This window comes from Stenotrophomonas sp. NY11291, from assembly GCF_023277365.1.
Classification (GTDB): Bacteria; Pseudomonadota; Gammaproteobacteria; order Xanthomonadales; family Xanthomonadaceae; genus Stenotrophomonas; species Stenotrophomonas geniculata.
On sequence record NZ_CP096975.1, the window covers coordinates 4,460,135 to 4,571,097 of the forward strand.

Sequence of the window (110,963 nt, forward strand, 5' to 3'; positions counted from 1 at the left end):
CGCCGGCACGCGCCGCACAGGCCGCCAGCGACAACGTGGTCGAGTACTCGCCGCAGTTGCTGGACCGCCTGCGCGCCGACAACCGCGTGGTGTTCGTGAACATGACCGCCGACTGGTGCGTGAGCTGCAAGGCCAACGAGCGCGCCGTGCTGTCGCGGCCGGAGTTCAAGGAACTGCTCAAGCGCACCAACGCGGTGTACATGCGCGGGGACTACACCAACGTCGATCCGCAGATCACCACGTTCCTGGAAGAGCACAAGGCCGTGGGCGTGCCGCTGTACGTGGTGTACGGCCCGGGCGCACCGCCGACCGTGCTGCCGACCCTGCTGACCCAGGCGGTGGTCGAGGAAGCGCTGCTGCGCACCGCACGATGAAGTGGCAACGGCCAGCGCTGCTGTGGACAGCGGTGCTGGCCGCCGGCCTTGGACTGTGGGCCGGGCATCGATTGGCTCCTGCGCCGGCTGCGCCTGAGGCCATGCCAGCGGCGCCCGCCGTTGCGGCTGCGGCACCCGCCTTGCAGGTTGGCGACAGCCTGCCCGCATTGTCGCTGCCCGATCTTGATGGCCGGTCGCTGGACCTGCGCCAGCACGCTGCCGGTCGCCCGCTGTTGATCAATGTCTGGGCCAGCTGGTGCGCTCCGTGCGTGGAAGAAATGCCGGAGCTTGCCCGCTTCGCCCATGCCCAGGGCGACAACGGCGTGCAGGTGCTGGGCCTGGCACTGGATACCCCGGAAGACGTGCGCGGTTTCCTGCAGCGTGTCCCGGTGGATTACCCGATCGTGATCGAGACCCCGGGGCCGCGCGATGCCAGCGTGCAGCTGGGCAATACACAGGGCCTGCTTCCCTACAGCGTGCTGTTCGATGCACAAGGGCGGCTGGTGAAGGCAAAGCTGGGACCATTCGCCCACGGCGAGATCGACAGCTGGGTGAAGTGAGGGGGGTTTTTGCAGGGCTTGCAGCCCTGCACCCGGCTCAATGCAACGCCAACAGCCAAAGCGAGCGTTCCGCGGGTTGGCGGGGCGATGTCGGAGTGCGGGGACGCTGCAAGTACGTCCCTGTAAGCTTGGCAGCCGCATCCATGCGGCTGACACCCCGCACTCCGACACCGCCCCACCTCTGACAGATCTTCGCGGCTGTTGGTAGGTGTCGACCTTGGTCGACACATCTGTCAGATATCGATATTCAGAACGGAATCAGACCCCGTGCCGACCAACGGTCGGCACCCACCAAAGCAGAACGCCGTTCCGACAGATCGCAGGAAACTGTCGAAGGCGGGGTGGGTCCGGTTGAGGGGGACGGCGCAAGTACGTCCCTGTAGCCTTGGCCACGGCATCCATGCCGCGGACACCCCCGCAACCGGACCCACCCCGCCAACCCACGGAAAGCCAGCTTTTGACGTTGACGTTGCTCCGGCTTGTAGCGGGTGCAGGGCTGCAAAGCCCTGCAACAAAACCCTCCTTGACCGTAGCCCGTCCGCCACGGAGAATTCCGCGACTAATTCTCATTTGCTGTTGCGCAGGATGCGGGCGGCAGCCTTCCTGGCCCTCCTCCTTCGATGTTCAAGAACGTCCTGTTCCAACTGCACTGGCTGCTGGGCATCACCGCCGGCGCCGTACTGGCCGTGATGGGCCTCAGCGGCGCCGTGCTGTCCTTCGAGGACGAACTGCTGCGGGCGGCCAATCCCGGTTTCGCCGAGATTGCCGAGCACCATGCCGACGGTCAGCTTCCGCTTGAACTGAGCGAGCTGGTGCCGCTGCTGCAGGCCGACAGTAATCGCCCCCTGCAGCGCCTGCGCGTGGATGCCACCGGGCTGCGGCCCTCGGTGGCACGCTTCGCCGGTGGCAAGGAACACTGGGTCTACTTCGATCCGTACAGCGGCGAGCGATTCAGCGCCCTGCGCGGGCAGGCGTTCTTCGATTTCGTCGAGGACCTGCATCGCCACCTCGCCGCCGGCGAGCGCGGCAAATGGATCACCGGCAGCTGTGCGATCGCCCTGCTGTTCTTCACCCTGTCCGGCCTCTATCTGCGCTGGCCGCGGCGCTGGTGGCACTGGCGCAGCTGGTTGGCGGTGGAATGGAAGCGCAGCGGCCGTGGCTTCCTGTGGAGCCTGCACTCGGTGGTCGGCACGTGGGTGCTGCTGATCTACCTGATGAGTGCGCTGACCGGCCTGTGGTGGTCCTTCGACTGGTATCGCAGCGCCGCCAACACCCTGCTTGGCGTCGCACCGGCCGCCAAGCACAAGATCGCCACCGGCGCCGCCCTGAACCTGGAACGCGTCGAAGCCACGCTGTACGCACTGCCCGGCGTGCGCACCGGCTACATCGACCTGCGCCTGCCGGAGAAGCCCGGGCAGGCACTGAATGTACGCGTGATGGCCGGTGATCCGTCGCAGCGCGGCGGCCAGCATGACCGCGCGCATGATCTGCTGCAGCTCGACCCAGGCACGGGTGCCACGCTCGATGCCCGCCCCTATGCACGCCAGGGCGTCGGCGCGCAGCTGGCCACCAGCGTGTTCGCGCTCCACTCGGGCAGCTACTTCGGCGTGCCCGGGCGTGTCGTGGTGATGCTCAGCAGTTTGGGCATGAGCCTGTTCTTCATCACCGGCTGGATGCTCTATCTGGACCGCCGACGCAGCCAGCGCGCTGCGCGTGGCCTGCGCCAGTCGCTGCCAGCAACGCCTGCCGATGGCGGTGGCACGCCGTGGCTGGTGGTGCATGCCAGCCAGAGCGGACTGGGCGAACAACTCGCATGGCGCGCAGCCGCGCAGCTGCAGGCATCCGGTCATGCGGTGCAGGTGCTGCCGCTGGCCCGCGTCGATGCCGTGCAGCTGGCACGCACCGCGCAGGCGCTGTTGGTACTGAGCACCTTCGGCGATGGCGAACCACCGGATGCGGCGCGAGGTGCTGCACGACGGCTGATGGCACAGACACTCGACCTGTCAGGCCTGCAGTTTGGACTGCTGGCGCTGGGTGATCGACAGTACCCGCACTACTGCGGCTTCGGCCGCCAGGTTGATGGCTGGCTGCTCGGCAACGGCGCGCGCCCGTTGTTCGACCGCATCGAAGTCGATGCCGCCTCGGTCGCGGCGCTGCGCCAATGGCAGCTGCAGCTGGGCGCGCTGACCGGCATCGCCACCGATGACAGCGTGCTGCCGGCGGCCACGCAGATGCATGAGTGGCGGCTGCTCGGCCGCGACCGGCTCAACCCGGGCAGCGTGGGCGGCGCCATCTGGCGCATCTGTCTTGCGCCACCGGCCGAGGTGCAGTGGCAGGCGGGCGACATCCTGCATATCGCGCCCCGGCACAACGCGCGGCATGCCAGCGCGGTGTTGAAGGCACAGGGGCTGGATCCGCTACAGCCGCTGCTGGTGGACGGCCACCCACGCACCCTGCTGGCGCTGGCCAGTGAACGCGAGCTGCCCGAGGCCGACGCCGCGCTGGCGGTGCAGGATCCGTGCCTATGGCTGGCCGGCCTGCCGATGCTGCCCGGACGCGAATATTCAATCGCCTCGTGCACCGAGGATGGCGCGGTGGAACTGGTGGTACGACTGGTGCACGACGACACGGGCCGCGCCGGGCTCGGCTCGGGCTGGCTGTCGCTGCATGCACCGATCGGTGCCAGTCTCGTCGCCCGCGTGCACCGCAATCCCGGGTTCCACCGCGTCGCCGGTGCACCGATGGTGCTGATCGGCAACGGCACCGGCATCGCGGGCCTGCGCAGCCTGTTGCGCGAAGCCGCGCATGCAGGCGAGGACGGGCACTGGCTGCTGTTCGGCGAACGCCAGCGCGCGCATGACTTCCTGTTCGCCGACGAGATCGAGGCCTGGCAGGCCAATGGTCATCTTGCGCGGGTCGACCTGGCGTTCTCGCGCGATGGCGACGGTGGCTATGTACAGGATCGCCTGCGTGCGGCGGCCGATGCCCTGCGCAACTGGATGCAGCGTGGTGCAGTCATCCACGTGTGCGGTTCGCTGCAGGGCATGGCCGAAGGCGTGGACCAGGTGCTGCGTGAAGCACTCGGTGATGAGGCGGTGGAAACACTGCTGGAGAACGGCCGCTACCGTCGCGACGTGTATTGATTCCTGCCAGCGCGCATTGGCCTGAGCCGAGCATGGGCTCGGCTCTACAGTGTGCCTGCAGCCGATGTAGAGCCGAGCCGACGCTCGGCTGATTCCCGGCCAGCCGACAAGGTACCGCAGGCTAGGCCGCCGCAGCGCGCGCCTGTGGCATCGACTGCAGACGGAACGCGCCCACCGCTTCCGCCAGCGCATGCACCTGCGCCTGCATCTGCGCTGTCGAAGCACCCGCCTCTTCCACCAGGCTGGCGTTGCGCTGGGTACTGGCTTCCATCTGCACGATGGTCTGGTTCACCTGGGCGATGCCGGCATGCTGGTCCTGCGACGCGCTGCGGATACCGGCCAGCAGATCCGCCAGTTGCTGCACGCTGCCGACAATCTCGCCCATCGTGGTGCCGGCCTGTTCGGCCTGCTGGTTGCCCTGGCCCACACGCGCCACCGAATCCTCGATCAGGCCCTTGATCTGTTTGGCCGCCTCCGCGCTGCGTTGTGCCAGCAGGCGCACTTCTGCGGCCACCACGGCGAAGCTGCGGCCCTGCTCACCCGCGCGCGCGGCTTCCACCGCAGCATTCAACGCGAGGATGTTGGTCTGGAAAGCGATGCCATCGATCAGCTGGGTGATGTCGCCGATCCGTCGCGAGGCCTCGCTGATGCCCTGCATGGTCGCGACCACCTGGCCAACGGCCTCGCCACCGCGCTGGGCCACTGCCGCCGCGCCCTTGACCAGCACGTCGGCACGGCCCGCGGCATCAGCATTGCGGCCAACGGTATCGGTCAGCTCGTGCATCGACGCCGCCGTCTCTTCCAGGTTGGCCGCCTGCTGTTCGGTACGCTGCGACAGGTCATGGTGACCGGCAACGATCTCGCCAACGCCGGCATCCAGGCTGGACGTGGCGTGCTGGATGCGGGTGACGATGCGGCCCAGTTGCGCGACGGTGGCGTTGGCATCGTCGCGCATGCGTGCGAACACGCCCTGCAGCTCACCTTCCATGCGCACGCTGAGGTCGCCGCGGGCCAGCGCGGCCAGAAGCGCCTGCAGATCGCCGAGGTTGGTCTCGAAGGTGGTCAACAGGCGATTGATGCTGGTCGACAACGTACGCACAAAGCCCTGCTTTCCCTCCAGCGCGATGCGCCCGTGCAGGTCGCCGTGCGCGGCGGCGTCGACCAGTGCGGCCACTTCGGTTTCCAACAGGGTTTCCAGCGCACGGCTGCGCCACTCCACCGCCACACCAAGGAAGTGACCTTCGTCGATGATGGCGTTGGCAATCAGCTGGTAGCGCACCCCTGCATGGCCGATCTCGCGCTCCTCGCGCTGGCGCACACCGGCCAGGCTGGCCAGTGCCGGATGCAGGCGCACCGCATCGCTCGCCACCAGATCTTCAACCTGGAGGTCAAGCTGCTCCAGCAGCGCCGGATTGGCGTAGGCGACCTGCCCTTCCGCATCAATCACCATCAGCCCGGTCTGCGCGCTGTCCAATGCCTGGCGCACCCGAGTATTGCCGCGCGCCACGGCACGCTCGGTCTCGATGCGCGCACGCAGGCGCTGCTGCATGTCGACCAGGCGCTGGGCCAGCTGGCCGATCTCATCATTGGCGTTGTAGACGCGCAGGGTGGTGTCGAGGCGGTCGTCAGCGATATCGCTGGCGAAACGCAGGGTGTCCTGGATCGGCTGGCGCACCGCACGCAGCACCAGCATCAGGCTGGTGATCAGCACGCCGGCCACCAGCAGCAGGGTCAGTGCGAACAGCACGCTCATCGTGCGTGCGCCGGCCTGCTGGCGCGCCTGCGCCGTGGCCAGCGCCGCCACCTGCGCCTGCTGGAAGGCGGCCAGCGCCGGTGCTACGCCCGCAGCGGTATCCAGCAGCGACTGCGCTTCCACATCCAGGCCGACGCGGGCAGCGGTATACCCCAGCAATGCGGCCTGATACGCCTCCATCCCGGTGCGCAGGGTGTCCTGCGCATCTGCGGGAAGGCCCGCCAGCGCGAGGTCGAACGGCAGCTTTTCCTCGCTGGCGCGGTCGGCGTGAGTGGAGTCACCGTCGAGCAGCAGCAGTGCCTCCTGCCTTCGCATCTTCTGCAGTGACAACGCCAACGACGGCCGCTGCAGCGCATCCACCTGTACCTGCAGGGTATCGGCGGCCTGCTGCAGCTGCGCGGCGAGGCCGGCATCACCACGACCCATCTCGTCGACACGTTCGAACAGGGCGACCACACCCTGCGAGAACGCGTCGGCGGCTTCGGTCAGCGCCTGCAGGGCCTTGCGCCGGCCAGTATCCATCGGCGTCGCGCGCAGCGCCTGCAGATCGACCTGCAGTGCCTTCTGCGTGGCCAGCAGCTGCGCGCGGTCGGCATCATCGAAACTGCGTGCATACTGGGTCTGCAGGCGACGCGCTTCGGCCACCCGCGTGGACAGGCTGGCGGCCAGATCGCTGCCGCGCTGGTAGCTGGCCTGGCTGCGCGCAGCCAGTGCGTTGGCATGGCCGGTCCAGGCGTAGACAGCGGCGATCGCGACCAGGCCCAGGCCACAGACCCACAGGGTCGCCTTGAGCTTGTTGGCCACGCTGAGCCGATGCGGCTGCAGCCAGCGCAGCAGGCCGGGGGACGCCGAGTGCAACGCGGCAAGGCGCGTGCGCAGGGACCGGAGGTGGGGGACAACGGCCGACATGACAGACTCCAGGCGGAAAGACGCACCTGTATCGGCCGGATTCAGGGCAACTTTAGCGCCTTCTTCGTCCGGGTCCCCCCGTCGCGGGTGGACGCGGCCTTTGTACAGGGTGCAAGCGACGGGGGCATGACACGGGCGCCGCGCTTGACCTCAACCCCGGTTGGGGGAGCACAGTGGACGTTCCTCCCCGCCCGGTGCCTCCATGACGACGCTCGATATCCCCCGCTACCTGCAACGCCTGCAGCTGGATGCGCCGCCACCGCGGACCCTGGCCGGCCTGACCCTGCTGCAGCAGCGCCACAACGCACTGCTACCCTTCGAGACCCTCGGCTGCCTGCTGCGCGACGCGGTGCCGATCGACCTGGACAGCGTGCAACGCAAGCTGCTTGACGACCGCCGCGGTGGGTACTGCTTCGAACTCAATGGCGGCCTGCTGGCCCTGCTGCAGGCACTGGGCTTTGATGCGCAGCCGCTGAGTGCGCGCGTGCTGCTGGCAGCGCATGACGGCGAACTGACCGCGCGTACCCATCTGCTGCTGCGCGTGCATGTGGATGGGGACGACTGGCTGGTGGATGCCGGTTTCGGCAGCCTGACCCCGACCGTGCCGCTGCGGCTGCACGATGCGCAGCCGCAGGCCACGCCGCATGAGCGCTATCTGCTGCAGCGTCTGCCTGACGAGGGCGACTTCGTGCTGTCATCCGAATCCAGCGACGGCTGGCGGGCGATGTACCGCTTCGATCTGCAGGCGCCTGCACCGATCGACAACGTGGTGGGCAACTGGTACGTATGCACCCACCCCGATTCCAGCTTCCCGGGCCAGCTACGCGTGTCGCTGACCGGACCGGACTGGCGCCGCACCATCGGCAGCGGCAACTACACCGAGTACCGCCCCGGGCAGGCGCCGGACAAGCGCCCGCTGCATGATGTGGGTGATGTGCGTGACGTGCTGCAGCAGCGCTTCGGCATGCAGCTGCCGGACGACCCGCGACTGGACCCGGCCATCAATGACTGGCTGCAGCGCTCGCGCGCCGCGACCTTGTAGGGCCGAGCCCATGCTCGGCTGAGCTGGAGCGGCTGGGCCAACAGCAGCCGAGCGTGGGCTCGGCTCTACAGAGCTGCGCGCGCCTGCAGCGCAATGCGGTTGCCTTCGCTGTCGCGGATCTCGGCCACACGCCAGTCACCCGCGTCGGCCGGGCCGAAGCGCAGCTCAGCTCCCGATTGCAGTGCACGGTCGAGGCTCGCATCCAGGTCATCGACGCCGATGTAGATGCGGGCGCCCTGCTCGGAGGGCCGGTAGTCCGCGCCGTGCACCAGCGCAATGCTGGCACCGGCGGCGTCATCGGAGAACGGCAGGTAGGCCATCCGGCAGTCGTGCAGCACGATAGGTTCGTCCACCGCGACCTGCAGCCACCGCTGGTAGAACGTGATGGCCCGGTCCAGGTCACTGGCCGGGATTTCCACATGCAGGATCGGGTTCACTGGCACGCCTTGCTCGGTCCACTCAGATGATGCGCAGGGTAATCGCCTTCAGCACTGCACGGGTGCGATCGCGGGTGCCCAGCTTGTCGAGTATCGCCGACACGTAGTTCTTCACCGTGCCTTCGGCCAGGAACAGGCTGCGCGCGATTTCCTTGTTGCTGTATCCACCAGCCAGCAGGCGCAGGATCGCCACTTCGCGTTCCCCGAAGGTATCGGTGGGCGGTGCTTCGTCGTGGAAGCGGTAACGGGCGCGCACCGGCTCGGTGCTGACCGGCAACAGCAGGGTTTCACCCGCGGCGACGCGCTCGATCGCTTCACGCAGGTCTGCGGGCACGGCGTCCTTGAGCAGGAAGCCCTGTGCGCCGGCCTCGCTGGCACGCAGCAGCAGATCACTTTCATCGAAGGTGGTCAGCAGCAGGCACGGCGTGGCATCACCGCGCGCGCGCAGCTGGCGCAGTGCCTCGATGCCGTCCATCCCGGGCATGCGGATGTCACTGAGCACCACATCCACGCGCTGGGCAGCCAACGCGTCCAGCAGCGCCTGGCCCTCTTCGGCCTCCAGCACCACGTCTACCCCCAGGCCCTGCAGCAGCGCGCGCAGACCCGCACGCACCAGCGCCTGGTCATCGGCCAGGGCAACGCGGATCGCGGCGCCACTCATGCCGGCAACCATGCGGTCAGGTGCATGCCGCCCTGTGCGGTTCGCGCCAGCTCCAAACGCCCCTGTACAGCCGCCAGGCGCTCGCGCATGCCGGCGATGCCATTGCCCTCGCGGATGCGTTCGGCGCGCTGGCCGTCATCGCGGATATCGATACGCAACCGGGAATCCTCTTCACTGATCGTCAGCCAGACGGTGTCTGCATTGCCGTGGCGGGCGGCGTTGGTCAGGGCTTCCTGCACCAGCCGCAGCACGGTCTCGGCCATCAACGGGTCAGCCACGCGCACCCCGTCGCCGATCTGCAGCTGCAGCTTTGGTCGTGGGAAGGGTGCGGCCAGCGCATGCAGTGCGGTGGCCAGATCGAGGCCGCGATCATCGCGCATCGATTGCACCACCTGGCGGATGTCGGCCAGCAACTCGCCGGACAACCGTTCCACCAGCACCAGTCCCTCGCGGCCGGCCAGTGCTGGGTCAGCGGCCAGGGCGCGCAGGTTGAGCCGCATCGCGGTGAGCTTGTGCCCAGCCACATCGTGCAGTTCACGCGCCAGGCGCAGGCGCTCGGCATCGCGTGCGCTGTCGGCCAGCAGCGCGCGGGTAGCCAGCAGGTCGGCGTTGACCCGGGCCAGGTCATCGCGGGCCAGCGCCGTGCTGCGGGCATAGTGGGCGGTCAGTGCGGCGAAGGCCTGGAAGCCGCCATAGAGCAGCACGACCAGCAGCGGCTGGCTGAAGCCGCTGTGGCGCAGCGCGGCATACACCGCCAGGTTGGCCAGCAGCGCAACGCCCAGCACGAAGCCCGGCGGCCAGTGCTCGGCCAGCTGTGCGACCAGCACCACCAGCAGCACCGGAGCAGTTCCGGTACGCGGCTGCAGCGCAACCAGCGCAACCGCCAGCAGCGCCTGCAACACCGCAGCGACGGCGCGCACGCGGGATGGCATCGACGCCCAGCCGTGCACCACGAACAGCAACAGGAACACGGCAAGCAGCAGCAGGCTCAGCCCGGCACCGTTGCGCTGTACAGCGAACGACAGGCCCACCGCCAGCACGGTAACCAGGCCGGCAAGGCTGAGAGGACGCAAGAGATGGCGGAACAGGCTGGGCATGGCCAGATGCTGACCGCCGCACACGCCGGCGGCAATGGGTCCGGCGCAGAAAGTGACTTCTGGCACGTCGAATCGATGACCACTGGCCCTGAACCCCGTGCACCGCGCCACGCAGACTGGCGCCACACCGCCACACACACTTCCGGAGCCACTGCCATGATCCGCACCGCCCTGCTCAGCACCGCCCTGACTGCACTGGCCCTGGCCGCCAGTGCCCACGCCGCCGACCTGGCCGTGACCGTGCACGACGTCCACGCGCAGAGCGGCACCCTGCGCGTTGCGCTGGTCGACAGCGCTGCCGCCTGGGACGGCAAGACCAAGCCCGTGCAGGCCCAGCAGGCGGCGCCCAGCGGCGACAGCGCTCACTTCACGTTCAAGGGTATACCGGCCGGCAGCTATGCCGTGCTGCTCACCCACGACGAGAACGACAACGGCAAGCTCGACACCAACCTGGTCGGCATGCCGGTGGAAGGCTACGGCTTCAGCAACAACCCGCAGGTGATGCGCAAGCCGACCTTCGACGAAGCACGCGTCAACGTGCCAGCCGCTGGCGCCGCCATCGACATCACCCTGCGCTGATTCCGCATCCAGACCCGAGGCCACCATGGACCGTCGCCGCTTCCTTCGTACCTTGCTCAGCAGCAGTGCCTGCCTGGCCCTGGGCGCCACCGTGCTGCGCAGCGCTCCCGCCTTCGCCGGCGACCCGGCGCGGTTCGCGCAGGGTATGCAGGAACACCCCTGGCTGCTCGGCTGGCGCAGCGTCGGCAGCGAAAGCCTCGGCCCGGCCACCGTGCCGCTGCAGGGAAAGCTGCCGTCAGGCCTGGCCGGTACGCTGTACCGCAACGGCCCGGCGTGGACCGAGCGCGATGGCTTCCGCTACGACCACTGGTTCGACGGCGACGGCATGGTGCATGGCTGGCGTTTCAATGGTGATGGCAGCCTGACCCATCACGGGCGCATGGTCGCCACGCCGAAATTCACCCGTGAACAGAAGGCCGGCCGCTTCCAGTATCCGGCTGCCGGCACCAGCGTTCCCGGTGCGCTGGCGGTACGCAACAACGATGATGCCAACGTGGCCAACACCTCGGTGACGATGATCAATGGCCGCCTGTTCGCGCTGTGCGAATCCGGTTCTGCGTTCGAAGTGGACCCCGATTCGCTGCAGACGCTCGGCCCGGTCACCTGGCGCCCGGACCTGGCCGCGCTGCCGTTCTCGGCGCACCCGCTGACCGATCGCGACGGCAGCCTCTGGAACTTCGGCTCGATCAGCCTGATGGGGGGCCATGGCCTGCTGGTCTGGCACATCGGTGCGGACGGCCAGCTGCGCAGCGCCAATGTGATCGAAACACCCGAGCATGGCTACCTGCATGCCTTCGCGATGACCGACCAGCACCTGGTGTTCGTCATGATGCCGTTCGATTTCACCGGCGCAGGCGGCAGCTTCTTCGAGCGCATGCAGTTCGCACCGCAGCGTCCTGTGCGTATCGCGGTGGTCGCCAAGGATGCGCCGGACAAGGCGCAATGGTTCGATGCCCCGTTCGCGGCGATCTATCACTTCGGCGACGCGTTCACCCGCGATGGCGGCATCGTGCTGCGCGCAGTGCGCCATGACGACATCAACGAGGCGCGCTCGCCGATGAAGGAAGCGATGGCCGGTGACGGTGCACATGCGGCCAACAGTGGCGCCAGCCTGGTCGAGCTGCATCTGGACCTGCGTCGTGGACAGGCCCGCTGGGAGACGTTGGGCATCAGCGCGGTGGAGTTCCCGTTGTTCGACCCGCGCTCGACGAACACACGTGGCGCACGGCTGTATGCGCCGACCATCGACGGCCCGGCCACCGCACCGTACTTCAACGCCGTGGCTGCGTTCGACATCGATCGCGGGCGCCGCCAGCGGTGGAACTACGGGCCGGACATCATGGCCGAAGAGCATGTGTTCGTACCGCGCCCGGGCAGCCGCGAAGCTGATGATGGCTGGCTGATCGGCACCCTGCTTGACCCGGTCAACAAGCGCAGTGGCCTGGCGGTGCTGGATGCGCGCCATGTGGATGACGGCCCGCTGGCACAGGCCTGGCTGCCGTATGCGGTGCCACTGGGCTTCCACGGCACTTTCGCCGCGCACGGCTGAGTCCACGCTACGCGGACACCGTTGTTGGCATGCTGGGTCTCCCCTGCCCCGTGGAGTCCTGCATGTCCTTGGCCGACCATCGAAGTACGCTGGCACCGCACGGTTTCCTGCGCGTGGCGATCAACCTGGGCAACCCGGTGCTGGCACAGGGCGATGCGCGCTCACCGCGCGGCCCCTCGCTGGAACTGGCTACCGCATTGGCGCAACGGATGGGGGTGCAGGCACGCTTCACCTGCCACGATGCCGCAGCCTCGGTGGTTGCCGCAGCGGGCGAAGACGGCTGGGACCTGGCTTTCCTGGCCATCGATCCGGCACGCACCGACCGCATCGCCTTCAGTGCCCCGTACGTGGAGATCGAAGGCACCTATCTGGTTCGCGAGGACAGCCCTGCGCAGCAGGTGGCCGACCTCGACCGCGAAGGGCTGCGCATCGCGGTGGGGCGTGGCGCGGCCTATGACCTGTTCCTGAGCCGTGAACTGCGCAACGCCACGATCGAGCGGGCGGAGACCTCGGCGGCGGCCATCACCCTGTTCGATCAGCAGCGTCTGGATGCCGCCGCCGGCGTGCGCCAGCCGCTGGTGGCCTGGGCACAGGCGCATCCCGGCCATCGCGTGCTGGCCGACCGTTTCACCGCGATCCAGCAGGCGGTGGCGGCGCTGGCCTCACGCCCGGCCGGCGCGCTGCAGGCGCTGTTCGAGGAAGTGGAAGCGATCAAGGCAGGCCCGTTGCTGGAGGAAGCGTTCGCGCGTGCCGGGCAGGCAGTCACGCTGGTGCGGTGACTGTAGAGTCGGGCCATGCTCGACTGCTTCTTCGAAAGACCAGTCGAGCATGGTTCGACTCTACAGATGCAAGATCGAGCACCGCGCCACGCTACAGATGCGCGTCTGCCATGTGCCGCACGTGCTCGGCGGCCTGCGCATGCAGCCAGTCGCGGAACGCGAGGAAGCCACGATGGCTGGCCGAGCGCTGCGGGTACACCAGCCAATGTGGCCAGTCGGTCTTCAGGCGCTGGCTGGACAGCGCGACCAACTGGCCCGAATCCAGCAGCAGCCGCGCCCGCGTCACCCGCCCGAGAGCCACGCCCACGCCATCCAGAGCGGCGCGATGGTGCGCCTCCGAATCATCCAGCACCGCCACGAAGCGCGACGGCGGGCTCTGCCCGCTCAACGCGAACCAGGCGCCCCATGCCCCGTCCGGATCACCCAGCAGCGGCCACTGGGTCAACGGCACACGGTCGACGCCTCCCATGCGTTCGATCAGCGCCGGGCTCGCCATTGGCAGCAGCCATTCGTCGAACAGCGGCTCCACCACCAGACCTGGCCATTGCCCGCTGCCCAGCCGCAGCGCGGCGTCGAACTGGCGCTGCCGCTCGAAATCAATCAGGCGTTCACTCGACTGCAGGTTGATCTCGATCTGTGGGTGCTCTGCCACGAAGTGACCCAGGCGCGGCACCAGCCAGGCCGACGCCATCGACGGTACTGCGCTGATCGTCAGCACGTGCTCGGCACGTGCGGCATAGGGCTGGAAGGCTTCGTTGATCGCATCCAGATGCGGTCCCACCTGGTCGAGCAGGCGCTGGCCCTCCAGGGTGAGGGTGACACCACGCGGCTGGCGGATCAGCAGCGGCTGCCCGAGCCGTTCTTCCAGCTGCCGCATCTGATGGCTGAGCGCGCTGACGGTCAGGTTCATCGACGCCGCCGCGCGCGACAGGTTGCCGAGCCGGGCGGCGGCCACGAAACCCTGCAGGGCATGGAGCGGTGGGCGGGACATCAGGCTTGAATTCCTCTCAAGGCACGCTTGCGGAAATGTCGCTTTTTCCCCGTCCATGCTGCCCGTATCGTGCAATGCACTCAAGTGGAGGCACGCTCATGAACATCTTCGGCGGCTTGTTGTTCCTGCAGGGCCACGTGGCCAGCACCGAGCTGGCACGCCAGCTGGCCAGCCCTACCACACCTGCCCCGCAGTGCGCGCAGCAACCGGCTGCGCCTGTTCAGCCGCCGAGAACCCGTTGAACGCTCCTCACCCTGCGTACCAGCGTTGGACGTGTTCAGGCAGCCACGGGATCGGATCGATATCCAATGCCCGACAACCGTCGAGGGTGTCACGCAGCGCGCGCTCGCCGGGGCCACTGGGCAGCCGCAGGCCTTCCTCCTCCGGAAGTTGCACCGCAGCCCAGTCGTGCAGCTGGTCCATGCGCAGGCACAGGGGGGCCCGCAGCCACGCCTTCAGTGGATAGCAGCGATAGCCTTGTTCGCCCAACGCGATAATTGCACGCGACAAGGCCTGGTTGGCACCACGTACCCATTCGGTGCGACCTCCAGCCTTGTCCTGGACCGTCATCGGCGCCGGCGCGCGGTGCGCCTTGAACGGCGAACGCAGCTGCAGCTCCAGATCTCGCGCATCGCGCTCGCTTTCCGCTTCCACCAGTGCACCGGCGTCGAGGTCGAAGAACTCGAACCAACGCCGGTGCAATGCGCTGATGCGTCCGAGCGGATCACGTGAGAAACCGATCTTCGCGTAGTCTTCCCACGCACAGGGGAAGACGTAGGCGAAGACACGACCGTCGATGCGGATATCCGACTGCATGTGCGCAGGCTGCCTCGACAACAGCCCGGGTGCAACCGGGCGTTACCGTGGACGCTGCAGCGCCTCCTGCACCGCCGCAGCCACGTCGGTGTTGTCGATGTAACTGCCGTCGTTCCAGCGCACGTGCTGACGGTAGCCGGCATCAACGCCGCGCACGCGCTTGCCCAGCAGTTCCGAGCCCGCGCCCTTGGCCCACAATGGCACCAGTGCATTGGAATGGTTGCCGGTGGGACGGAAACTGATCCCGGGCATGCGGCCGCGGCCGTTGTTGCGTACCGGAGAGAAGGCAACGGCCTGTGCATCCGGGCCCATCGGCATGCTGTTGTCGTGGTCGGTGGTAACGATCAGCAGGTTGCGCTCCCAGCCACCGTTACGCTCGATCCAGTCGACCACCGCCGTCACCGCGTTATTGAACTCCATGGTCTCTTCGATCAACCGGCCATACTGCGGCTGATCGCTGCACTGGCCGTAATGCCATTCGGTGCCGCAGGCACTGGTGTGTGCGGCCCAGTCGGTGGCGCCACCTTCCACCATCAGGTACAGCCCCTTGGACGAGCGCTGCTGCAGGAACTGCAGCGCGCCGCGGGTCATGGTCGCCAGATCGGGCACGCTGTCGATCTTCCTCACTCCCGAAGGCGTGGCTGCATCCTTGCCCAGCACCTGCAGGCGGCGCGCCTGCTGCAGGGTGTTGGCCACGCGCGGTACACCGATCAGCGGCCTGTCGGCCGGCAACCGTCCCTGCGCCAGCGCGGCGAACGCTTCCTTGCTGCGGATCAGGCGCCACGGTCCCGCCGGATTGCCGGCGATGGTGCTGCCCGCTTCCAGCTGCTGCCAATCCTGCTGCGACACCCACTCCCATGGATTCGCGCAGCCCTCTGCGTTTGCGGCGTCCGTGCCTTCGTTGCAGGCGCGGCCGTCGACGCTGTAGCCCGGGCCTCCGGTGCCCATCACCAGGTCCATGTGGCCCTGCGCCAGCATCTGGTGCGCAATGGCGTGATAGCTGCTACGCGATTCGTTCTGCGCTGCGAATGCGGCCGGTGTGGCGTGCGCGAACGGTACCGAAGTCACTACACCGGTCGCCATGCCCAGGCGCTTGGCGCGCAGCGTATTGAACTCGACCGGCTGGCCATCGTTGTTGTAGTTGATGGCGTTGTTGTAGGTCTTGATGCCCGAGGACAACGCGGTGCCCGCCGCCGCACTGTCGGTAGCCACCGCGGCCAGGTACTGGTAGCCGGCAAACGGCAGGTCCTGCGCAGGAACCGGCGTGTCATCCCAGGCCTTGCCCGGGTCGTAGCCAAGCGTCTGTGCGTTGTCGCGGGTCGGCTGGCTGCTGGCATTCAACGGGAAGGTGGTTACCGCCAGGCGCAGCGGGAAATCCGCATAGGGTGCGCCTTCGCGGCGGCCATACTGCCAGTAGGTCGCCGCGTCCCAGGTACCCCAGCCGGCACCGTCGTTGATCATCACGATCACATTGAGCGGACCGGCTTCGGCGGAGGAAACAGCCTCGGTGCGCAGGTTGGGCTGGCAGCTGCCAAGTGCGGCCAGCGCGAGCAGCAACGAAGAATGAAGCCAGCGGCGTGGAATGCGTGCAGTCATCGGATGTCCCGTCGGGCCATCGGCGGCCCGCAATGATGCTACGTTATATCGTTGCAATATTTCAGCTTCGTGCAGCCGCCGCACACTATCCTCAGGGCCCCCACTGTCATCGTCGTTTCCATGCCGCCTCCTGCTCCTGCGCGTGCACCGCTGTCGTCCATCACCCTCGATGCGGCAACCTTCGCAGTGATTCACCAGCACAACGCGGACATCGCCAGGCAACCGGCCTCGCTGACCAAGCTGATGACCGCCTACGCGGCTTACGAGTGTGTCGAGGAGCGCGGGCGCTCGTGGGAGGACGAAGTCACCATCGCCGCCGACGACGTGCATGCGGTCGCCGACGATGAAACGCGCATGGGCCTGGTGCCCGGCGAAACGGTCACGCTCGCGCGCCTGCTGGAAGGCTTGATGATCGTCTCCGGCAATGACGCGGCGCTGGCGGTCGCGCGCCACCTGGACGGATCGCAGCCTGCGTTCCTGGAGCGCATGAACCGGCACGCGCGCCAGCTCGGCCTGCGCAGCACCTGGTTCGCCAGCGTCTCCGGCATCACCACGCCGCACCATGCGTCCAGCGCGCGCGACATGGCGGTGCTGGCCGCGTGCCTGTTGAACGATCATCCGCAGATCCTGGCGGTCACCGCGCAGCGCGCGTTCGCGCACGGCAGCTTCAGCCGCAACAACCAGAACGCCCTGCTTGGCGATGACGGCGTGGATGGCTTGAAGACCGGCTACACCCAGGCCGCAGGCTTCTGCCTGGCCGCCACCGCATGCCGGGTGGTACACGGGCGGGACGAGCCTATACGCCTGATCACCGTGGTATTGGGTTCTGAGAGCCGCGACGCGCGCGACGCATGGGTGCGCGATCAGCTGGCGGCAGGATTCGCCACGCTGGCCGGCAGTACCGCCGGGGCCTGACCTTCGAAGCGGCTCAGCGACGCTTGACCGTCGCCACGATCAGCCGCTGCAGCTCGGCCTCGGCGTCGGTCTTGTCCAGCGCGCCCGCGGCCACACCCTCGGACAGGGTTTCAGCCGCACCCAGGATCGCCCAGCGTCCCGCCAGCGGCACCGAGCCGTCGCTGGCGAACGGGCCCAGCCAGGCGTCGCAGTTGTCGATGAAGTCCTGCTGGTAACGCCGCCGCACCTCGTGCAGTTCCGGCGCACCCACCAGCGCGGCGAGGATGCCCTGCACTTCACTGCCCTGGCTGAGGATGCAGTCGATGTAGCCGGAGGCGATGGCTGCCGCACGGTCGGCCAGCTGCGCCCGGGCGCGGCCGATACGCTCGTGGAAGACCACCGTCTGCCGCCCGTCATAGTCATCGTAGAGCGCGGCCAGCAGGCCGTTGCGGGTCACGAAGTGATCGTAGGCCACCGGCTTGGTCACGCCCGCCGCCTCGGCCAGCCGTCCCAGCGTCAACGCGTCGGTGCCCTCTTCGCCAACCAGCGCCCAGGCCACGTCCAGCAACTGGCGGGCGCGTTGCTCGCGGGTCAATCGGCGGCGCGTGGGAGCGGCGTTGGCAGGCATCGGCGGAACACGGTGATCAACTCATCGGAGTACCGATTTTACGGCCGATTTCCATGGCGGTCTGCAGATGCGCCTGCGCGGCACCGCTGTCGGCGTCGAGCAGCAGTTCGGACGACAGCACGCGCGCGCCACAGTAGTCGAAGATGCCCATGTCGATCTGGGTCTTCATCGCCGTGCCATAGCCGCGCCGTTCGATCATTTCCGCGCCCGCACCGCCAACGCCGACCAGATGCACGCGCAGGCGCTGCAGCTTCTTCTGCACCTTGCCATCGGCACCGTCCTGGTACGCCCAGCCCTGGGTGAACACGCGATCGATCCATCCCTTCAGCAAGGCAGGGAACGACCACCAGTACAGAGGGTAGACCAGCACCAGCGTATCGATGGCGTCCAGCCGCGCATGCTCGGCCGCCACATCGGGCGGAACCGGGCCGGTCCCGCGGAACAGAGCCTGGTCATCGCGGTTGAAGCGCGGATCGAAGCCTTCGGCGACCAGGTCGGCGTGGGTTACGGTGTTGCCGGCGCCGATGGCCCGGATGGCGTCGCCGATGCGCTGGGCGATGGCATGGGTGAGCGATCCGGTTTCCGGGTGGGTGGTGACGATGAGACTGTGCATGGGTGAATCTCCAGGAATCATTACCTACCAATGGTAAGTAATGATTCCCGGATCACCAGCGCCACCGGTGGGACGCTGTTTTTGCGTTCACCGTATAGTGCGCCGCATCCCGTGGAGGTCCCCGACGATGCACCGACGCCTGCTTGCTCCCCTGCTGTTCCTGCTGCTGGCCACGATGGCGCCGACGGCCGTAGCCGGCGAGCTCACCCCATCCGAATCGGCCGCCCTGCGCCAGGACGTGCAGGGGATGCTGGCCGCGTTCGCCCGCGGCGATGCCGAGCTGATCATCGCCCGCACGCATCCCAGCCTGAAACGCCTGGCCGGCGGTGATGAGGTATACGCCCGATCAACCCGCGACACGGTCAAGGCGCTGCACGAGGCCGGCGTCACCATCATCAGCGACGAAGCTGGGGTACCGACCCGTACCTATGCCGCCGGCGACGAGGAGGTCTGCTTCGTCCCGCGCTACTCGTTGCTGCGCGTACGTGAATCCCCGATCCGCAGCACCTCGTTCATGGTCGCCGTGCGCCGCGTCGGCGCCGCGCAATGGAGCTATCTGGATGGCGCGGGGTTGCTCGACAACCCTGAGCTGCTCTGGCAACTGCTGCCAGCGCTGGAGCCTGGCGTGACGCTGCCCAGGGGTGGAGTGGAAACGCTGTAGCGCGATTGCTGGGCGTCGGTACGCTCCGGCGCATCCATCTTCGCATGGCATGGATCTACCGGCTGTCCGTTAGCGGAACAACGCGTTCAACGCGGCCCCGGAAGCCGCCTGCTGCAGCCCATCGAAACGCCCCTCCTGCACGATCGGCTGTGTGGCCTGTATCAGCCCACCCCATGCCGCACGCGCAAGCGCACCGCCCAGGCTGACCCGGCGAACGCCAAGCGCTGCGATGTCCTGCAGGCTCAGCGGTGTCGGTCCACCAACCAGCAGGTTCACCGGTTTTGACCCTGCAGCGGCAACCACCGCGCTGATCTGCTCGCGCGTGCTGATGCCAGGCGCATACAGCACATCGGCACCGGCCTCGGCATAGGCCCGCAGGCGCTGCAGGGTGTCCTGCAGATCCGGCACGCCGACGAAGAAATTCTCCGCACGCCCGACCAGCAGCACGTCACCGCCTGCGCGGTCGATGGCTGCACGGGCAGCGCGCAGGCGCTCGACCGCCTGGTCGATCGAACGCAGCGGTGCATCGGCGACGCCGCTGGCATCCTCGATCGACAACGCCGCGATGCCGGTGTCGATCGCTGCAGCCACCGCCTCCTCCACCGCCTGCGGCGTCGCGCCGAAGCCATCACCGAAGTCGGCATTCAACGGCAACGGGGTCGCCGCCGCCATCAGGCGCAGATGCGCCAGCGTGGCCGGCAACGAAACCGCGCCATCCGGCCGCCCTTCGCTCCAGGCGCAGCCGGCACTGGTGGTGGCCAACGCCAGGAAGCCTTGCCGCTGCAGGTAGCGCGCACTGCCCACGTCCCACGGGTTGGGCAGCACGAAGCACCCCTGCGCGTGCAGTTGGCGGAAAGACGCGCGCTTGTGCTGTGTGTCGGCATCGGGCGAGGCCATGGCAGGGCTCCGGGGCGGCAGACCTGCACCCTAGCCCGCCGTGCGGTCGCGCTCAATGGCATCGAAGCCGGCCATGCATGAAGTGATGCCCCCTGCTTATTGGACGCCACCGGCAGCCCTGCCCGAGCGTACGTGGTTGTCCACACCAGTGCCGCCACGGAGCCCTTCATGCAGCCTGACCCGCAGCCCCTCATCGACGTCGGCGATGATGACGCCCACTGGGCCGACCTGCTCTCGCCGGCACGGCGCCGCCTGATCGCTTCGGCAGGTCTGGCCGCCGGTGGCCTGGCCAGTGCGTCGACCGGCACCGCAGCACCGCGCGGCAACGACGCGGTGAATACCACCGAGCCTGGCCGCCCCGGCTTCCGTGTCATCGTGCCGCCAGCGCCGGAAGGGCGCAGCCCCTGGGGCCAGGCCACAGCCAGCGAACCGACCCTGCGCCCGGCCAGCGTGCGTCCCGGCGAAGCCACCCTGCCCGCGACCCCTCGCGCCTACACCGACATCAAGAGCTATCACGCGCATATCTACTTCGACGAGGACAGCTTCGAGAAGGCTGCGCTGCTGCGACGCTGGGCGGCCGAGCGCTTCCCGGTGGAGCTGGGCAACTGGAACCTGGAGCCACGCGGACCACACGTCACCCCGTCGTTCTATTTCGGCTTCACCAACGACCTGCTGCCGGTGCTGGTGCCCTGGCTGCAGCTCAACAGCCTGGGCCTGACCATCCTGATCCACCCCAATACCGGTGATGGCCGTGCCGACCACCTGTATTACGCGTTGTGGGTGAACCGCGCGCAGCCGGTGAACGCCTACAACTGGCCGGCACCGAAGCCGGGGGAACGGGAGCCGCTGGAGGAGGTGTTCCCGAACGTGGTGCCGACGGTGCCGCTGGAGACCTGACCCGCCTTTCCGGTGGGTGCGTAGCTTGCTGTGCACCGAACTTCCTTCTTCCACGCGTGGCGCGGCTCCCCCGGCAAGGCTCTTGCCGCCATCGTCGCCCTACGTGCACGCATCCCCCGCCCGCACGGCGTTCAGCGCGCCTTGATCCGCCGCCCCGCGTAGGGCCGCAAGCGCTTCGGCAAGTTTCAAACAAACGATTGAAACGCAGCAAACTTCGCCGAACTGGACAGCATCCGCCGGTTCCGCCAGACTGCCGCCCTTTCCTGTCTTCCGGATCCCATGGCGAAGCTGCTGGTCCTGCACGGCCCCAACCTCAACCTGCTCGGCACCCGCGAGCCGGAGGTCTACGGCCACACCACGCTGGCCGACATCGACCAGGCGCTGGCGGCCCAGGCCTCGGCCGCCGGGCACGCGATCGAGAGCCTGCAGTCCAATGCCGAGCACGTACTGGTGGACCGCGTGCAGGCCGCGCGCGACGACGGAACCGCTTTCATCCTGATCAACCCCGCCGCCTTCACCCATACCTCGGTGGCCCTGCGCGATGCGCTGGCGGCGGTGGCGGTGCCGTTCATCGAGATTCACCTGTCCAATCCGCATACCCGCGAACCGTTCCGCCAGCACAGCTACTTCAGTGACAAGGCCGTGGGCGTGGTCTGCGGCTTCGGCGCCGACAGCTACCGCTACGCGATGGACGCGGCGCTGCTGCGCGTGCAGGCGGCCCGCGCGTGAACGTGCTGCCGCGCGTGCTTGCCGGCGTTCTGGCGTGGGCCGGTCTCTGCGGTGCGGCCACGGCGTTCGACCGCAAGGACGAAGGCATCGACTGCGCACGTCCGACCACCACGATGGAGAGCGACCTGTGCGCCTCGGACGTGGCCGCAGCCGCTGATGTCGAACTCAATGCGGTGTATGCACAAGCCCGGCGCCAGCTGCGCACACCCGCCAACGGTGGCGGCTGCAGCTATTGCGGCGATGCCGAGCAGCAGCTGGTCCTGGCCCAGCGTGCCTGGATGCAGCTGCGCGACCACGACTGCAACGCCGTCTATGCCCTCAATTCCGATGGCACGGCGCGCAACGGCGCACAGATGCGCTGCCTGATCACCCTCGCGCGCGACCGCACACGGCAGCTGCGCGAGTTCTACGAACTGCTTTGACCCGAGCGCGATGCGCTTCCCACCACACTGACATCAAGAGCAAAGAGGCCACCATGGATCTCCGCAAAATCAAGAAGCTGATCGACCTGCTGGAAGAGTCGAACCTGGCTGAAATCGAAATCAAGGAAGGCGAAGAGTCGGTGCGCCTGTCGCGCGCCCCGGTGGCCGGCTATGCCGCCCCGGTCGCCGCCCCGGTGTATGCCGCTCCGGCTGCTCCGGCGCCGCAGGCGATGCCGATGCAGTCGCCGACCGAAGCTTCCACCGGCGGCACCGCCAAGCCGGGCCCGGCACTGCCGGAAGGCCACGTGCTGCGCTCGCCGATGGTCGGCACCTTCTACGCCTCGTCCGCTCCGGACAAGCCGGCCTTCGTCACCGTGGGCCAGCAGGTCAAGGAAGGCGAGACCCTGGCCATCATCGAAGCGATGAAGATGTTCAACCCGATCGAAGCCGACAAGTCCGGCACCATCGTCGCCATCCTCGGCGAGAACGGCCAGCCGGTGGAATTCGACCAGCCGCTGTTCGTGATCGGCTGAGGGGCACGCCATGCTCGACAAAGTCGTCATCGCCAACCGAGGGGAAATCGCGCTGCGCATCCTGCGCGCGTGCCACACCCTCGGCATCCGCACGGTGGCCGTGCACTCCACGGTCGACCGCAACCTCAAGCACGTGGCCATGGCCGACGAGTCGGTCTGCATCGGCCCGGCGCCGTCGCCGCAGAGCTACCTCAACATCCCGGCACTGATCGCCGCAGCGGAAGTCACCGACGCCCAGGCCATCCACCCGGGCTACGGCTTCCTGTCGGAGAACGCCGACTTCGCCGAGCGGGTGGAAGAGTCCGGCTTCATCTTCATCGGCCCCAAGGCCGACACCATCCGCATGATGGGTGACAAGGTCGAAGCCATCCGCGCGATGAAGTCCGCCGGCGTGCCGTGCGTGCCCGGCTCGGGCGGTCCGCTGGGCGAGGACATCGTCGCCAACACCAAGATCGCCCGTGAGATCGGCTACCCGGTCATCATCAAGGCAGCCGGTGGCGGCGGTGGCCGCGGCATGCGCGTGGTGCACGCCGAAGCCTCGCTGAAGACCTCGATCGAAACCACCAAGAGCGAGGCCAAGGCCGCGTTCGGCAATGGCGAGGTCTACATGGAGAAGTTCCTGGAGAATCCGCGCCACGTGGAGATCCAGGTGCTGGCCGACGGCCAGGGCAACGCCATCCACCTGGGTGAGCGCGACTGCTCGATGCAGCGCCGCCACCAGAAGGTGGTGGAAGAAGCGCCGGCGCCGGGCATCACCGCCGAGCAGCGCGAGCAGATCGGCAAGGTGTGCGTGGAAGCCTGCATCCGCATTGGTTATCGCGGCGCCGGCACCTTCGAGTTCCTGTACGAGGACGGCCGCTTCTACTTCATCGAAATGAACACCCGCATCCAGGTGGAACATCCGGTCACCGAAATGGTCACCGGCATCGACCTGGTGGCCGAGCAGCTGAAGATCGCCGCCGGCCAGAAGCTGTCGATCAAGCAGAGTGACGTGGTGCTGACCGGCCATGCCATCGAATGCCGCATCAACGCCGAAGATGCAGAAACGTTCGTGCCGAGCCCGGGCACCATCACCGGCTTCCATCCGCCGGGAGGCCCCGGCGTGCGCGTGGACACCCACATCTACAGTGGCTACCGCGTGCCGTCGAACTACGACTCGATGATCGGCAAGCTGATCGTGCACGGCCCGGACCGCGAAACCGCCATTGCCCGCATGCGCGTGGCACTGAGCGAAATGGTGGTCGATGGCATCAAGACCAACGTCGCCCTGCAGCAGCGGATCATGCGCGACAAGGGCTTCCAGGCCGGTGGCCAGAACATCCACTACCTGGAAAAGCGTTTGGCCGAACGCAAGAACAAGCCGATCGCGCTGACCTGATCGGTGCCCGGTGCTGGACATGAAAAGGGCGGGGATATTCCCGCCCTTTTCGCGTTCTTGCGGTAGCGCCGGGCCATGCCCGGCGGCTTTCCATTGCGACCGTCCACCCGCCGGGCATGGCCCGGCGCTACCGGTGTGGCATCAGCGCTTGTCGGCCGCTTCGGCCGGAATCTGCGAGTTCGCCAGCGGACGCACGCCATTGGGCGAGGTCGGGTCGACGATCACCATGGTCTCGGTCGAACCATCCGGCCACACCACCTGGAAGGTGCTGCCCGCCGGCAGCGACGCGAACGGCATGCCGCTCTGCGCGCGATAGACCGCGGCCACCTGGCTGGCACCGGCACGGCGCACGTCTTCCTGCGCCTTCACCGTGGTCAGTTCCACCTTCGACAGATGCCGGTAGCGATCTTCATAGGTATCGATCATCAACAGGCCAACCGCGCCAGCCGAGTAGGCCACGAACAGGGCCACCCAGAACCAGAACTTGGCCCCGTGCAGGAATCGGCGGTAGTTCATTGCTCGTTCCTCTTTCCAACCAATCGCTTGATCCATTCCTTCATCTTCCCAGCGCCCTGCCGCGATACCGCAGCGTCATACACGAAATCCCGGAAATCCTGCGTACCATCCTGCGAACAGATCCCTCCGTTCGCACAAAAACTGTTGACCAGCACACTGTCTGCCCCACACGGTAGACCGAGTTCGCAGGCCGCAAGCCGCCAAGCGAGTTCACTGAGCTGCTCGCCCGCCACCAGGCCGTTGAGCGCACGGTCACCCGAGGCGCGCACGCCCATGCCCGGTGCGATCGCCATGAAGGCCTCCGGGTCGCGCGAGGTGCGCACCCGTTCAACCAGGTCACGGCGGTACTCGGGGCTGTCCTGCAGCGGCTCTCCCTCGGCGAACAACGCAGCCTCTGCAGCCAGATTGCCTTGCGCGGCCGCCTTGCGACGTTCGGACAGCACCAGGGCCGTGCCCAGCTTGTCGCCCGGCACGAAACCACCACAACGCTGCGCGACGCGTTCGCGCGCCTGCACCATCGCCGGCGCGGCGGTCAGGCCCAGCCCGGCCAGCACGTTGTTGTCCAGGCGGTAGCCACCCGGATCGACCGCGTACTGCGCGCAATAGTCATAGACACGGCTGAGCATCCAGCGCGCCTCGTGGTTGCCTTCGTCCGCCTGCACACGCAACCGCTGTGCATAGGCATACAGGTCGGTGGCGTCTTCGATATCGGCGCGGAGATCCAGGGGCAGCCCGGACGGCAATGCATTGCCACGCTCGAAGGGTGCCAGGCGGCGCGCGAGCGCCTCCGGCATCACCGGCAGCGGCGCCGCACTGTCAGTGGCTGCCACCCCACCTGCCAGATCCGCCGACGCCAGCGAAGAGGTCGCGGCATGGCCGCTGGCCCGATAACCGGCCACGCCCAGCACGGCCACGGCCGGCAGTACGAGCAACCAGGTTTTCAGGGTCGGAGCGAAGGCCATCGGCGGCGGTGAGCGATGCGGCGGACAGGAAAGCACGAAGTTTAGCAAGGCCCGACGGGCCTGTCTGAACGGGCTTCGTTCATCTCGGAGCGGCATCTCAGGCGATACGGAGACGCCCCGATGGTCTAGCATGGCCCCCTTTCCTGCGATTGCCCCCACCGCCATGCCGTTTCTGGAACTGACCCTGCGTTGCACCGAAGCTACCCAGCCCCGCTATGAGAATGCGCTGGAGGACGTCGGCGCACTGGCCGTCACGCTGCTTGATGCCGAGGCCGATACCAGCAACGAACAGGCCATCCTCGAGCCGGGCGTGGGCGAGACCCCGCTGTGGGACACGCTGGTGCTGAGCGCGCTGTTCCCCGCCGACAGCAACGCGCTGTTGCTGCTGGCCGCACTGGAATCCTTCGATCCGGAACTGGACTGGAGCAGCGGCAGCTTCCGCGCGGTCGAGGATGAAGACTGGGAACGCGCCTGGATCGACCAGTTCCAGCCGATGGACTTCGGCAGCCGTACCTGGATCGTGCCGTGGAACCATGAACTGCCCGATGCCGCACAGGCCGCCGATGCCGCCGTGGTGCGGCTGGACCCGGGCCTGGCGTTCGGTTCGGGCACCCACCCGACCACCGCACTGTGCCTGCGCTGGCTGGACCAGTTGGCAGTCGATGGCCTGCTGCAGGGCCAGCGCGTGCTCGACTTCGGTTGCGGCTCGGGCATCCTCGCACTGGCCGCGCTGAAGCTGGGCGCCGCTGAAGCCATCGGCGTGGACAACGATCCGCAGGCCCTGGTCGCCACCGCCGACAATGCCGAACGCAACGGCGAACAGGCCCGCATGCACGTGTACCTGCCGCAGGACGAACCGGTCGCGACCTATCCGATCGTGGTCGCCAACATCCTCGCCTCGGCGCTGGATGCGCTGGCCGAACTGCTGGCCGCGCGCGTCGCTGCCGGTGGCCGCATCGCCCTGTCCGGCATCCTGCATGGCCAGGAAGGTGAACTGCTGCAGCGCTATGCGGCCTGGTTCGACGATCTGCAGGCCACCCAGGATGGCGACTGGATGCGCATCACCGGCGTGCGCCGCGCCTGATCGTGGTTGAATGACCGCTGGATCCGAGCCCGCGCCCTGAGCATGTCCGAGCCGAACCCACCGCGCCGTCCCCTGGCCACCTTCCTGCGCACCGCGCCGGAAGGTGAGCCCGCGCCTGCGACCGATGCGCGCATGCAGGACGAAGCCGGGCACACAGCGCCTGTGGAGCAGATGCCCGTCGAGCCCATCGACCTGGCAGGCCCACCGGCGACAGAAAGGCGACACGACGATGACGTTGTCATCGTTGATGAAGCAGCGGCCATCGAACCGGCGCCGCTCGCGGTGCAAGCAGCAGCGGCCGCCAGTGATGCCCCCAGTTTCCTGGGCAGCACGCGCGCACGCACGCTGCCAGCACCCCGCTGGCACTGGCTGCTGGTCGCCGGGCTGGCATTGCTGCTGGTACTGCAGAGCGTGCTGGCCGACCGCGCGCGGTTGGCCGCCGACGCCGGCAACCGCGCGTGGCTGGGCACGCTGTGCGGCGTCCTGCACTGCAGCCTGCCGGCCTGGCACGAACCCACGGCGTTCACCATGACCAGCCGCGAGATCCGGCCGCTGCCCGGGCAGGCCGGTGTGCTGCAGGTGCAGGCCAGCATCCGCAACGACGCACGTTGGGCACAAGCGTGGCCAGACCTGCGCCTGTCACTGTCCGATGCCGATGGCCGGGTGATCGGCAGCGGCGTGTTCACGCCCGCGCAGTACCTGGGTGAGAACCCCGGCGCAGCCCTGCTGGAACCGGGCCAGAGCGCACGCGTCGCGTTCCGGGTACAGGAGCCCGCCGCATCCACCGTCGCATTCACCTTCGACTTCCTCTGACCGGGAGAGGCGACCAGCCGTGGCAGGCCGGGCACGCTCGCGCTAGACTGGCCGCCACCACCTCGTCCGGCCGCGCGCTCCGCGCGCACGGGCCAACCGAATCGGGAACCCCCTTGAACGCTGTCCTTTCTCGTCCTGACAACAGTCGTGGCGCTCCCCGGCCACCGCTGCGTGAACACGTCGCCCAGTCCGTGCGCCGCTACCTGCGTGACCTTGATGGCTGCGATGCGGACGATGTCTACGAGATCGTGCTGCGCGAGATGGAGATCCCGCTGTTCGTGGAAGTGCTCAACCACTGCGAAGGCAACCAGAGCCGCGCCGCGGCGATGCTTGGCATCCACCGTGCCACCCTGCGCAAGAAGCTGAAGGAATACGGCATCAGCGCCTGAGCGCACCGATGTGTAGAGTCGAGCCATGCTCGACTGCTCCTGCGCCGGGCAACACGTGAAAGGCAGTCGAGCATGGCTCGACGCTACAGAAGCGGGTCAATGCCGTTCCAGTAGAGCCACGCCATGCGTGGGTGGACGCCCGGCGGAATCAGCCACCCCCGCCCGCCTTCCAGTAATACCGCACCACGTGGAAGAACACCGGCGCGGCGAAGCACACCGAATCCAGCCGGTCGAGCATGCCACCATGGCCCTCGATCATGTGGCCCCAGTCCTTGATGCCACGATCACGCTTGATCGCCGACATCACCAGGCCGCCCCAGAACCCCATCAGGTTGATCAGCAGCGACAGGCCGAACGCCTGCAGCGGCGTGAACGGGGTGATCCACCACAGCGCCGCACCCAGCGCGCTGGCACTCAGCACGCCGCCCACGAAGCCCTCAACCGTCTTCGACGGCGACAGCTTCGGCGCGATCAGGTGCTTGCCCAGCAGCTTGCCCCAGATGTACTGCAGCACGTCCGAGGACTGCACCACGATCACCAGGAAGGCGAACAGCAACACGTTGCGCGACGGATCATGGCCGGGCACGTGCAGGTTCAGCAGCAGCGGCACATGCGAGATGCAGAACACGCAGATCATCAGCCCCCACTGGACCTTCGCGGTCCGCTCCAGGTAATGCGTGGTATCACCACCGATGGTCGACAGGATCGGCAGGAACAGGAACGCATAGACCGGAATCAGCAGCGTGTACATGCCGTACCAGTCGATCCACACCAGGTAGTACTGCCACGGCAGGACGATGTAGAACGCGGCCAGCAGCGCGTAGTAGTCGCCCGAGCGGGTCGGCGCCAGGGTGATGAACTCGCGCAACGCGAACAGCGAGATGATCGCGAACAGCACGATCACCCCGGCACGTCCGAAGAACAGCGCCAGCCCGACCACGATCGCCATCACCCACCAGGCGCGGATGCGTGACACCAGGTTGGCGATGACTGCACTGGGCTGGCCGCGCTGGCGCCAGCGCAGGGTCTCGGCCACCAGCGTGGCCAGCACCAGCACCGCGCCGACACCAGCAAACAGCAGGCCGGTCTGCTGGCCGACACTCTGCGTTGCCAGATCGCCAGATACATCCAACACGAAACTCATGCACGACCTCCATTCGGCGCCAGGTCCAGCAGCGCCTGCCGGCTGCGGGCCAGGAAGGCGGCCTTGTCCTCGTCGGCCTGCAGTCGCAACGGCGTACCGAAGGTAGCCGTGCACAACAAGGGCAGCGGCAGGAAGCGGCCCTTGGGCATCACCCGCTTCAGGTTGTCGATCCACACCGGCACGAACTCCAGTTCCGGCCGCTGCCGCGCCAGATGGTAGATGCCGCTCTTGAACGGCAGCAGCGGCTCGTCGCCGACATTGCGCGTGCCTTCCGGGAACAGGATCAGCGAACAGCCTTCATCGACCGCTTCGCGCAGCACCTGCAACGGGTCCTGCTGGCGATGCCCGGCCTCGCGCTCGACCAGCACGCCGTTGAACACCGCGTCGATCAGGTAGCGGCGCAGGCCGTCGCGCTGCCAGTACTCCGCCGCCGCCACCGGACGCACCTGGCGGCGCAGGGCCAGTGGCATCGACGACCAGATCAGCACGAAGTCACCGTGGCTGGCGTGGTTGCCGTAGTAGACGCGGTGCTCGCTGGACGGCGCGCAGCCGATCCACAGCGCGCGCGCGCCGGTCACCACATGGATCGCGCCACTGCAGGCGCGGGCAATCAGTTCGGCGAACATCCATCCCTCCCGTTCACGTCTGCGGCCACAGCACGGCCAGCAGCACCAGCACCAGCTGCACCGCCGTCAGCAGGTACTGACGCAGCAGCAGACGGCGCATGCCGGCCCATCGCAGATCCCATCCCCGCGACGGTTCCGCGCCCGGTGTGCGGCGCAGGCCACTGTCATGCAGCAGCCGGTCGATGCGTTGCGCCGCGGCCTCATCATTCAAGCCTTCATCGCGCAGCAGCTGCAGCAGGCTGGCATCGAGTGCCACCCGCCACGCGTGATAGGCCTGGGCGACGCCTGCCACCACGCTGAGCAGCATCAGTCCGGCGGCAAGCATCGCCAGCCCGGGCTCGATGCCGAGCAGCAGCAACGCCACCAGCAGCAGCCCCAGCGACAGGCCTGCCGGCCAACGCCCCTGCCGCAGCAGCAGCTGCATGGTCGAAATATCAGGCGTGGTGCTCATGCAGGGTCTCCGGCGGCAACGGTGATCGCACGCAGGTGCGCCTTGCCCAGCACGATGCCAGGACGCGCAGAACGCACGATCGCTACCGCCGCATCGGCATCAGCCGCGCGACCACTGCGCAGCAGCCAGGTCGCCACGCTGGCGGCACTGCGCGAATAGCCCAGTGCACAGCACACCAGCAACGGTCCCTGCGCACGCAGGCGCTCGATGGCCTCGGCTGCCTCGCGCAGCTGCTCCGGTTCTGGCACCACCAGGTCCAGCATCGGCACGCTGGCATACCCGGCGCCCGGCGCGCGGCAGGACAGCTCGGCACAGGCATCGACCACGCCCACCAAGGGTGCCGGCAACGCCGCGCAGGGAATCCGCCCCAACCACACGCCGTCCAGCACCGGCACCGGCTGCGGCGCACGCCGCGTCCACAGCCGCGAGTTGATCCAGGCGGCGCCCACGTACGGCGCCAGCAGCCAGCGCGCCGCCATGGTCAGGCGACCATCAGCGCGCTTCTGGAACACCGCCGTACCCAACCCGGCATACGCCAGCGCCACCAGCAGCAACGACACCACCGGCCACAGCAGCCACAACGCCACGCCGCGCAGCATCACCGCCGGCGCCAGCAGCAGCATCGCCCCCAGCAGGTACAGCACTGCCAATCGCCAACGTTTGGCATCACCCGCAGTACGCCAGGCGCGCAGCGGCGGCGTGCCCTGCTCCGGCCACAGCCATACGCACAGCCAGCCGGCCAGCAGCCCGGTCGGGATGTCGATGAAATGGTGCTGGAACGTGGTCAGCACCGAGACACCGATCAGCAGTGCCCACACATGCAGCACCCAACGCCACACGCCGTGCAGGTACTGCGCGAACTTCACCCACAGCACGATCAGCAGCACGATGTGCAGCGATGGCGCCTGGTTGAACGGCTTGTCGAAGCCCAGCAGCACATCGAACAGCCAACCGAACACGCCGCCGATCTCCGGCCGCTCGAAACTGAAGCGCAGCGGCCACAGCAGGAAGCAAGTGACCGCGATCAGCTGTGCACTGAACAGCCGCAGCGCATGCCGGTCCAGCTCCAACCGTTGCCGGCACAGGAAGAAGGAGACCGCGTAGAACAGGTCGATCGACCAGTAGGGCACGATCGTCCACGGCACGAACGGAATGCGGGTCTCCCAGGCGAACGCCATCACCGGCAGTTCGGCATGGCGACCAGCCATCCAGTTGGCGAAGCCGTAGCTGGCGAAGAAGAACGGGCCCAGCAGGGCCAGCCACAGCAGGGCGCGCCGCCAGGGGCGCCCTTCCGCGGCCAGTGGGGTTGCGGCCAGCGTCGCCATCACGCGGTCCGGCGCGCCAGCGACACGGTGAAGATGCCGAAGTCATCGATGCGCTGCGCCACCTTCTCGAACCCGGCCAGGCGCACCAGCTCATCCATCTCCTGCTGGGTACGGCGGCGCATCACCCACGCGGCGCCGCCTCGATGGCTGGTCAGCGCGCGGGCGATGAATTCCAGCTGCGGGTGCCAGGGCTGGCCGGTGTAGGCCAGGTAGCCGCCCACCGGTACGGTTGCGGCGATGCCCTGCAGCGAGCGCAGCACGGCGTCGTTGTCGGGGAATAGTTCGTACAGGCCCGATACCACCGCCAGCGTAGGCGCCGGGTCCACCGCCGCCAGTTGCGCGGGATCGAACGCATCGCCCTGCTCGAAGTGGGCGATGTCGGCTGCACCGAGGCGCTCGATCAAGGCCTGGCCCTGGGTCACGTTCAGATCACTGAAATCACGCAGCACGATGCGGTCGGCGCGCTGTTCGCCCTGGCCCAGCGCTTCCAGCACATAGCGGCCATGGCCGGCGGCCACGTCCAGCACGCGCACCGGCGTGCCCTGCCCGCGCAGTCGCTGCGCAGCATCGCGCAGCAGTTCCTGCAGGTGCTGGCCGCGCACACGGATGCCGCGCCAGCCGATCGCATCCAGATAATTGCGATCGACCATGCGCCCCAGCGGGCCCTTGCCGCGCGCTTGGTCGCGATAGATGTAGTCCAGCGTGCTGCCGGAATCGAAACCGGTCTGCAGGCCCAGTGCGATGCCTTCGGACAACGTGCCGCCGAAACGCAGGCCGCCACGCACCACGCGCCAGCGCAGGTCGGCCAGGCTGTTGCGTTCCGGTGGCCAGGCCAGGATCTCCGATTCCTCGAAGGTCGGCCCATGCCGGTGTGCGTCACGACGCGACAACTCGCACAGCGGTTCGGCGAAGCGCGCCTGGATGAAACTGCGGATGCGCGCCAGTGCCGGCGCGCGATCACGTTCGCCCAGCGTGTCGTGGAAGAAGCCCGGCAGGTGCACGCGCTCCTTGATCGGGCTGGACAGGCGCTCGTAGAAGCGGTCCTGCGGGCCACGATGCACGACGAAGTCCGAGCCGGACACCAACAGCTGCACCGGCACGCTGATCGCCTGCGCATCGGCGACGATGCGGTCGGCCGCTTCGTACAGGCCCAGCAGCACGCGCACCGAGATCGGGCGGGTGATCAGCGGATCGGTACGATAGCTTTCCACCCGTGCCGGGTCGTGGGTCAGCCACTGCGGCTTGACGTAGCTGTTGACGAAGAAATTGCCGCGCAGCTTCTGCATCAGCGCCAACCCAGCGCGTGCGAACGGCACGTACAGCTTCACCTTGAAGGCGGGCGAAGCCATCACCAGCGCACGCAGGCGCGGCGCGTAATCGTGCACCCAGGTCGCGGCGACCACCGCCCCCACGCTCTGCGCGATCACCACGATGTCTTCCACCGCGATACCGTGCTCGGCGCCGATGTGGGCAATGAAGCTGTCCAGGTCACGCACCAGCGCCGGGAAGCCCGGTGCATCGCCACGTGCGCCCGGCGAACGGCCATTGCCGCGCGCATCCCAGGCGAAGAAGGCGGTGTCGGGCAGGTCCAGCTCATCGACCAGGTGGGTGACCCGGCCGGAGTGCTCGTGGCCGCGGTGCAGCAGCACGATGGCCTTGGTGGCCGGGGTTGCGGTGGTGCCCGCCCAGTACCGGTAGAACAGCGGTACCTGGTCGAAGCTGTGGAATTCCCGTTCCTGCGCCTGACGCATGCAATCTCCTGATTGTCTTTTTGTATCTGCTTGATTAATTCGGCGAAACCGCCGCTTCCCGCAGTCCGCGACGGACGCGGTTGATCATCGTCAGCACGCACAACACTGCCATGGCTGCAGCCACGCCGCTGACCGTCAGTGCACCGCCCCAGCCGAAGGCCAGCAGCAAGCCCAGCGCACCGATCACGAAGGCGCGGTCGCTCTTGCCCATCGGGCCGTCATAGCGGCGGCTGGCACCGACCATCAGCCCCAGCACGCCGGCGTACTCGCTCAGCGCCGCCGTCCAGGCCAGCAGCCACAGCGCCTCCGGGCGCACGCCGGGTACGCTGAGCAGGCTCAGGTACAGCGCCGCATCGGCGATCACATCGCACACTTCGTTCAGATAGGCGCCCAGCCGCGATTGCTGGCCGAATTCGCGCGCCAGCATGCCGTCCACCGCGTTGAGCGCCATGCGCAGCAGCATCCACAACGGCAGCAGCAGATACAGCAGAGGCTGGGCAGGCGCGCAGCACCACACGGCCGCGGCCACCAGCAGCGAGACCACGGCAGCGGCCACGGTCACCGTATTGGCAGTGATCCCCATGCGGAACAGACCGCGTACGGCTGGACGCAACAGGTCCTGGAAACGTCCCTTCAATGCATAGATCGACATGATCCGTACCCGCTGATCCTTGGCAGTGCGGGCACAGCCTACCCCATCGTTGGCAGATTCCGACAACCCGGCTCTGGTCCGCAGCCCAGACTCCGGATCGGGCCGGATCGGTGTGCCCGACCCGGCCTTACGCCGATTGCCACGGCAAATTACCCCTTCCAGCGCCCGCCACGGGCCCCCACCGCCTACAATATCGGCCCCGCTCCGCTGCCGATTCTGTCCCATGACTGCTGATCTGTTGCCCGTCCGCCGGGCCCTCCTCTCCGTTTCCGACAAGACCGGTCTGGTCGAGCTGGCCACTGCGCTGGCGGCACGCGGCGTGGAGCTGCTGTCCACCGGCGGCACCGCCAAGGCGATCCGCGATGCGGGCCTGGCCGTGAAGGACGTGGCCGAGGTCACCGGTTTCCCGGAAATGATGGACGGCCGCGTCAAGACCCTGCACCCGATGGTGCACGGTGGCCTGCTGGGCCGTTCGGGCCTGGATGATGCGGTGATGGCCGAGCATGGCATCGGTGCCATCGACCTGCTGGTGCTGAACCTGTATCCGTTCGAGTCGGTCACCGCCAACGCCGACTGCACCCTGGCCGACGCGGTCGAGAACATCGACATCGGCGGTCCGGCCATGCTGCGCTCGGCGGCCAAGAACTTCGCCCGCGTGGCGGTGGCCACCGATCCGTCGCAGTACGCCGAACTGCTGGCCTCGCTGGCGGCCAACGACGGCCAGCTGTCGGCCGCCACCCGCTTGACGTTCTCGGTGGCCGCGTTCAACCGCGTCGCCCAGTACGACGCGGCGATCAGCAACTACCTGTCGGCGGTCACCGCCACCGACGCCGCCGTGCCGACCCGTGCCGAGTACCCGGCGCAGATGAACTCCACCTTCGTCAAGGTGATGGACCTGCGCTACGGCGAGAACCCCCACCAGAGCGGCGCGTTCTACCGCGACCTGTACCCGGTGCCGGGCACCCTGGCCACGTTCCAGCAGCTGCAGGGCAAGGAACTGAGCTACAACAACCTGGCCGATGCCGATGCGGCGTGGGAATGCGTGCGCCAGTTCGATGCGCCGGCCTGCGTGATCGTCAAGCACGCCAACCCGTGCGGCGTGGCCGTCGGTGCCGGCAACGGCGATGCCTACGAGCTGGCCTACGCCACCGACCCGACCAGCGCCTTCGGCGGCATCATCGCCTTCAACACGCCGCTGGACGCTGCCACCGCCAAGGTCATCCTGGACCGCCAGTTCGTGGAAGTGCTGATCGCCCCGGATTACGAGCCGGCCGCGCTGGAATACGCGCAGAAGAAGGCCAACGTGCGCGTGCTGCGCATCCCGCATGGTGATGGCCTGAACAACTTCGACAGCAAGCGCGTCGGCTCGGGCCTGTTGCTGCAGTCCTCGGACAACCGCGGCATGACCCGCGATGAGCTGAAGGTGGTCAGCAAGCTGGCGCCGACCGACAAGCAGTTCACCGACCTGCTGTTTGCCTGGAAGGTGGCCAAGTTCGTGAAGTCCAACGCGATCGTCTATGCGAAGGACAACCGCACCATCGGTGTCGGCGCCGGCCAGATGAGCCGCGTGTACTCGGCCCGCATCGCCGGCATCAAGGCCGCCGATGCAAACCTGGTGGTCGAGGGCTCGGTGATGGCCTCCGATGCGTTCTTCCCGTTCCGCGACGGCATCGATGCCGCTGCTGCCGCCGGCATCAAGGCGGTCATCCAGCCGGGCGGTTCGATGCGCGATGCCGAAGTGATCGCCGCCGCCGACGAACACGGCCTGGCCATGGTGTTCACCGGCGTGCGCCACTTCCGCCACTGATACTGGAGCGACACGGATGTCCGCAGTCTCACTGAAATCGCTGGCCTTGCTCGCCCTCGCGGGCGCGGCCGCGCTGGCCGGCTGCAAGCCTGCGGCCGCCCCGGTGCCTGCGTCGTCGCCGCAGGCCGCCACGTCGGCCCCTGCCGAGCCGACGGCGCACGTGAGCCGCACCGCGCGACTGCAGGCCTTCCTGGTCCAGCGCTACGGCAAGAACGCCAGGCTCTCCGGTGAATGGCACGGCAGCTGGAACGACGACGGCGAAACCCGCCCGATGGACTGGCACGTCTGCGCCGAGCAACCGGTGGTGAGCGGTGACAGCTGGCAGCAGTTGCTGGCGGTCTGCGGTGCTTTGTCCGAAGGCGCGCACATCGACGCAGGCATGATCGACTTCTTCGTGCTGCATCCGAAGGGCGAGGGCTTCGACGTGACCAGTGAACTGACTGGCGAACGCTTTGGCAGCGGCGGCCAGCCCGGCACCGCCAGCATCATCCGCGCAGGCAGCGACTTCTATGGTTTCCGCGTCGAGGACGGCTGGTTCGGGCAGGGCTTCTCGCTGCTCTCGCAGTCGCTGATCCTGCCAGGCCCGAACGGCCTGGTGTCCAGTGGCAGCGTGCGCAGCCATATCGACAATGACGCCCAGTACGAGTGCGACAACCTGGGGGCCAGCAGCGACCCGGAGACTGTCGAGGACTGCCGTACCCGTCGCTTCAGCATCGATTTCGCCCTGCGTTTCGACGACAGCGATCGCAGCGCGCGCATCTGGCCGCTGCTGATCGAGGAAACCGGCACCACCTGCGGTGGCAAGCAGGTCCGGCAGGAACACCGCTTTACCCTGGACCCGAAGACCTGGGCCTATTCCTTCCCCGAATCACTGCGACGCGAAGGCTGCGAGTGAGCCACGCGCGCCGCCGGGGATATCGATCTTCCCTTCCCACGCAATCTGGAATCTCGTGATGAACGTACTTGTCATCGGCTCTGGCGGCCGCGAACACGCCCTGGCATGGAAGCTGGCCCAGTCCTCCCGTGTCACCGAAGTGATCGTGGCGCCCGGCAACGCCGGCACCGCCAGCGAAGACAAGTGCCGCAACGTGGCGGTGAAAGTGACCGACATCGACGGCCTGCTGGCGCTGGCCCAGGCCGAAGGCGTGGCGCTGACCGTGGTCGGCCCGGAAGTACCGCTGGTGGCCGGCGTGGTCGACCGCTTCCGCGCCGCCGGCCTGCGCATCTTCGGGCCGACTGCCGCCGCCGCGCAGCTGGAAGGCAGCAAGGCCTACGCCAAGGACTTCCTGGCCCGCCACAACATCCCCACCGCGTTCTATGCCGTGCACACCGAGGTGGATGCCGCCCTGGCCTACATCCGCGAGAAGGGCGCGCCGATCGTGGTCAAGGCCGATGGTCTGGCTGCCGGCAAGGGCGTGATCGTGGCGATGACCCTGGCCGAAGCCGAAGATGCCGTGCGTGACATGCTGTCGGGCAACGCGTTCGGCGATGCCGGTGCGCGCGTGGTGATCGAAGAGTTCCTCGATGGTGAGGAAGCCAGCTTCATTTCGATGGTGGACGGCGTGCATGCGCTGCCGATGGCCACCTCGCAGGACCACAAGCGCGTCGGCGACGGCGACACCGGCCCGAACACCGGTGGCATGGGCGCCTACTCGCCCGCGCCGGTAGTGACGCCGGAGGTGCATGCACGCGTGATGCGCGAGGTGGTGAACCCGACCGTGCAGGGCATGATTGCCGACGGTATCCCGTTCACCGGTTTCCTCTACGCGGGCCTGATGATCGACGCCAGCGGCGCGCCGAAGGTGATCGAATTCAACGTGCGCTTCGGCGACCCGGAAACCCAGCCGGTGATGTTGCGCCTGCAGTCGGATCTGGTCGAGCTGGTGGAAGCCGCCATCGATGGCCGCCTGGACCAGGTGCAGGCGCAGTGGGACGCACGCCCGTCGCTGGGCGTGGTGCTGGCCGCGAAGCCCTACCCGGAAGCGCCGATCACCGGTGACGTGATTTCCGGCCTGGACGACGTGCCGGCCAGTGCCAAGGTGTTCCATGCGGGGACTGCATTGGACGCGCAGGGCCAGGTGGTCAGCGCCGGCGGCCGCGTGCTGTGCGTGGCGGCGCTGGGTGACAGCGTGCGCGACGCGCAGGCCAACGCCTATGCCGGCGTGGCCAAGGTGACCTGGGCCAACGAATTCCACCGCAACGACATTGGTTGGCGCGCGATCGCACGCGAGGGGTGAGGCTCCCCCGCTCCCATGCATGGCGCGGATTGAATACCACGGTAAAGCAAAGGCCCGGCATTGCCGGGCCTTTGCTTTACAGGACTGCTTCGAGACCCTTCCGATCAATCAGGTTAAGCAACTTCAGTGACGGTCCGCTGGGTTTCTTTTCGCCCTGCTCCCAGCTGCGTACGGTGGAAACGCTGGTATTGAGAACCCCCGCAAAGACCGGCTGACTGAGCTGCAGTGACGTACGCAGGGCACGGATCTGGGCACTGCTGTACTCAGGGACCGGCTCAAGGCAAAGTGCTTCGTAGCTGCTCAACCGACGTTTATCGATGAAGCCATGCGCGTGCAGACTCACAGCAGCATCATGCACCGCTTCAAGAAGCGCACTTTTCGCGCGCCGTCGCTCAGGGGTCTTCGTCATGGCCGATCTCCTGTAGATCCCCGTACTCCACGGCGCGATTCAGCTGCGCCGTACTCATTCTCAGGAACTCCGATGCGTACAACTGCAGCGCATCCCGTTCCGCATTCGTGATCGCAGCACGTTCATTCTTCTCGTAGCCGAAAAGGAAGAACCAATGCCCGCCTCGCTGTGTGGCGACGATGATTCGAACGCTCCCACGCTTTCCTCGCCCCGGCAACGGAACGCGCTTCTTGAAGATTCCGCCGCCAAGATCAGCATCCACCAGACCCGCTTCCATTTCACGTACCGACCGGTACAGCGCAGCGTCGGACAGGGTGGTCCTACGCATACTGCGATTGAAACTTCGTGTGCGGAAGACGCGTGGCATGATCATACCGTGCCACTGCGTGGTACGGCGTGAACATCAGCATCCAGCACATGACCCGGTCGGCACAATCACCGCTCTGGCGTCAGAGTAGAGCCACGCCATGCGTGGCTAAGCCCCACAAACGAAAAAGGCCCGGCAGTGCCGGGCCTTTTCATTGCTTCAACGCCATCCCGCCTTACGCGGTGAACAGCGCCTTCATCTTCTTCAGCGCGTTCGCCTCGACCTGGCGGATGCGCTCAGCCGACACGCCGTACTCGTCGGCCAGTTCCTGCAGCGTCACCTTGCTGTCGGCATCCAGCCAGCGGCGGCGGATGATGTCGCGCGAACGCGCATCCAGCTCGGCCAGGCCTTCGCGCAGCAGCTGCATCTGGTTGTCTTCGCTGTCGGCACGTTCGTAGGCCATCGACGGATCTTCGTCGTTGGCAACCAGGAACGCGGCCGGCGACGGCGGCGCGTGTTCGTTGTCTTCGTCGGTCGGCGCATCGAAACCGATATCGCGACCGGACAGGCGCGATTCCATTTCCATGACCTCGCGCTCGGACACGTTCAGGTCCTTGGCGACGGCGCTGACTTCCGCCGCGTTCATCCAGCCCAGGCGCGTCTTCGACTTGCGCAGGTTGAAGAACAGCTTGCGCTGCGCCTTGGTGGTGGCGACCTTCACGATGCGCCAGTTCTTCAGGATGAACTCGTGCATCTCGGCACGGATCCAGTGCACGGCGAAGGAGACCAGGCGCACGCCCATGTCCGGGTCGAAGCGCTTGACCGCCTTCATCAGGCCGATGTTGCCTTCCTGGATCAGGTCGCCCAGTGCAAGACCGTAGCCGTTGTAGCCGCGGGCCACGTGCACCACGAAGCGCAGGTGCGAATGCACCAGCTCGCGGGCGGCGTCCAGATCGTTGCCGTCGCGGAAGCGACGGGCCAGGTCCTGTTCGTCATCGACCGACAGCACCGGGATCTGGTGCACGGCACCGATGTAGGCGTCCAGCGAACCGAGCGCATTGGGAATCGGGAGATTGTTTGCCACAAGGGCAGTAGAGGTGTTCTGGCTCATAGGCACCCATCTTAGCAGTCCGGGATTTGGACTGCTAAAGGAGGAAAAAGTTCCAGCATCCTATTGATGCAACACTGGTCCCAAACAGAGCCCTACCGTAGCGCGATTTGATGACAGTGGCGAGCGCGCTTTTCGGGATTCACAATCCCTTGGAATTCAAGCAATTACCTGCCGGAAACCGGCCGATTCCGGTCAAGGTTAGCTGAACAGGCCGTCCCCGGACGCCCATTCAGGGCCGGAAACGTTGCCCGGCGTTCAGCCCCGGACCGGCACCGCCGCTCAGAGCGCCGAACGGGGCGGCAGCGACCAGTCGACCGGGGCCTGGCCGCGACGCTGCAGGTACTCGTTGGCCATCGAGAAATGCCGGCAACCCAGGAAGCCACGATGGGCCGACAACGGCGACGGGTGCGGCGACTTCAGCACGCGATGGCGACCGGTATCGATGACCTTGCCCTTCTGCTGCGCATAAGCGCCCCAGAGCATGAACACCAGGCCTTCGCGCTCGCGGTTGAGCACGTCCACCACGTGGTCGGTGAAGCCCTCCCAGCCACGGCCCTGGTGCGCACCGGCCTGGCCCTCTTCCACGGTCAGCACGGCATTGAGCAGCAGCACGCCGCGCTGCGCCCACGGGATCAGGCAGCCGTGGTCCGGGCGCGGGATACCGAGATCGCTCTCGATTTCCTTGTAGATGTTCAGCAGCGACGGCGGCACCGGCACGCCCGGCGGCACCGAGAAACTCAGGCCATGCGCCTGGCCACGGCCGTGGTACGGGTCCTGGCCGAGGATCACCACCTTCACCTGCTCGAATGGCGTGGCATCGAACGCGGCGAAGATCTGCGGACCGGGCGGGAACACCGCCGCACCGTTGGCCTTGCGCTGGCGCAGGAAGCTGGACAGCTCACGCATCTGCGGCTGCATCAGGTAATCGCCGACATGCTGTTTCCAGCTCGGTTCCAGCTGGATCGTCGGGGTGGCGGCTACTTCATCCATCATCGAATCAGGGGTCCATCGTTCAATCGGGCCAGGCGCAGCTGGAACAGCACCTTGGTGACCAGCAGCCGTTCTTCAATCGGCTTGAGCACCAGGTCGTTGGCGCCGGACTGCAGCAGCCCGGTCTGGTTGTGCGGGTTGCCATCGCCGGTCATCACCAGCACCGGCAAGCGGCGCTTGCCGTAGCCGAAGTCCACGCGCACGCGCTGCACCACGTCGCGGCCGCTCAGCTCGCCCTTCAGGGTGACGTCGGTCAGCACCAGGTCGATGCGATGGCGGCTGCGGCCCAGCGACTCGGCGGTGAGCAGGGTGAACGCCTCTTCGGCGCTGACCACGTGCAGCACGTTCAACTGCTGTCGCTCAAGCATGCGCTTGGTGGCCTCGGCGACCACGCGGCTGTCCTCGATATAGAGGATGGTGGCGCCGGGAATGGTCTGCGGCTGCACATAGCCACGGACGAAGGTCGCCAGTGCCTCGTGGCCCAGCGCCTTGTCGAAATAGTCGGTGACGTACTCGGTGAAGCGGCGCTGCTCCAGGTGCTGCTGGGCATCGCCGGAGACCACGATCACCGGCACATAGGCCTGGCCCGCCGCTTCGCGCACCATCCGCGCCAGCGCCAGGCCGTCGCCATCGCGCAGGGTCAGCGAGGTCGTCACCAGGTCGACCGGGCCCTGCGCCAGCGCCTGCTGCGCGTCTTCGATGCTGTCGCAGCCGATCACCTCCACGCCAGGCAGGTCACGCTGCAGGACGTCGGCGATCAGCTTGCGGACCAGCTTCGACCCGTCGACCACCATCACCCGCGTCGCGGGCCCTTCAAGGTGCTTCAGCGCTTGCGGTTGCATGCCGGTCTCAGGTGTCGGTCGGGCGGGTCTGGCGCAGGAAATGGCCGGTCACCAGCCACGCGCCCAGCCAACCCAGCAGCAGCGTGCCGAGCAGGACCAGGCTGCCATGCAGCAGGTCCAGGCCATGCAGCACGAACGGGCTGCCATAGCTGCGCGACAGCTCGGCCAGCGGCGCGCGCAGGGCGGCGCCGGCCGCAGCAATCAGGGCCAGCGCCACCGCGCCGGCACCCAGTCCATACCACGCGCCCAGGTACAGGAACGGGCGGCGAATGAAGCCATCACTGGCGCCGAGCAGCTGCAGCACGCCGATCTCTTCGCGACGCGCCTGGATATCCAAGCGCACGGTGTTGCCGACCACCAGCGCGGCGCCCACGCCGAGCAGTACCGACAGCACCTGCACCAGCCGTGCGCCGAACGCCAGCCAGGCATCCAGACGCTGGCGCCACAGTGCGTCGTGCTGCACCAGGTCGGCCTCGGGCAGGCTCTCCAGCGCGCGCGCCAGGCGTGCGTCGTCCTTGCCCTGGCCCGGGGTGATCACCAGCAGCGAGGGCAATGGATTGTCGTTGAGTGCGTCGATCGCCTCACCGAGGCCGGCATCGCGCAGTTCCTGCAGGCCCTGCTCGGGCGTGCGCACGTTCACTTCGGCCACGTCGTCGCGGTCGCGCAGCTGGCCGGCCAGGCGCAGTGCGCCGGGACCATCGACGTTGCCCTTCAGGAACACGTTGATGTCGCGCGACTGCTGCACGCTGCCGGCGAACTGCTTGAGGTTGTCCAGCGCGATCGACAGGCCAAGCGGCAGGGCCAGTGCCAGCGCCATGACCATCACCGTCAGCAGGGTCGCCCACGGCTTGCGGCAGGCGCGGCCAAGGCTGAACACCACGCTGTGCACGTGGTGCTGGAACCAGACGCCCACGCGCGAGGGCGCGGCGGCTTCGCTGTTTTCGTTCTTCGCCATGCGTTACTCCGCCAGGTCCTGCGGCGAGATGTCATCCACCAGCCGGCCGTGGTCGAGGATCAGCACGCGCTTGCGCATGCGACGCAGCAGCGGCAGATCGTGGCTGACCACCAGCACGCTGGTGCCGCGCGAGGGCAGCTCGGCGAACAGGGCCATGATCTCCGCGGCCAGGGTCGGGTCGAGGTTGCCGGTCGGCTCATCGGCCACCAGCAGCTTGGGTTCGCCGACGATGGCGCGGGCGATGCCGACGCGCTGCTGCTCGCCGGCCGACAGCTGCGAGGGCAGCGCCTTCTCGCGATGGCCCAGGCCCATCCGCTCCAGCACCGAGCGCACGCGCTTGTTGATGTCGCCACGGCGGGTGCCGCGCAGGATCAGCGGCAACGCCACGTTCTCGGCGATCGAGCGGTCCATCAGCAGGCGATGGTCCTGGTAGACCGCACCCACCGCGCGACGGTGGCGGGGCACGTCGCCGCCACGCACCTTCAGCAGGTTGCGCTCGTCGAACACCACCGCACCGCGGCTGGGCCGCTCGTCCAGGTGGATCAACTTGAGCAGGGTGCTTTTGCCCGCACCGGAATGGCCGGTGACGAACAGCATCTCGCCCGGCGCGACCTCGAAGCTGACATCGGTCAGTGCCTCGTGGCCACCGGCGTACTGTTTGCTGACATTGTCGAAGCGCAGGACACTCATGCCCCGATTATGCAGGACCGGCGCGACGTCGTGGAGATGGTGGGTGCCACCGGCCCCGCCTGGTGGGTGCCGACCGTTGGTCGGCACACCTTTCAAAGCCACCCGACCAACGGTCGGGTGCTACCCGCTGATCGGCAGTAACGATCAGTTGCCCGACAGCATCCGGCGGATCTTGCGGCCGATGCGGGTCAGGAACGAATCACCGGTATCAGCGGCGGTACGCACCGGCTTGGCCACCACCTGCACCGGGGTGACCGGGCTGGCGCCATTGCCGGCAGCGCTCTGCACGCCCTCGGCACCTTCGACCGGACGGCCGTGGCGACGACGACGGCGCTTGCGCGGCTTGTGCTCGCCGTCCACCGCACCTTCCGGTGCGCCTTCGGCGCGCGGCGGGCGCGGCGGACGCGGGGCCTGGGCAACGGCGCCTTCGGCACCGGCGGCCGGGGCGGCAGCGCCCTGTTCGCCCTCCACGCGCGGCTTGCGCGGGCCACGCGAACGGCGCTCGCCGCTGCGCTCACCGTCGCGACCACCACGGCCACCACCGCCTGAACGGCCGCCACTACGGCCACCGCCCCGACGCTCTTCCTCGGCGGCGCGGGCTTCGCGCGCTTCGCGGAAGATCTGGCCGACGCTTTCGTTGTCCTCGCCTTCCTCGCCTGCTGCGGGGGCCGGGCGTTCCGGGCGCGGCAGCGGGGTCAACAGTTCCTTGGTCACCGGCTCGGACGGAATCTTCTGCTCGATATAGGCCTCGATGTCCGGCAGGCCCATTGCATAGCGCTCACAGGCGAAGCTGATCGCGTCTCCCTCTTCACCCAGGCGCGCGGTACGACCGATGCGGTGCACGTAGTCTTCGGCATCGAACGGCAGGTCGTAGTTGTAGACGTACTTGATGCCGTCGATGTGCAGGCCGCGCGCAGCCACGTCGGTGGCCACCAGGATTTCCAGCTGGCCCTTCTGGAAGCGGTTGAGCAGGCTCTCACGCTTCTTCTGCGGCACGTCGCCGGACAGCACGCCCACGCGGTAGCCGGCCTTTTCCAGCGAACGCGCCACACGCTCGACGAACACCTTGGTGTTGACGAAGACCATGGTGCGCGCGCCTTCGCTGCGCGACAGCAGGCCCAGCAGCAGTGGGATCTTCTCGTCGTCGGCCGGGAAGTAGATGCGCTGGCGCACGCGCGCGGCGGTGATGGTCTCGGCTTCGACCACCAGCTTCTGCGGCTCGTTCATGTGCTCGTAGGCCAGCTCCAGCACGCGATGGCTGAGGGTGGCACTGAACAGCAGGGTCTGGCGGGTGGTGCGCTCGGGCATGCGGCGCAGCAGGAAGCGGATGTCCTTGATGAAGCCCAGGTCGAACATGCGGTCGGCTTCGTCCAGCACGCAGATCTCGCAGGCGTGCAGCGACACCACCTTGTGCTGTTTCACGTAGTCGATCAGGCGGCCCGGGGTGGCGATGATCACGTCCACGCCCTGCTGCAGCAGTTCGCGCTGCTTGTCGTAATCCACGCCGCCGTAGACCAGCGCGAAACGCAGGCCCAGATCGGAACCGAACTTGACCGCATCCTTGTGGATCTGGATGGCCAGTTCGCGGGTCGGGGCGAGGATCAGCGCGCGCGGATCTTCCGGCTTGCGGTCGGCCAGGGCCGGACGCGTCAGCAGGCGGTTCACGACAGCGACCAGGAAGGCCAGGGTCTTGCCGGTGCCGGTCTGAGCCTGGCCGGCAACATCACCACCGGGCAGCGCGACGGGCAGGGTCAGCGCCTGGATCGGGGTGCAACGGGTGAATCCGGCTCCTTCAAGACCGGCCTGCAGGGCCGGGTGCAGCTCGAAGGAGGAAAAGGTCAAATCGGTCAGCGGTTTGTCGCTCATGAGTCCGTCTTGGTATGGCCGCCGGCCCGTGGGGCGGCTGGCACTTCAGCGTCTAGGGGCACCGTCGCAAACTGCGGCCCCTGCGGCGGGTTGGCAGGCTGGGACCACCCGGTCCGTGCGCCGCACAATGCCCCAGTTTAACGCACTCGGGCCAGCAAACCGGAATGACCTGTCTCATAAAGCCAAGAGACGGCGCCCTTCACCCAGCCACACCGGACTTGAACGGCCCTGCCAGGCCCGCTGGTGTCGCCCACTGCCAGCCCCATGTACAGGAAGACAGTGAAATCCGACACATACCAGGCATCGAAGCGATCACGATACGCTGGGTTCCAGCCGGCGCCTGTCCCTGCCCTGCGATAGGGGTACACTGCCGGCCGTGAGCGTCCAGGCATCCCGCCGAACGCACCGCGGCAGTGCGCCGCGAGGCAACGACGAGGGTCGCGCCACCGGGCATGGCCCAGTTCACCCACCTCCGGCATGGCCGGGTGCAATCCAAGACGAGAAACCAAGATGAGCGACAAGGTTGTACATGTCGGCGACGCCGACTTTGATAGTGCAGTGCTGAATTCCAAGGAACCGGTGCTGGTCGATTTCTGGGCCGAGTGGTGTGGCCCGTGCAAGATGATCGCCCCGGCGCTGGACGAGCTGGCCGATGCCTACCAGGGCCGCGCCAAGATCGCCAAGGTCAACGTCGACCACAACCGTGCGCTGGCCGCCAAGTACCACGTGCGTTCGATTCCGTACCTGGTCGTGTTCAAGGACGGCGAGAAGGTTGGCGAGCAGATCGGTGCGGTGGGCAAGGCCCAGCTGGCCGGCCTGCTGGACAAGGCCCTGGCCTGATTCCTGCTGTTCTCCGGCAGCCGCCGACCGCGGCTGCCGGCGGGCGCCCCGCGCCCATGATGAATGCTGTTCCCGGCAGCCCTTGCACGGCGCCGCAGGCCGATGATAGTGTCGGCATATCCGGCCGCGTTCGCGTGCCGCACCCTCTGGACGCAGTTTCCTCCAGACCCATTCCCAACGTTCGCCGCCCCAGCCGGGCGCTCGCACCTTCAAGCGAGGAATAACGCTCTTGTCCGATAACACTTCCGAAACCGGCAGCGCCGATGCGCCCGCCGAGAAGCGCGTGCGCAAGCCCCGCGTGAGCAAGGCCGCCGCCCCGGCAGCCGCCGAAACCAGCGCCGCTCCGGCGCAGCCGACCCTGCCGCTGGCCGCCGCGCCCGAGGCACCGGCTGCTGCCCCCGCACCGAGCGCGCCCGCCGCCGAGGCCCCTGCCAGCAGTGGCGGCGGCGAAGGCGGTGAGGGTCGCGAATCCGGCCAGCCGCGCCAGCAGAACCACCAGGGGGGCGGCCAGAACCAGGGCCAGAACCCGTACAACCAGAACGGCCAGCAGGGCCAGGGGCAAGGCCAGGGCAACCGCCGCGACCGCTTCCGCAACCGCCGCGACCGTGACCGCAACAACCGCTTCCGCGACGATGGCCTGCCCAACGACGGCGGCGAGCAGCAGCCGTTCGTGCCGCGCCCGCACGCCAACGTGCCCGAGGGCTTCCCGGTCTACTCGCTGAGCGACCTCAAGCGCATGCCGGCACAGAAGCTGCTGGAAATCGCCGAGCAGCTGCAGATCTCCGAAGGCGTGGCCCGCGCCCGCAAGCAGGATGTGATCTTCGCCCTGCTGAAGGTGCTGACCCGCCACGGTGACGGCGTCGCCGCCGACGGCGTGCTGGAAATCCTGCCGGACGGCTTCGGCTTCCTGCGCGCGGCCGAAGCCAGCTACCTGGCCGGCCCGGACGACACCTACATCTCGCCCAGCCAGATCCGCCGCTTCAACCTGCGCACCGGCGACCACATCTCCGGCCGCATCCGCTTCCCGAAGGACGGCGAGCGCTACTTCGCGCTGAACATCGTCGACACCATCAACGGTGAGCCGATCGAAGCGTCGAAGAACAAGGTGCTGTTCGAGAACCTGACCGCCCTGTTCCCGCGCCGCCGCTTCACCCTGGAGCGTGGCAACGGTTCGTCGGAAGACATCACCGGCCGCATCCTCGACCTGATGGCCCCGCAGGGCAAGGGCCAGCGCTCGCTCATCGTGTCGCAGCCGAAGGCCGGCAAGACCATGATGATGCAGCAGGTCGCTACTGCCATCACCACCAACCACCCGGACGTGCACCTGATCGTGCTGCTGATCGACGAGCGCCCGGAAGAAGTGACCGAAATGCAGCGCACCGTGCGCGGCGAGGTCATCAGCTCGACCTTCGACGAGCCGGCCGCGCGCCACGTGCAGGTGGCCGAAATGGTCATCGAGCGCGCCAAGCGCCTGGTCGAGCACAAGAAAGACGTGGTGATCCTGCTCGACTCGATCACCCGCCTGGCCCGTGCCTACAACAACGTGGTGCCGAGCTCGGGCAAGGTGCTGACCGGTGGCGTGGACGCCAACGCCCTGCACCGCCCGAAGCGCTTCTTCGGTGCCGCGCGCAACGTGGAAGAAGGCGGCAGCCTGACCATCATCGCCACCGCGCTGGTCGACACCGGCTCGAAGATGGACGAGGTGATCTACGAAGAGTTCAAGGGCACCGGCAACAGCGAAGTGCACCTGAGCCGCCGTATCGCTGAAAAGCGCGTGTTCCCGGCCATCGACATCAACCGTTCGGGCACCCGCCGCGAAGACCTGCTGATCGAGCCGGAACTGCTGCAGAAGATCTGGATCCTGCGCAAGCTGCTGCATCCGATGGATGAAATGGCTGCGATGGAGTTCCTGCTCGACAAGATGAAGAACACCAAGTCCAACGACGAGTTCTTCGGTTCGATGAAGCGCTGATCCACGGCGCTGCATCGGAAGAAACCTGCCGCTCGCTGCGGCAGGTTTTTTTTTGCCTGCAGGGCGACGCACTTCACTTCGCCGCCGCCCACTTTTGGCGATAATCCGCCGGCCCCTGCCCGGCCCTGACGGCCTGGCCACCGATTCCCGCTGTCGCCCCTTCCGGAGAACCGGTCGGGTCCAGCCTCCTGCCGGATCCGTCGACGCATGCGAACGCTGTCTCCCCGCCTCAACCTGGGCAAGCTGATCCTCGCCCTGGCCCTGCTCAGTGCCATCATCGCCCTGGCCAACACCCTGCTGGCCAGCTACCGGGTGCAGCGCGACCAGCTGGTCGGCAACACCCTGGAAGCCAACCGCGTCTATGCCACCAAGCTGGCCGAGACCACCCAGAACTTCCTGCTGGCTGCGCAGCAGCAGCTGGCCTATGCCGCGACCCGCCTGGGCGAGCACGACCTCGATCCGAAGCAGGCCCAGGATGAAGCCAGCCGCCTGCAACTGCAGTCCAGCAGCTTCAACTCCTCGCTGGTGGTGGACGCCGACGGCCTGGTGATCGCCACCTCGCCGCAGACCCTGCAGCTGCAGGGTGAGGTGCTGCACAGTGTCGGCAACAACGCGGCACTGGCGGCGCGCCAGCCGATGATCAGCGATCCCTACCAGTCGGCCACGGGCAAGCTGCTGGTGTCGCTGTCGCACCCGATCTTCGACCGCCAGGGTCGCTATCGCGGCTATGTAAGCGGCACCCTGTACCTGCGCCAGCGCAGCGCACTGCACACGCTGCTGGGCAAGCACTACTACCGCGACGGCTCCTACCTGTACGTGGTGGACCGCAATGGCCGCCTGCTGTACCACGCCGATGGCAAGCGGGTGGGTGACTACGTGGTCGGCAACCCGGCGGTGAAGGCCGTGGTGCGCGGGGAGCGTGGCGCACAGCAGGTACGCAACAACCGTGGTGTGTCGATGCTGGCCGGCTATGCGCCGGTGGCGGCCACTGGCTGGGGCATCATTGCCCAGCGCCCGACCGAGGCCACCCTGCAGCCGCTGTCACGGTTGATGACCGCGGTGATTTGGAATGCGATTCCGCTCGGCCTGCTGTCGCTGCTGGTTACCTGGTGGTTCGCGCGCCGCATTTCGATGCCGCTGTGGCAGCTGGCGCGCAATGTGCAGGGCGGCGAGGACACCGGCAATGCGATCAACCATGTCAGCGGCATCCGCGCCTGGTACTTCGAGGTCGCCCAGCTCAAGCAGGCCGTGCTGCACAGCTTCAATGCCCTGCAGGATCGTATCGGCACGCTCAACCGTGCCAGCCGCACCGACCCGCTGACCGGCCTGCTCAACCGCCGCGGGCTGCAGCAGGCGCTGGACGCGCTGCAGGTGCAGGGCATTCCGTTTGCGATCCTGGCGCTGGACATCGATCGCTTCAAGTCGATCAACGACAACCACGGCCATGATGTCGGCGACGCCGCCATCGTCCATATCGCCGACCAGATGCGCCGCTACTCCCGCGACAGCGACATCCTCTGCCGCGCCGGTGGCGAGGAGTTCCTGCTGCTGTTGCCGGGCATCAGCGCCGAGTCGGCGCGACAGGCCGGTGAGCGCCTGCGCCAGCACATTGCCGACCATCCGTTTGAACCGGTCGGCACCATCACCGTCTCGCTGGGCGTGGCCCATTTCCCAAGCTTCCACATCGACGCCGAGCAGGCGCTGCGGCTGGCCGACAAGGCGCTGTACCTGGCCAAGGAGCAGGGCCGCAACCGGGTGGTGGTCTACCCGTACGCCGATTGACGCGGAGCCGGGCTGCCCGGCTCCGCAGCGGGTCTCAGCTCTGTTGCAGCGGGGTCAACAGGCGCAGGCCGCGCTTGGCGGCGTCCACCATGTAGACGCCGCCTTCCGGCAGCAGATCGCTGCCGGCCTGCTCGACCGGGTCCGCCTCGTGCCACGGCACGCTCTGCCGCGGCCCCGGAATGAAAGCGCGCCAGCGGCCATAACGTTCCGCCTCTGCATTGGGATCATGGTTCAGGGCGAAGTTCACCGGGATGCGAACCGTCCAGCTGTCCCGGGTGCTGTCCTCGCCGGTGGTCGGCGGCTTGAAGGTCCACGTGCGGGCGGTGCTGACGCTGGCTCTGGCCAGGATGTCGCGCATCTTGGCCAGGGTCCGCTCGGATGCGACCACGGCCATGTTCACCTGCTCGGCGGCCACGTCGGCCACTGTTCCGTCGCGCGCCACCTTGACCAGCAGCAGCACCTCACCCTGGCCACCGTTTCGGTAGGCCGCCTCCGGGTAGCGCGGCGGTGTCATGTGCAGCTGGGTCACCGAATCAGTGGCCTTCGGATCGTACTCGCTGAAGTCGACACTGGTCATGCTGATTTCATAACCGCCGTCGGCCGCAGCCTTGCCGCGCAGGCGAACGCGCAAAGGGGCCCTCGTGGCCACCGCCTGGCCATCGCGCAGCGTGGGCTCGAAGCGCCAGCCACCGATGGTGCCTTCGACGAAGGAGGCGATGCTCGGGGCGACCATGGCTTTCTGGTCCAGCACCAGCGAACTGACCGCGCCCTCCGGCGTGACCTCGATGTGACCGGACAGCACCATGCTCATTTCCGCAGTCGCACGTACAGCGCGTGCGGTCTGCGCAGTGGCGTCACCTGCAAGCAGGGGGGCGCCGGCACCGACGGCCAGCGCGAGGGCGAGAAACAGTGGAGAACGCATCATTGCCGGATCCTTGGTGATGAACAGCGAGCGTACCTCAGTCCCAATACCCATGACAGCCGGCTCAGGCCAGCCGATGTGCGCCCGCATAGGGTGGCGTATCCGGATAGTCACCACGGGCAAAACGTTCCTGCAGACCCTGCCACCAGGCCGGGTCGAACAGGTGCCGGTAGTGCTCGCGCACCGCCGCCAGTTCGCCGGCCGGCAGGCCCATGAACGGGCCGAAGCGTTCGGGGAACACATCGCGTGGCCCCACATGGAACCAGGGCTCGTCGGCCATCGCCTCCTCCGGTGTGCGCGGCTGCGGCCAGGCACGGAACACGCAGTCGCTGACCAGGCACAGCTCGTCATAGTCGTAGAACACGGCGCGACCGTGCCGCGATACGCCGAAGTTCTTCGGCAGCATGTCGCCGGGGAAGATGTTGTTGCGCGCCATGTCGGTGATCGCCTGCGCGTAGTCGAGTACCGCCGCGCGCACCGCCTCACCGCCCTGCTCGCGCAGGTACAGGTTCAATGGACGGAAACGGCGCTGCACGTAGCACAGTGCGATCTCCACCTCATCGCCATCAACGCGTACGCTCTGCGCGCACTGCTGCAGCAGTTCGTCCAGCAGGGCCGGCGCGAAACGCGCGCGCGGAAAGCGCAGATGACGATAGGGCTGCGCATCGAGCAGGCGGCCGACACGATCGAGATTGAACACCAGCGCGTACTTCTCTTCCACCTGCTGCCGCGACATCGCCTTGGGCCACGCGAAACGGTCGCGGATCAGCTTGAACACCAGCGGATAGCTGGGCAGGGTGAACACCGCCATGACCATGCCCGGCGTGCCTTCGGCATGCACCAGCCGCTCCTGCGGGTGCTCGTTGAAGTGGCGGAAGAACGTGCGGTAGCGCTCGGTCTTGCCCTGCTTGGCACGTCCCAGCACCGTGTAGATCTCATCGATGGGCTTGCCCGGCAGCAGGCTGCGCAGGAACACCACGGCATCGCCCACCGTACCCAGATCGGCCTGGAAGTAGCTGCGCGACACGCCAAACAGATGGGCAACATCACGGCGCCGGGTCAGCACCGCATCGGCACGCAGGCCGCGCGCGTCGTTGACCAGGGCAATCACGCAGGGTGAGAAGCGGTGCTCGCCGAATACACGTCCAACCAGGTAGGCGCGGCGCTCGCGGTAGAACACGGTGTCGAGCAGTTCGATGCTGCGTACCGGCGTGTCCCCCCAATGGGCGAGGTCGTCCTGCAGGCGAACGGCGATGGCCGCCGCGCAGCGCAGCTGGTGCGCGTACGGAATGTCGAAACGATAATCGGCCAATACGCGTTGCAGGGCCTCCACCGGCCGCGTCGGCGAGACGGCATAGGTATGGCGCGCGACGGGATGGGTGATTGCATCGGAAGGCTCGACGTCGAAAGCAATGAATTCCAGCGCCGGGTCCACGCCGCGGGTAGCGAACAGGCGCCGCGACAGCGTGTTGTAGAAGGTCTTGTACAGCTCGGCGTCGATCAGGCCCTGCAACAGCGCGCTGTAGCCGGCGTGCACCTGCAGCCACAGCGAGCGCTCGCCGATCGCGTCACCGGCGAGGCGGCGCAACGCATCCATCTGCTCGGCGATGCACAGGTCGTAGAGGGCGATGCGCTCAACCGCATCCTGTCGCGCACCGGCCCAGTCGCGCTGCTCGAAGCGCTGCCGCGCCCGCGCGGTGATCGCCGCGAAGCGGGCATGGTACTGCTCGAAACCATCGCGGATGGCACCGGCGATACGCGGCGCCAGCTCGGTAGCGATGTCAGGCTTGGACATGCATGGCTCACCCGGGAGGACCGGCTTTACCATACGCTGGCGTGGGGTTGCTTGTGTAGAGCCGAGCCCATGCTCGGCTGATCCAGGCAGAAGCAGCCGAGCATGGCTCGGCTCTACAGTTGCAAAGAGCAGTCGGGCGGGCTCGACTCTACCGAAGCCAATGGCTCAGATCGCCAGTTCGGACTCCACGTCCTGCACCTTGCGCCGGGCCAGCGCCAGGTTGGACTTGGTACGGTCCAGCACGATGTAGAAGAACAAGCCCTTCTTCTTCGCCACCGGGCGCATGATGTGGTACGCCTTGCCCAGCGAGATCAGGATGTCCTCGATGCTGTCGTTGAGGTTCAGCGACGCGGCGGTCTTCATCTTGGCGCGGATCACTTCGGTGTTGCCGGCGGCGGCCACTTCCATGTCCATGCCGGCACCGGCTTCGCCCAGCAGCATGCCGCTTTCGTAGTCGACCAGCGCCACTGCCTGCGCGCCGTCGATGCCCATCAGTGCGTTCAACGATTCATTCAATCCAGCCACGTCGCACCCCTTGTCGATGTTGGTTCGAGCCCCTCGTTCCCCTGCGGCCGGGCTCACGATCCGCCGAGTTCGGCCAGGATCGCCTGGCCACATTCCCTGCTCTGCCACAGCACCTGGCCGATCACACTGCGCTGGTCGCAGGCCGCCATCAGCAGCAGCGGTGCACGTCCCTCGGCCTGGATTGCCAGCATCAGCACCTTGCCGCCGGCCGCCTCCAGCATCAGCGTCTGCAGATCCCCCAGCAGCAGTTCGCGCCCGACCGCCGCGGCCAGCGCCAGCATCGCGCTGGTCATTGCCGCCAGCCGTTCGCCGCGCCCTTCGGCACCAGCGCTGACCAGGGCAAAGCCATCGACACTGGCCAGCACTACCGTGCGCACGCCTTCCACCCGCTGCTGCAGGTCCTGCAGCAGCGGCTGCAGGCGCGCACGCTGGCCGGCATCGGGCAGCACCGCCATCTGCCCGTCAGCCATGCGCGGCCACCAGTGCGTGCGCTTCCATTTCGCTCATCAGTACATCCATCAGCAGCAATCCCTGTTCGCGGTCGCGGGCATCCACCGCCAGCAAAGGCAGCGGTTGATCATCCAGGCTGGCGCGTGCAGCCCAGTCGTCCAGCGCAGCGTGCGGCGCCTGGTCGAGATGGGTGACCGCCACCACCAGCGCCAATGACGCTGCGAACGGCTGCAGCACCTGCAGGTAGTCCTCCAGCTCGCCGGCCAACCCGGCACGGCGCGCGTCCAGCAGCAGCACCGCACCACGTGCCCCCTGCAGCAGGATCGGCCACAGGAAATCAAAGCGCTGCTGGCCGGGTGTCCCGTAGAGCCGCAGGCGTTCGCCGTTGGGCAGGTCGATGTCTGCGTAGTCCAGCGCGACGGTGGTGGAGGCCTTGTCGGCACCGAGGCGATCACTGTTGGCCACATCGGTGTCGATCACCGCGCCGGCCGCGATGCTGCGCACGAGTGTCGACTTGCCGCTGCCCATGCCACCGAGCACGACCACCTTGTGCTCACGCATTGCGCTCGCTCCCACGCAGGTGGCGCCACAGGCGGGCAAGCAGGCCGTTGTCGGTGCCATTGCCGCGTAGTGCCGTCATCGGTGCCGCCGGGGCGCTCTGCAACTGCGCGTAACCGCAGAGATAGGCGGCATGGATGAAATCACGCACCGCCGCAGCCGGCAACTCGAGCAGCATCGCGCATTCTTCAACCGTGCACGCGCGCTTGAGCAGCAGCGAACACAGGCGGAAGCCATCGTGGTCGTGACCCAGCACGCGGAAATCCGGCCAGCGCAGCACCTTCACCGAGGCGCCACGCAGGCGTTCGTCCAGTGCCTGCCAATGTCGGCTGCGCTGTGCCCACTGCCACAGCAGGGGCCGCAGTGGCTGGCGCGGCCGCTCACCGGCCAGGGCCTGCAGGCGAGCCGGCGTGAGCGCATCCAGCTGCAGGCGCTCGAAGGCATCGGCCAAACGCTCCACCAGCGCGCTCGCGGGCTCCTGCAGCAGCACGGCCTGGTCATGCTCGAGGTCCATCAGCAGGACGGGGTCACCCGCGTCACTCAGCAGTGCCTGCCCCTGTCGCAGCGGCAGCCGCTCGCGCAGCAGACGGGTGATGGCATGCGCACCATCAGCCAGGCGGATCGGTGCGGGTGCGTGCATGGTCAGGGGCTCCACTGCGAACTGCATCCCGCGCAGGGCGCGGCCGATGGCACCGTCATCAAGTATGTCCTGATGGCCATCGCCGTCGCGCAGCTGGCCCCCCAGATCCTCGATCCAGCACTGCAGTCGCGGGCGTTGCTGGCGCATGCGCAGGGCCGCGTTGCGCAGCGCCGGCGTATCGCGGATGACCAGCAGGTCGCAATCGTCCAGATCCTGGCTGCGGCGGATCTGGCCGTCCGGCAGCGCCGATGCTACGCGTAGCCGCTGCAGCAGGGCCTGCTCGCCCTGGATGTCGGTTCCCACTACCAGCACGCGTGCCATCCGTGTTCCCCGTGCGGCCACCTCCCCGGTGGCCTCGCGTCGCCAAGGCTAGGACATCGCCAGCGGCAGCCGTCGTGATCGACTGCTCAGATCGGAAGCGGTTGCAGACAGTGTCCGATCGGTTCTGCGACAGCCATCGCGGGCAAGTTTCATGCCGCTTTGACGGCATTCCGACAGCCAACGGATGTCACGGTTCTGGACGCGGGTCGAATGGGGCCGCCCAAAAAGAAACCCGCGCCGAAGCGCGGGTTCCGGGGTCACGACCGAACGGCGACGGATCAGCCGCGCAGCTGCTCCAGCGCGGCGTTGAAGGTCGCGCTCGGGCGCATCGCCTTGCTGGCCTTGGCCACGTCCGGGCGGTAGTAGCCGCCGATATCCACGGCCTTGCCCTGCACCGCGATCAGCTCTTCAACGATCTTCTGCTCGTTGTCGGTCAGTGCCTTGGCCAGCGGAGCGAAGCGCGCCTTCAGTGCAGCATCTTCGTCCTGCGCGGCCAGGGCCTGGGCCCAGTACAGCGCGATGTAGAAGTGGCTGCCACGGTTGTCGATGCCACCCAGCTTGCGCGACGGCGACTTGTCGTTGTCCAGGAACTGGCCGTTGGCTTCGTCCAGCGCCTTGGCCAGCACACGGGCGGCAGCGTTGTCGTAGCGGTTGCCCAGGTGTTCCAGCGAGGCGGCCAGGGCCAGGAACTCACCCAGCGAATCCCAGCGCAGGTAGCCCTCTTCGACGAACTGCTGCACGTGCTTCGGCGCCGAACCACCGGCACCGGTCTCGAACAGGCCACCACCGGCCATCAGCGGCACGATCGACAGCATCTTGGCGCTGGTGCCCAGCTCCATGATCGGGAACAGGTCGGTGAGGTAGTCGCGCAGCACGTTGCCCGTCACCGAGATGGTGTCCTCGCCCTTGCGGATGCGGGCCAGCGAGAACGAGGTCGCTTCCACCGGTGGCAGAATGCGGATGTCCAGGCCGTTGGTGTCGTGGTTCTTCAGGTACTGCTCGACCTTGGCGATGACCTGCGCGTCGTGGGCGCGGGCGGCATCCAGCCAGAACACGGCCGGGGTGCTGCTCAGGCGGGCGCGCTCGACGGCCAGCTTGACCCAGTCCTGGATCGGCGCGTCCTTGGTCTGGCACATGCGCCAGATGTCACCGGCTTCCACAGCGTGCTCGAACACCACGGTGCCAGCGTCGTCGGTGACCTTGACCACGCCATCGGCGGCGATCTGGAAGGTCTTGTCGTGCGAGCCGTACTCTTCGGCCTTCTGCGCCATCAGGCCGACGTTCGGCACCGAGCCCATGGTGGCCGGGTCGAAGGCCCCGTGCGCCTTGCAGTCGTCGATGACGGCCTGGTACACGCCGGCATAGCAGCGGTCCGGAATGACGGCCTTGGTGTCCTGCAGCTTGCCTTCGGCATTCCACATCTTGCCGGAGTCGCGGATCATCGCCGGCATCGAGGCGTCGACGATCACGTCGCTCGGCACGTGCAGGTTGGTGATGCCCTTGTCCGAGTTGACCATGGCCACGCCCGGACGCTGTGCGTACTCGGCAGCCAGGTCGGCTTCGATCGCAGCGCGGGTGGCTTCGGGCAGCGACGGCAGGCGCGCAGCCAGGTCACCGATGCCGTTGTTGGCATCGAAACCGGCCTGCTTCAGCACGTCGGCATGCTTGGCCAGCACGTCCTTGTAGAACTCGTTGACCGCCACGCCGAACATGATCGGGTCGGAGACCTTCATCATGGTCGCCTTCAGGTGCAGCGAGAACAGCACGCCCTGGGCCTTGGCATCGGCGATCTGCTCAGCGATGAACGCGGCCAGCGCCTTGCGGCTCATCACCGCGGCATCAACGATCTCGCCGGCCTTGACCGCGGTCTTTTCCTTCAGCACGACGGTGCTGCCGTCCTTGCCGTGGAAAGTGATCTTCAGCGCACCGGCGTTGGCCAGGGTGGCCGACTTCTCGCTGCCGTAGAAATCACCGGCGGCCATGTGCGCGACGTGCGACTTCGAATCCGACGCCCAGGCGCCCATGCGGTGCGGATGCTTGCGCGCGTAGTTCTTCACCGACAGCGGTGCGCGGCGGTCGGAGTTGCCTTCGCGCAGCACCGGGTTCACCGCACTGCCCTTGACCTTGTCGTAGCGCGCCTTGTAGTCGCGCTGCTGGTCGTCGGCCGGGGTTTCCGGGTAATCCGGCAGCGGATAGCCCTGGTCCTGCAGTTCCTTGATGGCCGCCTTCAGCTGCGGCACCGAGGCGGAGATGTTCGGCAGCTTGATGATGTTGGCGTCCGGGGTGGTCGCCAGCTGGCCCAGCTCGGCCAGGTCGTCGCTGACCTTCTGCGCGTCACTGAGCAGTTCCGGGAACTGCGACAGGATGCGGCCGGACAGCGAGATGTCACGGGTTTCCACCACGATGCCTGCGGTGGCGGTGTAGGCGCCGACGATCGGCAGCAGCGACTGGGTGGCCAGGAACGGGGCTTCGTCGGTCAGCGTGTAGAGGATCTTGGACATGGGGGACTTGGACTCTGTAGCAATGCTCAGGGGAAGGCCGGCGCCAGCGCCGGGCCACGTGCAACCGTGTCGCTTTCCCCCGTCGCCGTCAGGGTGGGCGCGCGGCGGGGAAACCCCTGCATTGTCGCGTTTTCAGCCGCGCGGGGCAAAGCCGCGCCATACGCAGTGGTACTGCATGCCGGCAACGCTGTGATCCATCCGCACACCGTGTGGGTGAAGCGCGGCCCGCTTGTCAGTAGATCCACGCCATGCGTGGATGGGGCCAACCGTCGCCCAATAAAAGAGGACGCAGCCTCGCGGCTGCGTCCATCGTGAGCCCTGCCGGGAGAGAGTCGGCTGGACTTACTTGACCTCGAACTCCTGCGGCGTTCCGGCCGCCTTGCCATCGACGGTGACCTCGGCGCGGTACTTGCCGGCCGGCCAGCCCTTTGCATTCTTGAACGTGACGTTGGTGGTTTCCGCACCGCTGGTGTTCAGGGTGGCGTTCTGTTCGCCGGCCACCTGGCCGTCCTGGTAGGTCAGCTTCGCGCCAACGGTGACGTTGTTGGCGGCACCGTCGGTCTTGACCGAAACGATGATGTCGTCCTTCGGTGCGAACAACGCCGTGGTCGCAACCGACTTGTCGGCGGCTGCGGTCTTGCCGACGGTGACCGCCGAGACGCTCACTGCAGCAGCTTCGGCCATCGGCGGCGGCGCGCCGGTCATCGGTGCGGGTGCTGCCGGTTCGGCCGGAGCGGTCGCTGCCGGAGCGGCATTGTTGTCGGTCGACTCTTCTTTCTTCTTGCAACCGACCAAGGCGACGCTGCCCAGCAGGGCGGCGATCAGGGCGGTCTGGAGCGGGGTGGTCTTGATCATTCGGGGTTCCTCCCAGGGATTGTCGGACGACGTTCGGCCGGCTTACTTCGGCGGCAATTTCAGGGTCTGGCCCGGGAAGATCTTGTCCGGGTCATCAAGCACATCGCGGTTGGCTTCGAAGATCTTCTTCCAGGCATTGGCGTCGCCCAGATGCTGCTTGGCGATCTTCGACAGCGAGTCACCCTTCTGCACGGTATAGGTGCCGCCGCTGACAACGTCTGCGGTGCTGTCCACCGAGGCGCTGACGCCGGAGAAGTCCGCCTTCGGCACCTGCTCGGCGGTACTGTCGACGCTGCCACTGACGCCGGAGAAATCGGCTTTCTTCTCGGTACTCATCCACAACTCCCGTCTGCATGACTACGTGGTTCGCACGGTGCCATGGAGGTTGTTAAATGGGGATGGTGCAGATGTGAAGCCGCCCCCGGGGGCGGCTGAACAATCGGGGCGGAAGATGGTCGCTGCGCTCGCCGGGCGTGGCCCGGCGCTACCAGTAACCGCCTGTGGCGGTTACTGGCGCAGTTCGCGGTAGGTCGCAGCCGGGGCGGTGATGCCGGCGCTGGCACGCCAGGGATTGATATCCAGGCCACCACGGCGGGTATAGCGGGCCTCCACCTCCAGCCACTGCGGCTGGCAGCGCGAAGTCACCTCGCTGAAGATCCGCTCAACGCACTGCTCGTGGAACTCGGCGTGCTCGCGGTAGCTGACCAGATAGCGCAGCAGGCCGGCACGGTCGATCTTCGGCCCACGGTAACGCAGGCTGACCGTGGCCCAGTCCGGCTGGCCGGTGACCGGGCAGTTGGACTTCAGCAGCGACGAGACCAGGGTCTCTTCCACCACCTCGCCCGCATCGGCGGCAAGGAAGTCCGCCTGCGGCGGACCGTAGCAGTCGATCTCCACGTCCAGCCCGTCGATGGATTCACCGAGCGGCGTCTCACGCAGGCCCGGCAGGCCGAACTCGACCTGGACCGGCGCACCGGCGCAGGCCGACAGGTCGGCCACCAGGCGCTCGCGCAGTGCCTCGGCGCTGTCGATGCGGGTGCTGTTGAGGGAGTTGAGGTACAGCTTGAACGACTTCGATTCGATCAACCGCGGCGAAGTGCATGGCACCTGCACGGTGGCGACGGCGACCTGCGGCTTGCCACGCGGGTCGAGCCAGCTCAGCTCGAAGGCGTGCCAGCGGTCGTGGCCGACGAACGGCAGCGCGGCGTCATCGAGGCCGATCTCGGCGCGGGCGCCGCTGCGCGGGATGGGAAACAGCAGGCCGGGATCGTACTGCGACGGGTAACTGACCTCGCGACCGAGGCTGGAATCCTGTGGGGTGTTCATGGGCGTCATTGTATCGCGCGGAGGGCGGGCCTTCGGCCGGGCCGGCCAACGGCGGAGCCCCTCCGTGGTGGTTCAGGGCAGGATCTCGGGGTCGGCCGGGAGGGTGGGTTGGCTGGGGGCCGCTGCAAGTACGTCCATGTAAGCTCGGTCGCCGCTTGCTCGTGCGCGCAGTCCTGCACGCACGGCAAGGCCAGGGTTGGGCGTCCTGCCCAACCCGCCCGAGGCATGCCTCGGGCCCATGCGGCTCACGCCCCCAGCCAACCCACCCTCCCGGCCACGGACAGTTTCCTGCGCCACCACGGGAAGGATCAGAAAAATCAAAATCAAAAGCCGATCCTTCAGACGTTCATGACGTCCGCCGTGTCGACCAAGGTCGACACCTACCAAAGCAGGATGTCGTTCCGACAGCCGCGGGAAACTGTCGAAGGCGGGGTGGGTCCGGTGGCAGGGGCGTGAGCGCCATGGATGGCGCGACCGAGGCTACAGGGACGTACTTGCGCCGTCCCCTGCCACCGGACCCACCCCGCCATCCCACGGATAGCCAGCTTTTGCCGTTGCTCCGGCTGTTGCCGTTGCCTCGGCGGGTGCAGGGCTGCAAGCCCTGCCGGTAACCCTCACCCCGCCGGGGTGCCGGCACCGTGCAGGTAATCCAGGCTCACCTGCAGCAACGCGCGCAATCCCACATCCAGCGCCTTCTCATCCAGCAGGAACTTCGGCGAATGATTGGCCGGTGCCGTCGCCGGGTCGATGCCCACGCTGGTGGAACCCACGAAGAAGAACATGCCCGGCACTTCCTTCGCGTACAGCGAGAAATCCTCCGCACCCATCTGCAGCGGCGGCTCGTACACGTTGTCCTTGCCCACCACCGCCTGCAGGCTCGGCAGCATCTTCGCGGTCAGTGCCGGGTCGTTCACCGTGGCCGGGTTGCCATCGGCCTCGTAGATCTCGGTCACCGCCTTGGCGCCATGCGCGGCGGCGGTGTGCTCGGCCACGTTGCGCAGGTCGGCAAAGATCTGCTGGCGCATGCCTTCGTCGAAGGTGCGGATGGTGCCAACCATCTCCACTTCATCGGGAATGATGTTGTAGCGGATGCCGCCGTTGATCGCGCCGAAGGTCAGCACCGCCGGTTGCTTGGACAGGTTGGCGCGGCGGCTGACGATGGTCTGCGCGGTACCGACCAGATCGGCGGTGGCGACGATCGGGTCAATGCCGTTCCAGGGGGCCGAGCCATGCGTCTGGCGACCGATCACCTTGATCCCGAAGCGGTCCGACGCCGCCATCAGCGGGCCACCGCGCACGGCGATCTGCCCGGCCTGCACACTGGAGAACACGTGCAGGCCGAATACCGCCTCCGGCTTGAAGTCGGCGAACAGGCCTTCCTTCAGCATCAGTGCGGCACCGCCCTCTTCCGGCGGCGGTGCACCTTCCTCGGCCGGCTGGAAGATCAGCATCACCTGGCCCGGCAGGTCCTTCTTCATCGCCACCAATGCTTCGGCCACGCCCAGCAGGGTGGCGGTGTGCGCGTCATGGCCGCAGGCATGCATCACGCCCACGGTCTGCCCGCGGTACTGGTCGGTGGCCTTGGAGGCGAACGGCAGGCCGGTCTGTTCGGTCACCGGCAGCGCGTCCATGTCCGCGCGCAGGGCGATCTTCGGGCCCGGCTTGCCGCCTTCGATGATCGCCACCACGCCGTGGTGGGCGATGCCGGTCTTCGGCTTCAGGCCCATCGCACGCAGGCGCTTGGCGACCTCGGCCGAGGTTCGCACCTCGCGGTTGGACAACTCCGGGTGCTGGTGGAAGTCACGGCGCCATTCGACCACCTTGGCCTGCAGGCGCTGGGCGGCGGCGGTCACTTCGGGACGTTGCCCGTCCTGGGCATGGGCAAGGACCGGCAGGGCCAGCAGCAGGGCGGACAGCAGCAGCGAACGGCGCATCGCAATCTCCACGGCAAAGGGGGTTCCAGCTGAATGTAGGGCAACGCCGCCGCCACGGGAACCTCCGCGGCCAGATCCGGTCATAGCGCCCGTCCCATCCGTCATGTAGGAAACGTGATGTGGCGCAGGTATGCTTTGCGCATTGCCAACCGGGGCCGCGCCCCGTCCAGTCCTCTTGGAGTCCTTGAATGTCACGTGTTTGGAAGATCGTGCTGCTGGTCGTGGCGGTACTGGTGCTGGCCGTGGTCGGCCTGCGCGTACTCGGCGGGGGCAAGGACAAGGCCGGTGGCGCGGCAGCAGCTGCGCGCCAGGGCGGTGAAGACCCGGATGCCGGCCCGGTACCGGTAACCGTGGTGGATGCGGCACGTCAGGACGTGCCGGTCTATGCCAGCGCGCTGGGCACGGTGACGGCAATGAACACCGTCACCGTCAGCCCGCAGGTGGGCGGACAGCTGATGAGCCTGAACTTCCGCGAAGGCCAGGAAGTGAAGAAGGGCGATGTGCTGGCGGTGATCGACCCGCGCACCGCCCAGGCCAGCTATGACCAGGCGGTGGCATCCAAGCGCCAGAACGAGGCGCTGCTGGCCACCGCGCGCTCCAACTACCAGCGCTCGAACGCGCCGGAGTATCGCCAGTTCGTCGCCAAGACCGATCTGGATACACAGCGAAACCAAGTGGCACAGTACGAAAGCGCAGTCGCGGCGAACGAGGCCAGCATGCGCTCGGCGCAGGTACAGCTGCAGTACACCAAGGTCACCGCGCCGATCACCGGCATCGCCGGCATCCGCGCGGTCGACGCCGGCAACGTGGTCAACGCCGGCACCGCGCTGGTCACGCTGACCCAGATCCATCCGATCCACGTGCTGTTCAACCTGCCCGAGCGCCAGCTCGGCGATGTGCGCCAGGCGCAGGCCGCCGGTGCGGTACCCGTCGCGGCGCTGGACCGCGCCGATTCGCACGTGCTGTCCGGTGACGGCAAGCTGGACGTGGTCGACAACCTGATCAGTGCCGACAGCGGCACGTTCAAGGCACGCGCGATCTTCGACAACACCGACAACGGCCTGTGGCCGGGCCAGTTCGTCAACGTGCGCATGCAGCTGCGCACGATTGCCGGCGGCGTGGTCATCCCGACCCAGGCGGTGCTGCGCGGGCCGGATGGCGAGTACGTCTATGTGGTGCAGGGCGACAGCACGGTGAAGATGCAGACCGTGCGCAGCGGAGTGGAAGTAGGCGACAGCCAGGTGCAGATCGCCGAAGGCCTGAAGGGCGGCGAGCGCGTGGTCAGCGAAGGCCAGTTCCGCCTGAAGCCGGGCAGCAAGGTCACCGCGCTGAAGCCGGGCGAGACTCCGGTCGCACCGACCGAGGCCGAACTGAAGGCGGCCGAGCAGAAGAACGGTGGCGGCAGTGGCCGTCGCGGTGGTGGCCCGCGCTGAGCGCAGGCCACAGTTCTCCCTCGCGCCGGCACACCTGCCGGCGCCGACATTGAAGTGCCAGCAAGGATCAGTCCGTGGGCTTTTCGACGATCTTCATCCGCCGCCCGATCGCCACCTCGCTGTTGATGGCGGGCCTGTTGCTGCTCGGCATCCTGGGCTACCGCAAGCTGCCGGTGTCGGCGCTGCCGGAAATCGATGCACCCAGCCTGGTGGTCACCACCCAGTACCCCGGTGCCAATGCCACCACCATGGCTTCGCTGGTCACCACCCCGCTGGAGCGCCAGTTCGGGCAGATTTCCGGGCTGGAGTTGATGACCTCGGATTCGTCGGCGGGCCTGTCGACGATCATCCTGCAGTTCTCGATGGACCGCGACATCGACATCGCCGCGCAGGACGTGCAGGCGGCGATCCGCCAGGCCACCCTGCCCTCGTCGCTGCCCTACCAGCCGGTCTACAACCGGGTGAATCCGGCCGACGCGGCCATCGTCACCCTCAAGCTGACCTCCGATACGCGGCCGCTGCGCGACGTCAACAACTACGCTGACTCGATCCTCGCCCAGCGCCTGTCGCAGGTACAGGGCGTGGGCCTGGTCTCGATCGCCGGCAACGTGCGTCCGGCCGTGCGCATCCAGGTCAATCCGGCGCAGCTGTCGAACATGGGCCTGACCCTGGAAGAGCTGCGCAGCGCGCTGACCCAGGCCAACGTCAATGCACCCAAGGGTTCACTGAACGGCAAGACCCAGTCCTACAGCATCGGTACCAACGACCAGCTCACCAGTGCCGCCGAGTACCGCGACACCATCATCAGCTACAAGAACGGCCGTCCGGTGCGTTTGTCCGACGTGGCCGAAGTGGTTGATGGCGTGGAGAACGACCAGCTGGCCGCCTGGGCCGATGGCAAGCCGGCGGTGCTGCTGGAAGTGCGGCGCCAGCCCGGCGCCAACATCGTGCAGACCGTCGAGCGCATCCGCGCGATCCTGCCGCAGCTGCAGGGCGTGCTGCCAGCCGACGTGCACCTGGAGATCTTCAACGACCGTACCGAGACCATCCGCGCCTCGGTGCATGAAGTGCAGTTCACCCTGATCCTCACCATCGGCCTGGTGGTGGCAGTGATCTTCGTGTTCCTGCGCCGGCTGTGGGCCACGATCATTCCCTCGGTGGCCGTGCCACTGTCATTGGCGGGCACTTTCGCGGTGATGGCCTTCACCGGCATGTCGCTGGACAACCTCTCGCTGATGGCGCTGGTGGTGGCCACCGGCTTCGTGGTCGACGATGCGATCGTGATGATCGAGAACATCGTGCGTTACATCGAGCAGGGCAAGAGTGGCAAGGAAGCGGCCGAGATCGGTGCGCGCCAGATCGGCTTCACTGTGCTGTCGCTAACCGTGTCGCTGGTGGCAGTGTTCCTGCCGCTGCTGCTGATGCCCGGCGTCACCGGCCGCCTGTTCCATGAGTTCGCGTGGGTGCTGAGCATCGCCGTCGTGCTGTCGATGCTGATCTCGCTGACGCTGACCCCGATGATGTGCGCCTACCTGCTCAAGCCCGACGCCCTGCCCGAGGGCGAGGACGCGCATGAGCGTGCGGCGGCGGCCGGCACGCAGAACCTGTGGACGCGCACCGTCGGCCTGTACGAGCGCAGCCTGGACTGGGTGCTGGGCCACCAGCGCCTGACCCTGGCCGTGGCCGGCGGCGCACTGGTGCTGACCGTGCTGCTGTACGTGCTGATTCCCAAGGGCCTGCTGCCCGAACAGGACACCGGCCTGATCACCGGCGTGGTGCAGGCCGACCAGAACATCGCCTTCCCGCAGATGGAGCAGCGCACCAGGCAGGTCGCCGAAGCGCTGCGCCAGGATCCGGATGTGACCGGCGTGTCGGCCTTCATTGGCGCGGGCAGCATGAATCCCACGCTCAACCAGGGCCAGCTGTCGATCGTGCTGAAGGAACGCGGCGAGCGCGATGGCCTGGATGAGATCCTGCCGCGCCTGCAGAAGGCGGTGGCCGGTATTCCGGGCGTGGCGCTGTACCTGAAGCCGGTACAGGACGTAACCCTGGACACCCGCGTGGCCGCCACCGAGTACCAGTACTCGTTGTCGGACGTCGATCCGGCGACGGTGGCCACCCAGGCCACGCGCCTGACCGAAGCGCTGCGCAAGCGCCCGGAACTGGCTGACGTCGACAACAACCTGTCCAACCAGGGCCGCGCCCTCGAGCTGAACATCGACCGCGACAAGGCCAGCGTGCTGGGCGTGCCGATGCAGACCATCGACGACACGCTCTACGATGCGTTCGGCCAGCGCCAGATCTCGACCATCTTCACCGAACTCAACCAGTATCGGGTTGTACTGGAAGTGGCGCCGGAGTTCCGCACCAGCACCGCGCTGATGGAACAGCTGGCCGTTGCCTCCAATGGTGCCGGTGCGCTGACCGGTACCAATGCCACCAGCTTCGGCCAGGTCACCTCGTCGAATTCATCGACGGCTACCGGCATCGGCGCGCAGAACACCGGCATCACCGTCGGCGCCGGCAGCATCATTCCGCTCTCGGCACTGGCCGAAGGCAAGGTCAGCAGTGCGCCGCTGGTGGTCAGCCACCAGCAGCAGCTGCCAGCGGTGACGGTCTCGTTCAACGTGGCGCCGGGCTATTCGCTGTCCGACGCCGTGCGTGCGATCCAGGAGACCAAGGACAGCCTGGACATGCCGGCACACCTGCATGCCGAATTCATCGGCAAGGCCGCCGAATTCACCGGCAGCCAGACCGATGTGGTGTGGCTGCTGCTGGCCTCGCTGGTGGTGATCTACATCGTGCTGGGCGTGCTCTACGAGAGCTACATCCACCCGATCACGATCATCTCCACGCTGCCGCCGGCCGGTGTCGGCGCGCTGCTGGCGCTGATGCTGTGCGGGTTGAGCCTGTCGGTGGATGGCATCGTCGGCATCGTGCTGCTGATCGGCATCGTCAAGAAGAACGGCATCATGATGGTGGACTTCGCGATCGAGGCGCGCCGCGCCGGTGCCAATGCGCATGAAGCGATCCGCCGGGCCTGCCTGCTGCGCTTCCGTCCGATCATGATGACCACCGCCGCGGCAATGCTCGGCGCGCTGCCGCTGGCGCTGGGCACCGGCATCGGCTCGGAGCTGCGCCGCCCGCTGGGCATCGCCATCGTCGGCGGCCTGCTGCTGTCGCAGCTGGTGACCCTGTACACCACGCCGGTGATCTACCTGTACATGGAGCGCTTCTCCGAATGGCTTGCCCGCCGCCGCGAGCAGCGCGCACTGCGCGACGGATCGCTGCAGGAGCCGCAGGCATGATCCACGCCCCGCTGCCGCGGGGGGCCGCACGATGAACCTGTCCGGCCCCTTCATCCGCCGCCCGATCGGCACCGCGCTGCTGGCCATCGGCCTGTTCATGGTCGGCCTGATCTGCTACCTGCGCCTGGGCGTGTCGGCACTGCCGAACATCGAGATTCCGGTGATCTTCGTGCACGCCAGCCAATCTGGTGCCGATGCGGCAACCATGGCGTCCACGGTCACCGCGCCGCTGGAACGCCATCTCGGCCAGCTGCCGGGCATCGACCGCATGCGCTCGTCGAGCTCGGAAGGCAGCTCGTTGGTGTTCATGATCTTCCAGAGCGGCCACGACATCGATTCGGCCGCGCTGGACGTACAGACCGCGATCAACTCGGCACAGGCCGACCTGCCCTCGGGCATGGGATCGCCGATGTACCAGAAGGCGAACCCGAACGACGACCCGGTCATCGCCATCGCGCTGACCTCGCAGACGCAGTCGGCCGATGAGCTGTACAACGTCGCCGACTCGCTGCTGGCGCAGCGCATCCGCCAGATCAGCGGCGTTGCCTCGGTCGACATTGCCGGTGCTTCGACGCCGGCGGTACGCGTGGACGTCAACCTGCGCCTGATGAACGCGCTGGGCCTGACTGCCGATGATCTGCGCAACGCCGTACGCGCGGCCAACGTGACCTCGCCCACCGGCTTCCTCAGCGATGGAAATACCACCACCGCGATCATCGCCAACGATTCGGTCGCGCGTGCGGCCGACTTCGCCGACCTGGTGGTGAAGACCCAGGGCGATGGCCGGGTGATCCGCCTGAAGGACATCGCCAACGTCTACGACGGCCAGCAGGATGCCTACCAGGCCGCGTGGTTCGACCACAAGCCGGCGGTGGTGATGTACGTGTTCACCCGCGCCGGCGCCAACATCGTGGAAACCGTGGACCGGGTGAAGGCGCAGATTCCCGCGCTGCGCGACTACCTGCAGCCCGGCACCACGATGACGCCGTACTTCGACCGTACGCCGACCATCCGCTCGTCGCTGCATGAAGTGCAGATCACCCTGCTGATCAGCCTGGCGATGGTGGTACTGACCATGGCGCTGTTCCTGCGCCGGCTGGCACCCACGCTGATCGCCGCCGTAACCGTGCCGCTGTCGCTGGCCGGTGCCGCGCTGGTGATGTACGTGATGGGCTTCACCCTGAACAACCTGAGCCTGCTGGCGCTGGTGATCGCGATCGGCTTCGTGGTCGACGATGCGATCGTGGTGATCGAGAACATCATGCGTCACCTCGACGAGGGCATGCCGCGGATGCAGGCGGCACTGACCGGTGCCCGCGAGATCGGCTTCACCATCGTCTCGATCACCGCCTCGCTGGTGGCCGTGTTCATCCCGCTGCTGTTCGCCAGCGGCATGATGGGCGCGTTCTTCCGCGAGTTCACCGTCACCCTGGTGGCAGCGATCGTGGTCTCGATGATCGTCTCGCTGACGCTGACCCCGGCGCTGTGCAGCCGCTTCCTCAGCGCCCACGACCACACGGCGCCGCCGTCACGCTTCGGCCGCTGGCTGGACGCCGGCCACGAGCGCATGCTGCGCATCTACACCGTGTTCCTGGACTTCTCGCTGCGCCATGCGCTGCTGCTGTCGCTGACACCGCTGCTGCTGATCGGTGCAACCATCTTCCTGTTCGGTGCAGTGAAGAAGGGCGCGTTCCCGCCGCAGGACACCGGCCTGATCTGGGGCCGCGCCAACTCCAGCGCTACGGTCTCCTTCGAGGACATGGTCAGCCGCCAGCGCCGCATCACCGACATGCTGATGGCCGACCCGGCGGTGAAGACCGTGGGCGTGCGCCTGGGCAGCGGCCGCCAGGGCTCCAGCGCACAGTTCAACGTCGAGCTGAAGTCGCGAAAGGAAGGCCGCCGCGAAACCACCGCGCATGTCCTGGCGCGTCTGAGTGCGAAGGCCGACCGCTACCCCGACCTGCAACTGCGCCTGCGCGCGATCCAGGATCTGCCCAGCAACGATGGCGGTGGCTCCAGCCAGGGCGCGCAGTACCGCATCTCGCTGCAGGGCAATGACCTGGCGTCACTGCAGGAATGGCTGCCCAAACTGCAGGCGGAGCTGAAGAAGAACCCGAAGCTGCGCGACGTCGGCACCGACGTGGACAATGCCGGCCTGCGCCAGAACATCGAGATCGACCGTGCCAAGGCAGCCCGCCTGGGTGTTTCGGTCGGCGCCATCGACGGCGCCCTGTACGGCGCGTTCGGCCAGCGCCAGATCTCGACCATCTATTCAGACATCAACCAGTACAGCGTGGTGGTCAACGCCCTGCCTTCGCAGACCGCTACGCCGGCGGCGCTCGACGAGGTGCATGTGCGTGCGCGCAACGGCGACATGGTGCCGCTCACTGCGGTGGCCAAGCAGGTGCCGGGGCTGGCGCCTTCGCAGATCACCCATGAGAACCAGTACACGACGATGGACCTCAGCTACAACCTGGCGCCGAACGTGAGCATGGGCGAAGCCAAGGCGATCATCGACGCCACCGTGGCCGGCATGCGCATGCCCGGCGACATCCGCCTGGCCGATGATGCGGGGTTCGGGTTCAACTCCGATCCCAGCGACATGCTGATCCTGGTGTTTGCCGCGATCCTGACCGTGTACCTGGTGCTGGGCATGCTCTACGAGAGCCTGATCCATCCGGTCACCATCCTGTCCACGCTGCCGGCGGCGGGCGTGGGTGCGCTGCTGGCGTTGTTCGGCACCAACACCGAACTGTCGGTGATCTCGATGATCGCGCTGGTGCTGTTGATCGGCATCGTCAAGAAGAACGCGATCATGATGATCGACTTCGCGCTGGTGGCGCAGCGCGAGCATGGGCTGGCACCGCGCGAGGCGGCACGCGAGGCCAGCATCGTACGCTTCCGTCCGATCATGATGACCACGATGGTGGCGATCCTGGCGGCGGTTCCGCTGGCGATCGGCCTGGGCGAAGGGTCCGAGCTGCGTCGTCCGCTGGGTATCGCGATGATCGGCGGCCTGCTGTTCTCGCAGAGCCTGACCCTGCTCAGCACCCCGGCGCTGTACGTGATCTTCTCCTGCCTGGCCGAGCGCTGGCGGGCACGTCGCGCACGCAGGCGCGAAGCGAAGCTGCTCAAGCGCGCGCAGCGGGTGTAGAAGGGCCCATCCGCGCATGGCGCGGATCGACTGAAACGGTAGCGCCGGGCCATGCCCGGCGGGTGCGGACCGTCGGTCCGCACTCCATATTTCACGCGCACCCCGCAATAATGAAGCTCGACCCTTCCACCGAGCCTGCATGTCCGCCCGCGAATCCCGCCTCAGCCGCCTGTGGGCCCACGAAAAGGCCAGCTACGGCCTGCGCGTGTTCATCGCCCTGACCGCAGCGCTTGCCGTGTGCTGGCAACTGGATGCGCTCACCGCCCTGCCCGGCGTGTTCCTCGGCATCATCGCCAGCGCCATCGCCGAGACCGATGACAACTGGTGGGGACGTACCAAGGCGGTACTGCTGTCGCTGCTGTGCTTCTGCCTTGCCGCCGCGTCGGTGATCTGGCTGTTCCCCTGGCCATGGATCTTCATCGGGGCGCTGGCGCTGTCCACGTTCGGGCTGACCCTGCTGGGTGCGCTCGGCGAACGCTACGCGTCGATCGCCCAGGCCACGGTAACGCTGGCGATCTACACCATGATCGGCCTGGAACAACACGGTGCCAGCGACCTGCACAGCGCGCTGGACGCGGTCAGCCACCTGCTGGCCGGTGCGGTCTGGTACGGCCTGCTGTCGATCCTGTGGACCGCGCTGTTCGCCAACCGTCCGGTCCGCGAACGCGTGGCGCGCCTGTACGTTGAACTGGGCCGCTACCTGCAGTTGAAGGCAACACTGTTCGAGCCGGTGCGCGAGGCCGACCTGCAACGTCGCCAGCTCGACCTGGCCGAGCAGAACCGGCGCGTGGTCGGTGCGTTGAACGAGGCCAAGACCGCGATCCTCGCCCGCTTCGGCCGTTCCGGGCGGCCAGGCGTGAACTCCGGCCTGTACCTGCGCCTCTATTACATGGCACAGGATTTCCACGAGCGCGCCAGTTCCTCGCACTACCCGTACGGTGCGCTGGTCGATGCTTTCTTCCATAGCGATGTGCTGTACCGCTGCCAGCGCCTGCTCGACCTGCAGGGGCAGGCCTGCGCGCGGCTGGGCGGGGCGATCCGCCTGCGCCGTCCATTCGTGTATGGCGAAAGCAACCAGCAGGCCGGACGCGATCTGGCCGATGCGCTGGCCTACCTGCGCGACCAGCAGCGGCCGCAGTGGCAGCGACTGCTCGGCTCGCTCGACCTGCTCGTGCACAACCTGCGCAGCATCGAGCGCCGCCTGCTGGATGCGGAGCGTTCCGAGGCCAGCCTGGACAACGTCGATACCCGCCTGCGCGACAGCAACCCGCACACCCTTCGCGAGATGGGCGTGCGCGTGCGCCAGCAGCTCACGCCCGGTTCGGTCCTGTTCCGCCACGGCCTGCGCATGGCATTGGCACTGATCGCCGGTTTCGCGGCGATCCGCCTGTTCAATGCCCAGAACGGCTCATGGGTGCTGCTGACCATCGTGTTCGTATGCCGCCCCAACTTCGGTGCCACCCGCCAGCGCCTGGCGCAACGCATCGTCGGCACCGTGGCCGGCCTGGTGCTGACCTGGGCGCTGCTGCAGCTGTTCCCGCAGCTGCACGTGCAGCTGCTGATCGCGCTGCTGTCGGCGCTGTTGTTCTTCTTCACCCGCACCGACCGCTACCTGGTGGCATCGGCGGCGATCACGGTGATGGCCCTGACCTGCTTCAACCTGATCGGCGATGGCTTCGTGCTGATCGTGCCGCGCATGGTCGATACGCTGCTGGGCTGCGCAATTGCCGCCGCCGCCGCGTTCCTGATTCTGCCCGACTGGCAGGGCCGCCAGCTGCACCTTGTGCTGGCGCGCGTGCTGGACACCGCCGCACGCTACCTGGATTCGGTACTGGGCCAGTACCGCAGCGGCATGCGCGATGACCTGGCCTACCGCATCGCCCGCCGCGACATGCACAACGCCGATGCCGCGCTGTCCACCGCGCTGTCGAACATGCTGCGCGAGCCGGGCCACGTGCGCCGCAACCTCGATGCCGGTTTCCATTTCCTGGCGTTGTCCAACATGCTGCTCGGCCATCTCTCGGCGCTGGGTGCGCACCGCGACCAGGTGGACAGTTACGCCGGTGATCCGCTGGCGCTGGCCGCCGGTGAGCGCGTGCGAAAGGCGCTGCAGCAGCTGTCCTCGGCCCTGGCCGCACGGCAGCCGGTCAGCGAGGACGACAATGACGCCGACCGCGCGGTGGCCGCCGAGCTGGAGCAGATCGGTGAGGCGATGCCGCCGAAGCTGCAGCTGATCCGCACGCAGATGGCGCTGGTGCTGCGGATGCTGCCGAAGGTGCGGGCGGCGGCGAATGAGGCGGTAACCAGCCTGACCTGATCCCTCATCGCTGGTCGGACATCCCATCCACGCGTGGCGTGGATCTACTGCACCGTGTGCAACCGTGTGTTGCGCCCGGCGATGCATCCCGATCACGTTTCCGCGCGGATACTGGGTGATCCCCTGGTCCTGGACTCCCCCATGAAGATCGAACTCGCCGGCCGCACGGCGCTGGTCACCGCCTCCACCGCCGGCATCGGCCTGGCGATCGCCCAGGGTCTTGCCACAGCGGGTGCGCGGGTCATTCTCAATGGCCGCAGCACCGACAGCGTCGAACGCGCCCGCCAGCGCCTGCTCGCCGCCGTTCCGGGTGCCGAGGTGATCGGCCTCGCCGCCGACCTCTCCGATGCCGCCGGCGTCGACACGCTGCTGGCGGGACTGCCCAAGGTCGACATCCTGGTCAACAACGCCGGCATTTTCGGCCCCGAGGACTTCTTCGAGACCGAAGACGCCACCTGGGAGCGCTACTGGCAGACCAACGTGATGTCCGGCGTGCGCCTGTCGCGTGCGTTGCTGCCGGCGATGGTGGCAGCCGGTTGGGGCCGCGTGTTGTTCATCTCCTCCGAATCGGCACGCAACATTCCGGCCGACATGATCCATTACGGGGTCAGCAAGACCGCGCAGCTGTCGCTGTCGCGCGGCCTGGCCAAGCGCGTGGCCGGCAGTGGCGTCACCGTCAACGCGGTGCTGCCCGGCCCGACCCTGTCCGACGGCTTCGCGGCGATGTTCGAAGATGAACGCCAGCGCAGTGGCAAGCCACTGGAGCAGATCGGCCGCGAGTTCGTGATGGCACACCGGCCGTCTTCGGTGATCCAGCGCACCGCCACGGTCGAGGAAGTGGCCAACATGGTGGTGTACCTGGCCTCGCCGCAGGCCTCCGCCACCTCCGGTGCGGCACTGCGCGTGGATGGCGGCGTGGTCGACGATATCGTCTGAGATCTTTCAAAGTGTGCGGACCAACGGTCCGCACCCACAGGTCCGCACCCACAGCGGATGGGCAGGAATGCTAGGCTGCGCCGGTCAAGGAGGCTCCATGTCCGGTCACAACCAGTTCGCCCTGCTGCGCCAGCGCCGTTTCCTGCCGTTCTTCGTCGTCCAGGCGCTCGGAGCGTTCAACGACAACGTGTACCGGCAGGCGATCATCAGCATGTTGCTGTTCATGGCCGTACCGGAGGAAGAACTGGGGCTGTATGCCACGCTGGCACCTGCCATCTTCATCCTGCCGTACTTCCTGTTCTCGGCACTGGCCGGGCAGATCGCCGACAAACTGGAAAAATCGCGACTGATCGTGATCACCACCACCATGGAGATCGTGATCATGTCGCTGGCGGCCACGGGCTTCCTCACCCAGAGCCTGCCGGTACTGCTGGTCGCGCTGTTCTGTACCGGCATGCAGTCAACCCTGTTCGGACCGGTGAAGTACTCGGTACTGCCCTCGGTACTCAAGCCGGAAGAGCTGACCGGTGGCAACGGTCTGGTTGAAATGGGCACCTCGATGTCGATCCTGTCCGGCATGATCGTCGGCGGCCTGGTGTTCACTGTGGCCGGCAGCCACGGCACGGTGGTGGCGGCCTGCGCGATCATCGGCCTGGCGATCTGCGGAAATATCGCTGCGCGCCTGATTCCCAAGGTCGATGCCGGCGACCCGAACCTGAAGATCAACTGGAACCCGCTGCCCGAATCACTGGCGGTGCTGCGCATGGCGCGCCAGCAGAAGGCGGTGCGCAATTCAATCCTGGGTGTGTCCTGGTTCTGGTTCGTCGGCACCGTGCTGACCTCGCAGCTGCCGGCCTATGCCGTGACCAACCTCGGCGGTGAGCCGACCCTGTACATCTTTGCGCTGGCCCTGTTCTCGGTCGGCACCGGCATCGGCTCGCTGCTGTGCGAGAAGCTGTCGGCACGCACGGTGGAAATCGGCCTGGTGCCGCTGGGTGCGTTCGGCATGACCGCATTCCTGCTCGACCTGTACTTCGCCCGCAGTGGCGAAGCAACGGTGCACGGGCTGACCATCGGGACGTTCCTGCAGCAGCCGGGCAGCATCCGCATCGTCATCGACCTGATCGGCATCGGCCTGTTCACCGGCATCTTCGTGGTGCCACTGTTCGCGCTGATCCAGAGCCGCACACCGAAGGCCCAGATGTCGCGCGTGTTCGCCGCGCTGAACATCCAGAATTCCGGCTTCATCGTCGGCGCAGCCCTGCTGTCGCTGGCCGCGCACAAGCTGCTGCACTGGACCATTCCGCAGCAGTTCCTGGCGCTGGCCATCGCCAACGCGCTGGTGGCGATCTACATCTTCACCATCGTCCCCGAATTCCTGATGCGCTTCCTCAGCTGGCTGATGGTGCGCACCCTGTACCGGCTGCGACCGCACGGCATCGAAGCGAACGTGCCCGACGAGGGCGCTGCGCTGCTGGTCTGCAACCATGTCAGCTACATGGACGCGCTGATCCTGTCGGCGACGATTCCGCGCCCGGTGCGCTTCGTCATGTACTACAGGATCTTCAACATTCCGGTGATGCGCTGGATCTTCCGCACCGCCAAGGCGATCCCGATTGCCGGTGCACGCGAGGACCCGGCGCTGATGCAGCGCGCGTTCGATGAGATCGACGCCGCACTGGCCGAAGGTGAGCTGGTCTGCATCTTCCCGGAAGGCGCGCTGACCAGGGATGGCGCGATGGCGCCGTTCAAGTCCGGTGTCGAGAAGATCCTCGAACGGCGGCCGGTGCCGGTAGTGCCGATGGCGCTGCGCGGCATGTGGTCCAGCATGTGGAGCCGTCGCGACAGCCGCCTTGGCCGGATGCGCGTGCCACGCCGTTTCCGTGCCACCGTCGAGGTGGTGGCCGCACCGGCCGTGGATGGCCACAGCACCAGCGCTCCGGTGCTGGAGGCCCAGGTGCGGGCCTTGCGCGGCGATCACGCCTGACGGTACCGGCCCGCCAGGCGGGCCCGGCAACCTCCCCCACATACGTCACCGTCCAGTGGCGTACGCGACATGTCGTGACTGTAAACGCATACATGCAACGTCGGTTGCGGTAGATTACGCACCCACAGGGGGGAGGTCCGGCCGATACATCACGGCCGGCCACCAAGGAATGGAGTCTCGCTTTGAATCAACCGCCACCGCTCAGCCGTCCGGTCTACATCCCCAACCATCTGGTCTGGGCGATCCTGACGACGCTGTTCTGCTGCCTGCCGTTGGGCGTGGTGTCGATCGTCTATGCCTCCCAGGTCGATGGCCGCCGCGCGGCCGGCGACCTGCCGGGGGCCTACAGCGCGTCGCGCAAGGCGGGCTGGTGGGCGGTGGCTTCGGCCGTGGCCCTGCCGGTCCTGTTGCTGTTGTGGTTCGGGCTGTTCGGCGGCTTGGCCGTACTGGGCGCTCTTTCCGACCAATGATTCACCACCACCACCCATCAAGGAGCTTGAACCCATGAACACCGCTACTCCGCAGGTCCCGAACAACCTGGTCTGGGCGATCCTGACCACCCTGTTCTGCTGCCTGCCGGCCGGCATCGTGTCGATCGTCTACGCCGCCCAGGTCAACGGCAAGCTGGCCGCTGGCGACATCGCCGGCGCCCAGGATTCGGCTGCCAAGGCCAAGAAGTGGGCCATCTGGTCGGCCATCGCCTGGGTCGTCGTGGTCGTGCTGTACGTGCTGTTCTTCGTTGTGCTCGGCGGCATGGGCGCGATGAGCAACAGCAGCTACTGATGCGCCTGGACGGATCCGGCGCCTGCGCCGGATCCGTTGTTGCATGTCCGCGCTTCCCGCTCCTTCCCGACTCGCCCGCTGGGCACCGCTGCTGGTTTCCGCCGGCCTGGCCGTGGGTGCCACAGTGGTCCTGCGCAACGTCAATCCGTATGTCGCCGGCAATCCGTTGCCGAGCTGCCCGCTGTACGCCCTGACCGGCCTGTACTGCCCGGGCTGTGGCAGCACGCGCTGCCTGTATTCCCTGGTCCACTTCGACCTGCCCGGCGCGATGGCGATGAACCCGCTGCTGGTCATCAGCCTGCCGTTCCTGTTGCTGATGCTGCTGAACATCGCCGGCATCCGTCCACGCGTGCTCGACCCGCTGATGCGGGTACTGGCCAATCCCGTGTTCTGGCTCTGGGTGCTGCCCGGGTATGCGCTGCTGCGCAACCTGCCGTGGGCACCGTTTACCGCGCTGGCGCCGATCTAGGTTTCCAGCCAACGGCGCAGCCCCTCGTGGTGGGCCGGTATCTGAAGGCAAAAGCGCCGGGGTTGGCCGGGCGGGTGGGCTGCGCAGGGGCCGCTGCAAGTACGTCCATGTAAGCTCGGTCGCCGCATCCATGCGGCTCACGCCCCTGCGCAGCCCACCCGCCCGGCCACGGACAGTTTCCGTGTGCGTCCACCACGGAAAAGAAAGAGACGATCAAAAGCGGAAGCGGATCGCTTCGCTCTGCATCCACGCATGGCGTGGATCTACCGTGTCGACCAAGGTCGGCACCTACCCGCAATCGCAGGTCACCCACCGCCACCGGGAAACCATCGGGGGTGGGGCGGTGTGGGGCTGCAGGACCGTTGGCGCCATGGATGGCGCCATCGAGCCCCCAGGGACGGGTTTACGGCGTGTCCTGCAGCCCCACACCGCCCCGCCCAACCCTCAGCAACCCAGAGCCGCTGTTGCTGTTGCTGTTGCTGTTGCCGTTGCTGTTGCCTCTGCAGGTGCAGGGCTGCAAGCCCTGCAAAAACCACTACGTCACCCAGCCTGCAATCACCAGCAGGGCGAGGATCGCCAGCCACAGCAGCAGCATCCGCCACACCAGGCTCATCGCATCGCGCAGGTCCGGCAACCGCTGCCACACCGGCAACAGCCCCGCCTCGGTGTAATCGTGCGCGTCCTCACGCAGCTCGGCGTTGACGCTGGCCCGCGCCACCGCGCCCAGGAACCCGATGTTGCCGGCCAGGCGCTCGCCATGGGCCTGGCGCCAGGCCTTCCACGCCGTATCGAAGTTGCCCACCAGCGCCATCGAGAACGCCATCAACTGCGCCACCGGCCATTCGATCCAGCCCAGCAGGCGCTGCGCCAGCGCCAGCGGCTCCACCGGCACGCGGGCACGCATCGGGCTTTCCGCCATCAATGCCAGCAGGCGATAGCCCAGCGCACCGGCCGGGCCCAGCAGCAGGAACCAGAACAGCACCGCGAACCAGCGCCGCAGTGCATTGAGCACGGTCGCCTCGACCAGCGAGGGCACGTCTTCGCGCAGGCTGCCCCCGGCCGACTGCAGGTTGCGCACGGCCGCCTGTCGTGTCGCCGCATCATCCGCGTCGATGATCGCTTCGATATCCCGATCCAGGTCGCGTGGCCCCCAGCACCAGGCCAGCACGCCCACGCCCAGCAACAGCGACGGCAGACCGAACAGCACCCCGCGCAGCAACCACGCCAGCAGCACCATCAGCAGCAGCGGCGGCAGCAATGCCAGGGCCACGCCTGCCGGACCCTGCCAGGCCTTGCCGCCGCGCGCGTCCAGCCAGCCCAGCCAGCGCCGGAAGCCGTCGAAACGGCGCAGCGAGGCGGCAGCGGCCGGGGCAACATGGCCCAGGGCCAGTGCCACCAGCACGGCGGCCAGAGTGGTGAACATGGCAGGTCTCCCTACGAAACAGAACGCTCGGCGCCGCTACCTTACCTGTCGCAGCGGCGCCCTCAGCGGTGAACCGGACTGTAACCCGGGCCGTGTTCAGGTGGCGGCAATACAGCTGCCACGACCGGACCGGCAGAGGATCGGGTTCAGCCCTTCTGCTGGCGGTACCAGTGTTCGATCAGGCCGCGCGAAATCGAGATCGGCGGCGACAGGCGGATGCCCTGGCCATCGTCCTCCACATCGCGTGCCAGTGCCGCGCCCACCTCGTCGGCACTGAACCAGCGCGCGTCTTCCAGCTCGCCATCCACCGTCGGCAGGTCATCCTGCGCCTGTGCACGGAAGCCGATCATCAGCGCGCCCGGGAACGGCCACGGCTGCGAGCCGAGGTACTGGCACGCGGTCACCCGCACCTTGCTCTCCTCATGCACTTCACGCACCACGGTCTGCTCGAAGGTCTCGCCGGGTTCGACGAAGCCGGCCAGCACCGAGTAACGCCGCGGTGCCCAGTTGGACTGCCGGCCCAGCAGCAGCCGGCCCTGGTTTTCCACGGCGACGATCACGGCGGGGTCGACGCGCGGGTAGTGCTCGGTGGAACACTGCGCGCAACGACCGACGAAGCCGCCGCGGGCAAACGCCACGGCGCCGCCACACACACCGCAGAAGCGGGTGCGCGAGTGCCAGTAGGACATGCCGCGGGCATAGCTGAAGGCGGTCGCATCGGCCATCGACCACAGCAGAGCGGCCTGGCGCAGGTCGAGGCGACGTGGTGCGGTGACGGTGACGCTGGCGGCTTCAACCGAGAACCACGCTTGTTCCCCGCGCAGGCCGAGGAAGATCGCGGAGCCGGGACCACCCCCGATGTCGGCGCCGGTCAGCGCCAGCGGCTGGTCGTCATCGCCGGTGAAGGCGCTGCCGTCCTGATCGAGCACGAGAATGCGCGCGCCCGGCCACAGGCGCGCCAGTGCATCGGCATCGTCGCGCAGGGCATCGGCGCGCTCCAGCGGTTCGCCAACGAAGGCAAAACCGGAAAGCGGCGAAGAAGTATTGGGCATCCGGCAAGCGTGCCGCCAATCGATGCGGGTGGCAAGGTCGGCGCTGTGCGCAATCTGCTGTTGTGGGCTGGAGGGCACAGAGCATCCACGCATGGCGTGGATCTACGGATCCGCTCTGGCAGGTGCCAACCTTGGTTGGCACATCCTGGCCACAGGGCTCTTACATGCTGAAGCTGCTGCCGCAGCCGCAGGTGGTCTTCGCGTTCGGGTTGCGGATCACGAACTGCGCACCGGTCAGGCTCTCGGTGTAATCCACCTCGGCGCCCATCAGGTACTGCAAGCTCAGCGGGTCGACCAGCAGGGTCACCCCGCTGGTCTGTACCGCCAGGTCGTCCTCGGCACGGTTCTCGTCGAACTCGAACCCGTACTGGAAGCCTGAACAGCCACCGCCTTCGATGTACACGCGCAGGGCCAGGTCGGGGTTGCCCTCTTCCTGGATCAGGGATTTGACCTTGGCGGCCGCCGACTCGGTGAAGTTCAGCGGGCGCTCCAGCGACTGGTAATCGGGCGCGGCAACCGGGGTGGCGCCGGGCAGGGAGACTAGCGTGCTCATGCCGTCAGCATGGGGGTGCCGACGATGGCTTTCAAGCCATCGCCTCGGCCAGCTTGCGGCGTGCGGCGGTGTCACCCTTGCCACCATTGGCCTCTTCGCCTTCCGGAGCCGGCAGGGCGGCCATCGGGGCGCTGGCATGGATCAGGCGACCGTTCAGCTGGGCGCCCGCGTTCATCTCCACCACCTGGTAATGGACGTTGCCATTGACCCGTGCGCTCGGGGTCAGTTCGACCTTCTCGGTGGCATGCACGTCGCCGTCCAGGCGGCCACTGATGACCACCACCTGGGCACGGATCTCGCCCTCGATCACGCCATGCTCGGCGACCGTCAGGGTCGCGCCACTGGCGCCTTCGGCGGCGATCACCTTGCCATGGATGCGGCCTTCCACATACAGGCCCCCACTGAATTCCACATCACCGCGGATCACCACCTGGTTGCCGATCAGGGCATCCACCACCAGCTGGCCTTCACGGTTGGATTTGCTGCTTCCGAACATCTGCCTACTCCCCTTTGGCGGCCGGCGCACCGGCCTGTTTCCAGTCGAATACCTGGGTGGTACCCCCCGTACCACTCCCCAATGTCACCCGCACGCGTTGCGGGGTGAAGTCAGCCGGCAGCATCACGCTGCCGGTGAGCTGCTGGAAGTACCGGAACGAGTAATCCTGTCCCGGCACCTTGCTGCGCTGGTGCAGATCATCCCAGCTGATCGTGGCCAGCTTGCCGTTCTTGACGCCTTCCACGGTGAAGCGCATCTGCCCCTGGCTGATGGCGCCACGGTTGAGGTTCTGGGTCAGCACCGCGGTGTACTGCCAGGTGCCGGCCGCTTCCGGGCTGAACTCGATCGAATGGGTGTTCAGGCCCTTGCGCTGGCTGGTGGAGCCCACCAGGCGCTCATAGAAGGCGACGTCGGCACGCAGGCCTGCGATTTCCTCATCGCGCTCGGCCAGCGAGGACTGCACCTCGGTGTTGGCGGCGCGGCTGATGCGGTCGGAGGCTTCCAGCGTGGCCTGCTTCTGGCGCAATTCGGTCAGCTGCGCCTGCAACGTCTCGGCACGCTTCTCGGCAGCCTGCAGGCGCTGGCCCTGGGCGTCGCGCGGCGTGGCCATCCAGCAGCCACCCAGCACGGCCAGCACCAGGCTGAGCAGCCAGATGCCGCCGATCACCAGCAGGCGGCGACGGTCGGCCGGCGGTTGTGGCGCGCCGGGCAGGCGGACCTGCACGCGCATGGGAGGACGGTTGGTCATGGGTGGATTCCGGGGCATCGCGAGGGCGACACCGGTACGGCCCCTGTGGCAAACGACGCGCTAGTGTATGACAGGACGGGTGGGTTTCCTGCGCAGTGGCGAGCCACGGTCTGTGGCGTTCAGGCATGCCATCGTCGATAGTGTGGTCCCCTGCACAGTTCCGTCGCCGGAGCATCGCCATGACCGAAGCCCACCTGTTCGTGATCGGCATCCTGCTGGCCTGGCTGGCCGGCATCCGCGTCTACCTCACCGTGTTCGGTGTCGGCCTGGCCGGCCTGCTCGGCTGGGTCGACCTGCCGCCGGCCCTGCAGGCCACTGAATCGTGGTGGGTGCTGGGCACCTCGGCGGCGCTGGCGGTGACCGAATTCTTCGCCGACAAGATTCCCGGCGTCGACTCGGCGTGGGATCTGGTGCAGACCCTGGCACGTGTGCCAGCGGGGGCTTTCCTCGCCGCCGCCACGCTGTCGCCGGATGGGCAGCTGGGCACCGGTGCGCTTGCCGCCGGCGCCGGTGTGGCGCTGGCCAGTCATGGCCTGAAGGCCGGCACCCGCGCTCTGCTCAATACCTCGCCCGAGCCTGCCAGCAACTGGGTGGCCTCCGCCGCCGAGGACACCGTGGTGGTCGGTGGCCTGGCCCTGGCCCTGGCACACCCCTGGATCGCGCTGATCGTGGTGCTGGCCTGCAGCCTGGCCGGTGCGCTGCTGGTGTGGCTGGTCTGGCGCGCACTGTGGAAGGGCGTGCGCTGGCTGGCACGCGGTGCGTCGCCCGACAGTCCACGCCAGCCCGGTACCGGTTGATCGCCGGGCTTGTCGCATAATGGACGCGAACACCAGGAGCACCGATGGCCGCAAACGAATCCCCCGCGGGCGCCCGCCCGGGACGCGCTGAATCCCCTCCGGCCGATCATTGGCAACGCTGGACGGCTGAATCGGCGAGCGCCGTCGCCGCAGCGCCGGCAGCAGTTCCGCCGCTGGCAGCCTCCGACGCACCCGCATCGATCGGCAGCGCACCACCGCCGCTGCCGGGTCCGGGCATGCTGGCCGAGGCTGGCAACAACGACCAGGCACCGCCGACCTCCGATTCGCCCTACCGCGTGCTGATCGTCGAGGACGACCGCGCGCAGGCCCTGTTCGCACAGAGCGTGCTGCATGGCGCCGGCATGCAGGCCATCGTGCACAGCGATGCCGACGGTGCGCTACGGGCGATCAAGGAGCATCGCCCCGACCTGATCCTGATGGACCTGCACCTGCCCGGCCTGGACGGCATGCGCCTGACCGCGCTGATCCGCCAGCAGCCTGGCCTGCAGTTGCTGCCGATCGTGTTCCTGAGCGGCGATCCGGACCCGGAGCGCCAGTTCGAAGTGCTCGACAGCGGCGCCGACGATTACCTGAGCAAGCCGATCCGGCCGCGCCACCTGATCGCCGCCGTGGCCAACCGCATCCGTCGCGCACGTGCGCAGGCAGCAACCCTGCCCGGTGCAACCGGCGCACCGGCCACCAGCAATCCGGAAACCGGCCTGCCGACGCGTCACCACGTGCTGCAGCAGCTCAATGCCGCCCTCGCCCATCGCGACCGGGGTGGCGTGTTCTTCGTTGAAGTGGCCAGCGCGCTGGGCCTGCGCGAACGCTATGGCTACGCCGCCTTCGAGCGCCTGATGGTGCAGGCCGGGCAGCGCCTGGCCGAGGCCGGCCATCCGCACCTGCTGGCACGCCTGAACGACAACAGCTTCCTGCTGCTGGCCCGCAATACCGATGAAGACAGCCTGGAAAGCATCGCCGCGACCCTGCGTCAGCAGCTCTCGGCGCGCGCCTTCGTGATCCGCGACGATGAATCGGTGCACCTGCGCGGCGTGGTGGGTTACGCGCCGCTGTCGCCGGGCTTCGACGATGCCAACGCTGCACTGGAAGCGGTCGAGCGCACCACCCTGCAGGCACGCCTGCTCAGCGCCGGCGTGGCGGGCCACGTGCACCGCCAGGCCGTCACCGAACAGGAACACCTGGCACTGCTGGAAGGCCAGCTGGAGCTGGCCTATCAGCCGATCGTCGCCGTCGCCGGTGGCAACACCGCGCAGTACCAGCTGCTGCTGCGCCTGCGCCAGGCCGATGGCACGGTGCTGGCGGCCGGCCAGGTGATTCCCGCCGCCGAGGCGGCAGGCCGCATCGCCGACCTCGACCAGCAGGTGATGGACCATGCGCTGGGCCTGCTGGACCTGTACCGGCACGCAACGCAGCCGCTGAACCTGTTCGTCTCGCAGTCGCTGCGCACGCTGCAGCGCGATGCCTTTGGCGACTGGCTGCTGGAATCACTGCAGCAGCGTGACCTGCCCGGCAGTGCGCTGGTGATCGACGTGCGCCTGCCCGACGCGCTGATCCACACCGTGCCGCTGCAGCAGTTCTGCCAGCGCATGGCCGGCGCCGGCGTGCGCTTCTGCCTGAGCCAGTTCGAGCCCAGCGGCGAAGCCGATGCACTGCTGACCCAGCTGCCGCTGTCGTTCGTGCGCATGGCCGCGCGCTTCTCCAGCAGCCATTCCAACCCAGCCACGCGCGAGGAACTGCGCAAGGCGATCGAACAGGCGCATGCGGCCGGGCTGCAGATCATCGGCCAGCAGATCGAAGACCCGCAGGCCGCGGCCGCGATGTGGGTCGGCGGCGTCGATTACATCCAGGGCAACATGGTGCAGTCGGCCGGCAGCGACCTGAACTTCGACTTCCACAACGCGGTGCTCTGACGTGCCGCTGTGGGGCGTGCTGCTGGTTGCCCTTGCCGCGGCCGCCATGGCGCTGCTGTTGGGCCTGCGCCTGCGCACGCGCAGCCGGGCACTGGCCCGGCTGCAGCGCGAGCACAGCGCGCTGGCCGCCGACCGCGACCAGCTGCGCCATACCACCGAACGCCAGGGCCAGCTGGAACAGCAGCTGCTGCAGGCCAAGCAGGCCGCCGAAGCGGCCGTGCTGGCCAAGGGCGAGTTCCTGGCCACGATGAGCCACGAGATCCGCACCCCGCTCAACGGCATCCTGCCGATGCTGGAGCTGATCGCGCGCGGGCCGCTGGGCGAGGACCAGCGGCAGATGCTGGCCACCGCTTCGGCCAGTTCACAGCAGCTGCTGCGCATCGTCGACGACATCCTCGACTACTCCCGGCTGGAAGCACAGGCGCTGGAACTGGAGATCACCAGCTTCAACCTGCGCGACCTGCTCGATGGCGTGGTGCAGCTGATGCAACGCGCCGCCGACGCCAAGGGCCTGGCCCTGGGCCTGCAACTGGATCCTTCGGTGCGCCTGCCGGTGCGCGGCGACCCGGTGCGCCTGCGCCAGGTGCTGAGCAACCTGCTGGCCAACGCAATCAAGTTCACCGCCCGCGGCCAGGTGCAGCTGCGCGTGCTGCGGCTGGGCGAAGGTGCCGCGCAGCACCAGCTGCGCTTCGAGATCATCGATACCGGCATCGGCATCGACGACACACTGCAGGCACGCCTGTTCCAGTCCTTCAGCCAAGCCGACGCATCCACCACCCGCATCTACGGCGGCACCGGCCTGGGCCTGGCCATCTGCAAGCGCATCATCGACCTGATGCACGGGCAGATCGGCGTGCAGTCCACGCCTGGCCAGGGCGCTACGTTCTGGTTCGAGATCCCGCTGCTGAAGGTTCCTGGCGACCTGCCGGCGATGGCGCGCGCGCCAGCACCGCTGCTGCTGTTCAGTGCCGATGTAACGCTGCAGGCACGCATCGAGCGCATCGCGGCCCATCATGGCCTGCCGGTGCACGCCATGGCGCAGCTCGATGCCGTGGTCGAGCGCCTGCGCGCGGTGCCGAGGCCGGGGCAACCGGCGCCGGCCTGGCTGCTGGTCGATGCACGTGCGCGCCGCATCGGTGAAGCGACGCTGCAACAGGCGTTGGCCGAACGTGGCGAGGACGATGCCCTGCAGGTGCTGTGGCTGCAGGACGATACCCTTCCGGCACGCCCGCGCCAGCGGCAGTTACCCTCGCATTTCGACGACGCTGCGCTGCATGCACTGCTGGCTGCACCGGTCGCGCATGCGCGCCCTGCCGCGCTGCTGGCCAACGCCGAACAGGGTCAGCCCACGCCCACGCTGCCGCCGTTGCACCTGCGCGTGCTGCTGGTGGAAGACAACACGGTCAACCGGATGGTGGCCGAGCATCTGTTGCGCGTACTCCAGTGCGAGGTGCGCAATGCCGCCGATGGCGAGCAGGCGCTGGCCACCCTTCGCGAAGGCGGCGTGGACGTGGTGCTGATGGATTGCCAGATGCCGGTGCTGGACGGCTACACCGCCACGCGCCACTGGCGTGCGGAAGAAGCGGAAACCGGGCGCACGCGGTTGCCGATCATCGCGATGACGGCCAACGCCATGGCCGGTGATCGCGAGCGCTGCCTGCAGGCCGGCATGGACGACTACCTGTCCAAGCCGATCGCACGTGCCACGCTGCATGCGCTGTTGCAGCGCTGGGGTGGCGGGAAGGCTGCATCACCTGGACAGCCTTCGGTAGAGCCGAGCCATGCTCGGCTGACGGCCAATTGCAGTCGCACGCCATCAGCCGAGCATGGCTCGGCGCTACAGAATCCGGAAAAGCAGGTGGCGCCAGCACCGCAACCGGTACTGGACCGCGACGTGCTGGACGAACTGCACGCGGTAATCGGCGATACCGCCCTCCAGATCGTCTCGGTGTTCCTGGAGGATGCGCCGGCGATGGTGCAGCAGCTGCAGCAGGCCGCGCAGAACGGCGACGAGCCCCGCCTGCAGGCGGTCGCGCACAGCCTGAAATCATCAAGCGCGAACGTGGGGGCCTTGTCGCTGTCGGCGGTGGCGCAGCGGATCGAACATGAGGCCCGCAGCGGCAGCCTGCAGCGCCCCGCCGTAGCGGTAGCGCTGCTGGTTGCCGAATTCGCCCGTGCGCGCGTGGCACTGACGGGCTACCTGGCACAGCATCGCGCCGGCCAGGCCGGCTGAGTCACTCTTCCAGCTTGCTCAGCAGGTACTTCGGCTCGCCGATGCGCTCGATCAGGTCGAGCTGGGTTTCCAGCCAGTCGATGTGCTCTTCTTCCGAGTCGAGGATCTTCACGAACAGCTGGCGGCTGACGTAGTCACCCACCGAATCGGAATAGGCCACGGCCTCGCGCAGGGTGACCACGCCATCGCGTTCCAGCGACAGGTCGCACTGCAGGATCTCGGTCGGGTTCTCGCCGATGCGCAGCTTGCCCAGCGCCTGGAAGTTCGGCAGGCCTTCAAGGAACAGGATGCGGTCGGCGAGCATGTCGGCATGCTTCATCTCGTCGATCGATTCCTTGTACTCATGTTCGGCCAGTTCCTTGATGCCCCAGTTCTTCAGCATCTTGGCGTGCAGGAAGTACTGGTTGATCGCGGTCAGCTCGTTGTAGAGGACCTTGTTGAGGAATTCGATGACCTTGGTGTCGCCCTTCATGGGGATGCTCCTGCACGCTGAAAACGCAGGCACTTTAACGCCTTGCGTGCGGTCGTGAAGGAACGCGAATCGTGCGCATTGGCCTATGCGGCCACGCGTGAAGGATGCGGAAGCGCGGCGTCAACGCGCCGCGAAAGAGACGTCAGGCGACCTGGGCCAGACCGAGGACCGGCAGCGGCAGATCGTGGGTGGCACGTGCCTTGGACAGCAGGTCGCCTGCCATGTCCAGGCAGGAACCGCAGGTCGCGCCACAACCGGTACGCATGGTCAGCTCGGCCACCGTGCTGACGCCATGGCTGGCGGCTTCGCGGATCTGGTGGTCGGTGACTCCGTTGCAGATGCAGACGTACACAGGCGTGAACCGGGCTGACAGGCCAAGAGTGGCCTGTTGGCTATTTCAATGGAAACGAGAATGGTTGTCAATCAGAGACCTGAACCATTCTCGATACGGTTCAGAGTGCGATCGAATACAACAGGGCCAGCACCGGCGTACTGAAGAACATGGTCAGCCAGTGCAGGCCACCGCCTGCCGCCCTCAGGCGCAGCAGGTAGTCCGCCAGATACAGGGCACCGGCACAGTTCACCAGGATGAGGACCATGCCCAGCCCAAGCGGGATCGTTGCGCTGCCGCCAAGCACCACCACGCCCAACGCCATCCAGGGCAGGCTGGCCAGCCGGACAACCAGGCCCTGCTGGAAATACCCGGCGGGGACGCGTTGTGACGGATCGACCCGCGGCCTGCGCGGCCTCCCCATCAAACCGCCCCCGGCTCACCCTTGGCCTTGCGCGGCCAGTAGCCACCGCGCTTGGGCGTGCGCTTGCGGGGCCTGTCGTGGCCGGCAGCGTGACCCGGCATCCAGGCCTCCGCAGCGCTCTTGGGCATGGCGGTGACGCCCTGCCCGGCCACCCCGCGCGCCAACGGCGCCAGATGTCGCAGAGCGCGCGCATAGACGCCACGCTTGAACATCACCACGTGCTCCACCGGGTACCAGAAGTCCACCCAGCGCCAGTGGTCGAACTCGGGCGAATCGGTATGGTCCAGCTGCACATGCGATTCGTCGCCGGTCAGGCGCAGCAGGAACCAGACCTGCTTCTGGCCGATGCAGACCTGCCGCTCATTGCGGCGGATGGCCCGCGCCGGCAGCTTGTAGCGCAGCCAGCCGGGCGTCGCCCCGAGCACTTCCACGTGCTCAGGCAGCAGGCCGGTCTCTTCCTGCAGTTCACGATACATGGCCTCGACAGGCGTCTCGTCGGTGTTCATGCCACCCTGCGGGAACTGCCAGCCGTCCCGGCGCACACGTCGTGCCCAGAACACCTGGCCGTCCTGCCGCATCAGCACAATGCCGACGTTCGGTCGATAGCCGTCCGGATCGATCACGATGCGGACTCCTAAGAAAATCTACTGGTCGGGACTATCCCATGCCCTCTGTCGACCCACAAGCACGACACAAAAGTGTTGACAGGGTCGATACACATCCGCAGAATAGCGGGCTCACCAAGGCTATGTAGCTCAGCCGGTTAGAGCACAGCACTCATAATGCTGGGGTCGGTGGTTCGAGTCCACCCATAGCCACCACACTGAAAATCAAGTTGTTTTTCAGTGTGAAAAGTGAGAAAATAGTTGCACATTTTGCCCCGTCGCCAAGCGGTAAGGCACCTGACTCTGACTCAGGCATTCGGTGGTTCGAATCCATCCGGGGCAGCCAAATTAAAAGCAAAAGGCCAGATCGAAAGATCTGGCCTTTTGCTTTTAATTTGGTCGCGCATTCCACCTGATCCCCGCGCCTGTCGGCGCACCCCCTTGAACATCAAGGGGGCTCTCCTCCAGAGAGGGGTCCGGGGTCGGATCCTTTTTCAGAGAAAAGGGCTCCACTCCCCTTCTGACATGTGAAGCCACGGGTAGTACCGACCGCTGGCCGGCAACCCGGGAATGCATGACCCCGAAACGACAAAAGCCCGGCCGAAGCCGGGCTTTTGCTTTTCCATCCAGCGGGCTCCCGAAGGAGCCCAACCAGGCGCGGTAGATCAGCGCTTGGAGAACTGGGTGGCGCGGCGGGCCTTGTGCAGACCGACCTTCTTACGCTCGACTTCACGGGCGTCACGGGTCATGAAGCCGGCCTTGCGCAGCTCGGACTTCAGGGTTTCGTCGTACTCGACCAGAGCACGGGCGATGCCCAGACGGATCGCACCGGCCTGGCCGGTGGTGCCGCCGCCAGCGGCGGTGACCAGGATGTCGAAGCTTTCGGTGTTCTTGGTCAGCTCGAGCGGCTGGCGCACGATCATGCGCGCAGTCTCACGACCGAAGAACTCGTCCAGCGGACGGCCGTTGACGGTGATGTTGCCCGAACCCTTGCGCAGGAACACGCGAGCGGTGGAGGACTTGCGGCGGCCAGTGCCGTAGTTTTGAGTGATAGCCATGATTAGATATCCAGAACCTGCGGCTGCTGTGCGGCGTGCGGATGCTCAGTGCCGGCGTAGACCTTGAGCTTGCGGTACATCTGGCGACCCAGCGGGCCCTTCGGCAGCATGCCCTTCACGGCGATCTCGATCACGCGCTCCGGGTGGCGCTCCAGCGCCTGTGCCAGGGATTCGGTCTTCAGGTTGCCGATGTAACCGGTGAAACGGTGATACATCTTGTCCTGCAGCTTCTTGCCGGTGACGGCAATCTTTTCTGCATTGATGACGACCAGGTAGTCGCCGGTATCAACGTGGGGGGTGTAGACCGGCTTGTGCTTGCCGCGCAGACGGCGGGCCAGCTCGGTGGCGAGACGGCCCAGGGTCTTGCCCTCGGCGTCGACGAGGTACCAGTCGCGCTGGACGGTCTCGTTCTTGGCAGTGAAAGTGCTCATGAAGAACTCTAGGTTAGGTCGGGCTCATTGCGGCGAAAGGCTCACCGGAACTCTGCCACGCGTTGTGAAAAGGTGAAGCGTAAGAGGCGGGATTGTACGCAGGTCAGACCCCCGTTGCAAGCCGACCCCTGACCGGGTTGGCAGGGGGACGGGGCCGGGCGAGAATCGCGGGGTCTTCCGCCCCACCGTGTACCGCCATGACCGTGCTCCGCCAGATCACCCCGCTGGACCACCTGCTGACCGAGGCGCAGCGCGCCCTGGACACGGTGTTCGGCAACCCGCCGGCGGCCCGTCCCTACCCGGCTGCGGACACCGACGAGCCGGGCATGGACAGCACTGAACGCCGCCATGCGGCCGGGCTGATGCGGATCAACCATGTCGGCGAGGTCTGCGCGCAGGGCCTGTACTTCGGCCAGGCCGCCGTGGCCCGCGACCCGGCCACGCGTGAACACCTGCTGGAAGCGGCCCAGGAAGAGACCGACCACCTGGCCTGGTGCGCCACCCGCCTGGGCGAACTGGACAGCCGTCCGAGCCTGTTCAACCCGCTCTGGTATGCCGGCAGCTACACCATCGGCACCCTGGCCGGGCTGCGTGGCGACGGCTGGAACCTGGGTTTCGTGGTCGAAACCGAGCGCCAGGTGGAAGCCCATCTGGACGAGCACCTGGTCGACCTGCCGGCCAGCGACCTGCGCAGCCGCGCGGTCATCCAGGTGATGAAGGAAGACGAGGCCCGCCATGCGGAGCACGCCGAGCAGGCCGGCGCACGCCGCCTGCCGTTCCCGATCCCGGGCGCGATGGCGCTGGCCTCCAGGGTGATGAAGACCATCGCCTACCGCATCTGAAGGGTTTGCCCGCACCAACGGCGTGGGCCTACCAAGAGGTGCGGCGGGGCCTGACGGTGGGGCCCGACCGTTGGTCGGGCCATCAATCAGTTCGGCGACACCAGCTTCAGGCCGATCACACCGGCCACGATCAGGCCCACGCAGGCCAGGCGGGCCGGCGATGCGCTGTCGTTGAACAGGTAGATGCCCAGCACCGCCACGCCCATGGCGCCGATACCGGTCCAGATCGCGTAGGCCGTGCCGACCGGGATGCTCTTCATCGCCTGGCTCATCAGGTACAGGCTGATCAGCGCGGACACGACCGTGGCAGCAGTGGGAAGGGGTTTGCTGAAGCCTTCGGAGTACTTCATCCCGAGGGCGAAACCGATCTCGAACAGGCCGGCCAGCAGCAGGTAGATCCAGGGCATGGGTGGGGGCTCCTTACCTTTTTTGAGAAAAACGAAACGGCCCGGTGTTTTCACACCGGGCCGTGGTTCGGTACATCACCGTGGAACCACGTCGCTTGCGCGACACCAGTTCCACGGGGCGGGTCGTCCCGCCTGGGCGGCGATGCCTGCCGGCATCGCGCATGGGGCTTACTCGGACAGGTTCCGGCCGTGGAACAGCTCTTCGATCTCGCGCTTAAGCAGCGCTTCGATCTTCATGCGTTCCTTGAACGACAGGTTCTTGGCCTTTTCCTCGAACAGGTACTGGTCCAGGTCGAAGTCCTTCAGGTGCATCTTCGTGTGGAAGATGTTTTCCTGGTAGACGTTGACGTCGAACATCTCGTAACGCGACTTGATGTTCTTGGCCAGGAAGTTCTGGATCGAGTTGATCTTGTGATCGATGTAGTGCTTCTTGCCCTTCACATCGCGGGTGAAGCCACGGACGCGGTAGTCCATGATCACGATGTCCGACTCGAGGCTTTCGATCAGGTAGTTCAACGCCTTCAACGGCGAAATGACGCCGCAGGTGGCCACGTCGATGTCGGCGCGGAAGGTGGCGATACCTTCCTGCGGGTGCGTTTCCGGATAGGTGTGCACGGTGATGTGCGACTTGTCCATGTGCGCGACCACGGCGTCGGAGATCAGCTCCTTGCCGGCCTGCTTCTTGTCGATCACCGGTTCTTCGGAGATCAGGATGGTCACCGAGGCACCCTGCGGGTCGTAGTCCTGGCGGGCCACGTTCAGGATGTTGGCGCCGATGATCTCGGCGACATCGGTCAAGATTTGAGTCAGCCTGTCGGCGTTGTACTCTTCATCGATGTATTCAATGTAACGCTGACGCTCCTCTTCGGTGCGCGCGTAACACACGTCATAGATGTTGAAGCTCAGCGCCTTGGTGAGGTTGTTGAAACCCTGCAGCCTCAGGCGAGGCAACGGCTTGACCACGGCGGTCGATTCCTGTGTAAGAAGGGAAAGGGGGAATTATGGGGCAAACCGTCCCCGGGGGGAACGTGAAGATCGCTCACATCTGGCACACTGTTTGCCCTTAACAATTGCGCTGGTTAAGCTCCGCTATCGACCCCGTGAATCCGTTCATGCGCAGAGGGAGCGCTCCTATCGTGTCAACCGTGCGCCTAGCTAGCAGTCCACTGGCCCTGGATATCGCCACAATCGATCGTTTCCTGGCGCACAGCCACAGGCGGCGATACCCCACCCGTACCGACGTCTTCCGACCCGGTGACCCGGCGGGAACCCTGTATTACGTCATCAGCGGCTCGGTTTCGATCATGGCCGAGGAAGATGACGATCGCGAGCTCGTGCTGGGCTACTTCGGTGCTGGCGAGTTCGTCGGCGAGATGGGCCTGTTCGTTGAATCGGACCGCCGCGAGGTGATCCTGCGGACCCGCACCGCCTGTGAGCTGGCCGAAATCAGCTACGAGCGCCTGCATCAGCTGTTCCTCGGCCCGCTGTCGGCCGATGCCCCGCGCCTGCTGTACGCGCTGGGCCAGCAGATCTCCAAGCGCCTGCTCGACACCAGCCGCAAGGCCAGCCGACTGGCATTCCTGGACGTCACCGACCGGATCGTGCGCACCCTGCACGACCTGGCGCAGGAACCGGAAGCAATGAGCCACCCGCAGGGCAGCCAGCTGCGCGTCTCGCGCCAGGAACTGGCGCGCCTGGTCGGCTGTTCGCGCGAAATGGCCGGCCGCGTGCTGAAGAAGTTGCAGACCGACGGCCTGCTGCATGCCCGCGGCAAGACCGTGGTGCTGTACGGCACCCGTTGACCGTTGAGCACCCGGTGGGTGCGGACCTTGGTCCGCACTCCTTCGCGCGCTAGGCTCGGGGCATGGAGCTGAGCAGCGAATTCTGGTGGTTCATCCTCATCGGCCTCGGCGCGCAGCTGGTCGACGGCGCGCTGGGCATGGCTTTCGGCCTGGTCTCATCGTCGGTGATGCTGAGCATGGGCCTGCCGCCGGCGCAGGTCAGCGCCAGCATCCACACCGCGGAAGTGTTCACCACCGGCGCCTCGGGTGTGTCGCACCTCGCCGCCGGGAATGTCGATAAACGCCTGTTCCTGCGCCTGGCCCTGCCCGGCGCGGTGGGCGGCGCGGTGGGCGCCTACGTGCTCACCCAGATCCCGGGCGAGATCATCCGGCCACTGATCTACCTGTACCTGCTGGTGCTGGCGATCATCATCCTGGCCCGCGCGGCCGGACGCTGGATGCCCAAGGGCGAAATCCGCCGGGTACCGGTGCTGGGCTTCTTCGCGGGCCTGCTCGACGCCAGCGGCGGTGGCGGCTGGGGGCCGATCGCCACGTCCACCCTGCTCGCTCGTGGTGGCCAGGCGCGCACCACCATCGGTACGGTCAATGCGGCGGAGTTCGTGGTCACGCTGACGGTGTCGGCGACCTTCCTGCTGTCGATGGGGGTGCAGCACCTGCAGATCGTCGCCGGCCTGCTGATCGGCGGCATGATGGCCGCGCCGGTGGCGGCGATCCTGGTCAAGCGGGTGAAGGAGCGCTGGGTGCTGGTGGCCGTTGGCGTGCTGGTGCTGGGCATCAGCCTGTTCCAGATCGGCCACGCGGTGTACGGGCACCTGTATCGCTGAGGCATTCCCTGTAGAGCCGGGCCATGCTCGGCTGATCGCGCACGGATACCGCAACGAAGAGCAGCCGAGCATGGCTCGGCTCTACAACAGGCCCGGATCAGGCCTTGTCGCCACCACGGTCCACGCAGCCCCAGTTGAGGATGCGGGTGCCGGCCGGCAGCACGCGGCGGAAGAAGTCCACCCTGCCCGGCTTCGGGTTCACCACCACCGGCGCCTTGGCCGCCAGCAGCAATGGCAGGTCGGCGGTGCTGTCGGAGTAGGCGATATCGATATCGCCGTAGCCGCGCTCGCGCAGCATGCGCATCTTCTCTTCGTTGTGGCAGTGGCGGGTCGGGCCGACGCCGCCCAGCCGTGGGCCAACCTCGGTGCCGATCACCGGTACGTCCTGGTGGGCGACGAAAGCCAGGATCGCCCGTGCCAGCTCTGGCGGCGCGCCGGTGGCAACCACCACGCGGTCGCCCTTGGCGCGGTGCGCGGCGAACACCTCCAGCGCCTGCGGCAGCAGCTTGGCGCGCATCTGCGCCTCATTGCGCAGCACATAGGCGTCGATGACCTTGTTGAAGTCGCGCGCACGGTGCAGGCCGAAGCTGCCGATCCACACATAGACCGAAATACCGGCACGACGGGTCGGCAGCAGCGCCACCATCGGCCCGGCGATCGGCGTGACCAGCAGCGCCGCCAGCATCCGCAACGGGTTGCGCTTGATCAGCGAGGCGAACAGGTGGGTGCCCGAATCGCCGTCGTAGAGGGTGTGGTCGAAATCGAAGACCACCAGCGGCGCATCGTCGCGCGGCGTCGGATAGTGCGTTTTCATGCCGCGAAGAATAGCTGACGCAGGCCCTCGCCCGGCTCTTCCACGCGCATGAAGGCCTCGCCGACCAGGAACGCATGGATGCCGGCATCGCGCATCAGCGCCACGTCCTGTGGGCCCAGGATGCCGCTCTCGGTCACCAGCAGGCGGTCACGCGGCACCGCCTTCTGCATGTCCAGCGTGGTCTGCAGCGACACTTCGAAGGTGCGCAGGTTGCGGTTGTTGATGCCGATCATCGGTGCCGGCACCTGCAGCGCACGCTCCAGTTCGTCGATGTCATGCACTTCCACCAGCACGTCCATGCCCAGCGACAGTGCCAGTTCGGACAGGGTGGCCAGCTGGGTGTCGTCCAGCGCGGCGACGATCAGCAGGATGCAGTCGGCGCCCAGCACGCGCGCCTCGTACACCTGGTAGGCGTCAATCACGAAGTCCTTGCGCAGCACCGGCAGCGTGCAGGCCTCGCGGGCCTGCTGCAGGTAGACGTCGGCACCCTGGAAGAAATCCACGTCGGTCAGCACCGACAGGCAACTGGCGCCACCGAACTCGTAGCTGACGGCGATATCGGCCGGGCGGAAATCCGGGCGGATCACGCCCTTGGACGGGCTGGCCTTCTTCACCTCGGCGATGACCGCGGGGTCGCCATTGGCCACGGCCGCCTGCAGGGCGCGCACGAAGCCACGTACCGGCGGGGCGCTGTCCACGGCGGCCTGAAGCGCCTCGAGCGGGCGCTGGGCGCGGCGCTGGGCCACTTCTTCGGCCTTGCGGGCCAGGATCGTCTGCAGGATGTCGCTCATCGTCGTCGGTTCGGTGCGGGGGCGGTGAGGACGGCCATTATCGGCCATCAAAAGGGTCAGGCTGAACCGCGCGCTCAGGCAACCAGCGCGCGGGTGGTCTCCACATACTGCTGCAGGCGCTGGCGGGCGCTGCCGTTGGCGATGGCTGCACGGGCACGGGCCAGGCCATCGCCGATGTCGCTGGCCACGCCGGCCACGTACAGCGCGGCGCCGGCATTCAGCGCCACGATGTCCAGTGCCGGTCCCTGCTGGTTGTCCAGCACGGCGCGCAGCATGGCGATGGACTGCTCCGGGCCGTCCACGCGCAGGTTGCGGCTGGCCGACATGGCGATGCCGAAGTCTTCCGGGTGGATCTCGTACTCGCGCACCTTGCCGTCGCGCAGCTCGCCCACCAGGGTGCCGGCGCCCAGCGAGATCTCGTCCATGTTGTCGCGGCCCCAGACCACCATGGCGCGCTCGGTGCCCAGCTCGCGCAGCACGCGCGCCTGGATGCCCACCAGATCGGGGTGGAACACGCCCATCAGCACCGACGGCGCGCTGGCCGGGTTGGTCAGCGGGCCGAGGATGTTGAAGATGGTGCGCACGCCCATCTCGCGGCGGACCGGCGCGACCACCTTCATCGACGGATGGTGGATCGGCGCGAACATGAAGCCGATGCCGGTCTGCTCGATGGCCGCGGCCACCTGGGCCGGCTGCAGTTCGATGGCGGCACCCAGTGCTTCGACCGCATCGGCGCTGCCGGACTTGGACGACACGCTGCGGTTGCCATGCTTGGCCACGCGCGCGCCGGCTGCGGCCGCCACGAACATCGCGCAGGTGGAGATGTTGAAGGTATGCGAGCCATCGCCACCGGTACCGACGATGTCGACCAGGTGGGTGGTATCGGCCACCGGCACCGCCAGCGCGAATTCGCGCATGACCGTGGCCGCGGCCGCGATCTCGTCGATGGTTTCCTTCTTCACCCGCAGGCCGGTGAGGATGGCGGCGGTCATCATCGGCGAGACATCGCCGCGCATGATCTGCCGCATCAGGTCGACCATTTCGTCGAAGAAGATTTCGCGGTGCTCGATGGTGCGTTGCAGGGCTTCCTGGGGGGAAAAGCTCATGGGAATGCTCCTTGGATCAGGCCGCCGGACGCTGCAGGAAATTGCGCAGCAGGGCGTGGCCGTGTTCGGTGAGGATGGATTCGGGGTGGAACTGCACGCCCTCCACCGGGAACTGGCGGTGACGCAGGCCCATGATCTCTTCGATCGAGCCGTCCTCGTTCTCGGTCCAGGCGGTCACTTCCAGCACATCGGGCAGGCTGTGCTTGTCCACCACAAGCGAGTGGTAGCGGGTGGCCTGGTAACGATCCGGCAGGCCGGCGAACACGCCCTTGCCTTCATGGCGGATGGGCGAGGTCTTGCCGTGCATGATGTTGCCCGCGCGGATGACCGTGCCACCGTAGACCTGGCCGATGCCCTGGTGGCCCAGGCACACGCCGAGGATCGGCGTGGTCGGGCCCAGGCGCTGGATCAATTCCAGCGACACGCCCGCTTCGTTGGGCGTGCACGGGCCAGGCGAGATGACGATGCGCTCGGGCTTCTGCGCGGCGATCTCGTCCACGCTCATCGCATCGTTGCGCACCACCTTCACTTCGGCGCCCAGCGTCTGCAGGTACTGCACGAGGTTGTAGGTGAAGCTGTCGTAGTTGTCGATCATCCACAACATGGTCAGGTTCCGTCGCTTATCAGGAAAATGGCGTATACGTTTTCGGTGTAGGTGATGGGGCCGGCTTCAATGGACTCCGGTGCACCGGGCGCAGGTGCCGAGGCCGGTGCATAGCTGCCGGTCACCGAGATCCTGTCCAGATACTCACCATCCTCGCCCGGCTGCGGCCATTGCCCGGCCTGGATGCCGTAGGCGAAGTCCGGCGCCACGTCGGAGATGCTGTACAGGCCACGCACTTTCGTTCCATAGGCCTTGGCCAGGCCCTGCGCGGACTCGCGGGTCTTGGCCGCTGCTTCGCCCTTGAGTTCGCGTCGCAGCGCCACTTCGCCCGAGTAGGTCGGGGCCACGCTGCTGACCTGCACGTTCTCGTTGGCCTTCAGCGCACCCAGCACGTCCTGCATCGCCTTCACGCTGGCGAAGCTGGCACGCAGCTGGCGCGACACGCGGGTGCCGATGAAGACCTGCCGGTTCTGCTCATAGCGCGTCGCCGGACCGATACGCAGGTTGTCCGCGCGCACGCTGCCTTCCACCGCCTTGTGCTGCTTGAACAGCGCCAGCACGCGCGCGACGTTGTCCTGCACGCGGTGGCGCGCGGCGTCGGCATCCATGTCGGTCTCTTCGATGTTCAACTGCAGGCCGAACCGGTCCGGCATCACCACGCGGCGCGCCTCGCCCTTCACCAGCAGGTGCGGCTGCGAAGGAATGGTATTGGCCTGCGCCCACGCAGACGGGGCCATCGTGGCCAGCAGTGACGACCACAGCAATGCGCTCAGCAGCTTCATGCGGTACTCCTTGTCTTGAATGGGAACAGCAGGAGGTGCCGCGGCGCAGGCCACGGCACGGAAAGGCTCACAGGCCCTTGGCGGCCTGGGCGACGGCGCGGAACAGCGCGCGGCCCTTGTTCATCGTCTCGTCCCATTCCTTGTCCGGGTCCGAGTCGTAGACGATGCCGGCGCCGGCCTGCACGTACAGGCGGCCATCCTTGATCACCGCGGTGCGGATCGCGATCGCGGTATCGGCATCGCCGTGCCAGCCGATGTAGCCGATGCTGCCGGCATAGACATTGCGCTTGATCGGTTCCAGCTCGCGGATCACCTCCAGCGCGCGGATCTTCGGCGCGCCGCTGACCGTGCCGGCCGGGAAGGTGGCGCGCAGCACATCGGCATAGCTCAGCCCCGGCTGCAGCTGCCCGGTCACTTCGCTGACGATGTGCATGACGTGGCTGTAGCGTTCGATCACGAACTGCTCGCCCACTTCCACGGTGCCGGCCTTGGACACGCGACCGGCATCGTTGCGGCCGAGGTCGATCAGCATCAGGTGCTCGGCGCGTTCCTTCGGATCGGCCAGCAGTTCGGCTTCCAGCGCCAGATCCTGCTCGACGGTGGCACCGCGCGGACGGGTACCGGCGATCGGGCGCACGGTGACTTCGCCATCCTGCAGACGCACCAGGATTTCCGGCGACGAGCCGACCACCTGCAGGTCGCCGACATCCAGGAAGTACATGTACGGCGACGGGTTCAGTGCACGCAGCGCGCGGTACACATCCACCGGGCGCGCCTTGAACGGCACGCTCAGGCGCTGGCTGAGCACCACCTGGAAGATGTCACCGGCGCGGATGTATTCCTTGCTGCGCTGGACCGCATCGACGAAGCCTTCGCGGGTAAAACCGGAGACGAAATCGGACTCGTCCAGCACATCACTGTTGAGCGGGGCGGGATAACCGGCGCCCGGTGCGCGCAGCTTGGCGGTCAGTGCATCCAGGCGGGCCTGGGCCTGCTCGAAGGCGCCCTCGACCCGGGGGTCGGCATGCACGATCAGGTACAGCCGGCCCTTGAGATTGTCGAACACCGCCAGCTCATTGGAATCCAGCAGCAGGATGTCCGGGGTGCCAAGTTCATCACGGCCGGCCGGCGGCGCCAGGCGCGGTTCGATGTAGCCGATGCATTCGAAACCGAACCAGCCGACCAGGCCACCGGTGAAGCCCGGCAGGCCGTCCAGCTTGGGCACCGAGTGAGCGCTGCGCAGCGCCTCGACCTCGGCGAACGGGTCGGCCACCTCGCGGGTTTCCACCACCTGGCCGTCTTCGCGCACGGTCAGCGTATGGCCGTGGAAGGCGTACACGCGGCGCGCCGGCAGGCCGATGATCGAGTAACGACCAAAGCGCTCGCCGCCTTCGACGGATTCAAACAGGTAGGTATTGGGGCCGTCGGCGAGCTTCAGATAGACCGAAAGCGGCGTGTCCAGGTCGGACAGCACTTCACGGACGACGGGAATATGGGTGTGGCCTTCAGCGGCCTGCTGCTGAAACTGAGCGTGCGAGTTCAAGACGACTTTCCTTCCGGGACACAGCGTTATGGGGGCGGACGACGGCAACGGGCCACCATCGCCACCAACGGCGTGCGGAAGAAAGGGTATGCGGGGTCGTCAGGCTGGACACCCCTTGACTGTATCGCAGCCGGGGCGGGAGGGGAACCCCGCCGCCGCGGCGCGGTTCATTCGGCCATTAGCCCATCCGCCGGGCGTTCTCCTGGGCCTCCAGCCCCTGTTGCTGGGCCAGTCCAGCCGCCGTCGCCTGTTCGCGACCGGTGTTCAGGGCGTCAACCTGCGCCGTGCTCACGGCCAGCGGCTGGGCCATGCCGGCCGCCACGTCCACGTGCGCATGTCGGCGGTGGGCCGCCTGCAGATCCGGGGTGTCGACCGCGAATGCCCGCGTGCGGTCGTCACTGAGCAGCACATGGGAAATGGCCTGCAGCCCATCGCGCTTGGCCTGCGCAGCCAACGCCCCGGCCAGCTGGTCGCTCTGCAGGTTCGGGATGCGGCCATGTGCCACATCGAGGCCGTGCACGCCGGTCTGCGCGCCCTTGAACAGATGGAAGTCGATGTGCCCCGGATCGTTCAGCGCTGGCATCTTCGCGGCCCCCTCCTGCAGCTGCGCATGCGGCCGTCCAAGCAGCTTGCGCGCGGCCGCCTCCTGGCTCGCGATTGCCGCGTCGAGACTGGGGTTCATCGTCTCGCTCATGCCATGCCGGTCCACCGACTCCCCCATGGTCGCACTGCCGCGCCCGATCACCCACGACGTCTTGGCAAGGTTGACCAGGTTCTGCGGCAATGCCGGCGTGGGCAGGTGCGTGGCAATGCCCTTGTTGGCCATCGCACCCAGCCCGACGGTGCCGGCCAGCACGGCCGGCGCCTGCGAGGTCAGCCCGGTGATCTGATGGCTGCTCCAGTTCATGCCCATGTGGAAAGTCGCGCCGTACACGGCATAGCCATTGCGCAGCCCATTGGCCACGCCATGCACGCCCTGCTGCAGCTGGCCGCCCAGATGATGGCCGCCGGCGCGGATGCGGCCGGCATCCGCCGCTGCTTCACGGGTGGCTTCACGGGCCTTGGTTTCGTGTTGATTGCGGGCCGCGTCACCGTGCTCGCGCATCTGCCTGGCCATGTCGTCGGCACCGAGCGCACCCAGCACGCTGGCCCCGATGTTCCAGCCGTAACTGCCCTTGGCCTGCACGCGGTGGCTGACCGATTCGACCAGACCCTGCAGCTCGCGTCCCTTGGCAATGACCGTCGCGCCGCCTTCGATGCCGACCCGCATGCTCTTTCCACCGTAGTCGACCACGGTGCCGATCGCATTTCCCTGCAGGGTCGACGCACGTTCGACGGCCACGCCGGACAGGCTCATGCCCCGGCCCGCCAGCGCGCCGACCTGCTCGACATGTTCACCGGCAATCCGTCCGGCACGCATGCCACGCGCACCTGCGATCAGCACCTCGGCCAACGGGCCACCGTATTCGGCAAGCTGGCTTGGCGCTTCTCGATGGCGGCGGTCCACCACCTTTCCGTTCACTTCGGTCTTGGCGTCCAGCAACAGTTCCATCCTGCCCGCGGCCACCGGAACATTGCGCAATGCCTCCGCCCCGGATTTCGACGCCAGCTGGTCAACCAGCTGGGCGGTGGCCGTCTGCGCAACGGCCGGCATCATCTCCTGCAGCTTGCGGGTAACCATCTGCTGCACGCCGGGCTGGCGCAGCAGCTGGCTGGTCTCGCTGGCCAGCAGGCCAAAGCCCTGCCGGTGATGCTCGTTGAGCCGCTTCAATCCGTTCTGCACATCGTTGAGCACTTCACCGAGGTCTGGTAGGTGTGCACCGTGTCGCGCGTGTTGAACACCGGCAATCCGTGGGATTTCGCGTAGCGATCGGCGGTGGCCGGATGCAGGCCCGCCGAATTGAAGGTGGTCGCACGTACACCGGTCACCGCCGAAGCGGCAGAGGCCATGCCGCCGCCAAGCGAATGACCGGCGAGTTCAAAGTGGGTACCGGAGGTCTTCAAGCGACTCGCCAGTGCCATGGCCCGATCGTAGTAGTCACTCTGCATGCCCACGCCCTGGCGTCCGTTGTTGAGGAAATCCTCGCCTCCGGACTCACGCCGCCCGCCTTTCGCCCGGGGATCGATGATTTCGCCCGTGGATCCCTTGAACACCAGCACCGGCTTGGCGTCATCACCGAACACCCTTTTGTCCGGAATGTAGATCTCTGCGCGGAAACCCGAGTCGTTCGGCCGCATCAGCTTCTTCAGGTCGGCTGCCCCCAGGCTGATGCCCGCTGCTTTGAGCGTGTCCGGGTCGGTCACGGCACTGGCTCGCGTCCACCCGACCGGCGGCTCTCCTTTGCCCTTTGCCGAGGCATACACATCATCAGCAAGCGAACCCAGCTCGCGGGCGTGATAGGTCTCGCGCAAGCGCGCCGCTTCGGTGGCGTGTCCACCGCCCTGCAGTTGCTCGACCAGGTGCTGCTGCGCCTGGACGCTCCTGGCGCGGGCCTGCAGCAGGCGTTCCTGCTGCTCGGGATCGTGACCGCTCATGGCAGACTCCATTGCTCAGCAGTGAAGACGTGGTCATCCAGGACCTGCTGGAATGACCACGGCCAACGCTATCATCCCCCGAACGCGTCCATGTCAAGGAATCACATGCACCGTCACCCTCACAGTTCCTTTACGCCATTCTCCTGGCTGGCGCTGATGCTGCTGATACTGCTGAGCGCCTGCGCGCGCACGTCTTCACATGGCGCGGAGCGCTATTTCGAAGGCAAGGCCCTGGAGCTGGCCATTGCCGCCGAACAGGGTGATGCGGCGACGATCACGCGCCTGATCAAGACCGAAGGCGTGAACCCCGACAAGGAGTTCTCGAAGCAGGATGGCATTCCGCTCATCGCGTGGCCGTTGCGCGCGCGGAACCTGGAAGGCCTGCGCGCGATGCTCGACAACGGCGCCAATCCGAATGCACGGCGTATTGAAACGCTGGACGGCGAGACGTTCCGCCACAACAACGCCATGGTCTATGCCGCGAAGATGGACGATCCGCGCTACCTGGCCCTCCTGCTGGATCATGGCGGCGACCCGGACACGCGCACCTCCAATACCGAAACGCTGCTGTTCCAGGCCTTCATTTCCGGCAACCTGTGGAAGAACATCCAGCTGCTGGTGGAGCGAGGCGCACACGTCAACGAATCCAACATCGGCCAGGCCGATACGGTCCTGAGCTGGTACACCGGCCGTGGCGGCTTCGAGCAGGCCTACTGGCTGCTTGAACATGGTGCGGACCCCACGATTGCATCGCCGTCATCGGCGCAACCGGGCGCGCCCGATCGGATGGCCATGGTCGAAGCGATCTACTGGGAAATCACCACACCGGACCTGCTGCCGTGGCAGAAGAAGTGCCAGCAGTGGCTGATCGATCACGGCATTGCCCGGCCGCCGCTGCCGCAGTACATCCGCGAGAAGCGTGAAGCATTCGGGTTCCCGGCGAAGGAGCAGGACATACCGCCGTTGTAGGACTTCCGGTGCGGCTCAGCGCGGCTCGGACAACAGTGCACAGCCCACGGGCAGGTGCATCCGCACCCTGCCCGGCACGCACGCGATGCGGAACTGGCGCGCCTGTACCGGTTCACCGTCCAGGTTGAGCGTCAGCGGGCGCTCGGACTCCACCTGCAACCATGGCAGCCGCGCGCGCGTTGCCAGCTGTTCCAGCGCGGCCTGGGTGCCGGACTTCAGCATCTGGCCGAGCGTGGCGGTGACTTCCCCCTCCAGCTCCGGAAGCACCGTCACGTCCAGCTGCCCATCATCGATCAGTGCCTGCGGGCACAATTGCTGGCCACCGCCGGCCTGGCGGCCATTGCCGATGCCGAGCGCGATGAAGTCGCCTTCCCACGCGAAGTCCGGGCCGGACAGCCGCGCGGTGATCGGCTCGATGCGACCGAGCTTGGCGATGCCGGTGATCACGTAGGCCAGCCCGCCCAGCATCTTCTTCAAGCCGGCATCGGTCTCCACCGTTACCTGCGTGCCAAAACCACCGCTGGCAAGGTTGGCGCACCACCAGTGGGTGCCATCGGCGTCCACGCGCAGGAGATCGATCGCATGCGGCGTCGCCTGCCCGATCAAGCCGAAGGCCTCCTTCGGCTCGGTGGGAATGCCGGCAGCAGTCGCGAAGTCGTTGGCGGTCCCCATCGGAATCAGCGCCAGTGATGGCAGCGCATCCGCCGGTTCCTCACGGTGGGCCAGGGTCTCGGCCACCGCACTGAGCGTGCCATCGCCACCGGCGGCCACGATCACATCCACGCCGTGATCAATCGCCTCGGCCACGTAGCGCTCGGCATCACCGTCCTCCCAGGTCACCCGCACTTCCAGCTGCACACCCTGTCCGCGCCAGTGGCCGACGGCGTCGCGCAACTCATCGTTGCCAGCGGATTTGCCATTGAGGATCAGGCGCCAGCGCGGTGCGGCCATGTGGTGCTTCCAGGACGGGGGCGCACAGGCTAGCAATGCGCTGTTTGTCCGCGGTGAATGTCACGCAGATGTCATTCAGCAACCGGAGAATGGAAGGCCATAGCAGGGACGACGGATGGAGGCAGGATCAGCCTCCCACGCATGCAGCGAGGCCACGCCAGTGATTGGCGTGGCTTTTTTTTCGGCGTTCGCAGGGAGTGCGAACCAAGGTTCGCACCCACCTGGTTGCGGTTCGCCCCACCCGGTTGGTAGATCCACGCCATGCGTGGATGCATTTCGCTTCAACCGTTGGCGAAATCGTGCAGTGCCTGGCCCTGCAGCCGGTACACGGTCCACTCGTCCTGCGGCTTGGCGCCGGCGGCGGTGTAGAACTCGATGGCCGGGGTATTCCAGTCCAGCACCGACCATTCGAAGCGGCCGCAGCCTTCGGCCACGGCCTGCCGGGCGATGTATTTCAGCAGCGCCTTGCCTGCGCCGACGCCGCGCTTTTCCTGGCTGACGTACAGGTCTTCCAGGTAGATGCCCTTGCGGCCCAGCCAGGTGGAGTAGTTGTAGAAATACACCGCATAGCCGATGGCCTCACCGTCGGCTTCGCAGATCAACGCGCGTGCGGTCGCGTCGGCACCGAACAGGCTCTCGGCGATGCCGATCTCATCGGTCTGCACCGAATGCTCGGCCCTCTCGTAGATGGCCAGCTCACGGATGAAGTGCAGGATCAGGCCGGCATCGGCCACGGTGGCCGGACGGATGTTCAGGAGTGCCATGAGCAGAAGCAGGGGGACGGAGGGGATCAGGCGAGCTTAATCCCCTCCGTCCCCTTTTTGTCAGCGCGCCGCAGCGACGTTGGCGCGCATCTGCGCGATCACGTCCTGGTAGCTGGTCTTGGCGTTGAAGATGGCCGAGCCGGCGACGAAGGTGTCAGCGCCAGCGGCGGCGATCTCACCGATGTTGTCGGCCTTCACGCCACCGTCGATCTCCAGGCGGATGTCCTTGCCGCTGGCGTCGATCATCTTGCGCACCACGCGCAGCTTGTCCAGCGCCGAGGGGATGAAGGCCTGGCCACCGAAACCCGGGTTGACCGACATCAGCAGCACCAGGTCCAGGTCATCCAGCACCCAGTCGAGGATGTCCACCGGGGTGGCCGGATTGAGCACAATGCCCGGCTTGCAGCCCAGCGAGCGGATCAGCTGGATGGTGCGGTGCACGTGGCGACTGGCCTCCGGGTGGAAGCTGATGTAGGTGGCACCGGCTTCGGCGAAGTCCGGGATGATGCGGTCCACCGGCTCAACCATCAGGTGCACGTCGATCGGCGCGGTGACGCCGTGCTTGCGCAAGGCCTGGCAGACCATCGGGCCGATGGTCAGGTTCGGCACGTAGTGGTTGTCCATCACGTCGAAGTGGACCCAGTCCGCACCGGCGGCGAGGACGTTGTCGACTTCCTCGCCGAGGCGGGCGAAGTTGGCGGAGAGAATGGACGGGGCGATGAGGCAGTTGGACATGGCCGGGGCCTTCGGAACGGGGAAAGGATTCTCCCGCCCGCAGGCGGGACTGTCGGGTCAGCGCTTGCGCAGGGTCTTGATGCGGTCGTAGGCGGCGTTGATCCGCCGCGACTTCTGCTCGGCCTGCTGCTGCAGCTCGGGGGCGGCACCGCCCAGCTTGTCGGGGTGGTACTGCGAGATCAGCTTGCGATAGGCGCGCTCTACCTCGGCATCGGTGGCCTCGGAGGTCAGCCCCAGCTCCCGGTACGGGTTCTCCTTGTTCAGGCGGAACCAGTCCGAGTCGAAGGCATGGCCGATCAACAGGCCGACCACCGCGCCAAACAGCGGATTGGGCCGGAACAGCAGGGCGCCGGCGATGAATCCGAGCAGTTTTCCGTACCAGCGCATGGCGCTCCGGGGTCGACCGACGAAATGGACGCTCATTTTACGTCACAGCGGGCCCGGACGGCTTTACACTAGGCCGCCCGCTGGTCAGCGGGCCCGCCGGGTCCGTTGGGCAGCCGTATCGACAACGCCCCAGGAGTGCCCGTGCCAACCACGCTGTTGCAATCCGATCTCCCCGGCCTGCCCTTGCGCCATCGCGGCAAGGTGCGTGATGTGTTCGATATCCCGCGCGAGCGGCTGCCTGCAGGGACCCCGCCGGGCGACTACCTGCTGATGGTGGCCACCGATCGCCTGTCGGCGTTCGACGTGGTCCTGCCCGACCCGATCCCGGGCAAGGGCGAGATGCTCTGCCAGGTGTCCAACTTCTGGTTCGCCAAGACCGCGCACCTGATGCCCAACCACCTGACCGGCATCGACGTGGCCAGCGTGCTGCCCGAGGGCGTGGATCCGGCCCTGTACGCCAAGCGTGCGGTGGTCACCCGCAAGCTGAAGCCGGTGCCGGTGGAAGCGATCGCCCGCGGCTACCTGATCGGCAGCGGCTGGAAGGACTACCAGCGCACCGGGAAGGTCAGCGGCATCGACCTGCCCGATGGCCTGCGCCAGGCCGAGCAGCTGCCGGAGCCGATCTTCACCCCCTCGACCAAGGCCGCCGTCGGCGACCATGACGAGAACATCGATTTCGATGCGATGGTGAAGCAGGTCGGTGCGGACCTGGCCGAGCGCGTGCGCGACGCCACCCTGCGCATCTACAAGTTCGCCGCCGACTACGCCCGCGAGCGCGGCATCATCCTGGCCGATACCAAATTCGAGTTCGGTACCGACGCCGATGGCCGCCTGTACATCATGGACGAGATGCTGACGCCGGATTCCTCGCGTTACTGGCCGGCCGACGAGTACGAAGTGGGTACCAGCCCGCCGAGCTACGACAAGCAGTTCGTGCGCGATTACCTGGAGACGCTGGACTGGGGCAAGACCGCCCCGGGCCCGACCATCCCGGCCGAGATCATCGAGCGCACCCGCGCCAAGTACGCCGAGGCGCTGCAGCGCCTGGCCGGGATCAGCGTCGACTGACCCGCCTGCGCCCCCGGCCGGAAAGGCGGGGGCACTCTGAAGGGGTAGTGCCGGCCGCTGGCCGGCAACCTCGGCGAATCCGCAGCCAGGCATGGCCTGGCTCTACTGTCGGCTCTGGCGGGAGTATGCTGGCCGCATGCAGACATCCACCGAGCTTGCGCGGCCGATCGACCGCTATTTCGCCAGCTACTCCGACGACCACCGCAATGTGATCAACCAGCGCATCCACGTGGTGGCGGTACCGGCGATCCTGTGGTCGGTGGTGGCCCTGCTGTGGTGCCTGCCGCCGCTGATCACCTGGTTCCAGTACGGCATCTGGTCGGCGTTCGCGATGTTCAGCGCCTGGTGCTTCTACAACAAGCTGTCGCGCCCGCTGGGCATCGGCATGCTCATCCAGTTCTTCGTGTTCGGCTGCCTGTGCCGCCTGCTGGAAGCCGAAATCGGCCTGCAGGCCCTGCGCTGGCTGGCGGTGGGCGTGTTCGTGGTGGCCTGGATTGCGCAGTTCATCGGCCACACGTTCGAGGGCCGCAAGCCCAGCTTCCTGACTGACCTGACCTACCTGCTGATCGGCCCGGCCTGGGTGATGGCCAAGTTCTACCGCAAGCTCGACTGGCGCTATTGAACTGCGGGCGGCCGACGGCGGCCGTCGTTTCCTGAACGGGCAGATTCCGTCACCCGCACTCCATGACGGCCCTGCCAGCCTGCCCCGGTGACTCGCTCCCCACTTCCCGCCCGTCGACGGCAGCCCCTGTGCGACAGGGCCTGCGGTCTCCCTGCGTGGGCGTAGGGTGTCCCCGAGGGCAACCGGGGAAGGACTGCAGGAACGTGATGCTGCACCGCAGAAAAAATGAATCAGCGAACGTTACATGCAATTGATCGCTGTTCGATGGGTTTCGGCGACATTTCGCGGCCTGTTATCCTCCCTGACCTGCTCGTGAATCATGGATTCCCTGCATGCTCCCCAGCCTGCCCCTGCTGCTGGCCCTGCCGTTCCTGATGGCAGCGGCTGTTGCGGCCTTCCCCCGTAGTTCGCGCTCGACTGCTGCCTGGCTGGCGGCGCTGGCGCCGTTGGGCGGGCTGGCCATCCTCGGCTGGCTGACCCCGTCCGTACTCGGCGGCCAGGTGGTGCGGACGATGGTCCCTTGGCTGCCTCAGGTCGGCCTGGACTTCACCCTGCGCCTGGATGGGCTGGCCTGGATGTTCGCCGGGCTGGTGCTGGGCATCGGCGCGCTGGTGGTGCTGTATGCGCGCTACTACCTGAGCCAGCAGGACAACGCGCACCGCTTCTACTGCTACCTGCTGCTGTTCATGGGCGCCATGCTGGGCATGGTGCTGTCGGGCAACCTGCTGTTGCTGATGATCTTCTGGGAAATGACCAGCATCAGCTCGTTCCTGCTGATCGGCTTCTGGTCGCACCGCCAGGACGCCCGCGAAGGCGCGCGCATGGCGCTGGTGATCACCGGCGGCGGCGGCCTGGCCCTGCTCGGTGGCGTGCTGCTGATCGGCCGTATCGTCGGCAGCTTCGACCTGGACGTGGTACTGGCCGCCGGCGAGCAGATCCGCGCCAGCGCGCTGTACCCGTACGCGCTGTTCCTGGTGCTGGCCGGCATCTTCACCAAGAGCGCGCAGTTCCCGTTCCACTTCTGGCTGCCGCACGCGATGGCGGCGCCCACCCCGGTCTCGGCCTACCTGCACTCGGCCACCATGGTGAAGGCCGGTGTGTTCCTGCTGGCGCGCCTGCACCCGGCGCTGGCCGGCAGCGACCTGTTCTTCTATACGGTCAGCGGCATCGGCGCGCTGACCCTGCTGATCGGTGCCTGGAACGCGATCTTCCAGCACGACCTGAAGGGCCTGCTGGCCTATTCAACGATCTCGCACCTGGGCCTGATCACCCTGCTGTTCGGCCTGTCCACGCCGATGGCGGTGGTGGCCGGCGTGTTCCACATCCTCAACCACGCCACCTTCAAGGCCTCGCTGTTCATGGCCGCCGGCATCATCGACCACGAAACCGGCACCCGTGACATGCGCAAGCTCGGCGGCCTGCGTAAGCTGATGCCGTTCACCAGCGCGCTGGCAATCATCGCCTCGCTGGCGATGGCCGGCATCCCGCTGCTCAACGGCTTCCTGTCCAAGGAAATGCTGTTCGCCGAAGCGCTGACCGCCGGTGGCGGCCCGGGTGCGATGCGCACGGCGGTGTCGGTCGCCGCGCTGCTGGCCGGCGTGCTGGGCGTGGCCTACAGCCTGCGCTTCGTGCACGACACTTTCTTCGGCCCCGGCCCGCACGACCTGGACCGCGTGCCGCATGAACCGCCGCGCTGGATGAAGGTGCCGGTGGAACTGCTGGTGGTGATCTGCGTGGCGGTAGGCATCGCCCCGGCACTGACCGTGGCGCCGGTGCTGCATGCTGCTGCGGCCTCGATCCTCGGCAACGCCATGCCCGAGTACAGCCTGGCGGTGTGGCACGGTTTCAACCTGCCGCTGGCGATGAGCGCGATCGGCGTAGTCGGTGGCGTGGCGCTGTACTTCGGCCTGCGCAGGCTGATCAACCTGCACGGCGTGGAAACCCGCACCACCGGGCGCAACGTGTTCCATGCACAGCTGGATGCGATCTCCGCGCTGGCCATGCGCCTGACCAACGGCATCGCCAATGGCAGCCTGCAGCGCATGCTGCTGGGCCTGGTGCTGGTGGCCATCACCGTGGCCGCCGCGCCCTACATCGCCAACCCGGCCTCGCCGAACTGGACCAAACCGCAGCCGATCCCGCTGCTGGGCTGGGCGCTGTGGCTGGTGATGATGGCCTGTGCGGTGGCCACCCTGCGTGTCTACAAGCAGCGCCTGCTGGCGGTGCTGCTGGTGGGCGGTGTCGGCCTGATGGTGGCGCTGACCTTCGTGTTCCTGTCCGCGCCCGACCTGGCCCTCACCCAGCTGCTGGTGGAGATGGTGACCCTGGTGCTGATGCTGCTGGGCATGAACTACCTGCCCGCGCAGTCCGGACCGGAGCGGCCGCGCTGGCGCAAGCGGCGCGATGCGGTGATCGCCATCATCGCCGGTGCCGGGCTTGGCGCGCTGGCCTATTCGGCGATGACCCTGCCGCCCAACACCATGGCCGGCGAACTGCTCGCCCGTGCCCTGCCCGAGGCATATGGCCAGAACGTGGTCAACGTGATCCTGGTCGACTTCCGCGGCTTCGATACCTTTGGCGAGATCACCGTGTTCGGCATCGCTGCGCTGGTGGTGCACGCGCTGCTGCGGCGTACGCGGATGGCACCGGAGCAGATCATGCCCGGCCCGCCGATCAAGCTGCCGGTGCCGGCCGACCTGGCGCAGATCATGTTCCCGCTCACCCTGACCGTCTCGATCTTCCTGTTCCTGCGCGGCCACAACGCGCCGGGCGGTGGCTTCATCGCCGGCCTGGTGCTGGCGGTGCCGCTGCTGATCCAGTACGTGATCCAGGGCACCGCGTCGGTGGAATCGCGCTTCGGCTTCGACTACATCCGCTGTATCGGCATGGGCCTGCTGATCGCCCTGCTCAGCGGCAGTGCCTCGATGCTGTTCGGCGTACCGTTCCTGACCAGCGGGCACCTGGACCTGCACCTGCCGCTGATCGGCGACGTGCCGCTGGCAAGCGCGATCGGTTTCGACATCGGCGTCTACCTGGTGGTGTTCGGCGGCGCCATGCTGATGCTGTCGATGATGGGCACGATCAAGCCGTCGCGTACCCGCACTGCCCGCAAGGGTGAGATCGACCTGCAACGCCGTTCGGCCCGCACCGGGGAGATGCACTGATGGAACTGGCCCTGGCGACCGCGATCGGCGTGCTGACCGCCATCGGCATCTACCTGCTGCTGCGTGCGCGCAGCTTCGATGTGATCCTCGGCATGACCTTCCTGTCCTACGCCACCAACCTGCTGATCTTCGCCGGCGGCCGCGTGGTGCTGGGCAAGGCGCCGGTGCTGCAGGAAGGCGTGGACAGCCACCTGGGCAACTACACCGACCCGCTGCCACAGGCGCTGGTGCTGACCGCGATCGTGATCGCCTTCGCGATGACTGCGGTGAGCATCGTGCTGGCCATGCGCAGCCGCAGCGACAACCACAGCGACCACGTGGACGCCCACGAGCCCGACGACGACCTGCAGGATGAGCGCGTGCCGCCGCGCCAGGGCGAGGACCGCGCATGAACCACCTGGTGATCCTGCCGATCCTGATTCCCCTGCTGGGCGCTGCGCTGTCGCTGTTCGTCGAACACCGTCGCTACGGCCCGAGGGTGCAGCGCGCGGTGGCCTGGACCGCGCTGTCGGCGCTGGCCCTGGCGGTGGGCCTGCTGTTTGCCAGCACGGCCAGCGGTGACATCAACGTCTACCTGCTGGGAGACTGGCCATCGCGGCTGGGCATCGCGCTGGTGGCCGACCGGCTGTCGGCGTGGATGCTGCTGACCACCCTGCTGCTGGCCATTCCCTGCCTGCTGCATGCCTGCTCGGGCTGGGACCGCCGCGCACCGCACTTCCATGCACTGTTCCAGTTCCAGCTGGTGGGCCTCAACGGTGCGTTCCTGACCGGCGACATCTTCAACCTGTTCGTGTTCTTCGAGGTGATGCTGATCGCCTCCTACGGCCTGCTGCTCAGCGGTGGCCGCGGCCTGCGCATGCGCATCGGCCTGCACTACGTGGTGTTCAACGTCACCGCCTCGACCCTGTTCCTGATCGCGCTGGGCCTGCTGTACGCCTCACTGGGTTCGCTGAACATGGCCGAGCTGTCGCAGCGCATCGCCGAAGTGCCGCCGGCGCAGCTGACCCTGGTGAAGGCGACGATGGGCCTGTTGCTGCTGGTGTTCTGCGCCAAGGCTGCGCTGATGCCGCTGTACCTGTGGCTGCCGGAAGCGTATTCGCGCGCACCGGCCGCCGTGGCCGCGCTGTTCGCGATCATGACCAAGGTCGGCCTGTACTCGGTGCTGCGCATCCAGATGCTGTGGTTCGGCGACGATGCCGGCGCGATGACCGGCTATGGCCGCGACTGGCTGCTGTGGGCCGGCGTGGCAACGCTGGTGCTCGGTGGCCTGGGTGCGCTGGCCGCAACCCGCCTGCGCGTGCTGATCTCCTACCTGGTGATCGTGTCGGCAGCCACGCTGTTCATCGCCTTCTCGGTAGGCACGCCGCAGGTGCTGTCAGCCGGCCTGTACTACTTGCCACACAGCAGCTTCGTCGCCGCCGCGCTGTTCCTGATTGCCGACCTGATCCGCCGCCGACGTGGTGGCGCCAGCGACCGCAAGGAAGTGGTGGCACCGATGCCGGGCAAGGAAACCCCAGCGGTGCTGTTCCTGATCGGCGCGGTATCGGTGGCCGGCCTGCCGCCGCTGTCCGGCTTCCTGGCCAAGGCCGCGCTGCTGGCTGGCATGCCGGCACAGTACACCGCCCCCGTCTGGACCGCGGTGCTGGTCAGCAGCCTGCTGGTGATCATGGGCCTGACCCGCGGCGGCATCCGCCTGTTCTGGCGCGTGCCACCGGTCGATCCCGAGGCACCGAAGCCGCGCAAGGCACGCCTGCGCCGGGTCGAGCTCTACGCCGCCTGCCTGCTGCTGGGTTACGGCATCGGCATGACCCTGGGCGCCGCCCCACTGATGCGCTACACCGACGCCACCGCCGCACAGCTGCTGCACCCCAGTGAGTACGTGCAGCAGCTGCGTGCGACCACGCCGGAGATCCGCCAGCCATGACCGCCCAGCGCTCCCTGTTCCGCCGCGTCATTCCCTCGCCGATGCTCAGCATCATGGTGGTGGCGTTCTGGCTGCTGATGTCCGACAGCTTCACCCTCGGCC

At 67.1% G+C, this 110,963-nt stretch carries 108 protein-coding genes and 2 tRNA genes (2 of these 110 running past the window's edge); 48 read left to right on the plus strand and 62 right to left on the minus strand.

The window, feature by feature from the left end:
• The 3 genes from M1L61_RS20820 to M1L61_RS20830 all read left to right on the plus strand — a co-directional run.
• Positions 1-374 carry the 3' end of a protein-disulfide reductase DsbD domain-containing protein gene (locus tag M1L61_RS20820; RefSeq protein WP_248854054.1) on the plus strand. It extends 1,984 nt beyond the left edge of the window, so only the last 374 of its 2,358 coding nucleotides appear in the window; its start codon lies beyond the left edge, outside the window; it ends in the stop codon at positions 372-374.
• On the plus strand, positions 371-934 hold the full coding sequence (locus M1L61_RS20825; protein WP_248854055.1) for a TlpA disulfide reductase family protein: 564 nt from the start codon (positions 371-373) through the stop codon (positions 932-934). The genes M1L61_RS20820 and M1L61_RS20825 overlap by 4 nt, the downstream gene beginning before the upstream one ends.
• A 620-nt stretch (positions 935-1,554) precedes the next feature.
• A complete protein-coding gene (locus tag M1L61_RS20830; protein ID WP_126560193.1) occupies positions 1,555-4,077 on the plus strand; it encodes a sulfite reductase flavoprotein subunit alpha in 2,523 nt (840 codons plus the stop codon).
• Positions 4,078-4,198: 121 nt separating this feature from the next.
• Here M1L61_RS20830 and M1L61_RS20835 read toward each other — a convergent pair whose 3' ends face one another.
• Positions 4,199-6,739: a methyl-accepting chemotaxis protein gene (locus M1L61_RS20835; protein ID WP_248854056.1), complete on the minus strand. Its 2,541-nt coding sequence runs from the start codon at positions 6,737-6,739 to the stop codon at positions 4,199-4,201.
• A gap of 202 nt (positions 6,740-6,941) precedes the next feature.
• On the opposite strand from M1L61_RS20835, the gene M1L61_RS20840 reads away from it, so the two are divergent.
• Complete coding sequence (locus M1L61_RS20840) at positions 6,942-7,781, plus strand: arylamine N-acetyltransferase (protein WP_248854057.1); 840 nt, start codon at positions 6,942-6,944, stop codon at positions 7,779-7,781.
• A 65-nt stretch (positions 7,782-7,846) separates the two neighbouring features.
• Here M1L61_RS20840 and M1L61_RS20845 read toward each other — a convergent pair whose 3' ends face one another.
• The 3 genes from M1L61_RS20845 to M1L61_RS20855 are packed head-to-tail and all read right to left on the minus strand — an operon-like array spanning position 7,847 to position 9,976.
• On the minus strand, positions 7,847-8,218 hold the full coding sequence (locus M1L61_RS20845; RefSeq protein ID WP_019338950.1) for a VOC family protein: 372 nt from the start codon (positions 8,216-8,218) through the stop codon (positions 7,847-7,849).
• Positions 8,219-8,240: 22 nt separating this feature from the next.
• Positions 8,241-8,879: a response regulator transcription factor gene (locus tag M1L61_RS20850; RefSeq protein ID WP_029550907.1), complete on the minus strand. Its 639-nt coding sequence runs from the start codon at positions 8,877-8,879 to the stop codon at positions 8,241-8,243.
• Positions 8,876-9,976, minus strand: a complete 1,101-nt coding sequence (locus M1L61_RS20855) for a histidine kinase (protein WP_019338952.1) — start codon at positions 9,974-9,976, stop codon at positions 8,876-8,878. The genes M1L61_RS20850 and M1L61_RS20855 overlap by 4 nt, the downstream gene beginning before the upstream one ends.
• A gap of 156 nt (positions 9,977-10,132) precedes the next feature.
• On the opposite strand from M1L61_RS20855, the gene M1L61_RS20860 reads away from it, so the two are divergent.
• The 3 genes from M1L61_RS20860 (at position 10,133) to M1L61_RS20870 (ending at position 12,883) form a co-directional block, all read left to right on the plus strand.
• Positions 10,133-10,555 carry a DUF2141 domain-containing protein gene (locus M1L61_RS20860; protein ID WP_019338953.1) on the plus strand — a complete coding sequence of 141 codons (423 nt, stop codon included), beginning with the start codon at positions 10,133-10,135 and terminating at the stop codon, positions 10,553-10,555.
• Between the two features lie 25 nt (positions 10,556-10,580).
• The gene (locus M1L61_RS20865) at positions 10,581-12,104 is read left to right on the plus strand and encodes a carotenoid oxygenase family protein (protein ID WP_049480699.1); all 1,524 of its coding nucleotides are present in this window, start codon (positions 10,581-10,583) and stop codon (positions 12,102-12,104) included.
• A gap of 62 nt (positions 12,105-12,166) precedes the next feature.
• The gene (locus tag M1L61_RS20870) at positions 12,167-12,883 is read left to right on the plus strand and encodes an ABC transporter substrate-binding protein (protein ID WP_126560188.1); all 717 of its coding nucleotides are present in this window, start codon (positions 12,167-12,169) and stop codon (positions 12,881-12,883) included.
• A gap of 91 nt (positions 12,884-12,974) precedes the next feature.
• Here the strand turns inward: M1L61_RS20870 and M1L61_RS20875 are convergent, their stop codons facing one another.
• Positions 12,975-13,874 (minus strand): LysR substrate-binding domain-containing protein, encoded by a 900-nt coding sequence (locus M1L61_RS20875; RefSeq protein WP_010481100.1) that lies wholly within the window; start codon positions 13,872-13,874, stop codon positions 12,975-12,977.
• 98 nt (positions 13,875-13,972) lie between these two features.
• On the opposite strand from M1L61_RS20875, the gene M1L61_RS20880 reads away from it, so the two are divergent.
• On the plus strand, positions 13,973-14,116 hold the full coding sequence (locus M1L61_RS20880; protein ID WP_167345302.1) for a hypothetical protein: 144 nt from the start codon (positions 13,973-13,975) through the stop codon (positions 14,114-14,116).
• A 7-nt stretch (positions 14,117-14,123) separates the two neighbouring features.
• On the opposite strand, the gene M1L61_RS20885 is transcribed toward M1L61_RS20880, so the two are convergent.
• Entirely contained in the window at positions 14,124-14,690 is a 567-nt protein-coding gene (locus M1L61_RS20885; RefSeq protein WP_248854058.1) for a GIY-YIG nuclease family protein, read from the minus strand.
• 42 nt (positions 14,691-14,732) lie between these two features.
• Positions 14,733-16,286, minus strand: coding sequence for an alkaline phosphatase (locus M1L61_RS20890; protein ID WP_248854059.1), 1,554 nt, complete (start codon positions 16,284-16,286; stop codon positions 14,733-14,735).
• 120 nt (positions 16,287-16,406) lie between these two features.
• On the opposite strand from M1L61_RS20890, the gene M1L61_RS20895 reads away from it, so the two are divergent.
• A complete protein-coding gene (locus M1L61_RS20895) occupies positions 16,407-17,201 on the plus strand; it encodes a D-alanyl-D-alanine carboxypeptidase family protein (RefSeq protein WP_019338958.1) in 795 nt (264 codons plus the stop codon).
• Positions 17,202-17,214: 13 nt separating this feature from the next.
• On the opposite strand, the gene M1L61_RS20900 is transcribed toward M1L61_RS20895, so the two are convergent.
• Entirely contained in the window at positions 17,215-17,808 is a 594-nt protein-coding gene (locus M1L61_RS20900; protein WP_029379726.1) for a TetR/AcrR family transcriptional regulator, read from the minus strand.
• A 16-nt stretch (positions 17,809-17,824) separates the two neighbouring features.
• On the minus strand, positions 17,825-18,421 hold the full coding sequence (locus M1L61_RS20905; RefSeq protein ID WP_057502407.1) for an NAD(P)H-dependent oxidoreductase: 597 nt from the start codon (positions 18,419-18,421) through the stop codon (positions 17,825-17,827).
• 127 nt (positions 18,422-18,548) lie between these two features.
• On the opposite strand from M1L61_RS20905, the gene M1L61_RS20910 reads away from it, so the two are divergent.
• A complete protein-coding gene (locus M1L61_RS20910) occupies positions 18,549-19,082 on the plus strand; it encodes a hypothetical protein (protein WP_010481085.1) in 534 nt (177 codons plus the stop codon).
• A gap of 69 nt (positions 19,083-19,151) precedes the next feature.
• Here the strand turns inward: M1L61_RS20910 and M1L61_RS20915 are convergent, their stop codons facing one another.
• Positions 19,152-19,979, minus strand: coding sequence for an isocitrate lyase/phosphoenolpyruvate mutase family protein (locus M1L61_RS20915; RefSeq protein WP_126560181.1), 828 nt, complete (start codon positions 19,977-19,979; stop codon positions 19,152-19,154).
• A 168-nt stretch (positions 19,980-20,147) separates the two neighbouring features.
• Here M1L61_RS20915 and M1L61_RS20920 point away from each other — a divergent pair, with 168 nt between their 5' ends.
• The 5 genes from M1L61_RS20920 (at position 20,148) to accC (ending at position 23,938) form a co-directional block, all read left to right on the plus strand.
• Positions 20,148-20,876, plus strand: coding sequence for a DOPA 4,5-dioxygenase family protein (locus M1L61_RS20920; protein WP_126560180.1), 729 nt, complete (start codon positions 20,148-20,150; stop codon positions 20,874-20,876).
• A 279-nt stretch (positions 20,877-21,155) separates the two neighbouring features.
• A complete protein-coding gene (gene aroQ / locus M1L61_RS20925; RefSeq protein WP_049452975.1) occupies positions 21,156-21,605 on the plus strand; it encodes a type II 3-dehydroquinate dehydratase in 450 nt (149 codons plus the stop codon).
• Positions 21,602-22,027: a lysozyme inhibitor LprI family protein gene (locus tag M1L61_RS20930; RefSeq protein ID WP_049452977.1), complete on the plus strand. Its 426-nt coding sequence runs from the start codon at positions 21,602-21,604 to the stop codon at positions 22,025-22,027. Before aroQ ends, M1L61_RS20930 begins: the two co-directional genes overlap by 4 nt.
• 53 nt (positions 22,028-22,080) lie before the next feature.
• Complete coding sequence (gene accB / locus M1L61_RS20935; protein WP_010481080.1) at positions 22,081-22,560, plus strand: acetyl-CoA carboxylase biotin carboxyl carrier protein; 480 nt, start codon at positions 22,081-22,083, stop codon at positions 22,558-22,560.
• Between the two features lie 10 nt (positions 22,561-22,570).
• The gene (gene accC, locus M1L61_RS20940) at positions 22,571-23,938 is read left to right on the plus strand and encodes an acetyl-CoA carboxylase biotin carboxylase subunit (protein WP_010481079.1); all 1,368 of its coding nucleotides are present in this window, start codon (positions 22,571-22,573) and stop codon (positions 23,936-23,938) included.
• A 141-nt stretch (positions 23,939-24,079) separates the two neighbouring features.
• On the opposite strand, the gene M1L61_RS20945 is transcribed toward accC, so the two are convergent.
• Both M1L61_RS20945 and M1L61_RS20950 read right to left on the minus strand, forming a co-directional pair.
• On the minus strand, positions 24,080-24,454 hold the full coding sequence (locus tag M1L61_RS20945) for a hypothetical protein (protein ID WP_010481078.1): 375 nt from the start codon (positions 24,452-24,454) through the stop codon (positions 24,080-24,082).
• Positions 24,451-25,416 carry a hypothetical protein gene (locus M1L61_RS20950; protein ID WP_010481077.1) on the minus strand — a complete coding sequence of 322 codons (966 nt, stop codon included), beginning with the start codon at positions 25,414-25,416 and terminating at the stop codon, positions 24,451-24,453. Before M1L61_RS20950 ends, M1L61_RS20945 begins: the two co-directional genes overlap by 4 nt.
• A gap of 163 nt (positions 25,417-25,579) precedes the next feature.
• Between M1L61_RS20950 and prmA the strand changes: the two genes are divergently transcribed.
• The 3 genes from prmA (at position 25,580) to fis (ending at position 27,702) form a co-directional block, all read left to right on the plus strand.
• Entirely contained in the window at positions 25,580-26,500 is a 921-nt protein-coding gene (prmA, locus tag M1L61_RS20955; RefSeq protein WP_010481075.1) for a 50S ribosomal protein L11 methyltransferase, read from the plus strand.
• A 42-nt stretch (positions 26,501-26,542) separates the two neighbouring features.
• Positions 26,543-27,313, plus strand: a complete 771-nt coding sequence (locus tag M1L61_RS20960) for a DUF3426 domain-containing protein (RefSeq protein ID WP_248854060.1) — start codon at positions 26,543-26,545, stop codon at positions 27,311-27,313.
• A gap of 113 nt (positions 27,314-27,426) precedes the next feature.
• The gene (fis, locus tag M1L61_RS20965) at positions 27,427-27,702 is read left to right on the plus strand and encodes a DNA-binding transcriptional regulator Fis (RefSeq protein WP_005419706.1); all 276 of its coding nucleotides are present in this window, start codon (positions 27,427-27,429) and stop codon (positions 27,700-27,702) included.
• Between the two features lie 148 nt (positions 27,703-27,850).
• Here fis and M1L61_RS20970 read toward each other — a convergent pair whose 3' ends face one another.
• The 6 genes from M1L61_RS20970 to M1L61_RS20995 are packed head-to-tail and all read right to left on the minus strand — an operon-like array spanning position 27,851 to position 33,651.
• Positions 27,851-28,846: a phosphatidate cytidylyltransferase gene (locus tag M1L61_RS20970; RefSeq protein ID WP_010481069.1), complete on the minus strand. Its 996-nt coding sequence runs from the start codon at positions 28,844-28,846 to the stop codon at positions 27,851-27,853.
• Positions 28,843-29,472, minus strand: a complete 630-nt coding sequence (locus tag M1L61_RS20975) for a lysophospholipid acyltransferase family protein (protein ID WP_010481067.1) — start codon at positions 29,470-29,472, stop codon at positions 28,843-28,845. The genes M1L61_RS20970 and M1L61_RS20975 overlap by 4 nt, the downstream gene beginning before the upstream one ends.
• 13 nt (positions 29,473-29,485) lie before the next feature.
• The gene (locus M1L61_RS20980) at positions 29,486-29,923 is read right to left on the minus strand and encodes a hypothetical protein (protein WP_010481064.1); all 438 of its coding nucleotides are present in this window, start codon (positions 29,921-29,923) and stop codon (positions 29,486-29,488) included.
• A complete protein-coding gene (locus tag M1L61_RS20985; RefSeq protein ID WP_248854802.1) occupies positions 29,920-31,224 on the minus strand; it encodes a phosphatase PAP2/dual specificity phosphatase family protein in 1,305 nt (434 codons plus the stop codon). The genes M1L61_RS20980 and M1L61_RS20985 overlap by 4 nt, the downstream gene beginning before the upstream one ends.
• A gap of 23 nt (positions 31,225-31,247) precedes the next feature.
• Entirely contained in the window at positions 31,248-32,999 is a 1,752-nt protein-coding gene (locus M1L61_RS20990; RefSeq protein ID WP_248854061.1) for a bifunctional alpha/beta hydrolase/class I SAM-dependent methyltransferase, read from the minus strand.
• A 34-nt stretch (positions 33,000-33,033) separates the two neighbouring features.
• A complete protein-coding gene (locus M1L61_RS20995; RefSeq protein ID WP_019338967.1) occupies positions 33,034-33,651 on the minus strand; it encodes a CDP-alcohol phosphatidyltransferase family protein in 618 nt (205 codons plus the stop codon).
• A 223-nt stretch (positions 33,652-33,874) separates the two neighbouring features.
• Between M1L61_RS20995 and purH the strand changes: the two genes are divergently transcribed.
• From purH to purD, 3 genes are read left to right on the plus strand one after another with little or no spacing between them, the layout of a single operon-like run.
• A complete protein-coding gene (gene purH, locus M1L61_RS21000; RefSeq protein ID WP_248854062.1) occupies positions 33,875-35,458 on the plus strand; it encodes a bifunctional phosphoribosylaminoimidazolecarboxamide formyltransferase/IMP cyclohydrolase in 1,584 nt (527 codons plus the stop codon).
• A gap of 16 nt (positions 35,459-35,474) precedes the next feature.
• Positions 35,475-36,353 carry a hypothetical protein gene (locus tag M1L61_RS21005; protein ID WP_010481053.1) on the plus strand — a complete coding sequence of 293 codons (879 nt, stop codon included), beginning with the start codon at positions 35,475-35,477 and terminating at the stop codon, positions 36,351-36,353.
• 58 nt (positions 36,354-36,411) lie between these two features.
• Positions 36,412-37,695: a phosphoribosylamine--glycine ligase gene (gene purD / locus M1L61_RS21010; RefSeq protein WP_010481051.1), complete on the plus strand. Its 1,284-nt coding sequence runs from the start codon at positions 36,412-36,414 to the stop codon at positions 37,693-37,695.
• Positions 37,696-37,771: 76 nt separating this feature from the next.
• Here the strand turns inward: purD and M1L61_RS21015 are convergent, their stop codons facing one another.
• From M1L61_RS21015 to rhlB, 8 genes are all read right to left on the minus strand, one after another.
• Positions 37,772-38,104: a DNA-binding transcriptional regulator gene (locus M1L61_RS21015; protein ID WP_019338970.1), complete on the minus strand. Its 333-nt coding sequence runs from the start codon at positions 38,102-38,104 to the stop codon at positions 37,772-37,774.
• The gene (locus tag M1L61_RS21020) at positions 38,088-38,477 is read right to left on the minus strand and encodes a type II toxin-antitoxin system RelE/ParE family toxin (protein WP_100064745.1); all 390 of its coding nucleotides are present in this window, start codon (positions 38,475-38,477) and stop codon (positions 38,088-38,090) included. The genes M1L61_RS21015 and M1L61_RS21020 overlap by 17 nt, the downstream gene beginning before the upstream one ends.
• A 169-nt stretch (positions 38,478-38,646) precedes the next feature.
• The gene (rpoH, locus tag M1L61_RS21025; RefSeq protein WP_248854063.1) at positions 38,647-39,522 is read right to left on the minus strand and encodes an RNA polymerase sigma factor RpoH; all 876 of its coding nucleotides are present in this window, start codon (positions 39,520-39,522) and stop codon (positions 38,647-38,649) included.
• Positions 39,523-39,801: 279 nt separating this feature from the next.
• A complete protein-coding gene (gene ung, locus M1L61_RS21030; protein ID WP_248854064.1) occupies positions 39,802-40,515 on the minus strand; it encodes a uracil-DNA glycosylase in 714 nt (237 codons plus the stop codon).
• Positions 40,512-41,354 carry a response regulator gene (locus tag M1L61_RS21035; protein ID WP_019338974.1) on the minus strand — a complete coding sequence of 281 codons (843 nt, stop codon included), beginning with the start codon at positions 41,352-41,354 and terminating at the stop codon, positions 40,512-40,514. Before M1L61_RS21035 ends, ung begins: the two co-directional genes overlap by 4 nt.
• 7 nt (positions 41,355-41,361) lie before the next feature.
• Positions 41,362-42,309 carry a permease-like cell division protein FtsX gene (ftsX, locus tag M1L61_RS21040; protein WP_248854065.1) on the minus strand — a complete coding sequence of 316 codons (948 nt, stop codon included), beginning with the start codon at positions 42,307-42,309 and terminating at the stop codon, positions 41,362-41,364.
• Between the two features lie 3 nt (positions 42,310-42,312).
• Positions 42,313-42,999: a cell division ATP-binding protein FtsE gene (gene ftsE, locus M1L61_RS21045; protein ID WP_005419728.1), complete on the minus strand. Its 687-nt coding sequence runs from the start codon at positions 42,997-42,999 to the stop codon at positions 42,313-42,315.
• Between the two features lie 144 nt (positions 43,000-43,143).
• Positions 43,144-44,865, minus strand: a complete 1,722-nt coding sequence (gene rhlB / locus M1L61_RS21050; protein ID WP_010481045.1) for an ATP-dependent RNA helicase RhlB — start codon at positions 44,863-44,865, stop codon at positions 43,144-43,146.
• Between the two features lie 510 nt (positions 44,866-45,375).
• Here rhlB and trxA point away from each other — a divergent pair.
• From trxA to M1L61_RS21065, 3 genes are all read left to right on the plus strand, one after another.
• Complete coding sequence (trxA, locus tag M1L61_RS21055; protein ID WP_005411275.1) at positions 45,376-45,705, plus strand: thioredoxin; 330 nt, start codon at positions 45,376-45,378, stop codon at positions 45,703-45,705.
• A gap of 229 nt (positions 45,706-45,934) precedes the next feature.
• Entirely contained in the window at positions 45,935-47,677 is a 1,743-nt protein-coding gene (rho, locus tag M1L61_RS21060; protein WP_029379723.1) for a transcription termination factor Rho, read from the plus strand.
• Between the two features lie 207 nt (positions 47,678-47,884).
• Positions 47,885-49,459 carry a sensor domain-containing diguanylate cyclase gene (locus M1L61_RS21065; protein WP_099559901.1) on the plus strand — a complete coding sequence of 525 codons (1,575 nt, stop codon included), beginning with the start codon at positions 47,885-47,887 and terminating at the stop codon, positions 49,457-49,459.
• Positions 49,460-49,493: 34 nt separating this feature from the next.
• Here the strand turns inward: M1L61_RS21065 and M1L61_RS21070 are convergent, their stop codons facing one another.
• From M1L61_RS21070 to M1L61_RS21120, 11 genes are all read right to left on the minus strand, one after another.
• Complete coding sequence (locus M1L61_RS21070) at positions 49,494-50,384, minus strand: energy transducer TonB (protein ID WP_053443846.1); 891 nt, start codon at positions 50,382-50,384, stop codon at positions 49,494-49,496.
• A gap of 61 nt (positions 50,385-50,445) precedes the next feature.
• A complete protein-coding gene (aceK, locus tag M1L61_RS21075) occupies positions 50,446-52,176 on the minus strand; it encodes a bifunctional isocitrate dehydrogenase kinase/phosphatase (RefSeq protein ID WP_248854066.1) in 1,731 nt (576 codons plus the stop codon).
• A 165-nt stretch (positions 52,177-52,341) separates the two neighbouring features.
• Positions 52,342-52,701, minus strand: coding sequence for a hypothetical protein (locus tag M1L61_RS21080; RefSeq protein WP_043397376.1), 360 nt, complete (start codon positions 52,699-52,701; stop codon positions 52,342-52,344).
• A 53-nt stretch (positions 52,702-52,754) separates the two neighbouring features.
• Positions 52,755-53,171: a roadblock/LC7 domain-containing protein gene (locus M1L61_RS21085; RefSeq protein ID WP_057502417.1), complete on the minus strand. Its 417-nt coding sequence runs from the start codon at positions 53,169-53,171 to the stop codon at positions 52,755-52,757.
• On the minus strand, positions 53,164-53,712 hold the full coding sequence (locus M1L61_RS21090; RefSeq protein ID WP_010481027.1) for a GTPase: 549 nt from the start codon (positions 53,710-53,712) through the stop codon (positions 53,164-53,166). Before M1L61_RS21090 ends, M1L61_RS21085 begins: the two co-directional genes overlap by 8 nt.
• Positions 53,705-54,670, minus strand: coding sequence for a hypothetical protein (locus M1L61_RS21095; protein WP_248854067.1), 966 nt, complete (start codon positions 54,668-54,670; stop codon positions 53,705-53,707). The genes M1L61_RS21090 and M1L61_RS21095 overlap by 8 nt, the downstream gene beginning before the upstream one ends.
• Positions 54,671-54,948: 278 nt before the next feature.
• Positions 54,949-57,171 carry an NADP-dependent isocitrate dehydrogenase gene (locus M1L61_RS21100; RefSeq protein WP_235650915.1) on the minus strand — a complete coding sequence of 741 codons (2,223 nt, stop codon included), beginning with the start codon at positions 57,169-57,171 and terminating at the stop codon, positions 54,949-54,951.
• 342 nt (positions 57,172-57,513) lie between these two features.
• Positions 57,514-58,026: a hypothetical protein gene (locus tag M1L61_RS21105; RefSeq protein WP_019336714.1), complete on the minus strand. Its 513-nt coding sequence runs from the start codon at positions 58,024-58,026 to the stop codon at positions 57,514-57,516.
• Between the two features lie 42 nt (positions 58,027-58,068).
• Entirely contained in the window at positions 58,069-58,362 is a 294-nt protein-coding gene (locus tag M1L61_RS21110) for a LysM peptidoglycan-binding domain-containing protein (protein WP_005419771.1), read from the minus strand.
• A 171-nt stretch (positions 58,363-58,533) separates the two neighbouring features.
• Positions 58,534-59,352: an NADPH-dependent 7-cyano-7-deazaguanine reductase QueF gene (gene queF, locus M1L61_RS21115; RefSeq protein WP_054172636.1), complete on the minus strand. Its 819-nt coding sequence runs from the start codon at positions 59,350-59,352 to the stop codon at positions 58,534-58,536.
• A 614-nt stretch (positions 59,353-59,966) separates the two neighbouring features.
• Positions 59,967-61,286 carry a M20 family metallopeptidase gene (locus M1L61_RS21120; protein ID WP_049433673.1) on the minus strand — a complete coding sequence of 440 codons (1,320 nt, stop codon included), beginning with the start codon at positions 61,284-61,286 and terminating at the stop codon, positions 59,967-59,969.
• 188 nt (positions 61,287-61,474) lie between these two features.
• On the opposite strand from M1L61_RS21120, the gene M1L61_RS21125 reads away from it, so the two are divergent.
• From M1L61_RS21125 to M1L61_RS21165, 9 genes are all read left to right on the plus strand, one after another.
• A complete protein-coding gene (locus M1L61_RS21125; RefSeq protein WP_197646605.1) occupies positions 61,475-62,719 on the plus strand; it encodes an efflux RND transporter periplasmic adaptor subunit in 1,245 nt (414 codons plus the stop codon).
• Between the two features lie 74 nt (positions 62,720-62,793).
• Positions 62,794-66,027, plus strand: a complete 3,234-nt coding sequence (locus M1L61_RS21130) for an efflux RND transporter permease subunit (RefSeq protein WP_100446879.1) — start codon at positions 62,794-62,796, stop codon at positions 66,025-66,027.
• 31 nt (positions 66,028-66,058) lie between these two features.
• The gene (locus tag M1L61_RS21135) at positions 66,059-69,181 is read left to right on the plus strand and encodes an efflux RND transporter permease subunit (protein WP_053443607.1); all 3,123 of its coding nucleotides are present in this window, start codon (positions 66,059-66,061) and stop codon (positions 69,179-69,181) included.
• A 139-nt stretch (positions 69,182-69,320) separates the two neighbouring features.
• Positions 69,321-71,498, plus strand: coding sequence for a YccS family putative transporter (yccS, locus tag M1L61_RS21140; protein ID WP_019336619.1), 2,178 nt, complete (start codon positions 69,321-69,323; stop codon positions 71,496-71,498).
• A gap of 141 nt (positions 71,499-71,639) precedes the next feature.
• Positions 71,640-72,434 carry an SDR family oxidoreductase gene (locus tag M1L61_RS21145; RefSeq protein ID WP_043397336.1) on the plus strand — a complete coding sequence of 265 codons (795 nt, stop codon included), beginning with the start codon at positions 71,640-71,642 and terminating at the stop codon, positions 72,432-72,434.
• A gap of 97 nt (positions 72,435-72,531) precedes the next feature.
• A complete protein-coding gene (locus tag M1L61_RS21150; protein ID WP_248854068.1) occupies positions 72,532-74,421 on the plus strand; it encodes an MFS transporter in 1,890 nt (629 codons plus the stop codon).
• 182 nt (positions 74,422-74,603) lie between these two features.
• Complete coding sequence (locus tag M1L61_RS21155) at positions 74,604-74,891, plus strand: CD225/dispanin family protein (RefSeq protein ID WP_005419784.1); 288 nt, start codon at positions 74,604-74,606, stop codon at positions 74,889-74,891.
• Positions 74,892-74,925: 34 nt separating this feature from the next.
• On the plus strand, positions 74,926-75,204 hold the full coding sequence (locus tag M1L61_RS21160; protein ID WP_010481000.1) for a CD225/dispanin family protein: 279 nt from the start codon (positions 74,926-74,928) through the stop codon (positions 75,202-75,204).
• A 43-nt stretch (positions 75,205-75,247) separates the two neighbouring features.
• Positions 75,248-75,673, plus strand: coding sequence for a DUF2752 domain-containing protein (locus M1L61_RS21165; protein ID WP_049433668.1), 426 nt, complete (start codon positions 75,248-75,250; stop codon positions 75,671-75,673).
• 535 nt (positions 75,674-76,208) lie between these two features.
• On the opposite strand, the gene ampE is transcribed toward M1L61_RS21165, so the two are convergent.
• The 5 genes from ampE to M1L61_RS21190 all read right to left on the minus strand — a co-directional run bounded on the left by ampE (position 76,209) and on the right by M1L61_RS21190 (position 79,945).
• The gene (gene ampE, locus M1L61_RS21170) at positions 76,209-77,096 is read right to left on the minus strand and encodes a regulatory signaling modulator protein AmpE (RefSeq protein WP_049411816.1); all 888 of its coding nucleotides are present in this window, start codon (positions 77,094-77,096) and stop codon (positions 76,209-76,211) included.
• Positions 77,097-77,242: 146 nt separating this feature from the next.
• Entirely contained in the window at positions 77,243-78,148 is a 906-nt protein-coding gene (nudC, locus tag M1L61_RS21175; RefSeq protein ID WP_019336614.1) for an NAD(+) diphosphatase, read from the minus strand.
• Between the two features lie 160 nt (positions 78,149-78,308).
• Positions 78,309-78,701 carry an iron-sulfur cluster insertion protein ErpA gene (gene erpA, locus M1L61_RS21180; RefSeq protein ID WP_005419789.1) on the minus strand — a complete coding sequence of 131 codons (393 nt, stop codon included), beginning with the start codon at positions 78,699-78,701 and terminating at the stop codon, positions 78,309-78,311.
• A gap of 31 nt (positions 78,702-78,732) precedes the next feature.
• A complete protein-coding gene (locus M1L61_RS21185) occupies positions 78,733-79,197 on the minus strand; it encodes a polymer-forming cytoskeletal protein (RefSeq protein WP_010482635.1) in 465 nt (154 codons plus the stop codon).
• A gap of 4 nt (positions 79,198-79,201) precedes the next feature.
• The gene (locus M1L61_RS21190; RefSeq protein WP_019336613.1) at positions 79,202-79,945 is read right to left on the minus strand and encodes a DUF6776 family protein; all 744 of its coding nucleotides are present in this window, start codon (positions 79,943-79,945) and stop codon (positions 79,202-79,204) included.
• 179 nt (positions 79,946-80,124) lie between these two features.
• Here M1L61_RS21190 and M1L61_RS21195 point away from each other — a divergent pair, with 179 nt between their 5' ends.
• From M1L61_RS21195 to M1L61_RS21205, 3 genes are read left to right on the plus strand one after another with little or no spacing between them, the layout of a single operon-like run.
• Positions 80,125-80,742 carry a DUF4126 domain-containing protein gene (locus tag M1L61_RS21195; protein ID WP_010482636.1) on the plus strand — a complete coding sequence of 206 codons (618 nt, stop codon included), beginning with the start codon at positions 80,125-80,127 and terminating at the stop codon, positions 80,740-80,742.
• 44 nt (positions 80,743-80,786) lie between these two features.
• On the plus strand, positions 80,787-82,673 hold the full coding sequence (locus M1L61_RS21200; protein ID WP_049411809.1) for an EAL domain-containing protein: 1,887 nt from the start codon (positions 80,787-80,789) through the stop codon (positions 82,671-82,673).
• A gap of 1 nt (position 82,674) precedes the next feature.
• On the plus strand, positions 82,675-84,906 hold the full coding sequence (locus tag M1L61_RS21205) for an ATP-binding protein (RefSeq protein ID WP_248854069.1): 2,232 nt from the start codon (positions 82,675-82,677) through the stop codon (positions 84,904-84,906).
• A 1-nt stretch (position 84,907) separates the two neighbouring features.
• Here the strand turns inward: M1L61_RS21205 and bfr are convergent, their stop codons facing one another.
• From bfr to M1L61_RS21225, 4 genes are all read right to left on the minus strand, one after another.
• Positions 84,908-85,378 carry a bacterioferritin gene (gene bfr, locus M1L61_RS21210; RefSeq protein WP_005419804.1) on the minus strand — a complete coding sequence of 157 codons (471 nt, stop codon included), beginning with the start codon at positions 85,376-85,378 and terminating at the stop codon, positions 84,908-84,910.
• A gap of 142 nt (positions 85,379-85,520) precedes the next feature.
• Positions 85,521-85,730, minus strand: coding sequence for a bacterioferritin-associated ferredoxin (locus tag M1L61_RS21215; RefSeq protein ID WP_049411802.1), 210 nt, complete (start codon positions 85,728-85,730; stop codon positions 85,521-85,523).
• A 100-nt stretch (positions 85,731-85,830) separates the two neighbouring features.
• The gene (locus M1L61_RS21220; RefSeq protein ID WP_224328682.1) at positions 85,831-86,133 is read right to left on the minus strand and encodes a hypothetical protein; all 303 of its coding nucleotides are present in this window, start codon (positions 86,131-86,133) and stop codon (positions 85,831-85,833) included.
• Positions 86,133-86,756 (minus strand): RNA pyrophosphohydrolase, encoded by a 624-nt coding sequence (locus tag M1L61_RS21225; RefSeq protein WP_010482644.1) that lies wholly within the window; start codon positions 86,754-86,756, stop codon positions 86,133-86,135. The genes M1L61_RS21220 and M1L61_RS21225 overlap by 1 nt, the downstream gene beginning before the upstream one ends.
• Positions 86,757-86,877: 121 nt before the next feature.
• Between M1L61_RS21225 and M1L61_RS21230 the strand changes: the two genes are divergently transcribed.
• Both M1L61_RS21230 and M1L61_RS21235 read left to right on the plus strand, forming a co-directional pair.
• Positions 86,878-86,954, plus strand: a tRNA-Met gene (locus M1L61_RS21230).
• A 55-nt stretch (positions 86,955-87,009) separates the two neighbouring features.
• Positions 87,010-87,084: transfer RNA gene (locus tag M1L61_RS21235), tRNA-Gln, on the plus strand.
• Positions 87,085-87,403: 319 nt separating this feature from the next.
• On the opposite strand, the gene rpsI is transcribed toward M1L61_RS21235, so the two are convergent.
• Together rpsI and rplM are read right to left on the minus strand one after the other, a co-directional pair.
• Positions 87,404-87,796, minus strand: coding sequence for a 30S ribosomal protein S9 (gene rpsI / locus M1L61_RS21240; protein ID WP_005411311.1), 393 nt, complete (start codon positions 87,794-87,796; stop codon positions 87,404-87,406).
• Between the two features lie 2 nt (positions 87,797-87,798).
• Positions 87,799-88,227, minus strand: a complete 429-nt coding sequence (rplM, locus tag M1L61_RS21245; RefSeq protein WP_005414692.1) for a 50S ribosomal protein L13 — start codon at positions 88,225-88,227, stop codon at positions 87,799-87,801.
• 197 nt (positions 88,228-88,424) lie between these two features.
• Between rplM and coq7 the strand changes: the two genes are divergently transcribed.
• Positions 88,425-89,069, plus strand: a complete 645-nt coding sequence (gene coq7, locus M1L61_RS21250) for a 2-polyprenyl-3-methyl-6-methoxy-1,4-benzoquinone monooxygenase (protein ID WP_010482647.1) — start codon at positions 88,425-88,427, stop codon at positions 89,067-89,069.
• 86 nt (positions 89,070-89,155) lie between these two features.
• Here coq7 and sugE read toward each other — a convergent pair whose 3' ends face one another.
• Positions 89,156-89,476, minus strand: a complete 321-nt coding sequence (sugE, locus tag M1L61_RS21255) for a quaternary ammonium compound efflux SMR transporter SugE (protein WP_005411314.1) — start codon at positions 89,474-89,476, stop codon at positions 89,156-89,158.
• Positions 89,477-89,644: 168 nt separating this feature from the next.
• Positions 89,645-90,439, minus strand: a complete 795-nt coding sequence (gene speD / locus M1L61_RS21260; RefSeq protein ID WP_006473908.1) for an adenosylmethionine decarboxylase — start codon at positions 90,437-90,439, stop codon at positions 89,645-89,647.
• Between the two features lie 149 nt (positions 90,440-90,588).
• Here speD and crp point away from each other — a divergent pair, with 149 nt between their 5' ends.
• Positions 90,589-91,278 carry a cAMP-activated global transcriptional regulator CRP gene (gene crp / locus M1L61_RS21265; RefSeq protein WP_010482649.1) on the plus strand — a complete coding sequence of 230 codons (690 nt, stop codon included), beginning with the start codon at positions 90,589-90,591 and terminating at the stop codon, positions 91,276-91,278.
• A 62-nt stretch (positions 91,279-91,340) separates the two neighbouring features.
• On the plus strand, positions 91,341-92,102 hold the full coding sequence (locus M1L61_RS21270) for a sulfite exporter TauE/SafE family protein (protein WP_010482650.1): 762 nt from the start codon (positions 91,341-91,343) through the stop codon (positions 92,100-92,102).
• Between the two features lie 97 nt (positions 92,103-92,199).
• On the opposite strand, the gene M1L61_RS21275 is transcribed toward M1L61_RS21270, so the two are convergent.
• The 8 genes from M1L61_RS21275 to M1L61_RS21310 all read right to left on the minus strand — a co-directional run bounded on the left by M1L61_RS21275 (position 92,200) and on the right by M1L61_RS21310 (position 100,277).
• On the minus strand, positions 92,200-92,916 hold the full coding sequence (locus M1L61_RS21275) for a haloacid dehalogenase-like hydrolase (protein ID WP_010482651.1): 717 nt from the start codon (positions 92,914-92,916) through the stop codon (positions 92,200-92,202).
• On the minus strand, positions 92,913-93,707 hold the full coding sequence (trpC, locus tag M1L61_RS21280) for an indole-3-glycerol phosphate synthase TrpC (protein WP_049411798.1): 795 nt from the start codon (positions 93,705-93,707) through the stop codon (positions 92,913-92,915). Before trpC ends, M1L61_RS21275 begins: the two co-directional genes overlap by 4 nt.
• A 74-nt stretch (positions 93,708-93,781) precedes the next feature.
• Entirely contained in the window at positions 93,782-94,813 is a 1,032-nt protein-coding gene (gene trpD, locus M1L61_RS21285; protein WP_043399367.1) for an anthranilate phosphoribosyltransferase, read from the minus strand.
• A gap of 16 nt (positions 94,814-94,829) precedes the next feature.
• Positions 94,830-95,417: an aminodeoxychorismate/anthranilate synthase component II gene (locus tag M1L61_RS21290; RefSeq protein ID WP_049411794.1), complete on the minus strand. Its 588-nt coding sequence runs from the start codon at positions 95,415-95,417 to the stop codon at positions 94,830-94,832.
• A 2-nt stretch (positions 95,418-95,419) separates the two neighbouring features.
• Positions 95,420-96,199 carry an SIMPL domain-containing protein gene (locus M1L61_RS21295; RefSeq protein WP_010482656.1) on the minus strand — a complete coding sequence of 260 codons (780 nt, stop codon included), beginning with the start codon at positions 96,197-96,199 and terminating at the stop codon, positions 95,420-95,422.
• A gap of 67 nt (positions 96,200-96,266) precedes the next feature.
• Entirely contained in the window at positions 96,267-97,742 is a 1,476-nt protein-coding gene (gene trpE / locus M1L61_RS21300; protein WP_049453952.1) for an anthranilate synthase component I, read from the minus strand.
• 178 nt (positions 97,743-97,920) lie between these two features.
• Positions 97,921-99,513, minus strand: a complete 1,593-nt coding sequence (locus M1L61_RS21305) for an XVIPCD domain-containing protein (protein WP_248854070.1) — start codon at positions 99,511-99,513, stop codon at positions 97,921-97,923.
• On the minus strand, positions 99,510-100,277 hold the full coding sequence (locus M1L61_RS21310) for a hypothetical protein (RefSeq protein WP_248854071.1): 768 nt from the start codon (positions 100,275-100,277) through the stop codon (positions 99,510-99,512). The genes M1L61_RS21305 and M1L61_RS21310 overlap by 4 nt, the downstream gene beginning before the upstream one ends.
• A 105-nt stretch (positions 100,278-100,382) precedes the next feature.
• On the opposite strand from M1L61_RS21310, the gene M1L61_RS21315 reads away from it, so the two are divergent.
• A complete protein-coding gene (locus M1L61_RS21315) occupies positions 100,383-101,246 on the plus strand; it encodes an ankyrin repeat domain-containing protein (RefSeq protein WP_238379173.1) in 864 nt (287 codons plus the stop codon).
• Positions 101,247-101,261: 15 nt separating this feature from the next.
• Here the strand turns inward: M1L61_RS21315 and yegS are convergent, their stop codons facing one another.
• The 4 genes from yegS to M1L61_RS21335 all read right to left on the minus strand — a co-directional run bounded on the left by yegS (position 101,262) and on the right by M1L61_RS21335 (position 104,083).
• A complete protein-coding gene (gene yegS, locus M1L61_RS21320; RefSeq protein ID WP_010482660.1) occupies positions 101,262-102,197 on the minus strand; it encodes a lipid kinase YegS in 936 nt (311 codons plus the stop codon).
• 281 nt (positions 102,198-102,478) lie between these two features.
• Positions 102,479-102,961, minus strand: a complete 483-nt coding sequence (locus tag M1L61_RS21325) for a GNAT family N-acetyltransferase (protein WP_248854072.1) — start codon at positions 102,959-102,961, stop codon at positions 102,479-102,481.
• Between the two features lie 60 nt (positions 102,962-103,021).
• A complete protein-coding gene (gene rpe / locus M1L61_RS21330) occupies positions 103,022-103,696 on the minus strand; it encodes a ribulose-phosphate 3-epimerase (protein ID WP_032127160.1) in 675 nt (224 codons plus the stop codon).
• 57 nt (positions 103,697-103,753) lie between these two features.
• Positions 103,754-104,083 carry a DnaJ domain-containing protein gene (locus M1L61_RS21335; RefSeq protein ID WP_005411327.1) on the minus strand — a complete coding sequence of 110 codons (330 nt, stop codon included), beginning with the start codon at positions 104,081-104,083 and terminating at the stop codon, positions 103,754-103,756.
• A gap of 141 nt (positions 104,084-104,224) precedes the next feature.
• On the opposite strand from M1L61_RS21335, the gene M1L61_RS21340 reads away from it, so the two are divergent.
• The 6 genes from M1L61_RS21340 to M1L61_RS21365 all read left to right on the plus strand — a co-directional run.
• Positions 104,225-105,151 (plus strand): phosphoribosylaminoimidazolesuccinocarboxamide synthase, encoded by a 927-nt coding sequence (locus tag M1L61_RS21340; protein WP_029379835.1) that lies wholly within the window; start codon positions 104,225-104,227, stop codon positions 105,149-105,151.
• Positions 105,152-105,287: 136 nt separating this feature from the next.
• Positions 105,288-105,773, plus strand: a complete 486-nt coding sequence (locus tag M1L61_RS21345; RefSeq protein ID WP_010482667.1) for an Mpo1-like protein — start codon at positions 105,288-105,290, stop codon at positions 105,771-105,773.
• Between the two features lie 332 nt (positions 105,774-106,105).
• The gene (locus M1L61_RS21350; RefSeq protein ID WP_248854073.1) at positions 106,106-108,937 is read left to right on the plus strand and encodes a monovalent cation/H+ antiporter subunit A; all 2,832 of its coding nucleotides are present in this window, start codon (positions 106,106-106,108) and stop codon (positions 108,935-108,937) included.
• Complete coding sequence (locus tag M1L61_RS21355) at positions 108,937-109,329, plus strand: Na+/H+ antiporter subunit C (RefSeq protein ID WP_005419863.1); 393 nt, start codon at positions 108,937-108,939, stop codon at positions 109,327-109,329. Before M1L61_RS21350 ends, M1L61_RS21355 begins: the two co-directional genes overlap by 1 nt.
• Positions 109,326-110,861: a monovalent cation/H+ antiporter subunit D gene (locus tag M1L61_RS21360; protein WP_248854074.1), complete on the plus strand. Its 1,536-nt coding sequence runs from the start codon at positions 109,326-109,328 to the stop codon at positions 110,859-110,861. Before M1L61_RS21355 ends, M1L61_RS21360 begins: the two co-directional genes overlap by 4 nt.
• Positions 110,858-110,963: the start of a Na+/H+ antiporter subunit E gene (locus M1L61_RS21365; RefSeq protein ID WP_043399391.1), read on the plus strand. The gene runs 401 nt beyond the window's last position; the window shows 106 of its 507 coding nt (coding positions 1-106); the start codon lies at positions 110,858-110,860; its stop codon lies off the right edge, out of view. Before M1L61_RS21360 ends, M1L61_RS21365 begins: the two co-directional genes overlap by 4 nt.

Excerpts from the sequence above, each read along its gene's own strand:
- M1L61_RS20825 (WP_248854055.1), top strand. The coding sequence starts at position 371 with ATGAAGTGGCAACGGCCAGCGCTGCTGTGGACAGCGGTGCTGGCCGCC.
- M1L61_RS20830 (WP_126560193.1), top strand. The coding sequence starts at position 1,555 with ATGTTCAAGAACGTCCTGTTCCAACTGCACTGGCTGCTGGGCATCACC.
- M1L61_RS20835 (WP_248854056.1), bottom strand. The coding sequence starts at position 6,739 with ATGTCGGCCGTTGTCCCCCACCTCCGGTCCCTGCGCACGCGCCTTGCC.
- M1L61_RS20840 (WP_248854057.1), top strand. The coding sequence starts at position 6,942 with ATGACGACGCTCGATATCCCCCGCTACCTGCAACGCCTGCAGCTGGAT.
- M1L61_RS20850 (WP_029550907.1), bottom strand. The coding sequence starts at position 8,879 with ATGAGTGGCGCCGCGATCCGCGTTGCCCTGGCCGATGACCAGGCGCTG.
- M1L61_RS20855 (WP_019338952.1), bottom strand. The coding sequence starts at position 9,976 with ATGCCCAGCCTGTTCCGCCATCTCTTGCGTCCTCTCAGCCTTGCCGGC.
- M1L61_RS20860 (WP_019338953.1), top strand. The coding sequence starts at position 10,133 with ATGATCCGCACCGCCCTGCTCAGCACCGCCCTGACTGCACTGGCCCTG.
- M1L61_RS20865 (WP_049480699.1), top strand. The coding sequence starts at position 10,581 with ATGGACCGTCGCCGCTTCCTTCGTACCTTGCTCAGCAGCAGTGCCTGC.
- M1L61_RS20870 (WP_126560188.1), top strand. The coding sequence starts at position 12,167 with ATGTCCTTGGCCGACCATCGAAGTACGCTGGCACCGCACGGTTTCCTG.
- M1L61_RS20875 (WP_010481100.1), bottom strand. The coding sequence starts at position 13,874 with ATGTCCCGCCCACCGCTCCATGCCCTGCAGGGTTTCGTGGCCGCCGCC.
- M1L61_RS20880 (WP_167345302.1), top strand. The coding sequence starts at position 13,973 with ATGAACATCTTCGGCGGCTTGTTGTTCCTGCAGGGCCACGTGGCCAGC.
- M1L61_RS20885 (WP_248854058.1), bottom strand. The coding sequence starts at position 14,690 with ATGCAGTCGGATATCCGCATCGACGGTCGTGTCTTCGCCTACGTCTTC.
- M1L61_RS20890 (WP_248854059.1), bottom strand. The coding sequence starts at position 16,286 with ATGACTGCACGCATTCCACGCCGCTGGCTTCATTCTTCGTTGCTGCTC.
- M1L61_RS20895 (WP_019338958.1), top strand. The coding sequence starts at position 16,407 with ATGCCGCCTCCTGCTCCTGCGCGTGCACCGCTGTCGTCCATCACCCTC.
- M1L61_RS20900 (WP_029379726.1), bottom strand. The coding sequence starts at position 17,808 with ATGCCTGCCAACGCCGCTCCCACGCGCCGCCGATTGACCCGCGAGCAA.
- M1L61_RS20905 (WP_057502407.1), bottom strand. The coding sequence starts at position 18,421 with ATGCACAGTCTCATCGTCACCACCCACCCGGAAACCGGATCGCTCACC.
- M1L61_RS20910 (WP_010481085.1), top strand. The coding sequence starts at position 18,549 with ATGCACCGACGCCTGCTTGCTCCCCTGCTGTTCCTGCTGCTGGCCACG.
- M1L61_RS20915 (WP_126560181.1), bottom strand. The coding sequence starts at position 19,979 with ATGGCCTCGCCCGATGCCGACACACAGCACAAGCGCGCGTCTTTCCGC.
- M1L61_RS20920 (WP_126560180.1), top strand. The coding sequence starts at position 20,148 with ATGCAGCCTGACCCGCAGCCCCTCATCGACGTCGGCGATGATGACGCC.
- aroQ (WP_049452975.1), top strand. The coding sequence starts at position 21,156 with ATGGCGAAGCTGCTGGTCCTGCACGGCCCCAACCTCAACCTGCTCGGC.
- accB (WP_010481080.1), top strand. The coding sequence starts at position 22,081 with ATGGATCTCCGCAAAATCAAGAAGCTGATCGACCTGCTGGAAGAGTCG.
- accC (WP_010481079.1), top strand. The coding sequence starts at position 22,571 with ATGCTCGACAAAGTCGTCATCGCCAACCGAGGGGAAATCGCGCTGCGC.
- M1L61_RS20945 (WP_010481078.1), bottom strand. The coding sequence starts at position 24,454 with ATGAACTACCGCCGATTCCTGCACGGGGCCAAGTTCTGGTTCTGGGTG.
- M1L61_RS20950 (WP_010481077.1), bottom strand. The coding sequence starts at position 25,416 with ATGGCCTTCGCTCCGACCCTGAAAACCTGGTTGCTCGTACTGCCGGCC.
- prmA (WP_010481075.1), top strand. The coding sequence starts at position 25,580 with ATGCCGTTTCTGGAACTGACCCTGCGTTGCACCGAAGCTACCCAGCCC.
- M1L61_RS20960 (WP_248854060.1), top strand. The coding sequence starts at position 26,543 with ATGTCCGAGCCGAACCCACCGCGCCGTCCCCTGGCCACCTTCCTGCGC.
- M1L61_RS20970 (WP_010481069.1), bottom strand. The coding sequence starts at position 28,846 with ATGAGTTTCGTGTTGGATGTATCTGGCGATCTGGCAACGCAGAGTGTC.
- M1L61_RS20975 (WP_010481067.1), bottom strand. The coding sequence starts at position 29,472 with ATGTTCGCCGAACTGATTGCCCGCGCCTGCAGTGGCGCGATCCATGTG.
- M1L61_RS20980 (WP_010481064.1), bottom strand. The coding sequence starts at position 29,923 with ATGAGCACCACGCCTGATATTTCGACCATGCAGCTGCTGCTGCGGCAG.
- M1L61_RS20990 (WP_248854061.1), bottom strand. The coding sequence starts at position 32,999 with ATGCGTCAGGCGCAGGAACGGGAATTCCACAGCTTCGACCAGGTACCG.
- M1L61_RS20995 (WP_019338967.1), bottom strand. The coding sequence starts at position 33,651 with ATGTCGATCTATGCATTGAAGGGACGTTTCCAGGACCTGTTGCGTCCA.
- purH (WP_248854062.1), top strand. The coding sequence starts at position 33,875 with ATGACTGCTGATCTGTTGCCCGTCCGCCGGGCCCTCCTCTCCGTTTCC.
- M1L61_RS21005 (WP_010481053.1), top strand. The coding sequence starts at position 35,475 with ATGTCCGCAGTCTCACTGAAATCGCTGGCCTTGCTCGCCCTCGCGGGC.
- purD (WP_010481051.1), top strand. The coding sequence starts at position 36,412 with ATGAACGTACTTGTCATCGGCTCTGGCGGCCGCGAACACGCCCTGGCA.
- M1L61_RS21015 (WP_019338970.1), bottom strand. The coding sequence starts at position 38,104 with ATGACGAAGACCCCTGAGCGACGGCGCGCGAAAAGTGCGCTTCTTGAA.
- M1L61_RS21020 (WP_100064745.1), bottom strand. The coding sequence starts at position 38,477 with ATGATCATGCCACGCGTCTTCCGCACACGAAGTTTCAATCGCAGTATG.
- rpoH (WP_248854063.1), bottom strand. The coding sequence starts at position 39,522 with ATGAGCCAGAACACCTCTACTGCCCTTGTGGCAAACAATCTCCCGATT.
- ung (WP_248854064.1), bottom strand. The coding sequence starts at position 40,515 with ATGATGGATGAAGTAGCCGCCACCCCGACGATCCAGCTGGAACCGAGC.
- M1L61_RS21035 (WP_019338974.1), bottom strand. The coding sequence starts at position 41,354 with ATGCAACCGCAAGCGCTGAAGCACCTTGAAGGGCCCGCGACGCGGGTG.
- ftsX (WP_248854065.1), bottom strand. The coding sequence starts at position 42,309 with ATGGCGAAGAACGAAAACAGCGAAGCCGCCGCGCCCTCGCGCGTGGGC.
- ftsE (WP_005419728.1), bottom strand. The coding sequence starts at position 42,999 with ATGAGTGTCCTGCGCTTCGACAATGTCAGCAAACAGTACGCCGGTGGC.
- rhlB (WP_010481045.1), bottom strand. The coding sequence starts at position 44,865 with ATGAGCGACAAACCGCTGACCGATTTGACCTTTTCCTCCTTCGAGCTG.
- trxA (WP_005411275.1), top strand. The coding sequence starts at position 45,376 with ATGAGCGACAAGGTTGTACATGTCGGCGACGCCGACTTTGATAGTGCA.
- M1L61_RS21065 (WP_099559901.1), top strand. The coding sequence starts at position 47,885 with ATGCGAACGCTGTCTCCCCGCCTCAACCTGGGCAAGCTGATCCTCGCC.
- M1L61_RS21070 (WP_053443846.1), bottom strand. The coding sequence starts at position 50,384 with ATGATGCGTTCTCCACTGTTTCTCGCCCTCGCGCTGGCCGTCGGTGCC.
- aceK (WP_248854066.1), bottom strand. The coding sequence starts at position 52,176 with ATGTCCAAGCCTGACATCGCTACCGAGCTGGCGCCGCGTATCGCCGGT.
- M1L61_RS21085 (WP_057502417.1), bottom strand. The coding sequence starts at position 53,171 with ATGGCTGACGGGCAGATGGCGGTGCTGCCCGATGCCGGCCAGCGTGCG.
- M1L61_RS21090 (WP_010481027.1), bottom strand. The coding sequence starts at position 53,712 with ATGCGTGAGCACAAGGTGGTCGTGCTCGGTGGCATGGGCAGCGGCAAG.
- M1L61_RS21095 (WP_248854067.1), bottom strand. The coding sequence starts at position 54,670 with ATGGCACGCGTGCTGGTAGTGGGAACCGACATCCAGGGCGAGCAGGCC.
- M1L61_RS21100 (WP_235650915.1), bottom strand. The coding sequence starts at position 57,171 with ATGTCCAAGATCCTCTACACGCTGACCGACGAAGCCCCGTTCCTGGCC.
- M1L61_RS21105 (WP_019336714.1), bottom strand. The coding sequence starts at position 58,026 with ATGATCAAGACCACCCCGCTCCAGACCGCCCTGATCGCCGCCCTGCTG.
- M1L61_RS21110 (WP_005419771.1), bottom strand. The coding sequence starts at position 58,362 with ATGAGTACCGAGAAGAAAGCCGATTTCTCCGGCGTCAGTGGCAGCGTC.
- queF (WP_054172636.1), bottom strand. The coding sequence starts at position 59,352 with ATGAACACCCCACAGGATTCCAGCCTCGGTCGCGAGGTCAGTTACCCG.
- M1L61_RS21120 (WP_049433673.1), bottom strand. The coding sequence starts at position 61,286 with ATGCGCCGTTCGCTGCTGCTGTCCGCCCTGCTGCTGGCCCTGCCGGTC.
- M1L61_RS21125 (WP_197646605.1), top strand. The coding sequence starts at position 61,475 with ATGTCACGTGTTTGGAAGATCGTGCTGCTGGTCGTGGCGGTACTGGTG.
- M1L61_RS21135 (WP_053443607.1), top strand. The coding sequence starts at position 66,059 with ATGAACCTGTCCGGCCCCTTCATCCGCCGCCCGATCGGCACCGCGCTG.
- yccS (WP_019336619.1), top strand. The coding sequence starts at position 69,321 with ATGTCCGCCCGCGAATCCCGCCTCAGCCGCCTGTGGGCCCACGAAAAG.
- M1L61_RS21145 (WP_043397336.1), top strand. The coding sequence starts at position 71,640 with ATGAAGATCGAACTCGCCGGCCGCACGGCGCTGGTCACCGCCTCCACC.
- M1L61_RS21150 (WP_248854068.1), top strand. The coding sequence starts at position 72,532 with ATGTCCGGTCACAACCAGTTCGCCCTGCTGCGCCAGCGCCGTTTCCTG.
- M1L61_RS21160 (WP_010481000.1), top strand. The coding sequence starts at position 74,926 with ATGAACACCGCTACTCCGCAGGTCCCGAACAACCTGGTCTGGGCGATC.
- M1L61_RS21165 (WP_049433668.1), top strand. The coding sequence starts at position 75,248 with ATGTCCGCGCTTCCCGCTCCTTCCCGACTCGCCCGCTGGGCACCGCTG.
- ampE (WP_049411816.1), bottom strand. The coding sequence starts at position 77,096 with ATGTTCACCACTCTGGCCGCCGTGCTGGTGGCACTGGCCCTGGGCCAT.
- nudC (WP_019336614.1), bottom strand. The coding sequence starts at position 78,148 with ATGCCCAATACTTCTTCGCCGCTTTCCGGTTTTGCCTTCGTTGGCGAA.
- erpA (WP_005419789.1), bottom strand. The coding sequence starts at position 78,701 with ATGAGCACGCTAGTCTCCCTGCCCGGCGCCACCCCGGTTGCCGCGCCC.
- M1L61_RS21185 (WP_010482635.1), bottom strand. The coding sequence starts at position 79,197 with ATGTTCGGAAGCAGCAAATCCAACCGTGAAGGCCAGCTGGTGGTGGAT.
- M1L61_RS21190 (WP_019336613.1), bottom strand. The coding sequence starts at position 79,945 with ATGACCAACCGTCCTCCCATGCGCGTGCAGGTCCGCCTGCCCGGCGCG.
- M1L61_RS21195 (WP_010482636.1), top strand. The coding sequence starts at position 80,125 with ATGACCGAAGCCCACCTGTTCGTGATCGGCATCCTGCTGGCCTGGCTG.
- M1L61_RS21200 (WP_049411809.1), top strand. The coding sequence starts at position 80,787 with ATGGCCGCAAACGAATCCCCCGCGGGCGCCCGCCCGGGACGCGCTGAA.
- bfr (WP_005419804.1), bottom strand. The coding sequence starts at position 85,378 with ATGAAGGGCGACACCAAGGTCATCGAATTCCTCAACAAGGTCCTCTAC.
- M1L61_RS21220 (WP_224328682.1), bottom strand. The coding sequence starts at position 86,133 with ATGGGGAGGCCGCGCAGGCCGCGGGTCGATCCGTCACAACGCGTCCCC.
- rpsI (WP_005411311.1), bottom strand. The coding sequence starts at position 87,796 with ATGGCTATCACTCAAAACTACGGCACTGGCCGCCGCAAGTCCTCCACC.
- rplM (WP_005414692.1), bottom strand. The coding sequence starts at position 88,227 with ATGAGCACTTTCACTGCCAAGAACGAGACCGTCCAGCGCGACTGGTAC.
- coq7 (WP_010482647.1), top strand. The coding sequence starts at position 88,425 with ATGACCGTGCTCCGCCAGATCACCCCGCTGGACCACCTGCTGACCGAG.
- sugE (WP_005411314.1), bottom strand. The coding sequence starts at position 89,476 with ATGCCCTGGATCTACCTGCTGCTGGCCGGCCTGTTCGAGATCGGTTTC.
- crp (WP_010482649.1), top strand. The coding sequence starts at position 90,589 with ATGCGCAGAGGGAGCGCTCCTATCGTGTCAACCGTGCGCCTAGCTAGC.
- M1L61_RS21270 (WP_010482650.1), top strand. The coding sequence starts at position 91,341 with ATGGAGCTGAGCAGCGAATTCTGGTGGTTCATCCTCATCGGCCTCGGC.
- M1L61_RS21275 (WP_010482651.1), bottom strand. The coding sequence starts at position 92,916 with ATGAAAACGCACTATCCGACGCCGCGCGACGATGCGCCGCTGGTGGTC.
- trpC (WP_049411798.1), bottom strand. The coding sequence starts at position 93,707 with ATGAGCGACATCCTGCAGACGATCCTGGCCCGCAAGGCCGAAGAAGTG.
- trpD (WP_043399367.1), bottom strand. The coding sequence starts at position 94,813 with ATGAGCTTTTCCCCCCAGGAAGCCCTGCAACGCACCATCGAGCACCGC.
- M1L61_RS21290 (WP_049411794.1), bottom strand. The coding sequence starts at position 95,417 with ATGTTGTGGATGATCGACAACTACGACAGCTTCACCTACAACCTCGTG.
- M1L61_RS21295 (WP_010482656.1), bottom strand. The coding sequence starts at position 96,199 with ATGAAGCTGCTGAGCGCATTGCTGTGGTCGTCACTGCTGGCCACGATG.
- M1L61_RS21310 (WP_248854071.1), bottom strand. The coding sequence starts at position 100,277 with ATGAGCGGTCACGATCCCGAGCAGCAGGAACGCCTGCTGCAGGCCCGC.
- M1L61_RS21315 (WP_238379173.1), top strand. The coding sequence starts at position 100,383 with ATGCACCGTCACCCTCACAGTTCCTTTACGCCATTCTCCTGGCTGGCG.
- yegS (WP_010482660.1), bottom strand. The coding sequence starts at position 102,197 with ATGGCCGCACCGCGCTGGCGCCTGATCCTCAATGGCAAATCCGCTGGC.
- M1L61_RS21325 (WP_248854072.1), bottom strand. The coding sequence starts at position 102,961 with ATGGCACTCCTGAACATCCGTCCGGCCACCGTGGCCGATGCCGGCCTG.
- rpe (WP_032127160.1), bottom strand. The coding sequence starts at position 103,696 with ATGTCCAACTGCCTCATCGCCCCGTCCATTCTCTCCGCCAACTTCGCC.
- M1L61_RS21335 (WP_005411327.1), bottom strand. The coding sequence starts at position 104,083 with ATGCGCTGGTACGGAAAACTGCTCGGATTCATCGCCGGCGCCCTGCTG.
- M1L61_RS21345 (WP_010482667.1), top strand. The coding sequence starts at position 105,288 with ATGCAGACATCCACCGAGCTTGCGCGGCCGATCGACCGCTATTTCGCC.
- M1L61_RS21350 (WP_248854073.1), top strand. The coding sequence starts at position 106,106 with ATGCTCCCCAGCCTGCCCCTGCTGCTGGCCCTGCCGTTCCTGATGGCA.
- M1L61_RS21355 (WP_005419863.1), top strand. The coding sequence starts at position 108,937 with ATGGAACTGGCCCTGGCGACCGCGATCGGCGTGCTGACCGCCATCGGC.
- M1L61_RS21360 (WP_248854074.1), top strand. The coding sequence starts at position 109,326 with ATGAACCACCTGGTGATCCTGCCGATCCTGATTCCCCTGCTGGGCGCT.